The 115343-nt window shown below is 45.7% G+C and carries 100 protein-coding genes and 2 pseudogenes (1 of these 102 running past the window's edge); 47 read left to right on the top strand and 55 right to left on the bottom strand.

Annotated elements, in window-relative coordinates; translation table 11 throughout:
• Positions 1-193, top strand: the 3' end of a protein-coding gene (locus AC55NX_RS10430) for a DUF945 family protein (protein WP_496995671.1). It extends 1061 nt beyond the left edge of the window; 193 of the gene's 1254 nt are visible here — the last part of the coding sequence; its start codon lies off the left edge, out of view; it ends in the stop codon at positions 191-193.
• Between the two features lie 159 nt (positions 194-352).
• Positions 353-1447: a 3-phosphoserine/phosphohydroxythreonine transaminase gene (serC, locus tag AC55NX_RS10425; protein ID WP_496995670.1), complete on the top strand. Its 1095-nt coding sequence runs from the start codon at positions 353-355 to the stop codon at positions 1445-1447.
• Between the two features lie 61 nt (positions 1448-1508).
• Here the strand turns inward: serC and AC55NX_RS10420 are convergent, their stop codons facing one another.
• Positions 1509-3728, bottom strand: a complete 2220-nt coding sequence (locus AC55NX_RS10420; RefSeq protein ID WP_496995669.1) for a YgiQ family radical SAM protein — start codon at positions 3726-3728, stop codon at positions 1509-1511.
• A gap of 173 nt (positions 3729-3901) precedes the next feature.
• Here AC55NX_RS10420 and AC55NX_RS10415 point away from each other — a divergent pair, with 173 nt between their 5' ends.
• Positions 3902-4618: an HI_1241 family integral membrane domain gene (locus AC55NX_RS10415; protein ID WP_496995668.1), complete on the top strand. Its 717-nt coding sequence runs from the start codon at positions 3902-3904 to the stop codon at positions 4616-4618.
• A gap of 94 nt (positions 4619-4712) precedes the next feature.
• Positions 4713-4910 (top strand): DUF4250 domain-containing protein, encoded by a 198-nt coding sequence (locus tag AC55NX_RS10410; RefSeq protein WP_496995667.1) that lies wholly within the window; start codon positions 4713-4715, stop codon positions 4908-4910.
• Positions 4911-5068: 158 nt separating this feature from the next.
• Here the strand turns inward: AC55NX_RS10410 and AC55NX_RS10405 are convergent, their stop codons facing one another.
• Positions 5069-5545, bottom strand: a complete 477-nt coding sequence (locus AC55NX_RS10405; RefSeq protein ID WP_496995666.1) for an Lrp/AsnC family transcriptional regulator — start codon at positions 5543-5545, stop codon at positions 5069-5071.
• Positions 5546-5590: 45 nt separating this feature from the next.
• On the opposite strand from AC55NX_RS10405, the gene AC55NX_RS10400 reads away from it, so the two are divergent.
• The 5 genes from AC55NX_RS10400 to AC55NX_RS10380 all read left to right on the top strand — a co-directional run bounded on the left by AC55NX_RS10400 (position 5591) and on the right by AC55NX_RS10380 (position 9793).
• Positions 5591-5731, top strand: a complete 141-nt coding sequence (locus tag AC55NX_RS10400) for a hypothetical protein (protein ID WP_496995665.1) — start codon at positions 5591-5593, stop codon at positions 5729-5731.
• Positions 5731-6939: a trans-sulfuration enzyme family protein gene (locus AC55NX_RS10395; protein WP_496995664.1), complete on the top strand. Its 1209-nt coding sequence runs from the start codon at positions 5731-5733 to the stop codon at positions 6937-6939. Before AC55NX_RS10400 ends, AC55NX_RS10395 begins: the two co-directional genes overlap by 1 nt.
• Before the next feature lie 264 nt (positions 6940-7203).
• Positions 7204-8010, top strand: a complete 807-nt coding sequence (locus AC55NX_RS10390; RefSeq protein ID WP_496995663.1) for a transporter substrate-binding domain-containing protein — start codon at positions 7204-7206, stop codon at positions 8008-8010.
• A gap of 90 nt (positions 8011-8100) precedes the next feature.
• Positions 8101-9045: an amino acid ABC transporter permease gene (locus tag AC55NX_RS10385; RefSeq protein WP_496995662.1), complete on the top strand. Its 945-nt coding sequence runs from the start codon at positions 8101-8103 to the stop codon at positions 9043-9045.
• A gap of 22 nt (positions 9046-9067) precedes the next feature.
• Positions 9068-9793, top strand: coding sequence for an amino acid ABC transporter ATP-binding protein (locus AC55NX_RS10380; RefSeq protein ID WP_496995698.1), 726 nt, complete (start codon positions 9068-9070; stop codon positions 9791-9793).
• A 42-nt stretch (positions 9794-9835) separates the two neighbouring features.
• Here the strand turns inward: AC55NX_RS10380 and AC55NX_RS10375 are convergent, their stop codons facing one another.
• Entirely contained in the window at positions 9836-10747 is a 912-nt protein-coding gene (locus tag AC55NX_RS10375) for a LysR substrate-binding domain-containing protein (RefSeq protein ID WP_496995661.1), read from the bottom strand.
• A 292-nt stretch (positions 10748-11039) separates the two neighbouring features.
• Between AC55NX_RS10375 and metE the strand changes: the two genes are divergently transcribed.
• Positions 11040-13355 (top strand): 5-methyltetrahydropteroyltriglutamate--homocysteine S-methyltransferase, encoded by a 2316-nt coding sequence (gene metE / locus AC55NX_RS10370; RefSeq protein ID WP_496995660.1) that lies wholly within the window; start codon positions 11040-11042, stop codon positions 13353-13355.
• Positions 13356-13438: 83 nt separating this feature from the next.
• Here the strand turns inward: metE and AC55NX_RS10365 are convergent, their stop codons facing one another.
• From AC55NX_RS10365 to AC55NX_RS10315, 11 genes are all read right to left on the bottom strand, one after another.
• Complete coding sequence (locus AC55NX_RS10365) at positions 13439-13840, bottom strand: GspS/AspS pilotin family protein (RefSeq protein WP_496995659.1); 402 nt, start codon at positions 13838-13840, stop codon at positions 13439-13441.
• Between the two features lie 20 nt (positions 13841-13860).
• Positions 13861-14157, bottom strand: coding sequence for a YciI family protein (locus AC55NX_RS10360; protein ID WP_496995658.1), 297 nt, complete (start codon positions 14155-14157; stop codon positions 13861-13863).
• 86 nt (positions 14158-14243) lie between these two features.
• Positions 14244-14645 carry an acyl-CoA thioester hydrolase YciA gene (gene yciA, locus AC55NX_RS10355; protein WP_059120625.1) on the bottom strand — a complete coding sequence of 134 codons (402 nt, stop codon included), beginning with the start codon at positions 14643-14645 and terminating at the stop codon, positions 14244-14246.
• Positions 14646-14798: 153 nt separating this feature from the next.
• Positions 14799-15341, bottom strand: a complete 543-nt coding sequence (locus AC55NX_RS10350) for a septation protein A (protein ID WP_496995657.1) — start codon at positions 15339-15341, stop codon at positions 14799-14801.
• Between the two features lie 675 nt (positions 15342-16016).
• Positions 16017-17333: a dicarboxylate/amino acid:cation symporter gene (locus AC55NX_RS10345; RefSeq protein WP_496995656.1), complete on the bottom strand. Its 1317-nt coding sequence runs from the start codon at positions 17331-17333 to the stop codon at positions 16017-16019.
• Between the two features lie 239 nt (positions 17334-17572).
• Positions 17573-18379 carry a tryptophan synthase subunit alpha gene (trpA, locus tag AC55NX_RS10340; protein WP_496995655.1) on the bottom strand — a complete coding sequence of 269 codons (807 nt, stop codon included), beginning with the start codon at positions 18377-18379 and terminating at the stop codon, positions 17573-17575.
• The gene (trpB, locus tag AC55NX_RS10335; protein WP_496995654.1) at positions 18376-19569 is read right to left on the bottom strand and encodes a tryptophan synthase subunit beta; all 1194 of its coding nucleotides are present in this window, start codon (positions 19567-19569) and stop codon (positions 18376-18378) included. The genes trpA and trpB overlap by 4 nt, the downstream gene beginning before the upstream one ends.
• A 45-nt stretch (positions 19570-19614) precedes the next feature.
• Positions 19615-21024 carry a bifunctional indole-3-glycerol-phosphate synthase TrpC/phosphoribosylanthranilate isomerase TrpF gene (trpCF, locus tag AC55NX_RS10330; RefSeq protein ID WP_496995653.1) on the bottom strand — a complete coding sequence of 470 codons (1410 nt, stop codon included), beginning with the start codon at positions 21022-21024 and terminating at the stop codon, positions 19615-19617.
• 6 nt (positions 21025-21030) lie between these two features.
• A complete protein-coding gene (gene trpD / locus AC55NX_RS10325) occupies positions 21031-22029 on the bottom strand; it encodes an anthranilate phosphoribosyltransferase (protein WP_496995652.1) in 999 nt (332 codons plus the stop codon).
• Between the two features lie 52 nt (positions 22030-22081).
• Positions 22082-22666, bottom strand: a complete 585-nt coding sequence (locus AC55NX_RS10320; protein WP_496995651.1) for an aminodeoxychorismate/anthranilate synthase component II — start codon at positions 22664-22666, stop codon at positions 22082-22084.
• A complete protein-coding gene (locus AC55NX_RS10315; RefSeq protein ID WP_496995650.1) occupies positions 22659-24260 on the bottom strand; it encodes an anthranilate synthase component 1 in 1602 nt (533 codons plus the stop codon). The genes AC55NX_RS10320 and AC55NX_RS10315 overlap by 8 nt, the downstream gene beginning before the upstream one ends.
• A gap of 262 nt (positions 24261-24522) precedes the next feature.
• Here AC55NX_RS10315 and rnm point away from each other — a divergent pair, with 262 nt between their 5' ends.
• The 3 genes from rnm to rluB all read left to right on the top strand — a co-directional run bounded on the left by rnm (position 24523) and on the right by rluB (position 27077).
• Positions 24523-25365 (top strand): RNase RNM, encoded by an 843-nt coding sequence (rnm, locus tag AC55NX_RS10310; protein ID WP_496995697.1) that lies wholly within the window; start codon positions 24523-24525, stop codon positions 25363-25365.
• Positions 25366-25396: 31 nt separating this feature from the next.
• Positions 25397-26017 carry an L-threonylcarbamoyladenylate synthase gene (locus AC55NX_RS10305; RefSeq protein ID WP_496995649.1) on the top strand — a complete coding sequence of 207 codons (621 nt, stop codon included), beginning with the start codon at positions 25397-25399 and terminating at the stop codon, positions 26015-26017.
• Between the two features lie 142 nt (positions 26018-26159).
• The gene (rluB, locus tag AC55NX_RS10300; protein WP_496995648.1) at positions 26160-27077 is read left to right on the top strand and encodes a 23S rRNA pseudouridine(2605) synthase RluB; all 918 of its coding nucleotides are present in this window, start codon (positions 26160-26162) and stop codon (positions 27075-27077) included.
• A gap of 81 nt (positions 27078-27158) precedes the next feature.
• On the opposite strand, the gene cydC is transcribed toward rluB, so the two are convergent.
• The 3 genes from cydC to trxB form a co-directional block, all read right to left on the bottom strand.
• Positions 27159-28880, bottom strand: coding sequence for a heme ABC transporter ATP-binding protein/permease CydC (cydC, locus tag AC55NX_RS10295; RefSeq protein ID WP_496995647.1), 1722 nt, complete (start codon positions 28878-28880; stop codon positions 27159-27161).
• Positions 28873-30663: a heme ABC transporter permease/ATP-binding protein CydD gene (gene cydD / locus AC55NX_RS10290; protein WP_496995646.1), complete on the bottom strand. Its 1791-nt coding sequence runs from the start codon at positions 30661-30663 to the stop codon at positions 28873-28875. The genes cydC and cydD overlap by 8 nt, the downstream gene beginning before the upstream one ends.
• A gap of 153 nt (positions 30664-30816) precedes the next feature.
• Positions 30817-31773, bottom strand: coding sequence for a thioredoxin-disulfide reductase (gene trxB / locus AC55NX_RS10285; RefSeq protein WP_496995645.1), 957 nt, complete (start codon positions 31771-31773; stop codon positions 30817-30819).
• Between the two features lie 410 nt (positions 31774-32183).
• Between trxB and AC55NX_RS10280 the strand changes: the two genes are divergently transcribed.
• Both AC55NX_RS10280 and AC55NX_RS10275 read left to right on the top strand, forming a co-directional pair.
• A complete protein-coding gene (locus AC55NX_RS10280; RefSeq protein WP_496995644.1) occupies positions 32184-32840 on the top strand; it encodes a 2OG-Fe dioxygenase family protein in 657 nt (218 codons plus the stop codon).
• Positions 32824-34053: a cysteine desulfurase-like protein gene (locus AC55NX_RS10275; protein WP_496995643.1), complete on the top strand. Its 1230-nt coding sequence runs from the start codon at positions 32824-32826 to the stop codon at positions 34051-34053. Before AC55NX_RS10280 ends, AC55NX_RS10275 begins: the two co-directional genes overlap by 17 nt.
• 106 nt (positions 34054-34159) lie before the next feature.
• On the opposite strand, the gene AC55NX_RS10270 is transcribed toward AC55NX_RS10275, so the two are convergent.
• The 4 genes from AC55NX_RS10270 to AC55NX_RS10255 all read right to left on the bottom strand — a co-directional run bounded on the left by AC55NX_RS10270 (position 34160) and on the right by AC55NX_RS10255 (position 38019).
• Positions 34160-34987 (bottom strand): DUF2797 domain-containing protein, encoded by an 828-nt coding sequence (locus AC55NX_RS10270; RefSeq protein ID WP_496995642.1) that lies wholly within the window; start codon positions 34985-34987, stop codon positions 34160-34162.
• Between the two features lie 153 nt (positions 34988-35140).
• On the bottom strand, positions 35141-35836 hold the full coding sequence (locus AC55NX_RS10265; RefSeq protein ID WP_496995641.1) for a SanA/YdcF family protein: 696 nt from the start codon (positions 35834-35836) through the stop codon (positions 35141-35143).
• A gap of 95 nt (positions 35837-35931) precedes the next feature.
• Positions 35932-36255, bottom strand: coding sequence for a DUF3392 domain-containing protein (locus AC55NX_RS10260; protein WP_059120643.1), 324 nt, complete (start codon positions 36253-36255; stop codon positions 35932-35934).
• Between the two features lie 75 nt (positions 36256-36330).
• Positions 36331-38019, bottom strand: coding sequence for an NAD-dependent malic enzyme (locus AC55NX_RS10255; protein WP_077335663.1), 1689 nt, complete (start codon positions 38017-38019; stop codon positions 36331-36333).
• A 371-nt stretch (positions 38020-38390) separates the two neighbouring features.
• On the opposite strand from AC55NX_RS10255, the gene AC55NX_RS10250 reads away from it, so the two are divergent.
• Entirely contained in the window at positions 38391-38768 is a 378-nt protein-coding gene (locus tag AC55NX_RS10250) for a transporter (protein WP_496995640.1), read from the top strand.
• A 126-nt stretch (positions 38769-38894) separates the two neighbouring features.
• On the opposite strand, the gene AC55NX_RS10245 is transcribed toward AC55NX_RS10250, so the two are convergent.
• The 5 genes from AC55NX_RS10245 to AC55NX_RS10225 all read right to left on the bottom strand — a co-directional run bounded on the left by AC55NX_RS10245 (position 38895) and on the right by AC55NX_RS10225 (position 43924).
• Complete coding sequence (locus AC55NX_RS10245; protein ID WP_496995639.1) at positions 38895-40004, bottom strand: phosphoribosylaminoimidazolesuccinocarboxamide synthase; 1110 nt, start codon at positions 40002-40004, stop codon at positions 38895-38897.
• Positions 40005-40303: 299 nt separating this feature from the next.
• Positions 40304-40714 carry a hypothetical protein gene (locus tag AC55NX_RS10240; protein WP_496995638.1) on the bottom strand — a complete coding sequence of 137 codons (411 nt, stop codon included), beginning with the start codon at positions 40712-40714 and terminating at the stop codon, positions 40304-40306.
• A 296-nt stretch (positions 40715-41010) separates the two neighbouring features.
• Positions 41011-42090 carry a tetratricopeptide repeat protein gene (locus tag AC55NX_RS10235; RefSeq protein WP_496995637.1) on the bottom strand — a complete coding sequence of 360 codons (1080 nt, stop codon included), beginning with the start codon at positions 42088-42090 and terminating at the stop codon, positions 41011-41013.
• 198 nt (positions 42091-42288) lie between these two features.
• Positions 42289-42972, bottom strand: coding sequence for a DUF2786 domain-containing protein (locus AC55NX_RS10230; RefSeq protein WP_038178358.1), 684 nt, complete (start codon positions 42970-42972; stop codon positions 42289-42291).
• Positions 42973-43210: 238 nt separating this feature from the next.
• Positions 43211-43924, bottom strand: a complete 714-nt coding sequence (locus AC55NX_RS10225; RefSeq protein WP_496995636.1) for a DUF3334 family protein — start codon at positions 43922-43924, stop codon at positions 43211-43213.
• Between the two features lie 182 nt (positions 43925-44106).
• Here AC55NX_RS10225 and ydiJ point away from each other — a divergent pair, with 182 nt between their 5' ends.
• Positions 44107-47154, top strand: coding sequence for a D-2-hydroxyglutarate dehydrogenase YdiJ (ydiJ, locus tag AC55NX_RS10220; protein WP_496995635.1), 3048 nt, complete (start codon positions 44107-44109; stop codon positions 47152-47154).
• 88 nt (positions 47155-47242) lie between these two features.
• The gene (locus tag AC55NX_RS10215) at positions 47243-47707 is read left to right on the top strand and encodes a methyltransferase family protein (protein WP_496995634.1); all 465 of its coding nucleotides are present in this window, start codon (positions 47243-47245) and stop codon (positions 47705-47707) included.
• Between the two features lie 94 nt (positions 47708-47801).
• Here the strand turns inward: AC55NX_RS10215 and AC55NX_RS10210 are convergent, their stop codons facing one another.
• The 3 genes from AC55NX_RS10210 to efpL form a co-directional block, all read right to left on the bottom strand.
• A complete protein-coding gene (locus AC55NX_RS10210) occupies positions 47802-48530 on the bottom strand; it encodes a DUF3581 domain-containing protein (protein ID WP_496995633.1) in 729 nt (242 codons plus the stop codon).
• Between the two features lie 440 nt (positions 48531-48970).
• Entirely contained in the window at positions 48971-49291 is a 321-nt protein-coding gene (locus tag AC55NX_RS10205; RefSeq protein WP_496995632.1) for an HI1450 family dsDNA-mimic protein, read from the bottom strand.
• 5 nt (positions 49292-49296) lie between these two features.
• A complete protein-coding gene (efpL, locus tag AC55NX_RS10200; RefSeq protein WP_496995631.1) occupies positions 49297-49863 on the bottom strand; it encodes an elongation factor P-like protein EfpL in 567 nt (188 codons plus the stop codon).
• A 282-nt stretch (positions 49864-50145) separates the two neighbouring features.
• Between efpL and AC55NX_RS10195 the strand changes: the two genes are divergently transcribed.
• Positions 50146-50916: a nucleotidyltransferase domain-containing protein gene (locus AC55NX_RS10195; RefSeq protein ID WP_496995630.1), complete on the top strand. Its 771-nt coding sequence runs from the start codon at positions 50146-50148 to the stop codon at positions 50914-50916.
• 25 nt (positions 50917-50941) lie between these two features.
• On the opposite strand, the gene AC55NX_RS10190 is transcribed toward AC55NX_RS10195, so the two are convergent.
• Positions 50942-53353: a DNA polymerase II gene (locus tag AC55NX_RS10190; RefSeq protein WP_496995629.1), complete on the bottom strand. Its 2412-nt coding sequence runs from the start codon at positions 53351-53353 to the stop codon at positions 50942-50944.
• A gap of 150 nt (positions 53354-53503) precedes the next feature.
• Between AC55NX_RS10190 and AC55NX_RS10185 the strand changes: the two genes are divergently transcribed.
• The 4 genes from AC55NX_RS10185 (at position 53504) to pgsA (ending at position 57289) form a co-directional block, all read left to right on the top strand.
• On the top strand, positions 53504-53800 hold the full coding sequence (locus tag AC55NX_RS10185; RefSeq protein ID WP_496995628.1) for a hypothetical protein: 297 nt from the start codon (positions 53504-53506) through the stop codon (positions 53798-53800).
• Positions 53801-54209: 409 nt separating this feature from the next.
• On the top strand, positions 54210-54854 hold the full coding sequence (gene uvrY / locus AC55NX_RS10180) for a UvrY/SirA/GacA family response regulator transcription factor (RefSeq protein WP_059122692.1): 645 nt from the start codon (positions 54210-54212) through the stop codon (positions 54852-54854).
• Positions 54854-56686, top strand: coding sequence for an excinuclease ABC subunit UvrC (uvrC, locus tag AC55NX_RS10175; protein WP_496995627.1), 1833 nt, complete (start codon positions 54854-54856; stop codon positions 56684-56686). The genes uvrY and uvrC overlap by 1 nt, the downstream gene beginning before the upstream one ends.
• A gap of 45 nt (positions 56687-56731) precedes the next feature.
• Positions 56732-57289: a CDP-diacylglycerol--glycerol-3-phosphate 3-phosphatidyltransferase gene (pgsA, locus tag AC55NX_RS10170; RefSeq protein ID WP_496995626.1), complete on the top strand. Its 558-nt coding sequence runs from the start codon at positions 56732-56734 to the stop codon at positions 57287-57289.
• 303 nt (positions 57290-57592) lie between these two features.
• Here pgsA and AC55NX_RS10165 read toward each other — a convergent pair whose 3' ends face one another.
• The 8 genes from AC55NX_RS10165 to pspF all read right to left on the bottom strand — a co-directional run bounded on the left by AC55NX_RS10165 (position 57593) and on the right by pspF (position 65700).
• Positions 57593-58393: an ABC transporter permease gene (locus AC55NX_RS10165; RefSeq protein WP_496995625.1), complete on the bottom strand. Its 801-nt coding sequence runs from the start codon at positions 58391-58393 to the stop codon at positions 57593-57595.
• Between the two features lie 97 nt (positions 58394-58490).
• Positions 58491-59288, bottom strand: coding sequence for a DUF2927 domain-containing protein (locus tag AC55NX_RS10160; protein ID WP_496995624.1), 798 nt, complete (start codon positions 59286-59288; stop codon positions 58491-58493).
• A 1-nt stretch (position 59289) separates the two neighbouring features.
• Positions 59290-60087, bottom strand: coding sequence for a peptide ABC transporter ATP-binding protein (locus AC55NX_RS10155; RefSeq protein WP_496995623.1), 798 nt, complete (start codon positions 60085-60087; stop codon positions 59290-59292).
• On the bottom strand, positions 60084-61079 hold the full coding sequence (locus AC55NX_RS10150; protein ID WP_496995622.1) for a peptide ABC transporter ATP-binding protein: 996 nt from the start codon (positions 61077-61079) through the stop codon (positions 60084-60086). Before AC55NX_RS10150 ends, AC55NX_RS10155 begins: the two co-directional genes overlap by 4 nt.
• Complete coding sequence (locus AC55NX_RS10145) at positions 61079-61966, bottom strand: ABC transporter permease subunit (protein ID WP_496995621.1); 888 nt, start codon at positions 61964-61966, stop codon at positions 61079-61081. Before AC55NX_RS10145 ends, AC55NX_RS10150 begins: the two co-directional genes overlap by 1 nt.
• A complete protein-coding gene (locus AC55NX_RS10140; protein ID WP_496995620.1) occupies positions 61953-62915 on the bottom strand; it encodes an ABC transporter permease in 963 nt (320 codons plus the stop codon). Before AC55NX_RS10140 ends, AC55NX_RS10145 begins: the two co-directional genes overlap by 14 nt.
• Positions 62915-64537: an ABC transporter substrate-binding protein SapA gene (gene sapA, locus AC55NX_RS10135; RefSeq protein WP_496995619.1), complete on the bottom strand. Its 1623-nt coding sequence runs from the start codon at positions 64535-64537 to the stop codon at positions 62915-62917. The genes AC55NX_RS10140 and sapA overlap by 1 nt, the downstream gene beginning before the upstream one ends.
• A 122-nt stretch (positions 64538-64659) precedes the next feature.
• Complete coding sequence (gene pspF / locus AC55NX_RS10130; protein WP_496995618.1) at positions 64660-65700, bottom strand: phage shock protein operon transcriptional activator; 1041 nt, start codon at positions 65698-65700, stop codon at positions 64660-64662.
• A 191-nt stretch (positions 65701-65891) separates the two neighbouring features.
• Between pspF and pspA the strand changes: the two genes are divergently transcribed.
• Genes pspA through pspC form a run of 3 tightly spaced genes read left to right on the top strand, consistent with a single transcriptional unit; the run spans position 65892 to position 67194 of the window.
• A complete protein-coding gene (gene pspA / locus AC55NX_RS10125; RefSeq protein WP_496995696.1) occupies positions 65892-66566 on the top strand; it encodes a phage shock protein PspA in 675 nt (224 codons plus the stop codon).
• Between the two features lie 9 nt (positions 66567-66575).
• The gene (pspB, locus tag AC55NX_RS10120) at positions 66576-66815 is read left to right on the top strand and encodes an envelope stress response membrane protein PspB (RefSeq protein ID WP_059120668.1); all 240 of its coding nucleotides are present in this window, start codon (positions 66576-66578) and stop codon (positions 66813-66815) included.
• Positions 66775-67194, top strand: coding sequence for an envelope stress response membrane protein PspC (gene pspC, locus AC55NX_RS10115; protein WP_443083471.1), 420 nt, complete (start codon positions 66775-66777; stop codon positions 67192-67194). The genes pspB and pspC overlap by 41 nt, the downstream gene beginning before the upstream one ends.
• Positions 67195-67342: 148 nt before the next feature.
• On the opposite strand, the gene AC55NX_RS10110 is transcribed toward pspC, so the two are convergent.
• The 3 genes from AC55NX_RS10110 to AC55NX_RS10100 form a co-directional block, all read right to left on the bottom strand.
• Positions 67343-68542, bottom strand: coding sequence for a cystathionine beta-lyase (locus AC55NX_RS10110; RefSeq protein WP_496995617.1), 1200 nt, complete (start codon positions 68540-68542; stop codon positions 67343-67345).
• A gap of 83 nt (positions 68543-68625) precedes the next feature.
• Positions 68626-70080: a cardiolipin synthase gene (gene cls, locus AC55NX_RS10105; RefSeq protein ID WP_496995616.1), complete on the bottom strand. Its 1455-nt coding sequence runs from the start codon at positions 70078-70080 to the stop codon at positions 68626-68628.
• Between the two features lie 155 nt (positions 70081-70235).
• Entirely contained in the window at positions 70236-72404 is a 2169-nt protein-coding gene (locus AC55NX_RS10100; RefSeq protein WP_496995615.1) for a methyl-accepting chemotaxis protein, read from the bottom strand.
• Positions 72405-73089: 685 nt separating this feature from the next.
• On the opposite strand from AC55NX_RS10100, the gene AC55NX_RS10095 reads away from it, so the two are divergent.
• The 3 genes from AC55NX_RS10095 to AC55NX_RS10085 all read left to right on the top strand — a co-directional run bounded on the left by AC55NX_RS10095 (position 73090) and on the right by AC55NX_RS10085 (position 76191).
• Positions 73090-74433 carry a sodium-dependent transporter gene (locus tag AC55NX_RS10095; RefSeq protein ID WP_496995614.1) on the top strand — a complete coding sequence of 448 codons (1344 nt, stop codon included), beginning with the start codon at positions 73090-73092 and terminating at the stop codon, positions 74431-74433.
• 116 nt (positions 74434-74549) lie between these two features.
• Positions 74550-75251 carry a TIGR01621 family pseudouridine synthase gene (locus tag AC55NX_RS10090; protein WP_496995613.1) on the top strand — a complete coding sequence of 234 codons (702 nt, stop codon included), beginning with the start codon at positions 74550-74552 and terminating at the stop codon, positions 75249-75251.
• Positions 75252-75258: 7 nt separating this feature from the next.
• Entirely contained in the window at positions 75259-76191 is a 933-nt protein-coding gene (locus tag AC55NX_RS10085) for a class I SAM-dependent methyltransferase (RefSeq protein WP_496995695.1), read from the top strand.
• Between the two features lie 40 nt (positions 76192-76231).
• Here the strand turns inward: AC55NX_RS10085 and AC55NX_RS10080 are convergent, their stop codons facing one another.
• Positions 76232-76678, bottom strand: coding sequence for an META domain-containing protein (locus AC55NX_RS10080; protein ID WP_059120675.1), 447 nt, complete (start codon positions 76676-76678; stop codon positions 76232-76234).
• 290 nt (positions 76679-76968) lie between these two features.
• Here AC55NX_RS10080 and AC55NX_RS10075 point away from each other — a divergent pair, with 290 nt between their 5' ends.
• Positions 76969-77220 (top strand): DUF1289 domain-containing protein, encoded by a 252-nt coding sequence (locus AC55NX_RS10075; RefSeq protein ID WP_496995612.1) that lies wholly within the window; start codon positions 76969-76971, stop codon positions 77218-77220.
• Positions 77221-77266: 46 nt separating this feature from the next.
• Here the strand turns inward: AC55NX_RS10075 and AC55NX_RS10070 are convergent, their stop codons facing one another.
• The 4 genes from AC55NX_RS10070 to radD form a co-directional block, all read right to left on the bottom strand.
• A complete protein-coding gene (locus AC55NX_RS10070; RefSeq protein WP_496995611.1) occupies positions 77267-77491 on the bottom strand; it encodes a hypothetical protein in 225 nt (74 codons plus the stop codon).
• A 234-nt stretch (positions 77492-77725) separates the two neighbouring features.
• The gene (locus AC55NX_RS10065; protein ID WP_157371865.1) at positions 77726-77872 is read right to left on the bottom strand and encodes a hypothetical protein; all 147 of its coding nucleotides are present in this window, start codon (positions 77870-77872) and stop codon (positions 77726-77728) included.
• A gap of 468 nt (positions 77873-78340) precedes the next feature.
• Positions 78341-78619, bottom strand: a complete 279-nt coding sequence (rplY, locus tag AC55NX_RS10060) for a 50S ribosomal protein L25 (protein ID WP_496995610.1) — start codon at positions 78617-78619, stop codon at positions 78341-78343.
• A gap of 142 nt (positions 78620-78761) precedes the next feature.
• Positions 78762-80507: a DNA repair helicase RadD gene (radD, locus tag AC55NX_RS10055; RefSeq protein ID WP_496995609.1), complete on the bottom strand. Its 1746-nt coding sequence runs from the start codon at positions 80505-80507 to the stop codon at positions 78762-78764.
• A gap of 89 nt (positions 80508-80596) precedes the next feature.
• Here radD and rsuA point away from each other — a divergent pair, with 89 nt between their 5' ends.
• The 5 genes from rsuA to AC55NX_RS10030 all read left to right on the top strand — a co-directional run bounded on the left by rsuA (position 80597) and on the right by AC55NX_RS10030 (position 84916).
• A complete protein-coding gene (rsuA, locus tag AC55NX_RS10050) occupies positions 80597-81310 on the top strand; it encodes a 16S rRNA pseudouridine(516) synthase RsuA (RefSeq protein ID WP_496995608.1) in 714 nt (237 codons plus the stop codon).
• A 68-nt stretch (positions 81311-81378) separates the two neighbouring features.
• Positions 81379-82593 carry a Bcr/CflA family multidrug efflux MFS transporter gene (locus AC55NX_RS10045; RefSeq protein ID WP_496995607.1) on the top strand — a complete coding sequence of 405 codons (1215 nt, stop codon included), beginning with the start codon at positions 81379-81381 and terminating at the stop codon, positions 82591-82593.
• Entirely contained in the window at positions 82590-83255 is a 666-nt protein-coding gene (locus AC55NX_RS10040; protein WP_496995606.1) for a DUF2913 family protein, read from the top strand. The genes AC55NX_RS10045 and AC55NX_RS10040 overlap by 4 nt, the downstream gene beginning before the upstream one ends.
• 77 nt (positions 83256-83332) lie before the next feature.
• The gene (locus AC55NX_RS10035) at positions 83333-84199 is read left to right on the top strand and encodes a LysR family transcriptional regulator (RefSeq protein WP_496995605.1); all 867 of its coding nucleotides are present in this window, start codon (positions 83333-83335) and stop codon (positions 84197-84199) included.
• Positions 84200-84316: 117 nt separating this feature from the next.
• Entirely contained in the window at positions 84317-84916 is a 600-nt protein-coding gene (locus tag AC55NX_RS10030; RefSeq protein WP_496995604.1) for an isochorismatase family protein, read from the top strand.
• A 957-nt stretch (positions 84917-85873) separates the two neighbouring features.
• On the opposite strand, the gene AC55NX_RS10025 is transcribed toward AC55NX_RS10030, so the two are convergent.
• The gene (locus AC55NX_RS10025) at positions 85874-86779 is read right to left on the bottom strand and encodes a DNA adenine methylase (RefSeq protein WP_496995603.1); all 906 of its coding nucleotides are present in this window, start codon (positions 86777-86779) and stop codon (positions 85874-85876) included.
• On the bottom strand, positions 86779-88317 hold the full coding sequence (locus AC55NX_RS10020; RefSeq protein ID WP_496995602.1) for a ParB/Srx family N-terminal domain-containing protein: 1539 nt from the start codon (positions 88315-88317) through the stop codon (positions 86779-86781). The genes AC55NX_RS10025 and AC55NX_RS10020 overlap by 1 nt, the downstream gene beginning before the upstream one ends.
• A gap of 200 nt (positions 88318-88517) precedes the next feature.
• On the opposite strand from AC55NX_RS10020, the gene AC55NX_RS10015 reads away from it, so the two are divergent.
• Both AC55NX_RS10015 and AC55NX_RS10010 read left to right on the top strand, forming a co-directional pair.
• Positions 88518-88667, top strand: coding sequence for a hypothetical protein (locus AC55NX_RS10015; RefSeq protein ID WP_496995601.1), 150 nt, complete (start codon positions 88518-88520; stop codon positions 88665-88667).
• Positions 88668-88788: 121 nt separating this feature from the next.
• On the top strand, positions 88789-89148 hold the full coding sequence (locus tag AC55NX_RS10010; RefSeq protein WP_496995600.1) for a cupin domain-containing protein: 360 nt from the start codon (positions 88789-88791) through the stop codon (positions 89146-89148).
• A gap of 35 nt (positions 89149-89183) precedes the next feature.
• On the opposite strand, the gene AC55NX_RS10005 is transcribed toward AC55NX_RS10010, so the two are convergent.
• Positions 89184-90611, bottom strand: a complete 1428-nt coding sequence (locus tag AC55NX_RS10005; RefSeq protein ID WP_496995599.1) for a DUF2867 domain-containing protein — start codon at positions 90609-90611, stop codon at positions 89184-89186.
• 202 nt (positions 90612-90813) lie between these two features.
• Here AC55NX_RS10005 and AC55NX_RS10000 point away from each other — a divergent pair, with 202 nt between their 5' ends.
• The 7 genes and pseudogenes from AC55NX_RS10000 to nspC all read left to right on the top strand — a co-directional run bounded on the left by AC55NX_RS10000 (position 90814) and on the right by nspC (position 102690).
• Positions 90814-92196 carry an MATE family efflux transporter gene (locus AC55NX_RS10000; protein ID WP_496995598.1) on the top strand — a complete coding sequence of 461 codons (1383 nt, stop codon included), beginning with the start codon at positions 90814-90816 and terminating at the stop codon, positions 92194-92196.
• A gap of 79 nt (positions 92197-92275) precedes the next feature.
• On the top strand, positions 92276-92947 hold the full coding sequence (locus tag AC55NX_RS09995) for an ABC transporter ATP-binding protein (protein WP_059120691.1): 672 nt from the start codon (positions 92276-92278) through the stop codon (positions 92945-92947).
• A pseudogene (locus AC55NX_RS09990) lies at positions 92928-95383 on the top strand (ABC transporter permease). The gene AC55NX_RS09995 and the pseudogene AC55NX_RS09990 overlap by 20 nt, the downstream one beginning before the upstream one ends.
• Positions 95384-95527: 144 nt before the next feature.
• Positions 95528-96703, top strand: coding sequence for a Na+/H+ antiporter NhaA (gene nhaA / locus AC55NX_RS09985; protein ID WP_496995597.1), 1176 nt, complete (start codon positions 95528-95530; stop codon positions 96701-96703).
• A gap of 509 nt (positions 96704-97212) precedes the next feature.
• Positions 97213-100101, top strand: coding sequence for a pyridoxal phosphate-dependent class III aminotransferase (locus tag AC55NX_RS09980; protein WP_496995596.1), 2889 nt, complete (start codon positions 97213-97215; stop codon positions 100099-100101).
• A gap of 16 nt (positions 100102-100117) precedes the next feature.
• Positions 100118-101362: a carboxynorspermidine synthase gene (locus AC55NX_RS09975; RefSeq protein WP_496995595.1), complete on the top strand. Its 1245-nt coding sequence runs from the start codon at positions 100118-100120 to the stop codon at positions 101360-101362.
• A gap of 194 nt (positions 101363-101556) precedes the next feature.
• Positions 101557-102690 carry a carboxynorspermidine decarboxylase gene (nspC, locus tag AC55NX_RS09970; RefSeq protein ID WP_496995594.1) on the top strand — a complete coding sequence of 378 codons (1134 nt, stop codon included), beginning with the start codon at positions 101557-101559 and terminating at the stop codon, positions 102688-102690.
• 103 nt (positions 102691-102793) lie between these two features.
• On the opposite strand, the gene AC55NX_RS09965 is transcribed toward nspC, so the two are convergent.
• Together AC55NX_RS09965 and AC55NX_RS09960 are read right to left on the bottom strand one after the other, a co-directional pair.
• A complete protein-coding gene (locus tag AC55NX_RS09965) occupies positions 102794-104401 on the bottom strand; it encodes a methyl-accepting chemotaxis protein (protein ID WP_496995593.1) in 1608 nt (535 codons plus the stop codon).
• A 231-nt stretch (positions 104402-104632) separates the two neighbouring features.
• Complete coding sequence (locus tag AC55NX_RS09960) at positions 104633-105157, bottom strand: glycine cleavage system transcriptional repressor (RefSeq protein WP_496995592.1); 525 nt, start codon at positions 105155-105157, stop codon at positions 104633-104635.
• A 291-nt stretch (positions 105158-105448) separates the two neighbouring features.
• Here AC55NX_RS09960 and AC55NX_RS09955 point away from each other — a divergent pair, with 291 nt between their 5' ends.
• Both AC55NX_RS09955 and AC55NX_RS09950 read left to right on the top strand, forming a co-directional pair.
• Positions 105449-106684 carry a molybdopterin-binding protein gene (locus AC55NX_RS09955; RefSeq protein WP_496995591.1) on the top strand — a complete coding sequence of 412 codons (1236 nt, stop codon included), beginning with the start codon at positions 105449-105451 and terminating at the stop codon, positions 106682-106684.
• 271 nt (positions 106685-106955) lie between these two features.
• Positions 106956-107234, top strand: coding sequence for a hypothetical protein (locus AC55NX_RS09950; protein ID WP_496995590.1), 279 nt, complete (start codon positions 106956-106958; stop codon positions 107232-107234).
• 58 nt (positions 107235-107292) lie between these two features.
• Here the strand turns inward: AC55NX_RS09950 and yfaE are convergent, their stop codons facing one another.
• The 4 genes from yfaE to ubiG form a co-directional block, all read right to left on the bottom strand.
• On the bottom strand, positions 107293-107574 hold the full coding sequence (gene yfaE / locus AC55NX_RS09945; RefSeq protein WP_496995589.1) for a class I ribonucleotide reductase maintenance protein YfaE: 282 nt from the start codon (positions 107572-107574) through the stop codon (positions 107293-107295).
• A gap of 2 nt (positions 107575-107576) precedes the next feature.
• Positions 107577-108710 (bottom strand): class Ia ribonucleoside-diphosphate reductase subunit beta, encoded by a 1134-nt coding sequence (nrdB, locus tag AC55NX_RS09940; RefSeq protein ID WP_496995588.1) that lies wholly within the window; start codon positions 108708-108710, stop codon positions 107577-107579.
• A gap of 87 nt (positions 108711-108797) precedes the next feature.
• Positions 108798-111086, bottom strand: coding sequence for a class 1a ribonucleoside-diphosphate reductase subunit alpha (nrdA, locus tag AC55NX_RS09935; RefSeq protein WP_496995587.1), 2289 nt, complete (start codon positions 111084-111086; stop codon positions 108798-108800).
• Between the two features lie 427 nt (positions 111087-111513).
• Positions 111514-112221, bottom strand: coding sequence for a bifunctional 2-polyprenyl-6-hydroxyphenol methylase/3-demethylubiquinol 3-O-methyltransferase UbiG (gene ubiG / locus AC55NX_RS09930; protein WP_496995586.1), 708 nt, complete (start codon positions 112219-112221; stop codon positions 111514-111516).
• Between the two features lie 383 nt (positions 112222-112604).
• Here ubiG and gyrA point away from each other — a divergent pair.
• Positions 112605-115145: pseudogene (gene gyrA / locus AC55NX_RS09925) on the top strand (DNA topoisomerase (ATP-hydrolyzing) subunit A); the annotation flags it as partial.
• Between the last annotated feature and the right edge of the window lie 198 nt (positions 115146-115343).

The following is a 115343-nucleotide window of genomic DNA, read 5'->3' as shown; positions in this document are numbered from 1 at the left end:
GCCGAAAGCCGTTACCGATGCTTTCCCAGTATTGCGGCAAGGTGTCGATGAGCTAGTGACCATGCAAATGATGCAGGAAAATGGTGATGCCTATCAGATGAACGCAACCGTACAAGATGGTGACCTTGTTTTTGACAGTGGGAAGAAAGTGCCGCTGATGGCAATATTGATGTCAGCGATGATGCAAATGTAACCATTTTTTATCGTTCAATCGATTTATTCTGGGTTATTTCAGCACCAGCATTCGAAAAGAGGCAATTCGCCTCTTTTCTGCTTTTTTTGTCACCGGAAAAGTGATATTAATCAAGGCTTCTATTATAAATGCATGATTGACCGTAGGAGCAACGAACCCATGAAGTTAAAGTCTGACACCGTGTATAACTTCAGTGCAGGCCCTGCAGCTTTACCAAAAGCCGTGATGGAACAGGCGCAAGCCGAATTTATCAACTGGAATCAACTGGGCACATCCGTGATGGAAATCAGCCATCGCAGTAAAGAGTTTATTCAAGTCGCCCAAGAGGCGGAGCAGGATCTTCGGGAGCTGTTGAATATTCCTGATAATTATAAAGTCCTGTTTTGTCAGGGGGGGGCCAGAGCACAATTTGCGGCGGTGCCATTGAACTTATTGGGTCAGTCAACCAAGGCGACTTATATTGATGCCGGATACTGGGCAGAGAGTGCGATTGATGAAGCGAATAAATACTGCGACATCGATTTATTTGATGCCAAAACTGAAATTGACGGACAAATGGCCGTGAAACCAGCCAGTGAATGGCAGGTTGCTCCAGACTCAGCGTATGTTCACTTCTGTCCGAATGAAACCATTGATGGCATTGAGATTAATGATCTGCCGGTTACGGATAAACCGATTGTGGCAGACATGTCTTCCAATATTCTGTCGCGGGAGATTGATGTCAGTCAGTACGGGGTGATTTATGCCGGTGCCCAGAAAAATATCGGACCGGCGGGGATTACGATCGTTATCGTTCGGGATGATTTACTTGAACTGGCTCATAAGATGTTACCGAGTGTTCTGAACTATAAAGAACTGGCGGAAAAAGACTCCATGTTTAATACCCCGCCAACCTATGCTTGGTATCTTTCTGGTTTGGTCTTTAAATGGCTGAAAAATCAGGGTGGGGTTAAAGCGATTGAGCAGGTCAACCGTGAAAAAGCCGAGGTACTTTATGGTTACATTGATCAGTCGCCATTCTACCGTAACACGATTCATCCGAATAACCGTTCTCGAATGAATGTTCCGTTCCAGTTGGCAAACCCTGAACTGGATGGCAAATTCCTTGAACTGGCCAAAGAAAGAGGTTTGGTGGCATTGAAAGGTCACCGTGTCGTGGGTGGTATGCGGGCGTCACTTTATAATGCAATGACACTAGAAGGTGTTCAGGCATTGGTTGCATTTATGCAAGAATTCGAGGCGGAATACGCATAATACTGAATTCACAGCCGATTGATTGAAAAAACGCAGCAAAATTGCTGCGTTTTTTTATGGCTTATGATGATCGGACCCGTTTTGATTTCGCTGGATTTTTGTCCCGTTGCTGTTGCGACTTGGCTGGCTGAGATGGCGTTTTCTGAGACTGATTGCGGCCCTCGCGCAATGGCGCAAATCCAGGTTGAGATTTGGTATGTTTGGTCGCAAAACGATTCGCCCCATGTCTGCCGGATTTTCGACGTTGTGCCGGTGTTTGTTTCTGTTGGTCTTCTGCCGGAATCAGGCAGTGAGGGGCGTCACCAATCAGATGCTTTTTGCCCATATCAACCAATGCTTGTCGTATTAACGGCCAGTTATTCGGATCATGATAGCGAAGTAATGCTTTATGCAAACGGCGCTGGCGCTCTCCTTTGGCGACCGGTACAACATCGCGCTTTTTATACTTGACGCGTTTGAGCGGATTCGTCTCTGCATGGTACATCGCTGTGGCGTTACACATCGGGGATGGGTAAAAATTTTGAACCTGATCGCATTCAAAATTATTTTTCTTCAGCCACAGCGCCAGATTCAACATATCCTCATCTTCGGTGCCGGGGTGAGCGGAGATGAAGTAGGGGATCAAATACTGTTTTTTCCCGGCCTCTGCGCTGTATTGTTCGAACATCGCTTTGAACTGCTCGTAAGCGCCCATACCGGGTTTCATCATCAGATCTAATGGCCCTTTTTCGGTATGTTCCGGGGCAATTTTCAGGTAGCCGCCGACGTGGTGTGTCACCAGCTCTTTGACATACTCCGGGGACTCAATGGCTAAATCGTAGCGCACACCAGAAGCAATCAAGACTTTCTTAATCCCTTCGACCTCCCGGGCTGAACGGTAGAGATCGATGGTATGTTTATGATCAGTATTGAGTTTGTGACAGATCCCCGGGAACACACAGGAAGGACGCCGACAATTGGCTTCCGCTTTCGGATCTGAGCAGCCTAAACGATACATGTTGGCCGTCGGCCCGCCGAGGTCAGAAATTGTTCCGGTAAAACCGGGAACTTTGTCGCGAATCTCTTGCAACTCTTCCAGAATCGACTCTTTTGAACGATTCTGAATAATCCGCCCTTCATGTTCAGTGATGGAACAGAAAGAGCAGCCGCCAAAGCATCCGCGCATAATATTGACTGACGTTTTGATCATATCGTAGGCCGGAATCTTCGCTTTTCCGTAACGAGGATGGGGAACGCGGGCATAAGGCAGACCAAAGACAAAATCCATCTCTTCGGTAGAAAGCGGAATCGGTGCCTGATTGACCCATAATTCCCGATCACCATGCTTCTGGATTAAAGCACGGCCTGAGTAAGGGTTGGTTTCCAGATGGAGCACCCGGCTCGCATGAGCATAAAGAATCCGGTCATTGACCAGTTTTTCATACGACGGCAGACGTACCGCCGTGGTTTCAGCATCGTGGCGGGAGGGACGTACCGTAATTGGCTGGGCTTGCGCCTCACTGGTGTTGGTTTCACAGGCGGGTTCGGCCTGATAAGGATTGGTCGGCACAAACGGTTTACCCGGCTTTTCTATCCGCGAAGAGTCGATGACTCGATAGGTGTCCGGCGCTTGAGAGCAGATCACTGCTGTGCCGCGAATACGCGTCATCGACTGAATTGATTCTCCCTGTGCCAGCCGGTGAGCGACTTCGACCAGTGCCCGCTCGGCATTACCAAATAGCAGAATATCAGCCTTGGCATCAAATAAGATCGAACGACGGATTTTGTCTGACCAATAGTCATAGTGGGCGACGCGGCGCAGGCTCGCTTCAATGCCCCCTAAAACAATTGGTGTCTCTTTATAAGCTTCGCGGCAGCGTTGGGAATAGACCAGCGTGGCGCGATCCGGCCGTTTTCCCCCTTCATTTCCGGGCGTATAGGCATCATCATGACGCAGTTTTTTATCTGACGTGTAACGATTGATCATCGAGTCCATGTTACCGGCAGTAATCCCAAAAAACAGGTTGGGCTGCCCCAGCGTCATGAAGTCTTCTTTATTATGCCATGCCGGCTGAGCAATAATCCCGACCCGGAATCCCTGAGCTTCGAGCAGACGGCCGATAATCGCCATGCCAAAGCTCGGGTGATCAACATAGGCATCACCGGTGACGATGATGACATCACAGCTATCCCAGCCCAACTGGTCCATTTCTTGTCTGCTGGTTGGCAGAAACGGTGCGTGACCGAAGCACTTGGCCCAATAGGGTTCATAGTGATGAATTGGCGTGATGTTGCTGTGCATATTTTGACCTCATGAATGTGCGGCGGGCATTATAGCGGCAAGTGAGAGGCGCTGCCAGCATCATCAATCCACAAAATAAATCGGGGTATTGATTTGTCACGTTAGAGGATCGTTCCCTCGATGTACCCCGACAGTTCTGCATCATTCAGCTTTCATCCGGCAGGGTTTTTGGTATGATCGCGCTATCTAATTTTATGTCAGATTTCGTTATGCTGAATGCTTTTATTGCCGTATTGCTTCCTATGACTGTCGGAGCACAATTCATTCTTACGCTTGTTTTGACCAAAGGAGAAATTTGTCCGGGGCAACGGGGACGAATTCACCGTATTTTACCGTTATTGTTTGTGTTATGGCTGCTGGTTGCTTCTCAGCATCTATGGACGTTATTGAATGTTGTGCTGGTTGGCTATTTTTATTCTCAGGTCAAAACCGGTAAAACCCGACAAGAAGGGCCTCTCAGTCTTCTTCTGGTTGCAAACGGGGTCGCCGGTCTCACCCTGCTTTATGCTATTCTGACCGCCCCGAACTGGATTGCCGCTATCTCACTGGTATTGTCATGCTTGTTGTTAGGAGCAATTGCCGCCCATCTATTATTAACGATTGCCAGAACTCGTCTGCAAGCTTTTCATCGACTGTTACCCGTTGCGGGGATTGTGGCAGCAATGTTATTGACACTTTGTATTGTACCGTTGACTGCCAATATGGATCCGATTCAGTTACAAAATGTGTTGCACTCGATTTTGCTCTGTTTCTCTCTGTTAGTGACCGCTGTGATTATCTGGTCGTGGCATTTACTCATGACCAAAAGCGCGGATAAAATTCAGTTGGGTATTTCCTGTTTGGTACTGTTAACGTCAATGACCGGATTTCATCAGTTGTATTTTTATTAGGCAGCTTGCCACAATTTAGCACTACACTTACATGAGGTTTGAGGTTGATTTCATTCAGGCTGATGGCCTCAGAATCACAGAAAGGAGGGTAGTGATGGACTTTTCAAATATTGATCGTTTAGACAATTCGATTTTGCTTGGTATCGTCAATGAGAAACTGCGGCTCGAATGTGAAAGTTTTGACGATTTAGTAACCACTTATGAGTTTAATTCTCAAGCTGTGCTCAATAAGTTAGGTCATCTGGGTTATCAGTATGATCCGCTGACCAATCAATTCAAAGCCGAACATTGAGTCTGTTCATTGGCATGAGCGCGTTTGAAGGTTACTGAACCCTGGATGGGGCGGGGATAAGACATGGCCGGACAGTGACTCCCGCCATGTCTTAAGAGGCAATGCACCTGATTCATTGATAATGTGAATGATTGGGTATGTTTGCTTGTGATTTGACGTCATACAAACTCATGATCTTTGACTGGGGTGTAAAATGAGCGTTTCGGACTATCTAACACCACATGGGTCGTGACCCGGCGGATTTTGGGATTTTCCTGCATCAGTGTTTCAATGAATGCGTCATACTCCAGTGCAGTTGCCGCAGTCACCAGGACTATCAGATCAAACTGCCCGGTCACATAATAGATTTGTTGGATATTTTCTTTCTGCTCAGCCCAACTTTTGAAGTGGGACAGTGTCTGGTAGTTGTCCCGTTCGATCTCTAAACCGGCTAAAAAGCTCATATGATTGATCAGATATTGCGGATCAATGATTGCCACTTCCTGTTGAATAACTCCCTCCTGACGTAATTTTTTGATCCGGCGTTGTACGGCGGATGCCGATAATCCAATCTGTTCGGCAATCCGTTCGGTTTGCAGCCGACAGTTACGTTGCATGATATCCAGTATTTTCTTATCAAATAAGTCAAGTTGCATATTTTAAGGTCTCTGGTGCGGATTTTCTGCATATTACGATAAAATATGCAGAAAATCATAGCCAGATTTGATGATTTCTCCGTTCAGCTGCACTTTTTTACCGGATACTATTTGAGCCGAGACGGTGCGCGTGAAAGAGCGTGTCTGGCCGGTATCGATTTTGAAACCTATGGAAGCTTGTACTGATGTCTAAGTCCCCACCGTATTCTCCTGAAACACTGGCACTTTCGGCTGGTTTTTTTCCGGATCAGCAAACCGGAGTCACGACCCCCAATATTACAATGTCGGTCAATCACTGTTTTGTACCGGAGGAAGGTTCGTTTTCCGCCAACGGGATTGAGGATTTGGCCGATACGCCTTTTCTGTATGCCGGCTGGACCAATCCGACCGTCCGACAGCTTGAACAGCGCATTGCTGCATTGGAATGTACTGATGATGCCTATGCAACGACGACGGGTATGGCAGCATTGTCAGCGGTGTTTTTTTCACTGTTGCGTGCCGGTGATCATTTGATTATCAGTGATGTCTGTTATGCCGCTGTTTATGAGTTAGCAAGAGAAGTCTTGCCTGATTACGGTATCGAAGTCACACCGGTGAACCTGACGGATCTCGATGCGGTCACGCAGGCAATTCGTCCCAATACCCGGCTGATCCATGCCGAGAGCCCTTGTAACCCATTACTTCGTCTGACAGATTTGGCGCAACTGGCGCATTTAGCCAAACAGCATCAGGTATTGCTGTCCGTGGATTCAACCTTTGCGACACCGGTGATTACTCGCCCGGCAGTACTGGGTGCCGATCTTGTCATTCACTCGCTGACCAAGTTTATCAATGGTCACGGCGATGCATTGGGCGGGTGTGTCGCGGGGAACAAAACTTTGATTGCAAAAATTCGTTCCAGAGCGGCAGCGCATTTTGGGATCACGATTAGCGCACAAAATGCCTGGCTGATTATGCGTGGTATCGAGACCTTGTATCCACGGATGAAAACCATTAGTGATTCGGCGTATCAAATCGCGCAATGGCTGGAGAATCATCCCCGGGTGAAGCAAGTGAATTATCCGGGGCTCACATCTCATCCTCAATATGTGCTGGCGAAGGAACAGATGGCTTATGGAGGCGGGATTATCGTTTTTCAGGTCGATGCGATGGATGACATTGCACAACGGTTTGCCAAAGATGCTCGTTTATTTTATTACGCTTATTCTATCGGTCACCAGCGTAGCCTGGCGGTCTTGCTGAAAACAGCCGACTTGATGGCATCGACCTACCGGATGACGGCTGAACAGGAACAACAATTTCGACGTTATGCCGGAGAAGGAGTATTGCGGTTGTCGATTGGTCTGGAAAATCCGCACGATCTCATTGAAGAGCTTGATCAGTTACTGCGTTAATCGGTTCTTCGCGGTTTATACCACTTTGAAGTCTCTCGGAATAAGGATGTAGTAAGAGGTAAAAAGTGGATACGGGCTGTCCGTCTGGCTTGATTTTTTTGTAGACAAGGTTGTGATTAATTGTGACGAAAGTATTGAAAAGTGCTACTGTTCTGTCGCACTATGTTAAAGATAACTTTGCTGAATAATTCAGCAAAGTTGACAACACAACATCGCATTTCTTGATGGAAATGGTCACAGATATAAAAATCATAAAGGGACAGTATGAATAAAATATTAAAATCAGCTATTGCCGGGGCGGTACTTGCCTGCTCGGCATTGACGACACAGGTTTATGCAGCATCATCTGCACTGGAAAACATCCTGAATAAAGGGGAACTCAGAGCTTGTTTTGACGCTGGTTATGTGCCGTTTGAAATGAAGACCAAAGATGGTCGTTTTGTCGGTTTCGATTTAGATATGGCAAAACATATGGCACGTTCTATCGGCGTTAAATTTGTACCGGTTAATACCGCATGGGATGGGATCATTCCTGCCTTGCAGACCGACAAATGCGATATCATTATCTCTGGTATGACCATTACACCAGAGCGTAATCTGAAAGTTAACTTTGCCGACCCTTACATTGTTATCGGACAGTCGGTACTGATTTCGCCTAAACTGGTTGGCAAAATCAAAAGTTATCAGGATCTTAATGATCCGAAATATACTTTAACCAGTAAGCTGGGAACCACAGGCGCAGATGCCGCGAAACGTTATATCCCGAAAGCGAAGCTGGATCTTTATGACACTGAAATCGATGCCGTACTTCAAGTCTCAAATGGTAAAGCCGATGCCTATGTGTATGATTTACCGTATAATGCCATTTATGTCGCGCAGCATCCACAGCAGGTGACACATCTGGATACACCGTTTACTTATGAACCACTGGGATGGGCAATTCGTCAGGATGATCCTAATTTCCTCAATTTCCTGAACAATTACCTGCGTCAGGTGAAAGGTGATGGAACTTACCAGCGTATTTATGATAAATGGTTCAAGTCTGATAGTTGGCTGAAGGATGTTCAGTAATTTCCTCGCGACTATACTCAATTAATATGAAGTACCGGACTCGGGGTTTCCCTTGTCCGGTTGAGCAGTAAACAGAAGAGAATCATTGTAATGCAGTCAAAATCCAGCCGTTGGATAGGCCATGGAATTTATGCCGTAATTATGGTGTTGCTGGTGGGTGGAATTTATTTCTCCGGCAAAACAATTAATTATAACTGGCATTGGGATCGACTATGGCCCTATATCGTCAATACTGAGATGCAGAATATCCGAGCTCACGGTGATGGTGTGTCTGTTATCGAAGACAATAAAATTATTGTGAAATTTGATAACGGAGCTCCCGATCAGGTCATTAAGTCCTATGATGAACGAGTGATTGGTAATGGTGATTTAATTTTCGAAGGGGATACCGTTGCCCGGGTCGAAGATTGGAAATTCGGACCGATAGCCGTCGGGCTTTGGGTGACGGTGAAAATCTCTTTCATCTCACTCTTCTTTGCCATTTTTCTGGGCCTGATTTTCGGGTTGATGCGAGTCGCAAAAAATCAGACCGCCCGGGATCTTTCCCTGACCTATGTCGAAATTATTCGCGGTACACCGTTGCTGGTGCAGATTTTTATCGTGTATTTCTTCATCGGTACCGTATTGGATTTGGATCGATTTACCGCAGGCGTCGTGGCACTGTCTGTATTTACCGGTGCTTATGTCGCAGAAATTATCCGGGCGGGGATTCAGTCAGTATCCAGTGGTCAAATGGAGGCCGCTCGTTCATTAGGGATGACTTATCCGCAGGCCATGCTGTATGTCATACTGCCGCAAGCCTTTAAGAGAACGTTGCCACCGCTCGCCGGGCAGTTTATTAATCTGATTAAGGATTCATCATTGGTTTCGGTGATTTCAATTACCGATCTGACCAAAGCCGGCCGGGAAGTGGTTGCGGGTAGTTTTGCTCCCTTTGAAGTTTGGTTTACCGTTGCCGCGCTTTATCTGCTCGTCACCGGCTCACTCTCGTGGGCGATCCAACTGTTAGAAAAGAGGTTATCGGCTAGTGACTAATAATCAATATTCCGGTGAAGACATGATTGTTGCCAAAGGGATTGAAAAATTTTATCCCAATGGTTGCCATGCTCTGAAATCGGTCAGTGCGACGGTGAAAAGAGGCGAAGTTGTTGCGATTATCGGACCTTCCGGCTCAGGCAAGTCCACTTTCTTGCGGACACTCAATCAACTTGAAGCTATTAATGAAGGTTCAATTATCGTTGATGGTGTCGATATGTACGCGAAATCAACGGATATCAATCAATTACGGCAAAATGTCGGGATGGTGTTTCAAAGCTTTAACTTGTTTCCCCATAAGACTGCTTTAGAAAATGTGATGCTGGCACCATTGAAAGTAGCTAAACGTCCGGCGAAAGAAGTTGAAGCCACTGCGAAAGCGTTAATGAAACGCGTTGGTCTGGCTGAGCGGATGAATAACTATCCTTCTCATCTGTCCGGCGGGCAACAGCAACGCGTGGCGATTGCCCGGGCGTTGGCGATGGAGCCGGATTTGATGTTGTTCGATGAACCGACATCAGCGCTTGACCCTGAAATGGTCGGTGAAGTATTGGATGTCATTAAGGGATTGGCAGCAGAAGGTATGACGATGGTGATCGTGACTCATGAAATGGGATTCGCTAAAGAGGTCGCCGATCGCGTGTTGTTCATGGAAGAAGGCGCCCTGTTGGTTGATGATACGCCTCAGGTGGTGTTTGAATCCCCGCCTCATCCCCGTTTACAGCAATTTCTTGCCAAAATTTTATAATTGAATTTTCCGCCAGTTGTTGACTGGCGGAAGTCATTTCTATCAGGCGATTTTTATCCCTTCTAAGTGCGTTTTACACTGTTGCCGTGCTGTGGCAAAGAAAGCCTGTAGATAACGTTTCTCTTTTTCCCCATGTCGTACGGCAGCAAATAGTCGCCGCCATAATCCTTGTCCCAGAGGCTTGCTGGTGATCAGGCGCTGGCGGGAAAATTCGCTGATGGCCCAATTGGGCAGTGCTGCAACCCCTAAGCCGGCTGAAACCATCTGCACCAGCATGAGCGTATTGTCTGCCTGTTTCCATTTCAGCGGTTCTACACCGGCCGGATGAAGAAAGTGTTTATACACATCGAGACGCTGTTTCGGCACCGGATAAGTCAGCATGGTCTGTCCGGCTAAGTCTGCCGGTTGAATGGCAGCAACGTCAGCTAGCGGATGATTGATTGCGGTCACAAGGCGCATTTCAAAATCAAACAACGGCTCATAATGGATTTCGGAGCGAGGCATAATATCCGAGGTGATCAAGAGATCAAGCTCTCCCGCCAACAGTGCTGGGAGTGGTTCAAAACCAAATCCGGAAGAAAAGTCCAGCGTCACATCCGGCCAGCCAAGCTGATACTCCTTGAGCGCTGGCATCAGCCATTGAAAGCAGGAATGACAGTCGATTGCCATATGCAGACGCCCATTGACATCTTCTTTGAGACTGGCGATTTGGTGTTCTGCCTGAGCCATTCTCGGTAAGACATCCTCCGCCAGTCGTAGCAAAATTTCACCTTCGGATGTAAACCGAACCGGTCGTGTTTTTCTGAGAAACAGCGGACTGCCAATCCGCGACTCCAAATCTTTGATCTGATGAGACAGGGCTGACTGGGTCAGGTGCAGCGCGGTCGCCGTTGCGGTTAAAGAACCGGTATCTCGAAGGGAAATCAATGTCTTGAGATGTTTGATTTCTAACATGAGTTTTCCTCATTCATGATAAATCATGTTGAATATTTTTACTAAATTACGCTGAAACCAAGCACGTGTAAACATCCGGACGTCGATATGAGTTAGTTAATTTCAATTTATTTTTATGATTATGAATTTTATTAATGTATCGGTTGAATAATTGGCGTTTGGCAATGAAATCATTTTGTACGATATTTTAGCCATCCAGACATCTTAAAGTGTCTGAACGATCAGTCAGTATTCCGATCAATCCGTATCAAATATTCACGGCAAACAATAATCAATCAAAAGGATGGTATTCATGGCGACAACTACACATATTCTGGGCTTTCCTCGTATCGGTGAAAAAAGAGAACTCAAATTTGCTTTAGAAGGGTATTGGCGCGGAGAGCTTGATCAGTCTCAGTTGGCAGCAACTGGCACATCGATTCGTCACGAGAACTGGGCACTTCAAGCGGACAATCAACTCAGTTTTGTCACTGTCGGTGATTTTGCTTGGTATGACCATGTGTTGAATACGTCTCTGTTATTAGGCCATGTGCCACAACGCCACCGCGATGGTGATATCAATATTGATACACTGTTTAAAATTGCCAGAGGGCAGTCCCGCCAAGGGTGTGGCTGTCAAGGCGGTAGTGCTGCTTCGGATATGACCAAATGGTTCAATACCAATTATCATTACATCGTGCCGGAATTTTCAGCCGATGATACGTTTGAGGTGAGCTGGTCACAGCTATTTGATGAAGTCGATGAAGCCATTCAGCAAGGGCATCAGGTGAAGCCGGTATTACTGGGACCATTGAGTTATCTGTATCTGGGGAAATCCGTGACAGAGGGATTTGACCGGTTATCGTTATTGCCCCGGCTTACAGTGGCTTATCAAACCATTCTGGAGAAACTGGCAGCACAAGGGGTTGAGTGGGTTCAGATTGATGAGCCAATTTTGGCACTGGAATTAGAGCAAGCATGGCTTGATGCTTTTCCGTCTGCTTATGATCAATTACAAGTGCAACGGAGCTCGGGAAGAATCAAGTTGTTGCTTACCACTTATTTTGATTCGATCACTGATGTGTTCGATCGTGTGACAGCCTTACCGGTCGATGGACTGCATATTGATAGTGTCTCTGCACCGCAGCAGTTGGATGAAGTGGCCGGAAAACTCCCAGCCGATTGGATCCTGTCTGTTGGCGTTATCAATGGACGCAATGTCTGGCGAGCCGATCTGGCGGCATTACTAACACAGTTACAGCCTCTCAAAGCGCAGTTTGGTGATCGTCTGTGGGTTGCAAGCTCATGCTCGCTACTACATAGTCCGGTTGATCTCTCACTGGAAACCGAACTGAGTGAAGAAACGCGGAGTTGGTTTGCCTTTGCCCGTCAAAAAGTGGCCGAGTTGGGATTACTTGGTGCTGCGTTAGACGGCGATATTAAAGCTGCTGAGGCGTGTCAGAACTATAGTCGCCCGATTGAACAGCGCCGGGCCTCCCTGCAGGTGAATAAACCGCATGTCCGGGAACGGGTCGAAGCGATTACTGAAGCACTGGCGACAAGAGCACTGCCTTATTCAGCGCGGGCCACATATCAGAAGGAAGCATTGGGGTTACCCTTCTTGCCGACCACGACAATCGGCTCTTTCCCTCAGACCAGCGAAATCAGAAAATTGCGCAATGATTTTAAGCAGGGACATTTGTCTGAAAGCGACTATAAAACAGCGTTGAAAGCACATATTTATGAAGCAGTTGAACGGCAAGAAGCGTTGGGACTGGACGTCTTGGTTCATGGTGAAGCTGAGCGGAATGATATGGTGGAGTATTTCGCGGAGAACTTATCCGGATTCCAGACAACCCGTTTCGGCTGGGTACAGAGTTATGGTTCGCGCTGTGTCAAACCTGCCATTGTCGTGGCTGATATTGAGCGTGAAAAACCGATAACGGTAGAATGGTCGCAGTATGCTCAATCTCTCACTTCAAAACAGATGAAAGGGATGTTGACCGGCCCTGTTACCATCCTGTGCTGGACATTCCCCCGGGAAGATATCACCCGTAAAACGATTACTCAGCAACTCGCACTGGCACTGCGTGATGAGGTTGCTGATTTACAAACGGCTGGTATCAATATTATTCAGATTGATGAGCCGGCAATTCGAGAAGGTTTGCCGCTGAAGAAACGTGATCATCAGGCTTATCTGGATTGGGCGGTTCAGTCTTTCCGTATCGCTGCGTCTAGTGCTGCGCCACAAACGCAGATCCACACTCATATGTGTTACAGTGAATTCAATGAAATCATTGAATCAGTTGCAGCTTTGGATGCTGATGTGATCACAATTGAAACGTCGCGGTCAAATATGGCGCTGCTCGATGCATTTGAGGCCTTCAATTATCCGAATGAGATTGGTCCGGGTGTTTATGATATCCACTCACCGAACATTCCATCTCAGGAGTGGATGGTTGAGCTATTGAAAAAGGCAGCGCAAGCCATTCCGGCAGAGCGGTTATGGGTAAACCCTGATTGTGGTTTGAAAACCAGAGGCTGGCCGGAAACAGAAGCCGCATTACGCAATATGGTCGCAGCCGCCAAAACACTTCGTGAGCGTTGGGAAGAACAGATCGCATCATGATGATACTGCCATAAACCAAGGGCCCCGATATCGGGGCCCTTGGTCATTTGACGAAAGCAAATTGACAAAGATAAATCGCTGAGTCATTGCTTCTGTGTATATTTTGTACAAGTGTTTTGGTCAATCATTTGATCAATGATTAACTGACCACGGGTATTACGGATTTTTATCCGATAGGCAAGACCCGCATCGAGATTCGATTTGGTTTCCGCATTGACACAGTAACTCTGAATACTTTGAGCTAAAAGTGACTGTGTTGATTTGGCTTGAGGTGCATCATTGTTATAAATCATCATAATCTCAATGATATTCCCCTTTGAAGAGGCGCGCATGATGGACAGTGGTCCGGACTTAATCGGGAGTTCAGCATGAAGAATACTAGCGCGGGTGGTTGCAAGTAGCTCCAGCTGTTTTTGCTCACTATTACTACTACAACCGATTAAGAGAGCACTTAGCCCAACTGCAATACATATTTTTCTTGTCATGAAATGCTATTCTCAGATCGTTAAAAAACTTGTTTATAGGGTTTGACGATAACAGACTGATATACACCGGCTACGACATAAGGATCTGCATCCGCCCATGCTTTGGCTTCATCCAGAGACGCAAAATCAGCGATCACTGTTGACCCGGTGAATCCGGCTTCTCCCGGATTTTCTGAGTCAATTGCCGGCAGAGGTCCTGCAGTGAGTAATCGCCCTTCATTTTGTAATTGCTGTAATCTTTCCAGATGCTGCGGCCGGGCACCCATCCGCCTCTCTAAAGAGTTTTCCACATCTTGAGAAAATATGACATACCACATATTTATATCCTTATATAAAAGTCGGGTAGTTGACTCGACTTGGGTTCACTCTCCGGCCGGCGGCTTTGGGAGAACAATGATTTATCTTATGGGTGAAGCTCTATCATTCGCGGGCGTCCGTCACTATCAACGGCCACGTAGTTAAATGTGGCTTCACAGACCTGAAATCGTTCACCAATACCGTGTGCATGAACAGGTTTAACCCAGACTTCAAGCTCAATTGACATTGAGCTACGACCGATTCGGACACATTCGCCATAACAACAAACCACATCACCGACACTGACGGGTTTCTTAAAAGTAATGCTTGAAACGGAAACCGTCACGATTCTGCCGTGTGAAATTTCTTTTGCAAGAATGCCTCCGGCCAAATCCAGCTGTGACATAATCCAGCCGCCAAAAATATCACCGTTAGCATTGGTATCCGCCGGCATCGCAAGCGTTCGTGAAAGGAGTTGGCCTTTCGGAGTATTCACTTCAGACTTCATAATTTCGTACTACATATGTTGAACGCTTTCAGGAAAAGCGTTAATCCATCAATCAAATATAATGAATTCATCCAACTTCGAAACAATAACAGAAGGTGCATCGGATTTCACACAGAATCAAGAAAGAACCGATGCAAGTTCACGTTTTTCGGACTACTGATGATTGTCTTTATCTTTGGGTAAGCGAGTATAGATGTATGCACCGGTTAGTAAGGTGTAGACCAGCGTTGCGATCAGCAGACCAAAGACTTTAAAATCAACCCAGACATTTAAAGGGAGTCTGAAAGCGATATAGACATTAATCGCTGCACAGGCAATAAAAAAGAGCACCCAAGCCCAGTTAATTTTTGACCAGACATCATCCGGAAGTTGCAGTTCTTTACCTAACATGCCTTTAATGGCTGATCTGCCCATGAGATGGGTAACGGTCAAGCCGATGGCAAAGACAAGATAGACGATCGTGACTTTCCACTTAATGAAATTTTCATTATGGAGGAAAATCGTCATCCCACCAAACACCGCGACCAAAACAAAAGTAATAACCTGCATTTTTTCGACTTTTTTATACCAAAAGTAGGTAATGGCGATTTGCAGAGCACTGGCAATGATCAGGGCACCTGTTGCCACATAGATATCGTACAGCTTGAACAGTACGAAAAACACAATAAGTGGAATAAAGTCGATCAGTTGTTTCATGGGAATTCAGTCCTTCACTAAAGAGCGGTACAGTCTAACTAAAATTGGCAGGTATCTGAATAGTCAGATCACGTTTTGTCACGATTTCTGACTGGTTTGATACTGATCTGAATATTTGTGACTGAGTCTGCCTCTATCGATTGTTTCCAGCGAGCGATTGCATCGAAAGAGATGTATAAAAAATAAGCACTATAGGGTTTCTCGGTACTAAAAATATAACCATATGTGATCGATTTTATCCCTTACATATCATATTGATTATTAAGATCTAGATCAGATCATCATGTACATATTCGTTTCATCAGTAATATACCTATTTATAATGTTTTCGCTTGATAAGTCATTCAATTGAATTCAGAAAAAAGTGATATTTAATCAGCAGATAAGGGCAGTGGGATATCGCTGGTTCATCATGACAACAACGAGTGATGTATATATTTTTAATAACAAGGAAATTCATCATGTATAAAAAGCTAGTTGTAATAGCTTGGCCACTGTAGTCAATAGTGAACAGATTGAGTCTTTTTTGAGCTGATGAAGCAGGTTCCGTGATGAGCGTTGACCTGTTTTTTTATTGCTGGTGGAAAGGCGAATGTTGATTAATCAGATGGATGTGTTAAAAAAAACCACTCAGTGATGAGTGGTTTTTTAATCAATCCGCAATAAAACGAATCACTATGCTTCTTGTTCAACAGCCTTTTCTTCTGCTTCCGGCTCTTCGATAAGAGAATCGACAATCACCGCACAGGCGGCATCACCTGTAATATTCAGTGCGGTACGAATCATGTCGAAGATACGATCCAGAGCAAATAACAGAGGCAGACCTTCAATTGGAATTCCGGCTGCAAGCAGTACGGCAACGACGAGGAAAGATGGCCCGGGAACACCAGCCTGACCGACAGCACCGAGTGTTGCTGTCACGATAATGGCGATGTAAGACCCCATGCTCAGGTCGATGTTAAATAGCTGAGCAAAGAAAATGGCAACCAGTCCGTAGTAAATTGCGTTACCGGACATATTGATCGTGGCACCCAGCGGGAGAACGAACGATGCGGTTGAGTTTCTGACACCAAGGTCGTTTTCAACGGTATCCATGGTCACTGGCAGGGTAGCCATTGACGATGCTGTCGAGAGGGCAACAGCTTGTGGTTTTTTCATTGCACCAATGAATTTACGCGCTGATGTTTTGGTAAACACCTGAATCATCAGTGGATAGACAATGAAACCAAAAATCAGAATGGCAGCAACATAGACGACAAAGAGTTTAAGCACAACAGTCAGGGCACTGAAACCAAATGTACCGACGGCTTCTGCCATCAGGCCGAAAACCCCGATTGGCGCAATAACCATCACTTTGTTGATCATCCAGACCATTGCATCAACAATCGTGTTGACACCATTGATAATTGGTAAACGTCTTTCTTCACTCTGATTGGCGAGCGCCACACCGAAGAAAAGGCAGAACACCAGTATTTGTAGAATATTTGCGTTATTCAGCGACTGGAAAACATTGGTTGGGATCATACCGATAATGGTCGCCCAAAAAGTAGGGAGTTCACCTTTTGACGCATATTCTGAAGAGAACATCCCTTCAACACCGGAAACATCGATTCCGATGCCGGGTTGGAAAATGTGTCCCATCAATAGCGCTAAGGCAACTGCCAGCGCAGAAGTGATGGCAAAGTACCCCAGAGTCACGGCACCGACTTTACCTGCGGAATGGCTGTTTCCCAAACCGGCAGAGCCTGAAATTAGTGCAACGGCAACCAATGGAATGACCAGCATCTTAATCAGATTGATAAAGATAGCCCCGAGTGGTGAGAACATTGCGGCGTCATGCCCCATGGCGGCACCGACAATCGAACCCAGAATCATCGCGATGACAACCTGAACACCAATATTTGATAATAAACTCTTTTCTTTTAACACTTCCGTAACCCTTGTGTTATGAATTTGCAATTTCCTAGGATTACCCACTAACATCATTAACATTTGTGGGTAAATATTCCGGTTAGGTTTTTACACTGATATCTTTTCCTGATCAAGGTATCTGTTATCAAAAATCTCAATAGATAGAAAATTTACGCAAACGTTTGGCAAAAGACATCAAGAGTAGGAAAATATGCTGAGTCATGTTTCAATTGTAAAATAATTGTTCATGTGAGTGGGTATGAATAGCCCTGTGTGGCATGATTGGCGGTTTCTGTTGTAGAAACCGCCGATTCAACCGATTATAGCTGTGTAGCTGCTTTCATCTCAGAGACAAACTGATGGAGTTGGGTCAGAAGTGCCGAGGCATCGTGTTGGTTGGATTCGATGATTTTTACTACCGCCGAGCCCGAGATTGCGCCTGCCGCACCTGCAGCCAAAGCCTGTTTGACTTGTTCTGGTTCTGAAATACCAAACCCGAGTAATGCCGGAGGGGCCTGATATTCTTTCAGGGTTTTCAGCAGGTTATCTACAGGCATTCCGGCTTTGGTTTCCACACCGGTGACTCCCGCACGAGAAAGGAGATAAGTATAGCCTTTGCTGTATGATGCGACGGTTTGTAACGTTTGATGATCTGCCGTTGGCGGAGCAATGAAAATCGGTTCAATTCCATACTTTTCTGCTGATCGAATAAAATCTTCACTTTCGTTGGTTGGTACATCGGCGATCAGAACTGAATCGACACCAGCCCGTTGGCAGCGGTGATAAAAGTCGTCAATGCCACGGGTGTAGACCAGGTTGGCATAGACAAGCAGACCAATCGGTAAATCCGGATGGTTTTGCCGAACTTGCGTGATGAGCTCGAAGCAGATATCAGGGGTAGTTTGTGCTTCGAGTGCCCGCATATTCGCTCCCTGAATGGTTGGACCATCAGCGAGCGGATCAGAGAACGGGATACCCAGCTCCAGTGCGTCCGCACCAGCTTCAATCAATGTATTGATAATTTCTAAAGAGAGTGACGGGGTGGGGTCACCAATGGTTACAAAAGGAACAAATGCGCCTTGATTCTTTTCCGTCAGTTGTTGGAAAAGTGTTTGGTAACGATTCATGACAGCACTCCTTTTTCTTCTAATATTTTGTGGACGGTGAAAATATCTTTGTCACCGCGTCCGGATAAGTTCACCACCAGCGTCTGTTCTTTCTCGGGTTCGCTACGCGCCATCTTCAGGGCATGGGCTAAAGCATGAGAGGACTCAAGTGCTGGGATAATGCCTTCACGGAGAGCCAGTTCCTGAAAAGCATCCAATGCTTCGTCATCGGTGATGTTTTCGTATTCAGCTCTGCCGATGGCATTTAAATGAGCATGTTGCGGACCGACTGACGGGAAATCGAGTCCGGCAGAAATAGAGTAAGACTCTTCAATCTGACCGTGTTCATCCTGCATCAATGGCGATTTCATTCCCAGATAAATACCGGTTTTGCCGTATTTTAGTGGGGCGCCATGTTGATGGGTCTCTATCCCTTTTCCGCCAGGTTCAACACCGATTAGACGGACATTTTTTTCGTCGATAAAGTCAGCAAAGATGCCAATTGCATTCGAGCCGCCACCGACACAGGCGATGATGGCATCCGGTAATTTCCCTTCCCGTGCCAAAATTTGATGTTTGGTCTCTTCCCCGATGATGCGTTGGAATTCCCGCACAATGGTCGGGAATGGATGAGGCCCAGCAGCCGTCCCTAATAAATAGTGTGACGTTTCGTAACTTGCAGACCAGTCTCGCATCGCCTCGTTACAAGCATCTTTGAGTGTTGACGATCCAGAGTGGACAGGAATAACGGTTGCACCCATCAAACGCATCCGAAACACATTCGGACTTTGACGTTCAACGTCTTTGGCACCCATGTAAATTCGGCATTTTAACCCCAGCAGAGCACAGGCAATTGCTGTCGCAACACCATGCTGCCCGGCGCCCGTTTCTGCGATGATTTCATGTTTACCCATCCGTTTGGCTAACAGGGCTTGTCCGAGTACCTGATTGGTTTTATGAGCACCACCGTGCAGCAAATCTTCTCGTTTGAGATACAGCTTAGTCTTGGTGCCTTTGGTCAGATTTTGAGTGAGAGTGAGCGCTGTCGGACGTCCTGCGTATTCTTGGAGCAGCGACATAAATTCGGCTTGGAATTCAGGATCTTCCTGAGCGTCGATAAAAGCCTGTTCTAACTGATCGAGTGCCGGAATCAGGAGTTGTGGGACAAACTGGCCACCGAACTCGCCGAAATAGGCGTTAAGTTTAGACATGATTGATTCCTTTTTGTGTTCTGTCAGGTATCGGTATTCCGACGACTAGTAATCTCTGATTTGTTGAAAAACTTGCTGTAATTTATCAGCATCTTTGATGCCGGGAGCCGATTCAACCCCTGAATTAAAATCCAGTCCGTTACACCCGAGAGAAGCTGCTTCTTTGGCATTCTCCGGTGATAACCCCCCGGCAAGAATTACACCTTCAACTTGGGTGAGTTGTTGCCAGTCAAATGTTTGCCCGGTGCCACCGCTTTGTTGGCCGACTTTGGTATCGTATAAATGGCGATCAACATGTTGTGTTAGCTGTGCCGGAATTTGGTCTGAGACTGCATAAGCTTTCCAAATCGCGATATCAGCAGAGAGTGCTTCTCGGAGCTGATTGACGTAGGCTTGATCTTCGTTACCATGCAGCTGGACAGCGCTGAGCTGTAGTTCACGGGCCATTTGGGCCACATGTTCGACGGTGTGATTCTGAAATACCCCCACATATTTGAGGGGCGCTCCGGACATGGTGATACGGGCCGACTCAGGTGTGATGTAGCGTGGGGAAGCTTCGACAAAAATTAACCCACCGTAGACGGCACCGGCCCGGTAAGCTTGCGCAGCATCATCGGGGCGGGTCAGTCCACAAACCTTGTTTTCACCGAGAACCACACGGCGAACCGCTATTTCCAGATTTTGTTCAGACATCAGAGAACTACCGATCAGGAAGCCCTGAGCGTAGGCTGACAGATCCCGGACTTGCTGGTGCGTATAAATGCCGGACTCCGAAATAATCGTGGTACCTTTCGGTAACTTTGGTGCCAGTGTTTTGGTTCGGCTCAGGTCGGTTGTTAAGTCTCTTAAATTACGGTTGTTGATACCGATGACTTTTGCTTTGAGTGCGACTGCCCGTTCCAGCTCGGCCTCGTTACTGACTTCGGTTAAAATCCCCATGTTGAGCTGATGGGCAACCTGCGCCAGTGTCTGATAAGTTTCATCGTCTAAAACGGAAAGCATCAGTAGAATGGCATCCGCACCATAGTGGCGGGCCAGATAAACCTGATAGGTATCGACCATGAAATCTTTACACAGGACCGGTTGGGTGACCTGATTGCGAACCCGAGGAATAAACTCAAAATTTCCCTGAAAGTACTTCTCGTCAGTCAGAATCGAAATCGCATTGGCATACTGTTTATAGACTGATGCGATATAGTCCAGATCAAAAACGTCGCGGATCAGCCCTTTGGACGGTGATGCCTTTTTGCATTCGAGAATAAACGCTGCTTTTCCAGTATTCAACGCATCATAAAAACTTCGGTCTGAAGGTTTAAGTAAATGCTTAAAGCTTGCTAATGGCTGATTCTGCTGACGTTGTTCAAGCCAGAGATGTTTATCGCGAACAATCTTTACGAGGACTTCTGCCATTTCCGTATGTTTTGTGGTGATGTGTTCTGATAACTGTGTTGTCATGTATTATTAGCTCCGCTGTGCAAGTTGTCGGACTCGCTGGAATGCCTGTCCTGATTTCATGATATCAATTGCTTGTTGGGCATTGGCTTTTAAATCTTCGCGGCCGAACAGACGAAGTAGTAGTGCAACATTCACTGCGACAGCCGCCATCTGTGCCTCTGTACCTTTGCCTGTTAACAAATTTTCAATAAGCTGACGGTTTTCTTCAGGAGTTCCCCCCTGAATGGCTGATAAAGGATACGTTTTTAATCCGAAGTCTTCAGGTGTTAAGAGATATTCCGTGACTGTTTGATCTTGTATCTCTGCCACCAGCGTCGGACCATGAATGGCGACTTCATCCAGCCCGGAACCATGAACCACCGCAGCGCGCTTCATCCCCATTTTTAGCATGGTCTGAGCAATCGGCTGAATGAGGTCTGGATCATAAACCCCCATCAGTTCGATATTTGGCCGTGCCGGATTAATGAGTGGACCGAGAATATTGAAAATAGTTCGGGTTTTGAGTGTTTGACGCACCGGCATCGCGTGCCGGACGCCACCATGGTACTGCGGGGCAAACAGAAAAGCGACCCCCAGTTCGTCCAGTGCTTCCCGGGTTGCCTGAGGCGTCATTGCCAGATCAATACCGAATGCATCCAGCAGGTCAGAAGACCCGGATTTGCTCGACACGCCCCGGTTACCATGCTTCGCGACTTTGACACCGCAAGCTGCTGCGACAAATGCAGCGGTGGTCGAAATATTAAATGTATTGGCACCGTCGCCACCGGTGCCGACAATATCGGCAAAATCGTAGTCGGGGCGAGGGAATGGTGTCGCGTTATCCAGCAATGCCTGTACGGCTCCGGAGATTTCTTCGGGCGTTTCACCTTTGAGCTTCAGTGCCGTTAACATTGCGGCCATCAGGATTGGTGCCATTTCACCCTGAATAATTTGACTAAAGAGGGTATGGGCTTCTTCCTGAGATAATGAAACCTGTGAGAACAGTTTATCAATGATTGGTTGCATGTGGTCCTTTTCCCTTCTCTTGATATTTTAGTTTGGTCAATAATGTTTCGGCTTAGTTCTCTTGAAGTGCCCATTCAATCGTATTTGCCAATAGTTTCGCGCCATAAGTGGTCATGATCGATTCCGGATGAAATTGAAATCCGCAAACTTTGTGTTGTTCATGAATTACAGACATGGTTAAACCATCCGCTTCTGCGGTCACGGTCAGTGCTTCCGGTATCTCTAAGGCAACCAAAGAGTGATATCTTGCAACGGTCATCGGTGATGGTAAATCGTGATAAACCGTATGGGCTTGATGTGCCATGAGTGAGACTTTGCCGTGGACGATTTCACCCGCACCTGCAACCCGGCCACCGTAGGCTTCAACAATCGCCTGATGACCCAAACAGATACCGATAACCGGGACTTTACCGATCACCTGTTGTAACAGTTCCGGCATACAGCCGGCTTCGGAAGGCGCACCCGGCCCTGGTGAAAGGACAACGACAGGATCTTCAGTCCGGTTGATCGTCGCCATGATCTGAGCCGTTTCGATATTGTTTCGATAAATGGTGACCTGATGTCCGAGTGAACGGAATTGGTCAACAAGGTTGTAGGTAAATGAATCAAAATTGTCGATAAAAATGAGATTAGCCATGACGTTTTTCTCCCTGAACTAAGCTGTCTGGTGCCTGATGTGCCATCTGAATTGCAGCAATGACGGCTTGGGCTTTCCCTCTGGTTTCATCAGCCTCTGCCTGTGGGTCAGAATCGTAAACGACACCGGCACCAGCCTGAACGCTGGCAATACCATCCTCGATATAGGCTGAGCGAATCACGATACAAGTATCAAGATCACCTTCACCTGTCATATAACCGACTGCACCGCCGTAGCTGCCCCGGCGCTCTTGTTCAACTGTTCGGATTAGTTGCATCGCCCGGATCTTCGGCGCACCGGTCAATGTTCCCATATTCATACAGGCCTGATAGGCGTGCAGGGCGTCCAAATCATGTCTCAGTTGACCCACAACCCGCGAAACCAAATGCATCACGTGGCTGTAACGGTCAGTTTTAAGGAGATCAGCCAGATGGCGAGTACCGGCTTTGGAGATTCTGGCGACGTCATTGCGGGCTAAATCAACCAGCATCATGTGTTCAGCGTTCTCTTTTTTATCATTGCGAAGATCCAATTCCAGCCGGCCATCGAGATCGAAATTGATGGAACCGTCTGGATTCTTTCCGCGTGGACGAGTACCTGCGATCGGATAGATTTCAATTTGATTGGTCTCACTGGCATATTTGAGCGCGCTTTCCGGAGAGGCCCCAAACAGCGTAAATTTTTCATCCTGAATATAAAACATATAAGGACTTGGGTTGGTCTCTTTGAGTTTTTTATAAGCGGTTAACGGTGACGGACATGGCAGAATAAAACGTCGTGAGGGGACAACCTGAAAGATATCCCCTTGGACAATATATTGTTTCAGATTGTCCACCACGTCACAGAACTCTGCATCACTCATTGAGGGGGTTGCTGTCACATCATTGCATACTACCGCCGGAGGGAGCGGCTGAATGTCCTGACATTGTTGAACAATTGATTTCAGGCGCTGTGATAGCTGTTCCGTTGTCCGTTCATCCGGATTAAACAGTGAGCCCTGAACATGACAACTGCCATTTTGGTGGTCAATAATCATCAGTGACTCGGCGACGTAAAATACATAGTCAGGGCACTGGTTCGTCGCTTCTGCATGACCCAGCGGTTCAAAGTTGGCAACGAGATCATAAGCAAACAGCCCACCTAAGAAGATGGCATGTTTATCGAGTCCGGTCAGATCAAAACTATGCTGAATCAGACGCAGAGCATCAAACGAGGAAGATTGTTGCAAGCGAGAGTCTTCATCGAGTCCCGACCGTGGCGCATCGAAGTGGAGTGTTAGTGTTTGTTCGGTCAGTGTACTGGCAACCTCGGATTTAATATTTTTGAGCAGATGATGAATCAGATATTTTCCATTCGTGGTCAGTGCATGAAACGTTACTTCATGGCCAAAGCAAATCACTCGCACCGCAGCATCAATGAGAAGCAGACTTTTCAAATTCTCTTTCGAATCAATTTCTGCCGATTCAAGCAGCAGACAATCGCTCTTGTCTTTACATAAGGTGTGGAATACAGCGGTTGGATCCGCTGAATAGGGCAAGGTTTCTGACAGAAGACGCAGTGTCCCGAGCTGAGTGATATCAATGGTGTTATTCATTTATTGATCCTTTATTCTTTATGTCTTCGTTGCCAACTGTTTTCGTGGTTAACTGCTCGCACAGTGCGATGCTGATTAGAAATTAAATGTGTTACACAGCCTGCCTGTCAGAAACCTGTCTATCAAAAGAAGGGTGAGAGATTTTGGATTGATGTTGAATTCTTGTAACATGGAGTCAGTGTTCCGTTGCGTATTTTTGTACTAGTAAACTAGTGCGAAGGTTTGAAGTCAAGCTTTTATTGGTGAAAAATCAAAAAAAATGATGAAAATAGATTTACATAGTCACACCGTCGCTTCCGATGGAAAATTATCTCCGGAGGAACTTCTGCTTCGCGCTGTTTCGTTTGACATTGATGTACTGGCGATTACCGATCATGATTGTGTTGATGGTTTAGATACGGCGCATCGATTTATTACTGCGCAACAATTACCGATCCGTTTGATTGATGGCATTGAAATATCGACGGTTTGGCAAAACAAAGATATTCATATTGTCGGGTTGAATGTCGATGTCACCTCTGCTGAATTGCATGCCCTGATTACACAGCAAAAACAGCGTCGTGAGATGCGTGCGACGATGATTGCAGAACGTCTGGAAAAAGTGACCCGATCGGGTATTCTTGCGGAAGTGAAAGAGATTGCCGGTGATGCAGCGATTACCCGGGCTCATTTTGCGCAATGGCTGGTTGAAAATGGTTATGTTAAGACCATGCAGCAGGTGTTTAAGAAATATTTAACCCGCAATCAGCCGGGTTATGTCCCGCCGGACTGGTGTTCGATGCAAGATGCAATCGAGGCGATTCATGCCGCGGGTGGGCAAGCTGTATTGGCGCATCCGGGACGATATCAGCTGACAACAAAATGGTTGAAGCGTTTGATTGAAGCATTTGCCGATGTTGGTGGGGATGCGATGGAAGTTGCTCAGCCACAACAAGCACCTCAGGAAAGGCGCAATCTGACGAATTATGCGTTACAATACAGACTGCTAGCCTCTCAAGGTAGTGATTTCCATTATCCTTCTCCGTGGATGGAGTTAGGCCGGAATCTTTGGTTGCCTTCTGATATTGAACCTGTATGGAAAGATTGGGGCTTGTCCGTAGAGTAAGCATCGAGTTGCTCGATGGTGAGGAGTAATAATGAGTCAGTATTTTTATGTTCATCCAGAAAATCCACAAGCCCGACTGATCAATCAGGCTGTGGCGATTATTCGTAATGGTGGGGTTGTTGTTTATCCGACTGACTCTGGTTATGCATTGGGATGTCAATTAGAGAATAAACGGGCACTGGAACGTATCTGTCAAATCCGTCGTTTGGATGATAAACACAATTTTACGCTACTGTGCAGGGATCTGTCCGAGCTTTCGCTGTATGCACGGGTCGATAATACCGCATTTCGGTTGTTAAGGAACAATACCCCGGGGCCTTATACCTTTATCTTTAAAGGCACCAAGGAAGTACCGCGGCGGTTAATGAATCCGAAGCGGAAAACAATTGGTATCCGTGTACCGGACAACCGAATTGCGCTGGATTTACTCGAAGCGCTTGGAGAGCCATTGATGTCAACATCGTTGATTCTGCCGGGCAAAGAAACCACTGAGTCCGATCCGGATGAGATCCGTGATTCACTGGAGCATGTTGTTGATGTGATTTTAAATGGGGGATACCTCGGAGAACAGCCGACAACCGTGATTGATTTCAGTGAAGAGGTAATGGTGGTTCAACGGCTCGGTGCGGGCGATCCGGCGCCGTTTAAATAGGGATGTTGAAACGGCTGTTGCGGATAAATGATGTTATCAAAACAGATGCTTTTTTCACTTTGATTTGAGATAATGTGCGACCGCGATTTTGTGGTCGCATTTTTTATTCGACGTCTGAGAAGACGACAAGCAAGGTAAGTTAATGAGCGAAAAGTTACAAAAGGTTTTAGCACGCGCAGGTCACGGCTCACGTCGTGAGTTGGAAACGTTGATTCGGGCCGGGCGTGTCAGTGTTAATGGCAAGGTAGCTGTTTTGGGTGAGCGCTTGGAAGATGAAAGTGCCGTTGTTCGGATTGACGGACACGTTGTCTCAATGAAAGCCGATGAAGAATTGGTTTGCCGGGTGCTCGCTTACTATAAACCTGAAGGGGAATTATGTACGCGACATGATCCTGAAGGGCGAAGAACTGTGTTTGACCGATTACCGAAAATTCGGGGATCACGCTGGATTTCAGTTGGTCGTCTGGATGCAAATACGTCCGGACTGTTACTGTTTACAACCGATGGTGAACTTGCCAATCGGTTGATGCATCCAAGTCGTCAGGTTGAGCGTGAATATTTAGTCCGTGTGTTTGGCGAAATTAACGAACAGAAGATCAAGAATCTCGTCAGTGGCGTTGAGCTGGAAGACGGGGTTGCACGCTTCGAAGACGTGGTATACGCCGGTGGGGAAGGGATGAATCACACGTTTTATGTGGTCATCAACGAAGGACGTAACCGCGAAGTCCGCCGTTTGTGGGAGTCTCAGGATACCACTGTGAGCCGTCTCAAACGAGTTCGCTACGGAGATATTTTCTTAGATAAAGCGTTGCCTCGCGGTGGTTGGGTTGAGCTCAGCCTGTCTGAAGTGAACTATCTGCGTAAACTGGTTGAATTACGGCCGGAGCAACGCACCATGATCGATGTGTCTAAAGACAATACTTCCCGGAAGCGTGAAAGGGCAAGAAGCCAGAAAATTCGCCGGGCAGTCAAACGCCATGAAGAGCGAATTTCCGCTCCGAAAGGGAGAGGTCAGAGAAGTCAGAAATCTGCCCCTCAGGCGAGAGGACGCCAACGCTAGACAGCGAAGCTAGAACTCAAAAAAGGTGCTTTCACAGCACCTTTTTTCATTCATGAATGTGTTACACCTACACTATGACAACTACAACGTTTGATTGAGTGCGTAATATCGGCCTTGCTGCGCAATGAGCGCTTCGTGGCGACCATACTCGACGACTTGACCTTGTTCAATCAGACAAATGGCGTCCATTCGTTCCAGCTCTATTAAACGGTGCGTAATGAAAATCACGGTTTTGTGCGCATAATGAGTGCGTAACAGATCCATAATCTGTTGCTCGGTTTGCTTATCGAGCCCTTCAGTCGGTTCGTCCAGCAACAGGATCTCTCCCTGATGGAGCAGAGCCCGGGCAATCCCCAGACGACGTTTTTCACCACCGGAGAGATGACGACCACCATCGCCTAACCAGATATCCAGTCCCGGTTCGTCAAGGAGTTTATCCAGCCCGACTTGACTGAGAACTTGTGTGTAAGTCATATCATCAGCATCTGGTGCCGCGATTTGTAAGTTCTCACGTAATGTACCGTTTAAGATATCAACCCGTTGACTGACAATACTCATACAGGCGCGAAGATCGTGTTCATTCCAGTTTTTCAGATCCGTTCCGGCAATTGAGACTTTACCCTGACTCGGATCCCAGTAGCGGGAAATTAATTGGAGCAGGGTCGATTTACCGGAGCCTGTCTGACCGACAATTGCGACTTTATGTCCGGCTGGAATATGGAGATCAATCTCTGTCAGTACACGTTGTTGATGTTCCGGATAATGAAAATGAACCTGCTCAAAACGGATGTCGAATGAACCATTATGTTGTGTCGGCTCGGTTTGAAACGTCACTTCGGGCTCAGACGATAACACTTCATTCAGGCGTCGTGCTGACGTGAGTGTTTGTCCTAAATGCTGAAATGCACCGGCAATCGGCATGAGCAGTTCAAAGCTGGCCATGGTGGCAAATATGACCATGGCAATCATTGGATCCGGCCCGGCCTGACCCACACCATTACCGACGAACCATAACATGAATACCAGTGTCCAGCCGCTGGCCAGCATGAGCAGTGCCTGAGCAAATCCGCTATAACGCGTGTTGATATACTGCCGTGAGATCAAGTCTTGCTGATCTTGCATAATGGCTTGGCGGTAAGTAGGTTCTGCACCAAAAATCGTCAGTTCGCTATAGCCTTGAATCCAGTCGAGCAGGGTGACCCGAAAATTCGCTTTGCTTTGGGTCAGCGCCGCACCGTTACGTTTGCCGAGTTTGTAAAATAATACTGGCCACGACAGCAGTAATACCAGCAAGATAGCGCCGAGTGTCAGGCCGACCATTGGGTCAAACCAGTACAGAAACGCTGAAAGAACCAATACGCCCAAGATGCCGATCATCACGGGGCTGATGAGTCGTAAATAAACGTGGTCCATCGCATCGACATCAGCGACCAGACGATTGAGCAGATCGGCATCGCGGAGATTGGCAATCCGTCCCGGAATGAGTGGCGACAGTTGCTTAAAAAAGAAAATCCGTAGATCTGCCAATACCTTAAAGGTTGCATTGTGACTGACCACTCGCTCTCCCCATCGCCCCGCGGTGCGTCCGATTGCGAAACCGCGGACAAAAGCGCTGGGTAACATGTAGTTGAACGATTGTCGGGCGACACCTAAACCGGCCACTGCTGCTGCTGACAAAAACCAACCGGACAGCGTCAGTAAGCCAATCGAAGCGCATAAGGTTAGGAAAGCCAGTATCATGCCCAGTGTCAGACCAAACCAATGCTTTTTATACAGTTTGAGAAATGGGATCAAATCACGCATCAAGATTCCCCTTCTGATGTTCAGGTTGCGGTGTATGATTGGCGGCTAACATCGATTTAAATAACCCCTCTTCATGACTGAGTGTCTGATAATGGCCTGACTGGACGATTCTCCCGTCTTGCATCACAAGAATGTTATCCACAGTCTGGAGTTGGGCAAGTTGATGCGTGATCAGTAATGTGGTGTGGTGATGGATCTGTTTTGCCAGCCCTTGCATGACCAACTGTTCACTTCTGGCATCAAGGCTGGCAGTTGGTTCATCCAGTAACCAGAATGAACCGTTTTGCAACATAGCTCGGGCAAGGGCAAGCCGTTGGGCTTGACCAACAGACAGGCCACCGGAACGGTCACTGATCAAATAGTCCAGACCGTGGTTTTCGACAAAGTCAGCCGCAAAAGAATCTTTGAGGGCATTTTCAAGTTGTTCATCAGTAATCTGTCGTTTACTTAAGGTGACGTTGTCACGAATTGTCCCGTGAACCAGTAACGGGTTTTGCCCGACCCAGCTAATCAGCTGTCGCCAGTCCTTATGGGAGAGGTCGTGGAGGTCTACGCCATTGATCAGCAATTTTCCCCGATAAGGCATGAAGCCTAAAATCGCCTGTACCAGCGAGGTTTTTCCCGCACCGCTCGGACCGACTAAAGCAGTTGTCTCTTGAGGATTGAGGCGGAATGTAACGGGGCCAACCAGTCTTTTTCCTTCGGGACTGATGACTTCCAGACTTTCTGCTTCGATGGTGATCTGTTCAGGTGTCGGAACCGGTTGTGTGCCGGATTTAACTTCATTCACATCGATTTGGAGAAACTCGACGATACTTTCGGCTGCGCCGACGGCTTGCTGTTTGGCATGGTAGAAGGTGCCCAAGTCCCGCAATGGCTGATAAAACTCCGGTGCGAGAATCAGGACAAATAGTCCGGTGAACAAGGTGACTTCTGCTCCGTAATAACCGAAATTCAGCTCCCCGATAAAACTAAAACCAAAATAGACCGCAGTGAGGGCAATAGAAACAGAAGTAAAAAACTCCAGTACCGCAGAAGAAAGGAAAGCAATTCTCAGGACGTCCATGGTTCTCATCCGAAACACTTCGGACGCTGCACGTAAATGTTCGGCTTCGGCTTGGGTCCGGTCAAACATACGAATCGTGGTCATCGCTTGAAGGCGATCATAAAAATGGCCGGAAAGGCGTTGGAGTGCTTTGAAGTTTTTTTGTGCCGCTTCCGCAGCTTTGATTCCGACCAGTGCCATAAAGAGCGGCACCAAAGGCGCGGTCAGCAGGAAAATTAATCCTGCGGCCCAATTGACAGGGAACACGACGACAAGGATGACAAATGGAATCAGAACGGACAGTGACATCTGAGGGAGGTATCGGGCAAAGAAGTCGTGCATATTTTCGACTTGTTCAAGAACCAGTGTGGCCCAGCTGCCCGCCGGTTTTCCTTTGATATAGGCCGGTCCCATCTCTCTGAGTTTATCCAGAATCAGTTGTCTGATATAGATTCTGATCTGTTCTCCGCATTTGAATCCGGCGATTTCACGTCCCCAACTCAGCCCTGCTCTCACTGCAATGATTGCTGTAAGTCCCAGAAAATGAGGGATTAAATCCGTTTTAGGGGTCTGTTCAATAATCAGCTGATGTAAAATCGAGGCCAGCAAAGCCGCTTGGAACAGTAAGAAAATACTGGAGAGGACACCGAGCCCGACAGCGAGCATCAGCCAGCGCTTTGCCAGCTTGCTTTGTTGGCGGAGCCAGTGGTTTAAGCTACGTTGTTTATTCTTATCCATTTTAAAGGCTTTTATAGGAATGAATTGGTTAAGGTGCGTTTACCTACAGGTATCACGGCACACCCGCAAACAAGTAGTATACAAAATAAAACCCGGAGGGGACACCACCGGGTTGAGGGGATTTCACATCAAAAATGGTGAAAAATAATGCACTTATTCGGACAGGCTATCAAGATAACGTTCTGCATCTAGTGCCGCCATGCAACCTGTTCCAGCTGAAGTGATCGCCTGGCGATAGTTATGATCCATCACATCACCGGCAGCGAAAATACCCGCAATACTGGTTTGCGTCGCATTTCCTTCCAGACCGGACTGAACAATAATATAACCGTTCTTCATTTCTAATTGGCCTTGAAACATCTCGGTATTCGGCTGATGGCCGATGGCAATGAATACGCCCATTACATCGAGTGACTCGATTGTGTCTGACTTGGTGTCTTGCAGACGCACGCCTGTTACACCCATTTCATCACCTGTGACTTCTTCCAATATACGGTCTGTGTGTAAAATAATTTGACCGTTGGCAACTTTGTCCATTAAACGATCAATCAGAATTTTTTCAGCACGGAAGCTATCACGACGATGAATCAGATGCACTTCAGAGGCAATATTAGATAAGTACAACGCTTCTTCAACGGCGGTATTTCCTCCCCCGACAACCGCGACTTTCTGATTGCGGTAAAAGAAACCGTCGCAGGTTGCGCAGGCGGACACGCCTCGTCCTTTAAATGCTTCTTCTGAAGGGAGACCCAGATATTTGGCTGACGCACCGGTTGAGATAATCAGCGCATCACATGTGTAGGTCTGGCTGTCACCTTTGAGTGTGAAAGGCCGTCGGGTAAAATCCACTTCATTGATGTGATCAAAAATAATGTCGGTATGAAAACGTTCCGCATGGGTTTTCATGCGCTCCATCAACCCCGGTCCGGTGAGCCCTTCCGGGTCTCCGGGCCAGTTTTCGACTTCAGTCGTTGTTGTGAGCTGGCCGCCCTGTTGCATACCGGTAATCAGAACAGGATTCAGATTGGCGCGAGCTGCATAAACCGCGGCTGTATAACCGGCAGGTCCGGAACCAAGAATCATCAATTTAGAATGCTTTATGTTGCTCATCTTATCCTCAGGGGAATCGTTTTATTCTATCTTGCTAACGATTGTAGGAGATTCCTTCATTCAATAAAAGTATGAAAAAAAGCATATTATGAAAGAAAAGGTTATAGATGGTGAGGAGAGCTGTGATGATTGAGAGACCGGTCCCATTAAAACTGATTGAGGTAATTGACTCATACCGTCTGCCTGTCTGCCGATCCCAAACGCGATAGGTAAAAATTCCGTATATTGCATTGCTTTGGTCTTTCCGTTGAACGGATAGTGCGGTTTTTAATTATGGTTTAGATGAAAATTCTTAATTTGTCATTGTTTGTCGTATTTTGAGTTATTGTTTATGGAAAATGCAAATTAATCGACTATTCTTTTGTTATAAAAATGTAAAATCATGCTAATTCTGAGTAGAGGAATTGAATATGATTCATCAACATGAGAATACACTGCATATTACCCATCTGAGTAATACGGCTATCCATCAACTGGCTCCTTCGTTTCAACAACTTCCTCATACGGCTCATGCCGACGGACAATATCGCTTGCGACGTTATTCGGTGATTCAGTTCATCAATGGGCAGGTGGTTGAAACCGACAAACATGATTTCACACAATCCAGTCAATATAACCCGTTTCAGGGGGATATTCAGCGCCAGTTTGAACCGGTGCTGCAAGAAACGCTGAGGAGTGACGGTTTGCGGGAAATGTGTGAGCTGTTTGTGGAAACCAATGGATTACCCGACGGACAAATTATAGATATTCATCAGATGCGTATTGCATCAGTGTTCGATGAGACCATGGTGTCACCGGAAGGGGTTCATCAGGACGGCTACGACTATATCGCGATGATTGGGATTGATCGCCATAATATTGTTGGTGGTGAACTGATGCTTTATCAGGATAACCATGGTGCACCGTTTTTCCGCAAAGTGCTGGAAGATGGTGAAGTCGCTATGGTGGCGGATAGTGCGCTCTGGCATAACGCGACGCCGATTCGTGTGATAGAACATGGAGAAGAAGGGCATATGGATGTGTTTGTTCTCACAGCAAAGGATGGAAACCATGAATTTCACGCCTGAGGCTGCCCGCCAGCAATTTCCGGTATTCCGGCAAGATCAGCAGCGGTTACCTTTGTTCTTTGATGGGCCGGGCGGAAGTCAGGTTCCGGCCATCGTCGGGGAACAAATTGCTCAGTATCTGTCGGGAGGAACCGCAAATGTGGGCGGGTATTACCCGACGAGTTTTCACACCGGTCAGCTGGTGGCGCAGGCAAGGGAAGTGGTTCAGGCATTTTTGAATGCTCCGGCAGCTGAGAATATTGTGTTCGGGGCGAATATGACCACGTTGACATTCCATATGAGTCGGATTTTAAGTCGTGAATGGCAAAGTGGTGATGAAGTGATTGTCACGGAGCTGGATCATTATGCCAATGTGTCGAGCTGGCAGCAGGCGGCAGCTGATCGAGGCGCAGTGATCCATCAGGCCCGGGTTGATGAGAATCAATGTTCACTGGATATTGAGCATCTGCTCTCTCTCATTGGTGAACGCACGCGACTGGTGGCAGTGACCTATGCGTCCAATACCACCGGCTCTATCGTTGATGTCCGGCGGATTATCGCAGCTGCGCATCAGGTCGGTGCATTGGTTTACGTTGATGCGGTTCATTTTGCCCCGCATCAGTTAATTGATGTACAGGCGTTGGATTGTGATTTCCTGGTCTGTTCCGCGTATAAATTTTATGGCCCCCATATCGGCATTTTGTACATTGCGCCGCGCTGGCTGGCGCATTTCATGCCCTATAAAGTTGAGTCGGCACCGAATGTGGGGCCGGGGCGTTATGAAACGGGGACGCTGAATTTTGAAGGTTTGGCCGGGATAATCGGGACGATAGAATATCTTGCTCAATGGGGCAACGCGGAGGACTCACTTAGAATGAGGCTGGCCGAGAGCTTCACCCAGTATCAACAGCATGAGCAGCGGTTAGCTGCGCTGTTTTTATCACTGACAGATACGTTAACTTCAGCACAGTTGTACGGAGCTGATGTTGCTGACAGTGCGGTAAGAACCCCGACGTTTGCGCTGCGCTTTGCACATCATACTCCGGCGGCAATTGCCAAATCGCTGGGAGAACAGAATATTTGCGTGTGGCATGGTCACTTTTATGCGCTGGGTCTGGTGAGACGCTTAGGACTCGAAAGCCACGGAGTTCTGCGTATTGGTATGATGCACTACAATACCGAGGCAGAAATTCACCATTTATTCGAACATTTGCAGCGTCTGGAGAAAAGTTAACCGCAGTGGTTGTTTGCGGTGCAGCGGATAAGTAGGGATAAGATGTGTGGAACGTCACTGTTCTCACACATCATCACGACCACATCAAATATTGATTGCGCGTGAATTAAAGCGGTTGAAATTCAACTTCATAAGAGGTGAATTTCCGAATATTGATGACCCCGGTATCGAGGATCAGATACTGTCCTTTGATTCCTTGTAAGAGACCTGACACCCCGGGGTTTTTATCAAAATTGTGTGACACGATTTTGGTCGGGTGCTGTTGTACCGGAAACTGAATATCCGTGATATCAGGATTGACCGCAGTGACGGCGTCTTCCCCATATGTCTGGCGGATATTCTCAACTGTTTTCTCAACCAACGGACGAAGTTTTTCTGCCTGTTCATGAAGCGCGAGTGGATCTTGATCTTCTTTTAATAAGGTGCGCCAGTTGGTTTTGTCGGCAATATGCTGCGCCAATTCGACTTCGATTAAGCCGGAAATATAACGATTCTTCACTTTGAAAATCGGTAATCCTTGCGTCGCCCCTTGATCGATCCAGCGGGTTGGAATCTGGGAGTGGCGGGTAATACCGACTTTGAGGCCGGATGTGTTGGAGAGATAGACATAATGATCTGTCATGCAATGTGACTGTGCCCATTCCGGCTCCCGGCAGGTTCCTTGCTCATAGTGGCAGGTTTCCGGCTTCATAATACACATATCGCAACTGGCTAACTTCTGCATACAGACATAGCAGTGTCCCTGCGCGTAACTTTTTTTGGTACGCTTACCGCAATGGCAACAATAAATATTGCCGGTATAGGTGAGGGATAGCGGATGGCCGATCAGTGGATTCAAGGCGATTTCCGTTGCTCCGACAGGGAGAAAATACTCGGTGTGTGGGTTGAGGGTCGCACGTAATTTACTGAGAGTTCCCTTGATGACTGAAGACATGACATTGCTCTTTTTATAGTTGAAATTGATATCAATGAAGCGGGTTATAGCAAAACGGGTCAAGGCTTGTTTGAATAGCGCAATGTGACCCGTGTTGCTGATATACCGACATCATCCCGTGATATTAACAGAATTGAGTCTCCTCTAGCGAGTTTACTCAGCGGCGTGAGGATTTTTTGTCTCGGTTGGATGAGTGTCGTTCTCAGATATTTCTGCCGGTGTTTCATCAGAGAAAATCGGTTCTTTAGGTCCGAGGAACTTAGGTTTGGCATCGATGATGAACAGATCGAGGATCGCTCTGGCCCGGGCAAAAATTTCACGGATTCTTATTTTGAAATCTGTACCGTGGGCCGGGCCGGGAACAGCGAAGCAAGCCGCATCAATCTCGTGGTAGTTCGCGATAAACAGCGCTCGTTCACAATGAAAGCGCTGAGTAATAATCAGAAAATGGTTGGTATCAAAGATTTTTTTTGCCCGGACAATTGAATCGAGCGTCCTGAATCCGGCATAGTCCAGAGCGATATCTTGCTCCGGTATACCTGCTTTCATCAAATCGCGTTTCATGGTCCATGGCTCATTGTAAGAACGGTGCGCATTATCGCCACTGAGCAGAAAATGAGTCACTTTGCGTGAACGGTAGAGCTGAATCGCAGCTTCAATACGATGGGTGTAATACGCATTGAGTATGCGTCCCAGATACTTACTGGTTCCTAACACGACTGCCACTTGATAGTGCTCAATGTGATCGGTATTGGTGAGTATCTGGTCCTGTGTTTTCCAACTGATCCAGCGATCAATGACGAACAGAGAGACTGCCAACACAAGCAGCATGATGAGCAGACCTTTCATGATCTGCCAGCCCAAACGGCATATTCTGCTTATGCAACCGCTATCGGCGCAATACTTACTGAGACGAGAGTGGATAACTATACCTTTTACCTAAATTATATTTGTCGGTTTTTTTGGGCCCAAAGCCCGATGCCGACAAAACTGACAATGACAACGACAAACATGGTGCCTCGTTCTAAGTGGGCAAGTGTCCGAGCTAAGTCAGGGCTTAGTTTGACGATGATAAATCCATAACCAAATGCATTGAGTAATATAAAGGTAAATGTGCGAATGACAAAGTGCTGATTACGCAACATTCGGCGTAACAACGCATTAATTTCACCACCCAGCATCACTAGCAGGCAAGCAATCAGTGCGATAGAGATTTCTTCCAGATAAGGTGCGAGATACTGTCCCGCGGGGTTGAAAAAATGCAACATGGTATGAATGTCCTTGCAAATAAAAAGCCTCTGTTATAGAGGCTTAGCTTATCATATTGATTTGTCTGACTGTTTTTAGAACGCGACGCGCTTATAGCGACGATAAACAGGTTGCCAGAAATTACGCTCGATCGCTTGTTCCAGTGCTTCCGGTGTAATTGCATCAGCCACGCCTTGTTCAATGGCTTTTTTCGCGACTGCCATTGCAATTTTCTTCGAAACAGAGTGAATTGCTTCCAAAGGTGGCAGCAGTGAACCGTGACCATTGATGGCCAGTGGGGAACATTCAGCCAATGCCCGGCTTGATTCCATCAGCATTTCCTTGGTGACACGTTTTGCATTGGCTGCCAGTACACCCAGCCCGATGCCGGGGAAAATATAACTATTGTTACACTGAGCAATCGGATAGAGCTTGTCGCCTAACATGACCGGTTCAAACGGGCTACCGGTTGCAACCAGCGCTTCGCCGTTTGTCCATGCGATCAAATCGCTTGGCAAAGCTTCCACCCGGCTTGTCGGGTTAGATAACGGGAAGATAATCGGACGCGGACAGTGTTGGTGCATTTCGCGGATGATTTCTTCGCTGAAGAGTCCCGGAGCACCGGATACACCGATCAACACGGTTGGCTTGGCTTCGCGAACCACATCGTGCAGTGAGAACCCTGTTCCTTCTGCTTCCCAATCTTGGGTATTGGATTTTTTCTGAACCAGACGTTGTTGGAAATCCAGCAGGTTTGGCATACCTTCTTGGAGTAATCCCCAACGGTCAACCATATAGACCTGTGAGCGCGCTTGCTGATCGGAAATACCTTCTGAAACCATCTGAGCAATAATTGCTTCGGCAATCCCGCATCCCGCGGACCCGGCACCTAAGAAGGTGATTCGCTGTTCTGAAAGTTTGCTGCCCGCAGCTTTACATGCAGCCAGTAAAGAACCGACGGTAATTGCGGCCGTCCCCTGAATATCATCGTTAAAACAGCAAATCCGGTCTTTGTAACGCTCAAGCAGTGGCATGGCATTTTTCTGGGCGAAGTCTTCAAACTGAACCAGAGCATCCGGCCAGCGGCGTTGTACGGCTTGGATAAACTCTTCAACAAATGCATCGTATTCTGCACCGGTAATACGCGGATGACGCCAACCCATATACATGGGGTCAGCCAAACGTTGCGGGTTATTGGTGCCGACATCCAACACAATCGGAAGCGTATAAGCGGGGCTGATACCACCACAGGCGGTATACAGGGCCAGTTTTCCGATTGGAATCCCCATTCCGCCGATGCCTTGGTCACCCAGACCAAGAATACGTTCACCATCGGTTACCACGATAACTTTGACGTGATGGTTGGAAGCATTATTCAGGATGTCATCAATTTGATTGCGGTTCGGATATGAAATAAATAGTCCACGACCACGGCGATAAATATTAGAAAAGTTTTCACATGCAGCACCGACGGTCGGTGTGTAGATGATTGGCATCATCTCAGTAATGTGATTTTGAACCAGCCGGTAAAAGAGTGTCTCATTGGTATCTTGTATATTACGAAGATAAATATGCTTATCCATATCATTATCGAAATTACAATATTGCTGATACGCACGGACGACTTGTTCCTGAATGGTTTCTGTCGCTTCGGGGAGCAGGCCGGCAAGGTTAAATGAGCTTCTTTCTTCTGCGGTAAAAGCTGCACCTTTGTTGAGCAGTGGTGTACTGAGAAGCATAGAGCCCGCATGGGAAATATATAAAGGGCGTTTGTCGTTGTTCATTGTATGCCTATATTTTGTAGGATGATGAAGGGGGAACCGGAGCAAATTTTACGGATACTCCAGTCGGTTGTAAATAGAGGCAATTTGACGTTTCCCTCATTCTCGCAGGTTAATCGTCGGATTTTTTGAAGCTGGTTTATCAATCTTTGTTTTTTGGTAAATAAACACAAGTTTATTTGTTAAACAAAATATGAATTATTCATATCAACAGGCTAAATATTTGTTCAATAGTTGTTATTTATATGCATCTGATAGAGCAATTGTATATATGTTTTCGGTCATAAAATATCGTTTTTTTATATTCTATTGCTATAAACGGATTGGCAGATCATAGTGTGTCTATGGTGCTGTCACTTTCGTGGGGGGACGAAATGATTCAACCGAGCCGAGTTCTGGGTGTATTTGATTACACCGCATTTCTGGATGTTGCATGTCATAAACATTGGACGATCTTTGAAGCCTTTTTTCATACAGAGCACGTTGCACATGATGACGCGTCACAAATGACTTGTCAGGAACTAGCCCCGGATGAACGTTTGTGGAAGAAAGCACTCCAAAATCTGTCATTGGGGCGTAGTGATCAAGAAAATCTGATGATTTTGTCAAAGTTGGCAAGGGCGGAAGGGATAAATGCGTTACAAGTGATGATGCCTTATGCTTTGGATGCACAACAGCTTCGTGAGATTGAAACGCTGGGGTGTCATGCGACTCAGGTAGTTGAGGCGGATGAACTGTTGATTGAGTGGTAAATTGAAGTGAGACTATCAGTTATTTGAACCCGCTCATCGTCAGTATCGCGATGAGCGGATGATGATATCGATCAGCCGGTTGATGCAATCATCGGTTCTGCTATCGAAGGTTTGGTTATCGAAGCATTATGCATGCTGAATAAGACCATACTCTCGGTCAAGTATCTCAACAATTTCTTGTTTTGGATTGTCACTCAGATGGATGGGATGACCCGTAATCTTTTCGGCAATACTTGTATAAGTTTCGGAAACATCCAGTAGTGCTTGCAATGGTAAGGCATTGTCTCTGGCGAGAGCCTCCCGTTCAGGCATTCGCGCTTTGTTCAGCAGAATATCCGGGTCTGGGAAGTAGTTCAGCAAAAATTGACGGAAGCCTTCTTTTGAATTTTCAACGATATGACCAGATGCATATTGCTGACCATCCCAGATTCGGGATGAATCCGGTGTACCGACTTCATCCATATAAATGAGTTTATCTTGTCCCTGAGCATCGGTGACATAACCAAATTCAAACTTGGTATCGACGAAAATCTGGTCAATATCAGCGAGCGCCTGACTGATCACATCAAAGCCTTCTTTGAGTAACTTTTCATATAAACCGATATCTGCCGGACGACGGAAGTTAAACGCTGCGTAGTTTGCTTCAATATCTTGGCGGCTAATGTTGACGTCATCGGCCTCCGGTACACCGGGAATTCCTTTGAGAATCCCTTTGGTTGATGGTGTAAGCAGGAGTTCAGGCAGTTGCTTATCTTTTTCTAACCCTTCGGGAAGCTGGATTCCGCAAAATTCTCGCTCACCTTTGTCGTACGCTCGCCACATTGAGCCTGTGATGTAGTTACGGCAGATTGCTTCAATTTTAATGGGTGTGGCTTTCTGAACAATCCAGACAAACGGGTGGGGGATATCAAGAATATGGCTGTCTGCCAGGCCGTGTTGGCGAAACAGTTTGAACCAGTGGTTGGAAATCGCGTTGAGTGCAGCCCCTTTTCCCGGAACCCCGGCAACACCACCTTCAGCATGCCAGATACAGTCAAAAGCAGAGATACGGTCACTAATCACCATAATTGCCAGCGGGGCATCTGCTGCAACGTTGTAGCCTTTTTGTTCAATCAGGCGACGGCTGTCTTCTTCGGTTAACCAGTAAACGGAACGCACTTTTCCACTATGAACGGGTTTGCTGGTGCGAATGGGGAGGTCGTCATTGACGGCGAGAATTTGATCGGCGAGGCTCATTCAGACATTCCTATCTAAAAAGTAATCGGTTCAACTGACAGATACCCGTTGACCAGACACAGAGTGACAAACATCACGGGATATCCGATTTCTGAGCGCATCATACCAGAACTATTTTTCACTGCCAGAGAAAAAGCAAACGTTTGCTTTGGGGTGGTATTTTTTAACCAGTCACGGATTAAAAAAATCCCCTCGCGTAGATTCGAGGGGAAGAAAAGGGGATTGCTTATGTTGTGTTACTTGTTGTCGAATGAGTCTTGCTATTTATTTTATTCGTCGCGGCTCGTTAGTCGCGTCGGCTAGTGGTAGCAGTGGCTCGGATCCGCCACGAAGAAAACCTCACAATGGTATTGTTTACCTAATTGTATGAGTTGTGTTTGCGCTTGTTCAGTGAGTTGTTGTGAAGCCACAATAGCGCAGGCATTGCCTGATAGAATGGCTTTACGGATCACATGATATTCATCCATTGTCCGTGAGGGCCTCAGTTGTACGACTTGATGACCCGGAATCTTGTGTGAATCAAGTGAGCGCAGATCCGGCCGGTAGGATTCAGATGTGACCAGAATCCACTGTGGCAGTCGAGAGAGTTGTGCCAAACGATCATAAAGCGAGCTTTCCATGGCACAGTATCGGGTCGCACCTTCAGGTGTATGACGACCGGCATAGTGGAGGGCTCCGGATGAGTTCATGAAATCATTCAACAAACGCATAATACTGTTTCCTTATACATGCTGTTCGTATATACAGTATTTTATATTGAATGACTGATCAAGCAGGAATTGGCGTAAATTTGTACTTTTCTGTTATCAAGATCTCATTACTGAATATTTTCTTGCCGTGAGTGCGAACTGGTGTGGGAATACACAGGTACAACACAGCCGTCTGTCAGCCGTTTTAAATTGAGCGAGTTAGTGATCGTGAAACAGATACATAGCGGCGAGTTGCGATATTGTCGCGATAAGCAGTATGACGGATACTATGACTGGGCTCTGTATGGTTTGGAGCTCTATTGTGCCGAGCTGCTTTGCTGATGGGCTAATAGTGATTTTAATGCTTGATTCAACCGTTTCATCTCTTCATCACTACCTTTCATGTCAGGGTGATAAATTTTGCTCAGCTGTTTATAACGTAGTTTGATTTGTTTGATATCCGGTATTTCTGTGGCTGAGAAACCGAATAAGGCACAGGCTAAGTCGAGGTTCTGTGGATGAGCCGGTTGTTGTTTGAGCTGAGTTTGTTGTAAACGCTTAAGTTCTTGAAACAGCATGGTCATCTGTTGTTTCTGTTTACGAATGGTTTGTTCCTGCTGTTTGATTTTTTGTTGTTGCGTGTTGGTGCCGGACTGAATCGGCAACGACTCTGACGGTTGTGTCTGAACCACGGGGTGAGTTGCTTCCGCTATTCTGAGCTGTTTTTTGAGTCGAACAGAAACAACCCCCAGCAACGCCACTACCAGCATCAATATTGCCGCGATCACGCTGGATATGATCTGCGGCAGAGTAAATTGAGTCGCATCTTGTGCGTTCTTGAAAGCGGGACTTCCGGGCACCGGAGAGGATGCAGGATCGACTGCTTGCGCATCTTCGAAGGCTTTTCTCTGTGAAATCTCTTTCATTCTGCGGTGATTGAACTGTTGTTCGAGTAACTGGCTATAGCGTTGCTCTGCGATTGGGTTGGACTGGCCTGCAATCCGATACCAAACCAATGCTTGCGTTTCACCCGACAGGTCTGCGACTTGTTCATAGAGTTGACCCAGTTTGAACTGTGCCGCAGTGTCCCCCTGCGTTGCTAGTCGGGTCAGCCAATAGATCGCTTGTGTCTTATCCGGTGTGACACCGTTGCTGCCATTGAGATAAGCATTTGCGACCTGTAGTTGTGCCTGCGTATGGCCGTTTTCTGCGGCTTGTTCCATCCAGTAAAAAGACTGCTTGGGGTCGGCTTTTACCCCATCTCCCTGTTGATAATGCAAGGCAAGTTGGTACTGTGCGTTTCTATCACGCAATATGGCTTGTTGACGTAGGGTATTGATGTCGGCTGCATGAGCAGATGCAAGAACCAGCAGCAAACATATCAGTAATAATCTCAATCGCACTCCCGATCCCTGTTGAATTGGTTTCGTTTTCACCCGTTGTTGCATTCTGTCTTTGAGTTGCTTCGCACCCGGCCAGTAGCGAGAGCAGAGAAAGCATGATGATAGTTCGTTTCACTGAGATACTCTCTGATCGTTATTCCTATATCATGAATCAAAATTATCTATCACATTGTAGACAATAATTCGGATGAATTATTTCAATAATTTTGGTGCCTGTGCACCATCAATCGGTCTGTTGACAGAAATTTTACGTCCCTTTTTCAATCCGGTTTCGTAATCTTCGGTTAAATTTTTCATTGCTTCTTTCAGTTGTTTCTTAAACGTTTCCCGGTCAATATTCTGGAATTCACGATCAATATAGCTGTTGATTTTATCTGCTGAATCTTGATCGGGGGTGATATCCGGTAATTTTTCCAGAGCGCCTTCGATCCAACCGGATACAAAAGAGTTGACCCGGCGTGACACTTCTTGTGTCGAGGTGCCACTGCCAGCAAAACTATTGCGAAACTGACCGGTTTGCTCGTTCATTTCACGATAAATGACATCAAAGGCAAAAGCAGCAAAAATAGCGCGATCCGCTTCACCGATAAACTCGGCTCTTTTCAAACCTTTATGATTGAGTAATACGGCTTCTACGCCAAACTTGGTGTTGATACCCCGGATAATTCGGAGCAGGTGGCTGCTGATTTGGGTTGGTAGCAGGTGAGAAGACTGGGTTTTTCCCATTTTGATGAATTCAATATCATCTTTGTGCAGACCATATTTTAACATCAGGCTATGCGCCATTTTGATGGCACTTGCCGCCTCATTCACATTAGCGGAATTACCAAGTTCCAAGCATTTAGCGATTTTTTTAAGGGCTTTTTCTTTATTCATTGACCTGAAATATAGGGAGTTGAGATGTACAGCAAAGTCCGTCATTCTAACTTTTCTGACCGAAAATGGAAAGAATGAAAAGAGAGTCGTCAGTCGCAACTGACGGGGGATGACGGCGAGTAGCGGTGTGACCGGCGTACCGTTAATGCCAGCATGATGAGCAACCGTTGAGGAGACGATGAAGTCGAACGGATCCGGATAAAGTGACTTTTATCCGGATAAAATCAATGGGTGGTGCTTATAAACCGAGTTGATCGAGTAAGTCAGCTGCGTTGGACTCTGAGGAATCATCGTTTTGATTTTTCTGATGATTGCTAGAGGATTGAGTGGATGAAGCTTGTGCGGATTGTTGCCATGTGGATTCCAGAATATCGTCTGGGTTTTCATCTTCGGAAACTTCAAATTCTTCTAACTGAATGAATTCGGTTTTATCCATTGCAAGCTCAAGATAGAAAATGTTGTTTTTTTCAGTAGAGAAGGTAACCCGGCGCGCTTGAGGACGATCGAGATTGGTATCAACAGAAAGCAAAACTTGTTTGTTCAATGACAGCATTTTCGGCTGGTTTTGGGTAATGTTGGTCTGTAGCTCTTTGCGAACTTTATTGGTGAAATCACCAACGAGCTGATTCATCAGTTCGCCTAATACATCACCGACTTCGTCCGATGTATGTAGTACGGCCAACTCTTCTTCCGGCATCCCCATATTACGCATGTAATTACTGTAAATCTCCAGTGCTGCTTTGGCATTGAAGTTAATGACAACCAATCCGGTAAACCCGCCATCAAAAAGCACAAAACAACCAAAATCAGGTTTGAGTGCCGTTTTGTTAATTTTCTGAACCATAGCAGAATAATGGATCTGCGAAGCGGTTGCTGTCGTAAGCACCTTAGAAACAGACTGGCACAACATCAGCAGAATATCTTCTGTGGTGACTACTTGACTTTTTTTCATATGATTGTCCATCAAAATATTTCAACAACAAGGCATCACATCATGCCTTTTCCTATTCTTGAACCGAGATTCTGTTTTAATCGCCTCATTAAATGTTGTAAAGTGACCCAACTCAAAGATCAAGAACAAAAAGTATTAACCCATCGCTGCATTGAAGTCAGCGTTGCACGGATAGGAAGCAAATGTTACCAAGACTTCACCATCAATCCGATATCGATCCCGTCATATTCCAATTTTTACAAGAGCTTGAATCTCACGAATTTTCCGGTGATATCGAAACGCACTATTCAAGTCGTCTTGCGGTGTCTACAGACAATAGTGTTTATCAGCAGTTACCGCAAGCAGTCATTCATCCAAAAACAACAGAAGATGTTGTACTGATTGGGAAAATGAGTGCGAAATCGGTTTATAAAACAGTGACCTTTTCAGCGCGGGGCGGTGGAACGGGAACCAATGGTCAATCGTTGACGAAAGGAATTGTCGTCGATTTATCCCGTCATATGAACAACATTCTGGAAATCAATCCGGAAGAAGGGTGGGTTCGTGTGCAGGCCGGAGTGATCAAAGATCAACTCAATGACGCCGTCAGACCTTATGGTTATTTCTTCTCTCCCGATCTTTCCACCAGTAACCGGGCGACGCTCGGTGGTATGATAAACACCGATGCCTCCGGACAAGGGTCGTTGAAATATGGTAAGACCTCGGATCATGTACTGTCGTTACAGGCGGTATTTGCCGATGGTTCGATACTGGAAACGGATCTGTCGGCTGGATTGCCGGAGCAACAGACCTATGCTGCCAAAGCTCTGGCCGTCACCGAATCTGTTTGTCGGGAAAAGCGGGCTCAGATTCTGGACAAATTCCCGCCCTTGAATCGGTTTTTGACCGGTTATGATCTGAAAAATGCACTCGATGAAACCAATGACACGTTTAATTTCACGCGCGTTTTGTGTGGTGCTGAAGGGTCGTTGGCATTTATTACTGAAGCCAAGCTGAATTTAACACCGATTCCCAAGGTGCGGATGCTGGTCAATGTCAAATATAACAGCTTTGAGTCAGCTCTCAGAAATGCGCCATTCATGGTTAAAGCCCAGGCCTTATCTGTCGAAACGGTCGATTCGACAGTGTTGAATCTGGCAAAGCAGGATATTGTCTGGCACAGCGTCAACGATTTATTGTCTGACGTTCCCGGCAAAGAGATGCAGGGCATCAATATCGTTGAATACGCAGGGCAGGATCTGGCTGAAATCGAGTCTCAGGTTCAGGCGTTGACTGATAAACTGGATCAGATGCTGGAAAACGAAGAGGCTGGCATTATTGGCTATCAGGTTTGTCAGGACTTGGCCAGTATCAATCGTATTTATAATATGAGAAAGAAGGCGGTGGGATTACTCGGGGCAGCGAAAGGCCGGGCCAAACCCGTCGCATTTACGGAAGATACCTGTGTGCCACCAGAAAATCTGGCTGATTTTATCGCGGAATTTCGCACCTTGCTCGATTCTAAGTCACTGGCTTACGGGATGTTTGGTCATGTAGATGCGGGGGTATTGCATGTGCGTCCTGCATTGGATATGTGCGATCCGCAACAAGAAGCGATGATGCATCGTATCTCGGATGAAGTGGTTAAACTGGTCGCCAAATATGGCGGTTTGATGTGGGGAGAGCACGGGAAAGGCTATCGTTCCGAATATGGCCCGGAATTCTTCGGTGAAGAACTGTTTCAGGAGCTTCGGCGGGTGAAGGCTGCTTTTGACCCGCATAATCAAATGAACCCGGGGAAAATCTGTACACCGCTGGATAGTGATCATCAACTGGTGAAAGTCTCGGATGTCAAACGGGGTTATTTTGACCGCCAAATCGATATTCAGGTTCGTGACAGTTTCAAACAGGCGATGGAATGTAACGGTAATGGTCTCTGCTTTAATTATGAAACCAGCTCTCCGATGTGCCCTTCAATGAAAGTGACAGCGGATCGACGCCATTCTCCGAAAGGTCGGGCAGGATTGGTTCGCGAATGGCTGCGTCAGTTAACAGAACAGGGTGTTGATATTCTTGATTTGGAAAAACAAACCTTGAACTCGACGTTATCGGTTAAAACGCTGATTGATCGGATTCGTCATGCCTGGCGGAAAGAGCAAGAGAGTGATTTTTCTCATGAAGTTTATGAAGCGATGAATGGATGTCTGGCGTGTAAAGCCTGCGCCAGCCAATGCCCGATTAAAGTGGATGTTCCGAGTTTCCGGGCCCGTTTCCTGAATCTTTACCATACTCGTTATCCGCGACCCGTCAAAGATTATCTGGTTGCCAATATTGAAACCATGTTGCCGCTGATGGCCAAGGTCCCGACGATGGTAAATGGCGTTCTGTCCCAGAGTTGGATGCAACACCTTACCCGTTCGACGGTGGGTTACATTGACGCGCCTTTGCTGACGGTGCCGACACTTGCCAAACGGGTTCGTCATAAAGCATTGGTGCCTTACCATTCTGAAGGGCTGGCTCAGATTCCTGAGTCACTGCGTCAGGACTATGTCATTATCGTTCAAGACCCGTTTACCAGCTATTATGATGCAGATGTGGTCGATGATTTTATTGATTTAGTGATTCGGTTAGGCAAACATCCGGTGCTGCTGCCATTCAAGCCGAATGGTAAAGCACAGCATGTGAAGGGATTCCTCAAACAGTTTACGGCAACGGCCAGCTCAACGGCTGCGTTTCTCCGGGAGGTGGCTGAACTGGGGATTCCGATGGTTGGTGTCGATCCCGCCACGGTGTTGTGTTATCGCGATGAGTATCAGGAAATTTTGGGTGAGCAACGTGGCGCATTTCAGGTCTTGAGTGTTCATGAATGGATGGCACCACGCTTATCTGAATTCCATATCGAGTCGTCTCAGTCTGCTGTCGAGTCTCCTTGGTACCTGTTTTCGCACTGTACTGAAAAAACCAAGTTGCCGAATAGTGAGAAAGAGTGGACGATGATTTTCAGTCATTTTGGTGCCAAACTTGAGCCGGTTGCTGTTGGCTGCTGTGGGATGGCCGGGACTTTCGGTCATGAAGCGGACAAATTCGAGATGTCGAAAGATATCTATGGTTTGAGTTGGAAACCGAACTTTGAGCAGTTGCCGGCAGAGCGTTGTCTGGCCACTGGTTATTCCTGTCGGAGTCAGGTGAAGCGGTTTGAGCAGATCAAACCTAAACACCCGCTACAGGCGCTGTTGGTGCATCTTCAGTAACCGCTGCCTTGCACTGCCTCAGCTGCTATCTGATGATCACTGCTGGGGCCGTGGCGAAAGTGGGTTGAGAACTGTGTTGAGGTGAATCGTGAATCATCGTTTAGCATTGAAAGTCCCACCGGTGCTTGTCTTTGTGATTGCACTGATATTGATTCATTTGGGGCACTGGGGGTTACCCGGTGCGACGGTTGAATTGCCGTTTCGTTGGGGCGTGGTCATCGGGTGCTTATTGTTGTCTGGCTGGCTGGGGTTATCGGCGCTATTCACGTTTTATCGGGCCAGAACAACCGTCAATCCGGTGCGCCCTGAGTTAGCTGCAACGGTGGTCACACACGGCGTCTTCCGTTTTTCCCGTAATCCGATGTATCTGGGATTAGTGCTCATTCTGATCGCGGATGTCTATTGGCTGGGAAACATCACCGGGCTAATTGGGATCATCGGATTTGTGGCGTATATGACTTATTTTCAAATTATGCCTGAAGAGCGGATATTAGATGCCCGGTTTGGGGAACCTTATCAAGCATATCAGCGCCGCGTTCGACGCTGGCTATGATATGTGCTGAATCTCGTTATCAGAAAAACAAAAACCGCTGTGATATACAGCGGTTTTTTTGTGTCGTGATCAAGCGTTTCGACTGGCTGACTATTTAGGCGGCTTGGCCTGCAATACGCGCTTGAAATGCATCTTTGAGTTCATGAAACCGAGCGACCAGATTGTCAATCGCACCGTCATCGTATGGGCGTAATCCGCTGACGACCAGGCGTTTGGTCCCTTGTCCGACGATTTGATCGTGATTGATGAAATTAAAATACAGCGTGACGAGACCGCGTTTTCCATCAACATCGAATGTGGTATGACTGAGTTCGACTGTCGGATGCGTCAGATCAAGGTGAGTGAACTCCACTTCCATACTTTCATACATAACCAACGGACGATCACAGTTAATCATCACGTTTTTATTTTTCATCAAAGGGACAAGCAGGTGGGGAAAGTTCATCCCGGAAAAACGAGCATAACTGGTGACGAAATGTTCTATAAATGCGTCATTGTGGCTCACTTCTCCGTCGCGGTTCATATGAAGGTACTCTTTGCCGTTCTCATCAACAACGGCACTTTCTTTGCCTTCCATATTTTCAATATGCAACGGTGTTTTATCTCCGACCATACCAGAAAATTTAAATCTCATGTTCTGGCTAATCCCTTCTTTTTTCAACAGCACCGCAAAAAGTAAATCACCGGGCACACAAAAGCGTTTGTTATCCTCGTCGTGAATAGGATTGAAATCACCGGCAACTTTTTTAGCAAAGTGACTTGCTTGCTGGCGTGTAAATTGAAACTGATGGTTATTGCTTGAGAAATAAGAATTTAGGAACATATTTAATAGTAAGCAGTCAAAACTGACAGGAATTATATACGATTTTTAGCAAAAAAATGGTCTATCCAGATCAAAATTAATTAATAGGCCACGAGAATACATCCGCGGTTAGTGTAGTTTGTCAGACCATGAGTGTCAATATTTTGTCAATTTCATTAATTTGGTTATCAATTCCCAAATTATGCATGATTGCAATAAGTTTTTTGATAAATCACCAATTGCATAATGTATCGTGTCAAGAAAATATCAAAGTTCCACGCGGGGAGAAATAAGTGCCATGTGGCGGACACCAGCAGGCATCGTACAATACAAATTTTGTAATAAAACAAATCGTGTAATAAAACAAATCATGTAATAAAAATGGAATGATTCTGAGCGCAAATAAACCACGGTTCCCGTTCCGGGAGCCGTGGTTTGGTGTTTTGTTTCGCAGACGTCGCTTAGTCTCTTTTCCAGAATATATGACAAAACTTCTGTTCCGGATCCCGGCTAATCAACATGCGGGCGAAAACATCATCTAAAGTGTCATTTTCTTCATTGACGAGGCCGATATTGACTTCAGCGTAGGTTTCTTTATCGACATCGAATCCAACCTGGTCGCTCCAGTCATCTTTGACATCGACCAACTCGGCAGCACCGCGTTCATCAAATTGTGCTGTGAACAGAATAATATCGGCTGGTTCGAGATTATCCGGTGCCATTTCGAGAAATATATCATAGGCTGTATCAATGGCTTCATCGTAAGAAATGAGTTGATTCATTCGCGTTATGCTCGGTTCATGAATTTACGTTCGGTTGTGTTGACGACAACCCGATCGCCCGTTGCGATATATTCCGGCACTTGAACAACTAAGCCGGTTGCGAAACGGGCTGGTTTGGTTCTTGCGGATGCTGAAGCGCCTTTAATCGACGGGTCTGTCTCTTCAATCACCAGTTCAACCGATGCCGGTAGATCCAAAGCAACGACTTGCTGATTGACGAGCACAACATACAGCCCTTGAGTCTCTTCGTTGATGAAGAGTAGTTCGTCAGCGATATCATCGTGTTTAAAAGTGTATTGGGTAAAATCTTCTGTATCCATGAAGATATATTCATCACCATCGATATACGAGAAACTGATTGGGCGTTTGGTCATATCAACCGTTTCAAGGACATCATCGGATTTAAAACGTTCATCGACCCGAGTACCAGTGGTTAAATCGGTGCAGCGGAACTTATAGATTTTTGCGCCACCACGGCCACCGGGTGTTGTAATTTCAATATCTTTCACCAACAGCATCTTGCCATTGGTATCGACGACAAAGCCTTTTTTAATTTCACTTGTCTTCGGCATTGCTTTTCCTTACATGGATTGATTTGAGAAAAGCCGATTATATACTGACTCAAGTGCGTTAATCACCTCTTGTTCTCTTCTTTTGGGAGAAACATGTCTCTCCGCGACCTTCAGACATTCGTGATGATTGGCCGGATAGGTGAGGGGAAGGGCAATCAACCAATCGGGGACTCTATCTTTGATAATATCTTTTACAACAATATCTTTTAGAGTACTGATTCGTGTATGATAGCGAAGCTTTTCAGCCGTATTTTTGAGTTTTTATGATGACATATTCCGGTTATGCAATTACCAGTGATTAATCCGAACATTCCTTTTCAGTCGCAGTATCAGCCCGTTGTCAGTTCTCTTATTGCTTACTTAAAGGCTGGCCTGAAAGATAATCTGCACAGTGTCTATGTTTACGGCAGTGTTGCTCGAAAAACTGCTTGCCCCGGGCGTTCAAATATCGATGTCATCGTCGTGACGCATCGCCATTTTGACGATCAAAAAACCACAATTTTCAATACATTGCGCTGGCGTTTCAAAAAGGACTATCCGTTTGTCACCGATGTGTCGATTGAAACAGCGCTGGTTGAAGAGGTCGCCTCGCTCGACAGTCTTTTCTCATGGGGATTTCTGCTCCGTCACTGTTCTGTCTGTGTCTATGGCCCGGATTTAGCGGAATGTTTTGGCCATTATGAGCCGAGCTGGGAAATTGCCAAATTCTGGAATATGGATGTGGCGGATTGGGTCAGTTATTACCGGGATAAAATCGCAAAATCAAATGCCCCGGATGAACAGGTGAAGGCACAGCAGAGTATTGCTAAGAAATTACTCCGTGCGAGCTATTCTCTGGTGATGTATCGCGACAAACAGTGGATTGACGATCCTGTTGCTTGCGGAGAGCAGTTTCTTCATTATCATCCTGAGCGGCAAACCGATATTGAACGACTGGGGATATTACTGAAGACGCAGCGCGTTATCCCGAAACGTTCAGTCATCGGCCTGTTGGACGACTACGGACAATGGCTGGTCAAACAGTATCAGAAAACCGAATTCCGGATTGGTTGATAGCTAGCCAAGGGGCAATCGTTGTTTAGAACAGCCCTAATTGCGGCCGGGTCAATTCATCAAACCGATAGCCGATAAACGGTAGGATGGCATCAGCTACGGGTTTGAGTTGTTTATCGATATAGTGCTGGTAATCCAGTTTACTGGACTGATAGGCGACCGGTTCCGGGCCATTTAAAGTAATGACATATTCGATCACACCTTTATTTTGATATTGCAGCGGTCTTCCCCGTTGTTGATTGATGTCATCCGCCATCCGAGCCGCACGAACTTGCGGCGGGATATTTTTCTGGTATTCATGAAGTTTGCGACGTAGTCGTTTGCGATAGATCAGTTCCTGATCGTATTGGCCGTCAAGGGTTTCAGCAACGAGTTCACGAATGTAATCACAGGGATTTTCACCGTGGAAAACCCGCAGATAAAGTTGTTGCTGAAAACGTTTGGCGAGTTCAGTCCAGTCGGTTCTCGCACTCTCCAGCCCTTTAAAAATGAGCTGTTCTCCGTTGTCGGTTTGAATCAATCCCGCATAGCGTTTTTTCGAGCCGGTATCCGCACCGCGGATCGTTGGCATCAAAAATTTGGTGTAATGGGTCTCATATTCGATTTCGAGAAAGCTATTCAGACGATAGTTGTCCCATAAATGCGTTTTCCACCACTGGTTCACAGAAGTAACGAGTTGCTGACCAATGTGGTCGGCATCATGCTGATGATACACTCTACCTAACGATACGAATGTTGAATCCGTGTCGCCATAAATCACCTGATAACCTTGCGCTTCAATCAGTGTTTTTGTCTGCTTCATAATTTCATGGCCGCGCATTGTAATACTGGACGCCAGTCGAGTATCGAAAAAACGACAACCCGCAGAGCCGAGTACACCGTAGAATGAATTCATGATGATCTTAATGGCTTGAGAGAACGCTTTTTCTTGGTTCTTCTTCGCTTCGTCTCTGGCTGCCCAAAGGGTCTCGATCATCTGTGGCAGAAAATGTCGGGTGCGGTGAAATTGACCGCCACGAAATCCGGGCACGGCCTGATGTGCTTCAGGACCTACGTCGAGTTTGAGTCCTTCGATCAGCCCCAATGGATCAATCAAGAAAGAGCGGATGATAGAAGGATAAAGGCTTTTAAAATCGAGCACGAGTACCGAGTCATAGAGATTGGGGAGCGAGTCCATCACATAACCGCCGGGACTGGCTTGCCAGTGCGCTGCACTCAGGTTGGGGGCTACATAGCCTGCCCGATGAAGCTGCGGTAAATAAAGATTAGTAAAAGAAGCCACTGAACCACCGATTCGATCCAGCTCGATACCAGTGAGACGGGAGCGTTGAATAACAAAGTCGAGGAGGTGGGTTTTGGCAAAAATTCGATTCACTAACTGACAGTCTTTGAGGTTGTAAACCGCCAGACGGACTTTATCATGGCGAAACATGGTGTTGATTTCTTCCATCCGGTCATGCACTTGATGAATGGCTTTCCCCTCATTGAGTAGGGTCTGCGATACTGATTCCAGCGACCAGGAAGGGAACTGATAGGTCGCCGTTTTTAACGTATCGATGCCATCGAGAACCACACGGCCGGGAATGGTGACAAACCCTTGTTGAGATTGGCTCGATGTTCGGAAATAACTACTTTGGCGGTTGCGCCCCAGCATCAGTTTCAGATGGTGTTTTTCTGCCCGACGATGCAATAGACGGAAATCGAAATCAATGACGTTCCAACCGATAATAATGTCCGGGTCATAGGTTTGAAACCAATTGACCATGGCCAACAAAAGTGCGCGTTCATTTTCAACCCATTGGATCACCGGGATGTCACCGGTCTGATCAGTGGGAGAGCAACGTTCCTCCGGTGGGCGTTCATCTGTTTGTGGATCACCGATCATGATTACCCGGGAGTCCATTTCACTATCGAGCCCAATTGAGTACAAATGTCCTTTTTCCGAGCATTCGAGATCCAGAGAAACAACATTGAGCGTGGGTAAAAAATCGCCCCGACGACACTTTGCGTCCTGAACGATGCTGACATGACCCTGCTTGGTTATTTGACCGGTGAATTCAAAGCTTCCCCGAATAAAGCGTTCCATCAAATAGCGTTCAGCCAGTTTGATGTCACTTTCAAGTACTTCAATTTCTTCCCGACGACAGAGTTCATGGATATGGGCTGCTTCTTGTAATGTACTGGTATAACAAGCGGTCAACGGTTCATGCTCAAAACTTTTGAGTGGCAGCGGTTTTAATTCGGCGGTTATGCCCGTCTGAGTCAGCTTCTGGGCCATATATTTTGATTTCGTAGTCGGGATAAAACAGACCGGTTTCTCGTGGTGGATTAAAATTTGAGTTGGTCCTTCAGGCGTTGCCGCCCAAAGTTCTATCTGTGTCGTGCCGTTTATATCCCGCGCATGGCGGGTTAAAAGAAAACCTTTCCGGAGCGTCAAGCTTGGTTACTCATTTTGTTATTTATAGTCGTAATGATTTCATCAATTAATCGAATGCAGATCAATCTTCATTATAGTTTTATCGGTAAAATTTAGTGCATATCCTACACTATATAAGGATGTCTGATATCAGCATGTCTGGAGGATCGTATGATCACAATACACAGAGATTACTTATTGGTTCATCGCGGAAACAGAGATCACGCCCATGTGAAGGTTAATCCTGTCGGGCATATCGACATTGAGTTAAACTCATGTCAAGCGTGTTATCATTCCGCATTTGATGATATCCATTTTGAAAAAACGGGTAAAAAGACAAAACTGACTGGGAATCATCATTCATCTTCACCTTGGCAGGTGATGTTGTCTGATAACGATGCCAAAGAGCTTAATCATTTGATTGAAGAAGCAAATGAAGTCTATGAGGCATTGATGCGAGATCTGTAGTCAGATGTTGTATTAGTCGAATAAAGATTATATTCCCTGAAAATTTGTAAATTGGATTGATGCGCCAGGAAGGGGAGCTGATAAAGTGACCTGTTCAAGGCGTTTTTTTTGAATGCCCATTCATGGTGATGTTTGATCTGGCGATGTTTTATCCAGTGCACGTATCATGATGTAAGCTACTTATTATAAAGTAGTTTGTGCTTGTTTCTGGCGACGGAGAGGTTGGTGCAGAAACAAGATTTTGAGGTTGCTTAGATTAACGCGCTGAGAGACAAAGAAGTGCTTGCCAAAGCGATTGTTTGGGCTCATAGTCAGGGAATAGTGAAGGTTTTGGGTTAGGCACAACTGTGTCTGCCCGATGATGTTGAACCAATTGGGTGTTGAGCCAATTGATTGTGGAGATGCAAGTTTGATTAGCGTATTCCTTGTAGATGATCATGAGCTGGTTCGCACAGGGATTCGACGTATTATTGAAGACGTCCGTGGCATGAGCGTAGCAGGGGAAGCTGATAGCGGTGAACAAGCGGTAAAATGGTGCCGTAATAACCATGTTGATGTTGTTTTAATGGATATGAATATGCCGGGAATCGGTGGCCTTGAAGCAACGAAAAAGATACTGCGTTATAATCCGGATATTCGTATCATCGTACTGACAGTACATACGGAAAATCCATTTCCGACCAAAGTGATGCAGGCTGGTGCGGCTGGGTATTTGTCCAAAGGTGCCGGGCCGGATGAGATGGTGAACGCGATTCGGGTTGTCCATAGCGGGCAACGCTATATCTCTCCTGAAATTGCACAGCAAATGGCACTGAGTCAGTTTTCACCTGCGTCTGAAAATCCGTTTGCCGATTTATCGGAACGTGAATTACAGATCATGATGATGATCACCAAAGGGCAAAAAGTCACTGATATTTCAGAACAGCTGAATTTGAGTCCGAAAACCGTTAACAGTTATCGCTATCGCCTGTTTGCCAAGCTGGATATCAACGGTGATGTCGAGTTAACCCATTTAGCGATACGACACGGAATGCTGGATACTGAGACGTTGTAGTGACCCAAGCATTTGACCCCTCTTCTTTTTTAGCAACCGTTACCAATCAGCCCGGTGTTTATCGAATGTATAATGCCGAGGCTGAGGTGATTTATGTTGGTAAAGCAAAAGATCTCAAAAAACGTTTATCCAGCTACTTTCGTAAGACGCTGGATAACGAAAAGACCAAAGCCTTAGTCAGTCATATTGCCAAAATTGATGTGACGATAACGCATACCGAAACCGAAGCGCTCATTCTGGAGCATAATTACATCAAGCAATACATGCCTAAATACAATGTGTTATTGCGTGATGATAAGTCTTATCCCTATATTTTTGTCAGTGCTCACAGGCATCCGAGAGTGTCGGTATACCGTGGCGCAAAAAAGAAAAAGGGAGAGTATTTCGGTCCTTATCCTGATGCCGGTGCCGTTCGTGAAACCCTGCATTTAATTCAGAGAATATTCCCCGTTCGACAATGTGAAGACTCCGTCTACAGCCATCGGACACGTCCTTGCCTGATGTATCAGATTGGTCGTTGTGCCGGTCCGTGTGTGCCGGATTTGATTTCAGAAGAATCGTATCAGGAGCTGGTGGGCGATCTACGGCTATTTTTACGCGGTAAAGATCAACAGGTTGTTTCAATGCTGGTGGAGAGAATGACTTCCGCCAGTGAGGCGTTACGTTTTGAGGACGCTGCGAAATACCGCGATCAGATTCAGGCGATTCGTCGCATTCAGGAACAGCAGTTCGTCTCAGCCGATAGCCTTGATGATATTGATGTGCTGGGATTTTCCCAGGAAAATGGCTTGGCCTGTATTCATGTATTGATGATCCGGCAGGGTAAAATTCTCGGCAGCCGGAGTTTTTTCCCTAAAATTCCCGGCAATACCACGCACGAAGAGGTGTTTGAAAGTTTCCTCAAGCAGTATTATCTCTCTCATAACGAGTCGCGGACACTGCCGACTAAAGTGATTGTGAATCGGGGATTGCTGGAGGATGTTCAAGTTTTCCAAGTGCTGTTGACCGAGATGGCCGGGCGAAAAGTGCAGTTCTTTACCGAGCCGTCAGGGGTGCGCGGGCGATACCTGAAGTTGGCGAATACCAATGCGCAGACCGCAATCACTACCCGTCAGAATCATCGCATGACTATCTTACAACGGGTCAAAGCGCTTCAGGAAGAATTAGAGATGGAGCAGATCCAACGGATGGAATGTTTTGATATCTCCCACACGATGGGGGAAAGTACCATCGCGTCATGTGTGGTATTCAATCAGGAAGGTCCGGTCAAACAGGAATATCGTCGTTATAATATTACCGGCATTACCGGTGGAGATGATTACGCTGCAATGGGGCAGGTTCTCGAACGACGTTATTCAAAGCAGATCGATGTAGATAAAATTCCGGATATTATCTTTATTGATGGGGGGAAAGGTCAGTTATCTCGTGCACATCAGATTGTTTCGCGTTATTGGGATGATTGGCCAAAGCGGCCTTTATTGATGGGGATTGCCAAAGGGGTTACCCGTAAACCGGGACTGGAAACTTTGTTGACGGTCGATGGTGATGAATTTCATCTGGCGAGCGATGCACCCGCATTGCATTTGATTCAACATATCCGTGATGAAAGTCATAATCATGCAATTAGCGGCCACCGTAACAAACGCGGGAAAAGTCGGCGAACGAGTGCGCTTGAAGGTATTGAAGGGATTGGTCCGAAACGGCGTCAGGCACTGTTGCAGTTTATGGGCGGGCTACAAGAACTGAAACGAGCCAGTGTTGAAGAAATCGCCAAAGTTCCGGGTATCAGTCGATCTTTGGCAGAAAATATTCATCAAGCATTGAAACAATAGCGAAAATACAGCAACATAACAGCGCAAACAATAAGAGCGAAGCATATGCGTTTAAATATCCCCAATATATTGTCCCTGATTCGACTTTTCCTCATTCCGGTATTCGTGATCGCTTTTTATTTACCCTATAGCTGGTCTTCTTTTGCTGCGGCCGTGGTGTTCTGGGTGGCAGGGATCACCGACTGGCTTGATGGGATGATCGCGAGAAAATTAAAACAAACCTCTCGTTTCGGTGCATTTATCGACCCAGTTGCAGATAAAGTTTTAGTGGCGACGGCACTGATTTTGATTACGGAATACTTCCATAGCATCTGGATTACCATTCCTGCTGTGACCATGATTGCCAGAGAAATCATTATTTCTGCGTTGCGGGAGTGGATGGCAGAGATCGGTAAGCGGGCAAGTGTCGCCGTTTCTTGGATTGGTAAAGTGAAAACAATGACACAGATGTTTGCGTTGCTCGCATTGATTTGGCGTTATGATGACTGGATGATTTGGTTAGGATATATCTCAATTTATGTCGCAACAATTTTGACTTACTGGTCGATGTGGCAGTATTTGATCGCAGCTAAAGATGATCTTCTGAGCGAAGAAAATCATTGATAGTGCATCATTCTTGATGATGAACCCTGATATGACTATTTTCATATCAGGGTTTTTTAATAACTTATTATAACTAATTGAATTTAATCATTTTATTGTGCAGTAGTTCATTTTCATTCGATGATGTATAGTGAATAAAGTGATGTTTTCTCACGCGATCTGTCCTCATCAATGTCGAACACTATCTTAGTTATCCACAAAATCTGTGGATAAGATGTTTTAAAGGCAGTGAGTAACAATAACTTTTTGATTTAAAAATGAACGTGCACAAAAAAAGAACATTTTGTGCACGATTTTGGCGCGTTAGGAAGTGGGAGTTTTCTTGAACTGAACCAAGACTTTACCTTCTTTAGTCAGTACCGCTTTCAACATATACTCTATCGAGAGTGCGAGAGAAATATTCAGTACCACGAAAATTGCAATCATGATCATAAACTGATATTTGGCAGCAATGAATGGAGAAGCGCCCCCTAATATTTGCCCTGTCATCATTCCCGGTAAAGTGACCAATCCAATGCTTGCCATAGAAGCTAAAATCGGTGCATTCGCTTTTTGGATTGCATTTTGAATAAATGGTCGTGATGCGTAGCGGGGGGAGGCTCCTAAAGATATCGCTGCTTCGTATTCACTTCTGCGTTCTTGATAGGCCGTAAACAGATTTTGCAGGGCGACAATGTTGCCACTCAGTGTATTCCCCATCAACATCCCAGCCAAAGGAATCATGTACTGAGTGTTGTAAAAGGGCACCGGTTGGACCATCAACAGACACAACACAGCTAGCATGGGAAATAAGCCGATCATCATCCCTGTCATCAACGGGATGATTAACTGACGTTTAGGTAGATGGGCTTTTGATAGAATAGCACTCGCACCAACCCCGATGATGATGAATAGCCAGCAGGCATTCACAATAAGGCTGTTTAGTGCGAATAAATATTCCAGATAAATACCGACCAGACCCAGTTGTAGTGCCATTCGGGATACAGAGATAATAATATCTTTGCTGATCATCAGTCGGTAGTGAACACTCATAGCAATCGGAATAAGCAGTGTCAGGCTAAATATTGCCAACTGCCACCAAGAAATATCAATGACACTATTCATTACAGGCGGTTAAATTGATGAACGGAATGGCTACTCTATCTGAATTTGGGGGATAACCACAACTAGAATCGATGATTACTGACCATCATGATGACTTTCACAGACCGAATTGTTCGATGATTGGGGCATGTTGGGATTGATATAACGCTTGTTTGAGTTTTCCTTGCTGTTGATATTGCAATAATAACGGTCTAAGGGAGTGTTGCAGCACTGAAGTGTTCATGCCGGGGCGCAGTGTCGGTTCATAGAGAAGTTCCAGTAATACGATGTCCAAAGGCGATAGAAAGTCATTGGGTGTTTTATCATTGAATATGGAAGGGTAAGCCTGTTCTGAGTCATTGAACAATCCGAGTGCCTGGGTCGATTCTTCAATAATACATCCGAGCAATTTGCCGTGAGAACGGGCTTGATCGACAGGAATAACCACAGTTGCCCGACGGATTTCATGACTATCGGGATCAAGCTTTACGCCAAACATACAGACAGAACCCTTGGTATTTTTTAAAGCTTCCTTCCCGAGTTCTGTGCGAATAATCTGTCGCCATTGAGACTGACGCGTAAAATACCAAATAAAATTGGCATCAGCACGTTGAGTCACAATTGTGATAGGGACATGTGTCAGTTGTTCGAGATGAGCCAGATGGAGACGCGCCATTTTCTCGTGTAACGCTTGATCTCCGACATCATGCTGGAACCATACGCGAATCGGATGGGTCCACTTGGCGAGACGTGGTGCTTTTGTCGATGTAAATTCGTATTCGAGTGCGACATGGAAGAAAGCATTCTCAATAAACGCCGGACGTTCCCATGTCGGTAATTCAGCAAGCACTTGGTGACTGACGCTCAGGGTCATCATCAACCAGCATAGCCGTTGCCATCGCCATCGCCATCGCATATCAGTCTTCCGTCCCGAACTCAGGGATTCTGCTGAAGTGACTTTCGATCATGCGTTGTGTGACGATATGCTGCGGATTCGACAGGACATCCTCGGTATAACCGGATTCGACCACCTTACCTTCGTGCATGACGATGACTTTATCGGTAATGTGTTTAATGACACCAAGGTGTTGGGAAACATAGACGAAAGACACGCCCATTTCATCCTGTAACTCCATCAATAGATTGATGATCTGTGATCGCATGGCCATATCCAGACCATTTAATGCTTCATCGGCAACAATGATTGATGGTTGCAAAATCAGGGCTCTGGCGAGACACACCCGCTGCTTTTGTCCTGTTGCCAGCATCTGAGGATAAAAATAGGCATGTTCGGGGAGCAGACCAACCCGTAATAAGGTATCTTTCACCCGCTTCTGGCGAGCCTCGGGTAACATATCCGTATTCCGTTTCAGTGGCCCTTCCAAAATACGCCCAATCTGAATCTTCGGATTCAGCGATGTGTTTGGATCCTGAAAAATCATGCGGATGAGCTTACATCGAGTAGCATAATCTTTATGCTCCAGACGTTCGCCATTCACCCGGATTTCTCCCGTTGTCGGTTCGACCATGCCTGATAACATCCGAGCGAGAGTCGACTTACCCGAACCGTTTTGTCCGATGAATCCAATGGTTTGACCGACTTCCAATGTAAAATCTACCGACTCGACAGCATGATGAACTTTTTTCTTAAATAAGCTGGGACGAGTAATAAAAGTCTTCGATAAATCAGAAACTTCTAACAGAGGAATCGTCATTGTGTCTCTTCCATATTCAGCGGGTAGTGGCAGGAATATTTATGATTCTTAATCCAGCGGCTTTTCGGCATTTCAACACATTGACGTTGTGCATAAGGACATCTTGGTCCGAGCCGACAACCAATTGGCAAATGTTGCAGTGGTGGGATAGATCCCGGCAGTGAGTTTAATTTCTGCTTATGTGGGATTGATGAGCTGAAATCTGGCATGGCTGTCAGTAGTGCGACAGTATATGGATGTTTTGGGGTTGCCAAAATATTGTTTGTCATTGCCGACTCAATTGACTGACCGCAGTACATCACAGTAATCCGGTGGGCCCATTGGGTAATGGTTGTCAGGTCGTGCCCGATTAACAGAATCGTGGTGTTATTGACCTGATTCATTCGGCTTAAAAGTCGCAGAATTTGTGACTGTGTGATTGGATCGAGGTCATTGGTTGGCTCATCTGCTATCAGTAATTTGGGCTGTGTGGCAATCGCCATTGCGATCATTACTTTCTGACACTCACCATCGGTAATTTCATAGGGATAGCTTTTTAAAATACGCTGGTGATCTTTAATCCCAACTTTATGCAGTAAAGCAATAGCCTGCTTTTTACGCCATGAAAATCGTTGCCACCATTGTCCTTTAAATGTATGGGATGGAATGGCTTCGATCAGCTGTTTGCCCACCTCATCTGAGGGATCAAGACAAGTTGAAGGTTCCTGAAAAATCATGGCGATATCCCGCGCAATCACACGCCGACGCTCTCGCGGCGTGAGTTGCAGCAAATCGATATTGCCCAGCCTCATCCGATCGGCAGTAATACGCCAGTTCTCTTTACATACACCGACAATAGCTTTGGCAACCAGACTTTTACCTGAACCTGACTCACCTACCAAACCACGGATCTCACCTTCAGTCATGGTCAGACTAATGCGATCAACCGCTTTGACGAGCCCTTGTGGTGTATCGATTTCAATCGTCAGATGACGAATATCCAGCAGCGGCATTATTCAACCCCCTCGTTGAGTGATTGACGAGCCCCTTCACCCACCAGATTGACAATAATAACCGTAAACATAATTGTCAATCCGGGGAGAACCACAGTCCAAGGTGCGAGATAAAGTAACTCTACGGAGTCTCCCAGAATCGCGCCCCACTCAGAAGTGAACGATTGTGCCCCTAATCCCAGAAAACCAAGTGAGGTTATATCTAGGATAGCAACCGTCATGGCAAAGTTAATCTCTAACACAATGGTCGATAAAATATTAGGTAAAATGGAGTACCAAAGCAGGTAAATATCTTTTGCTCCGTCCAGTCTGGCAGCCATAATATAATCTTTTCCGACTTCATTGTGGACTGCGGTATAGGCTGAGCGAATAAACCGGGGAATCAGTGCCAGCCCGATTGCCAGCAGAATATTGGATTCACCAACGCCAAGAATGGCAACAAAAATAATGGCGAGCAGCAGTGATGGGATCGACATGACAGTGTCCATCAAGTGATTCAGAATACTCGAAAGTAATCCGGAGGTCATGCCAGCAGCGATACCGATGATTGAACCGACACACGTGGCGAACATGGTAAGGAGCACCGCATTGCCAAAAGAGTGTCGAGAACCTTCAATTAAGCGGGATAGAATATCTCGGCCGAGATCGTCGGTACCAAAAAAATACTCGACCGAACCGGCCGGATCCCAAGACGGAGGGACAAGTAAATGACTGGTATGTGCCTGTGCATCATGTGGCGAGATCCAAGGTGCCAACACAGTAATGATGATCAGCGCCAGCAGGCACCAGAGTCCGAACATTGCCAAATTATTATTGCGAAAACTTCGCCAGAACCGTTCGAACTGGGTTGGGATATGCTCTTCCTGATAGATATTATTTGTTAGCATACCAAGCCTTCCTTACGAACGGATTGATCAGGGCACCGAGCAAATCAGATAAAACATTTGCGGTGAGCACCAATGTTGACACGGACATGACCCCCGCTTGAATAGAGACTAAGTCCTCATTTGCTAGAGCATCCAGCAACCATCTGCCGATTCCCGGCCAGTTAAAGATGGATTCGGTGATAATCGCAAATGTCAGCATGGTGGACAGTTGAACTCCAAATTTAGGGATAATCGGTGGAATGGCATTGCGGAGCACATGCTCTCTAATAATTTGATATTGCGAGAGGCCTCGGATTCTCGCCACCCGAATATAGTTCTGATTCATGACGTCTGCCACGGATGTACGCATTAAGCGGATAACCTGTGTAGTCGGAGCCAGCGCCAGCACAGTACAGGGGAGAATCAGATGAGAAATTACACTTTGCAGAATCTGAGGACGGTAAACGCTTTTTGACAGAAAAGCGTCAATCAGCGCAAATCCCGTCACATGTTGAATATTATAAAGCAGATCATAACGGCCGGAGACCGGGAAAATTTCGTAATTCAGTGAAAACACCAGTAGCAGCATCAGTGCGATCCAATAAATTGGTGCTGAGTAGCCACACATTGACACAAAGGAAATCACCGTATCGACCCATTTTCCCTGTTTCATTCCAGCAACTGTTCCGATCGGGATACCGATCATTAATGAAATCAGAAAGGCAAACAGGCAAAGTTCCAGAGTGGCAGGGAACACGATGGCTAATTCATCGATGACAGGCGTTCCGGAACGATTTATGCCAAAATTGAGCTGGCTGATTTCAGATACATAAGCAAACCATCCTTGCCAGAAACTCTCGAGTGCCCAGTGAGAATAAGGATCAAATCTGAGAATACTGTATCCGACCAACGTCAGAATCAACAACGTGATGATAAAAAGGTTAAATTTACGGATTGAATAGAGAAGCATTATTTTATCCTCTCAACCATATTAAAAGGCTGCACATTGAATGGACTGAGCTGAAAACCAGTCAATGAATCATTATACGCCTTGAATTGCATGCCGTGTGCGATAGGAATCACCGGGAACTCTTGGTTAATGATATTTTGTGCCTGTTTGTAGAGGTTGAGGCGATAACGATGACGATCAACTTCTAATGCGAGATTCAGCAGGAAATCAAAATCTTCGTTACACCATTTGGACAGATTGATCCCTTCTTCTCGCGCATCGCAAGAAAGAATAGGGCGTAGAAAACTATCCGGATCACCGGTTCGTCCTGACCAGCCGGTCAGATATAAGTCAACATCGGTATACTCGGAGCGGTTTTGTCGGTCAATTCGCTCTTCAGGGATAAGGTGTAACGTAATGCCTATATCTTTCAGGTTTGCTTGGATGAGCTCTGCTGTTTTTCGTGGGCTCGGATTATAGGCTGTCGGTTCGAGCGGAACCAACATGGAAAGCTCTAATCCGTTACTGAAGCCAGCATCTCGTAATAATCCGAGTGAATAACCGTGATCATAACGAACCTGAACTGCATCTTTTTGATAGGCCCAGGATGTCGGGGGCAGAATGTTATAGGCAATCCTGCCGGTGCCATAATAAACGGAATCTAAAATATTTTGCCGATTAATGGCAAAACTCAATGCTTTGCGGACACGGGGATCACTAATCGCCGGGTGAGTTGTATTCACTGCGATAAAAGACACGTTCATGGCCGGTGTCGAGCTGAGCGAGATATGTTTTTGCTGTTCAATGATTGGAATTTGGCTCGAAATCGGTGTACTGAGTACATCGCACTCATTCCGCAGCAATTTTGCCAGTGTTCCTGTACCACGCTGGGCAATATCAAAAACAACCTGTTGCATTTTCGGCAGGCCTTTCCAGTAAAGCGGATGCCTTTTGAGCCGGATAAAGTCGCTCACCTGCATTTCATCGAGATAGAAAGGCCCCGTACCGACAGGATGGGTGTCAATCATTGCCTTTTCATCTGTATAAATCAGTTGATCGGCATACTCTTTCGAGAGAATCACAGCATGAGTGGTCGAGATATTCGCCAGAAAACTATTGTCGGGCCGTCGTAATGTGAACTGAACTGTGTAAGGATCAAGCGCATCAACACTCTTGACCAGATGTTTGAAGTTAATCCCGGCAAACCACGGATAGCTACTGTTGCCGACATTATGATATGGGTTATATGAGCTCAGGATCCGATCAAAGCTAAAGACGACATCTTCAGCATTCAGATTACGCGATGGACTAAACCATTTCGTCTGTTGAAAAGGAACATGATGATGGAGATAGAACGTGTATACCGTGCCCTGTTCATTAACCGTCCAACGCTCAGCCAGATTTGGCGAAGGGCGCTGGGTTTTCGGATCCAGTACGAGCAACGTATCATAAATTTGGGGACCGAGGGATTCAGCAGTAATGCCACTATCAACCAATTGAGGGTTAAGTGTATCCGGTGTACCCTGCCCACAATAGACGAAGCCTGTCTTTCTGATTTCGCTATGATCGGTATTCTGGTCATTACAGCCTGCTAAGAGTCCCAGACCGCAGAAACTCAAGGTGAGTTTTATCAGTATTTTCATTTTAAAAGCGAATATATGAAACGAGGCTCTTTAAGCCACAGTAATCTGCCTCAAACAAGCGGCTAATTTACCACTTTTAGATGAGTGAACCAATGAAAAACACATTGAAATTGATTCATAACCTACTCATTTTTAGTTGTGAGCTGATATTTTCGGATGAGACCTCTTAGTTGATGATAGCTTAACCCGAGCAACTGGGCGGCATTTTTTTGATTATATTTGGCTTGTGTCAGTGCTTGCATAATGACGTGGCGCTCCTGTGTGTCTATCCACGCTCTGAAATTAAGCGGAAATACAATATCACTCGAGTGATGGGCTGCTTCAGTGGTTGGGGTGTTTTGCGCTGAATGAACATCCGTTTCATCCGGGACGTTGTTGTCTGACGATGGTTGCTGCCACTGGCGCTGAAATGGATCCAGCACTAAATCGTCAATGGGCTCATCGACTGAACGATGTTGGTAGACTGCACGCTCAACCACATTTTTTAATTCCCGGATGTTTCCGGGCCAGTGATAGTCCCGTAACTTGTCTCGAGCTTGCTGACTGAATCCCGGAAAGTAGGGGAGTTCGATTTCATGACACATCCGTATGGCATAGTGTTCGGCAAGCAGTAAAATATCTTCTGTTCTTGCTCGCAGCGGTGGCAGGTGAATAATATCAAAGGCCAACCTATCTAATAGATCTGCACGAAATTCGTTGCGTTCGGCCATGGATAATAAATCACCATTGGTCGCACAAATCAGGCGGACATCCGTTTTAAGCGTTTTTGAACCACCGACTCGTTCATATTCCCCATATTCAATCACCCGTAAAAGCTTCTCTTGGACATTGAGGGGGGCGGCTGCCAGTTCGTCAAGAAACAGACTCCCATGCTCTGCCCGTTCAAAGCGGCCTTGATGACGCCCTTTTGAACCGGTAAATGACCCCGCTTCATGGCCGAAGAGTTCGGAGTCGATGACTCCTTCGGCAAGCGCAGCACAATTGAGAGAAATCATCGGATGTTCCCATCGCCGAGACAAATAATGGATACGTTGGGCAATGAGTTCTTTACCGGTTCCCCGCTCTCCCAAAATCAAGACCGGCCGATTGATTTGAGCCAGGTGAGACGCTTTTTCCAGCACGGCCAGAAAATGAGGGGATTCACCAATCAGGTTAATTTCCATGATCTATTCCAATAAGCAAACAATGGTCAGATTAACCAAAAAGTGGTCATAAATACAAATTCTATAGATACAAATGACCACATAAATTATTAATACTTTGATTTTTATGGGTTTTTAAATATGGCACAAGTTTTGAATAGTCTAAACAGGCATATCGTATGAACAGACAATGTAAACAAGAGGAACATCATATGGGCATATTTTCCCGATTTGCAGATATTGTAAATTCTAATATCAGCGCATTACTTGATAAAGCAGAAGACCCTGAAAAAATGATTCGTCTGATTATTCAGGAGATGGAAGACACCTTGGTTGAGGTTCGCAGCCACTCTGCCAAAGTGCTGGCAGATAAAAAAGAGCTGCTGAGAAAAATAGAGTCACTCGAAAGTCAGATTGAAGAATGGACACAAAAAGCTTCTCTGGCGTTGACGAAAGGGCGAGAAGATTTGGCCCGCGCTGCACTTATTGAAAAGCAGAAATTGCAGGACATGGTAAAAGGTTTAAAAACAGAGTTTACGCTGGTTGAAGAGACCATTGATAAACTGGCAGATGAAATCACCAAGTTGGAAAGCAAAATTACCGAAACCAGAGCCAAGCAGAAGGCGATGATGATTCGGGCGCAGACAGCTGGAAAGCGTCGTGATGTTCAAAAGCATTTGCATCGCAACCGCACCGATGAAACGCTGGCAAAGTTTGATCAGTTTTCAAGACGTGTCGATGAGCTTGAAGCCGAAGCGGATATTTACGAGCAAACCGGGCAAGGGAAGTCGTTGGAGCAAGAGTTTGCTGATCTTCAGGCACAGGATGAAATTGACAGCGAGCTGGCGAAGTTGAAACAGGCGCTGAAAAAAAATGAGTCAGAATAAGGAATAACTATGTTAGTGATGCTCGTTTCTGTGCCGTTGATCGTCTTTATGGTGGTGGTGGCACCCTTGTGGCTCATTCTTCACTATCGAAGCAAAAAGCGTTCGGAGGGTGGTTTGAGTCAGGAAGACTATGAACAGTTGGCAGCTTTGTCGGCGAAAGCCGACTCTCTACAACAGCGTGTTCATACGTTAGAAACAATTCTGGATGATGAGACGCCAAACTGGAGGTCACATTATGAAGATGCATAAATCTTTGTATCGGGATCCTCGTCATGGCAAGATTTCAGGTGTGTGTGCCGGACTGGCCAATTACTTTGAGCTGGAAGTGTGGCTGGTCAGAATCATTGTGTTGTCAGCCACGTTGTTGGGTGGTGGATTTCTGGTCATTCTGGCTTATATTGCGCTCAGCCTGATGTTGGAAAAGCAACCGGAAGATTATGAGCAGACCGTTCAGATGCAGCGTGAGCATAAACTGAAAAGTCGGCCATGGAAGCAAGGTGCTTCAGCACATCAGCTACTCTATAACTTAACGCAGGAGCTTGATAAAGTTGAAGTGAAAGTCTGTCGGATGGAGGCTTACGTGACATCGGATGCATTCAAAGTGAATAAGGCATTTCGAGATTTATAAGTGGTTGTCAAAGGCAAGGTGACAGTGACAATCCGTACAGAGAGTCTCCGGTGTTGAATATTTTCAACCACCGGAGAGCGTTACCTCTACCTCTACCTCTACCTCGACGTGACATTTTTCCGACAGAGAGTGTCGGACAGAGAAAATATCAGGCAGGGAGACTGTCGAGTACTTCTTGATAACGTTGGAAACCCGCTTCCAGATCAGCAATTAAATCATCGGTATCTTCGAGGCCGATGTGAATGCGAATGAGCGTTCCGGTAAAGTTTGGATGAGCAACTGTTCGTAATGCATCGAAACTTTTCGGTTCATTGGCAAGGATGAGACTTTCAAACCCGCCCCATGAATACCCCATGCTGAAATGTTGCATATTATCGAGCAAAGCGGTCGTTGCACGCGGATGGCTGGTTTTCAGTACAAACGAGAATAAGCCGTTTCCGCCGGTAAAATCCCGTTGGAAATATGTATGTCCCGGACAAGTTTCCAGTGCCGGATGGCGTACATGATCAACTTCCGGACGTTCAGCCAGCCAGCGGGCAATTTTTAAACTGCTCTCAGCGTGTTGTTTGAGTCGGACATCCAGCGTCCGGATACCGCGCAAACCTAAATAGGCATCGTCAGGTGAAACACATTGCCCCATCAAATAGCTTTGCTCCCGTAGTTGATCCCAACACTTTTCATTGGCAACGGCGGTGCCCAGCATGACATCAGAATGACCGACAATATATTTCGTTGCAGCCTGTACCGAGATATCAACCCCGTGTTCGAAGGGGGAAAAATTCACCCCTGCGCCCCAAGTGTTATCCAGAATAACAATGATGTCATGTGCGTGAGCAATTCGGGACAGCGTCGGAATATCCTGAACTTCCATCGTGATTGAGCCGGGAGATTCGGTAAATAAAATCTTGGTATTGGGGCGAATCAGGGATTCAATTTCTGCGCCGATCAATGGATCGTAATAGGTGGTCTCAATCCCCATTTTCTTCATAATGATTTCGCAGAAATCTCGGGTCGGTTCGTAACAAGTGTCTACCATCAGGATGTGATCACCGGTCGAGACAAATGAGAGAATTGCATTGGCAATGGCAGCTGTACCGCAAGGATACAGCGCACATCCGGCACCGCCTTCGATATCGGTCATGGCTTCTTGAAACGCAAAATGCGTATTGGTGCCGCGGCGACCATAGAACAACGTTTTATTGGCCCGGTTGATCGTCGCATGATTTTTGGCTGCGACGGAATCGAAAATAATAGAAGAGGCTCGTTGTACTGGCGGATTTACCGCGCCTTGCGTCCATTCTTTATTGCGCCCGGTGGTCACAAACTTGGTTTTTTTTCCTTCTGACATGCAAAATCCTTTGAGGCGAATTCAATGATTGTTTATTTAAAACATGGGAGAGATGTGTATTTCAACCCTGAAAATAAAAAAAGTCATAATAATGGGTTGAAAAGGTAGAAAAGTCGTTCTAGAAGTCGGTTGTAATGGGGCCGATTTTGCCATTCCTCATCCGTCACGGGATAGGATTGCTGTATATATTCATCCTGTAATTGCGATAGCTTTTGAGTAAATTCAATATCATCAACAGCCAGCGTGACTTCAAAATTTAACCATAGGCTACGCATATCCATATTGACGGTACCGACCAGACAGAACTGCTGGTCGATGACAACGGATTTAGTGTGGAGCAGGCCCCCATAAAACTCATAGATGTCGATACCAATGTCCAGTAACTCACCGTAAAAAGAGCGAGAAGCCCACTTGACCATGGTTGAATCATTCTTATGGGGAATGATGAGATCAATGTGGATCCCCCGTTGTGCAGCGGTTTTCAGTGCAGAGAGCAGTTCAGAACTGGGCACGAAATAAGGGGTAGTGATTCTGATGGAGTGATTGGATTGGTGAATCGCGAGGATTAGCGCCTGAGAAATCAAGTATTCGGGCATTCCCGGCCCCGATGGTACGACCTGAATCGGATGGCGCGGTAAACCGTCATCGATGCGACACTGGGGAATTTGCGGAAACTCTCTGACGCCGGTTTCAAACTCCCAGTCCCAGCAATGAATCGCTGCCAGCACATTCACGGTCGGCCCGGTGAGGCGTACCATAATATCAATCCACTGACCAACACCGGAGTCCTGCTTGAAAAACGCGGGATCAACCAGATTCATTGAACCGGTATAAGCCACCATATCATCAATCACAATAATTTTTCGGTGTTGGCGGAGGTCAAGACGATGCAGAAAAATACGCCATGGGCGGACTTCTAGCGCCTGTACAATCTGGACGCCGGCATCGGTCATCATCTGGTACCAGTGACTTTTGATAAAGCGATGGCTCCCCGCAGAGTCGAGCAGTATTTTGACATTGACGCCTCTTTTCACCGCCTGAATGAGACTTGAGGCGACAGCATCAGCCAAGCCACCAACATGCCAAATATAAAAAACCATGCGGATAGAACGCTGTGCCTGCTCAATATCGGCAATAATTGAATTCAGAATTACCTTCGGGTCGCGCTGCAAAGCCAGTGTGTTTCCGCTGAGTGCCGGAATCCCCATGCGATGATTACAGAGTTCATCGATTTTATAGATGTGCGCGCCCATGTTCTCGGTAATGTGAGCCTGACAGTGATTCAGTTGGGTAAACCATTCTCCGAAAGAAGGCGACATCGCCTTGGCTCGTTCAGCCCTTTTTCTGCCCAGATTGAGTTCTCCGAATAGGAAATAACAGAAAACGCCAAGAATTGGCAGAATATAGATCACCATCAGCCAAGCCAGAGAGACACTGACCGCTCTTTTTTTAAAGACAATCCGAAATGTCACAAGCGCGACAAGTAACCAATAGATGCCAATGCTGACTAAAGTGAGGATGTGATAAATTTTATCCATATACGATTGTATATCTGCCTTATTTCTTCATTTCTTTTGGGATATTAAAGTGAAAGTGTCGTTTAGGGAAGCAAGATTCACCCACTCCCATCTATTGTTACAATTGATAGGAGTGAGGAGACTTGAGTTGATATTTTTATTTTCCCCGGTGGGGTTTAGCTTCTGAGTTTAAATTGTTGAATTAACCCGTTGAGCTGTTCGGATTGTTCGGTAAGCTCTTGAGCGGAGTGAGCACACTGTTCTGAATTTGTGGTATTTTGGTGTGTCACTTCATCAATCTGGTGGATGCCTAAATTGATCTGTTCCGCCCCTGTTGCCTGTTCCGTCGCTGCCTGAGCAATCTCATTCACTAACGTTGAGGCTTCACTAATACTCTGCACGATTTTGTCCAAGGCTGCTGCGGTTTGTTCAGAGAGCTGGATCCCGCGTTTCGTTCTTTGCGCCGAGGTTTCGATGAGTGATGCAGTTTGCTGTACAGCTTGCGCACTACGGGCAGCCAGTTGGCGTACTTCATCAGCGACGACCGCAAATCCACGTCCTTGTTCTCCGGCACGAGCAGCTTCGATTGCCGCATTCAGTGCCAGTAAGTTTGTCTGCTCAGCAATTCCTTCAATCGATTGAATGATATGGTTGATATCATTTCCTGACGATTCGATCTCTTGCATTGCATTTCTGAGTTCAGCCATCAGTTCATTACCATTCTCAGCAGATTGTAGCGATTGTAGCGAAAGGTTACTGGCTTGTTCTGCATGAGCTGAGCTTTCTTTGATTTGAGCTGCAATCTGAGCAATGGTGGCACTAATCTCCGTAACAGACGAAGATGAATTGGTCGCACCATTGGCTAAATCCTGACTCAGTCCGGCAATGGTATCGGCATTTTGAGTAATCACACCTGAGCGGTGACTGATTTGGCTGACCAATGTATTCAGATCATTGACCATCTGTGCCAAAGCATGACCGAGCTGATCTTGTTCAGATGCAAGTTCAACGGTGAGATTGAGGTCCCCACGGGAAATCTGCTCAGCGACTGAAACTTGCTTCTGTAAGCTGTCTGCCATGTTGTCCAGTGCATTGGATAATTGACCGACTTCATCGGCAGCATGATAATTCAGACGGCTGTGGAACTGACCGCTGGAGATCGACTGAGCCATATTGACTGCGGCCAAAATCGGGCGTGCTAAAGATCTGGCCATCAGGAACAAGGCACCAATTGCAAGCACTGTAATTCCCAGACCGATGATAATTTGCCAAGTCATATCTTTTTGATTGTTTTCGGCAAGTTCTTGGGACAGTTGATTCACATTTTCCAGCACCAGATCTTGATCGACGCGAATCAGAATAAACCAGGTGACTCCGCTATTGCCTAATGAAATCGGCACATATATTTCGATGAGGTTGTCTTGATCATCGATATTGGTTAACGGCTGTTTCTGCTTGATAACAGCCATGACTGTATCGCTCTCATCTCCGAATAAACTATCGATTGATTTGCCAATGAATTCTGGTTTTTTACTGTCTGCAATGACCAACCCTGAACCTGTCAGAATCGAGATTTGAGAATGACCATCATACAGTCTAGAAGAAATCTGCTCGCTGAGTTGTTGGACAAAATCGAGGTTGTAGTCGGTGCCTACAACACCTTTGAACTTACCATTGACAATCACAGGGGCTGATAAAGTTGCAAGCCAGACATTTTTACCTTGAACCACGTAAGGCAGGGGGGCAGTGACTGTTTCGCGCAATGTTTTTTCAGGAACCTGATACCAAGCACCTTTGATGACTCCATTCGGGTGAGCTGCGGTGGAGTCGTATTCGACTAATGGCTGAACTTCAATTTTACCGGACTGATCACGTGTCCAGTACGGGGTATAACGTCCGGTTTCTTCATTATTACCGTTCAGACTGTTCGCATTAAGAGAATCTTGGTTATCGAAAGCATTGGGGGCCCAGCAACTATATGAGCCATTGAGGTCCGGATTATTTTTAAGAACACCCAACAACATATCATTGAATGATTGTCGATTGAGTAACATGATCTGGTTAGATTCTTCATAGCTTTTCGATGCTGAAGCGGCTTCTGCTAATGTCCGAGCCGCGTTGAGACCTTTTTCAAGGCGTCGGCTAATCGATTGGGCATAGTCGGAGGCCGTGGCTTCTAGTTTTTGGATCGTAGTCGTTTTAACGATGGTCGATACTTGTTGAGCAACCAGTCGTTGCGTAGCTGAAGCGGAATAAACCCCATATCCGACTAAGATGCCAGAAGTAATAAATAAACAGATACCTGCTGTCAGCGCTATTTTGGTCTGAATCGATTTAAATGTCATAAAACTGCTTCCCTGAATTATTATCCTAATTTAACTCGTTACACGTCTACATTCTTTGTGAACCGATATAATTCAGACTTTTGCAGCACGAAATGGTCGATGAAAATTCACGCTTTAAGCCTCAATATCACACATAGATGAAGAGGAGTACTTCATTACATTGGATAAACATAGATAGTTAATATAGCCTGATTATTAAATCAATTGCATATGTTGCGTGATTACTAATCGATTATTGACCTAGCCAGCAGCCCTGATGGCACAAAACCTCAAGCCTTATCTAATCATAGATGAATGTTTTTATGATAGATAACTTTTCACTACTTATTCCGTGTGATTTATATCTGTTTTTTATGATATGAGCGCATCAGAAAGGGGAGGCGGCGAAATGGATAACGCGGTTCTGTTTAACAGGGAAGGTGCTTTGCAGGATACTCTTGTTGTGTTTCTGTTAAATTAAAGATAAATAGTCAAAGGGTTGGTTAAAAAAACGGCATATAATTCGATAAAATAGGATACTATCAATAAATAAAACCGTTTGGCCTTCCAATTTTAAGGACAAACTGTTTTACTTGCCACACTTTGAGAATCAGTAGAAATTCCATTAAGTGTATATTTTATTTTACACTCACCTGATTCCATTCAGTGTAAACACAATATTGGCATAAAAATTGGTATAAAAAATATGGCAAGTAATACAAGAGGTCATTTTTCTTCGAAACTTGGCTTTATTATGGCTGCTGCCGGTTCTGCGGTCGGTTTGGGCAATGTCTGGGGATTTCCCACTAAAGCAGCAAGTAACGGGGGCGCTGCTTTTTTGGTGATCTATCTTGTGATGGTCTTTTTGCTGGCATTCCCGATGCTCGTAGCTGAATTGACTATCGGACGACATGGGCAGGCAAATCCTATTTCCTCCTTAAAATCGATCTGGACCAAAAATCGTGCACTTGCCGGTGGCTTTGGACTGATAGCGATTGTGACAGCGTCATTTATCCTGAGCTTCTATTCAATTCTTGCGGGTTGGTTAGTCAGCTATGCAATTGCTCCGATAATTGATTTGGCTGGTTTCCATCAACTCTCAAGCTGGTTCGTGGATTTCAGCGTCTCACGTAATCTAATCTTTACAGTTATTTTCTCTCTTTTAACGATTTTGGTGGTGCTGCGAGGCGTCGCGGATGGCATTGAGCACTGGTCAACACGACTGATGCCGCTGCTATTTATTCTGTTTGCAGTGATGATTCTATATATCTTCACCCAAGACGGTGCGATGGAAGGGTTGAAAATGTATTTAGTGCCGGATCTATCTCAGCTCCACGGCGGATTGTTTGTGGATGCGATGGGACAGGCATTTTTCTCCTTGTCGCTGGGATGCGGCTCAATGATGGTTTACGGCTCATATCTGAAAAAAGATGTCAATCTTCCCAAGATTGCAGCACAAGTCGCATCGATTGATACTGGTGTCGCTTTCTCTGCCGGACTGCTGATTTTACCGGCGATGTATGTCGCGAAACACAACGGCGTTGATATTTTCACTGAAAGCGGGGCGCTGAAAAGCTCCGGTGATTTAGTCTTTAAAGTGTTGCCAGCCATGTTTGAGACCATGGGGAATATCGGGGTGTTACTCGGATTAGGTTTTTTTGTGTTGATGGTCATTGCGGCACTGACATCTTCGATTTCGATGCTTGAGGTTCCGGTGTCTTGTGCTCAGGATGAGCTTGGATGGAACCGCGCTAAAGCGACGTGGCTGATTGGTGGTTTGATCCTGTTGATTAGCATTGTGATCTGCCTCAATTTTGGTCAGCTTTTTGGTCTGGTTGCTGATGTGACGACTGTTTATATGCAGCCGTTGCTTGGAGTAGCCTGGGCGATTCTGGTTGGATGGATTTGGCATCGCAACAAACTGCTCAATGAGATTAAGCAGGGTTATCCGGGGATCGAACAAGGCTTTTTTTGGAAGATTTGGCCATGGTATGTTCGTTTTGTTTGCCCGATCGCGATCATCATGGTATTTGCTTACCCATTGATCTAACCACTCTGTTCTGATTTTCCGCTAAAACACCTTCCTCCGGGAAGGTGTTTTTATGACTGTCGGTTTTGTTTCTTGCGCTTTCCCTCTATACTCCATCGCCTGACGTGGAGGATACCGTGTTTCGTATATTATTTGTTCATTCAGGCTTTGTGTTAATCCACAAATATCCCGGGGTTTCGGTGCATAAAGACGATGGGGACACCATGCTCGTACATGAAGTCAGTCTTCAACTGGGTGGTGGACCGCTTTATCTGGTACACCGGCTGGACAAGATGACATCCGGGCTGTTGTTATTGGCCCGCTCTGCTGACGCTGCCCGAGAATTATCGACCTGTTTTGCCGAGCGGATGGTTGAGAAATATTATCTGGCGATTGGAAGTAAAAAGCCGAAAAAGAAGCAGGGAGTGATCGGTGGTGACATGGTTCGTTCTCGTCGTTCCGGATGGATGCTGACGACTGCGCAGACCAATCCGGCAATTACTCAGTTTTTTTCGACCGCAGGTGAACATGGGGAGCGCCTGTTTATTTGTCGCCCCCTGACGGGGAAAACCCACCAAATCCGAGTTGCATTGAAGTCGATTGGTTCTGCGATTGTCGGGGATCCCATTTATCACAACAGCCATAATGCTGATCGTGGATATTTACATGCTTATGCCCTGGCATTTCCGTATGCCGGAGAGTGGCATCGGTTTATCTGTGATCCGAGACATGATGATGCCATGGGTGAGAAGTGGCGGGAACCTGCAATTGTCCGCGGTATAGAGACGTGGTCTGAACCGTGGTTACTCGATTGGCCTAAAATTAAACAAAAGTCTTGAATTTATGATGGATAGCAATCAATTAACAGCTTTTTTTCAACACCTTGAGCAACAGCTCGAACCTGAATTACTTGAAATCAGACGTTTATTTCATGGCCGGGGACGATGCTGGCCGGGGCTGGAGCAACTGACGGCAGACTGGTTGGCACAGCAACTGGTGGTGAGCCTTTTTAAAACGCCGGATGAACATTTTATCCGTTTGTTACGCCAAGGGTTACACGAGCTGACACAACAAGAATGTTGGCAGCAATGCGGTGGAAAAAGTATTGTGCTCCAGCATCGCTATGCCCAAGGTGCGCCTGTTGAAGTGCTGTGGGGAACGCTGACATCGCATCCGGTTGCAATCGAAGATGGCTTAAAATATCAACTGGATATCGGACGCAATCAGAACTGTGGTCTGTTCCTCGATATGCGTTACGGGCGGCGCTGGGTGAGAGAACAGGCTGCAGGTAAGAGAGTTTTGAATCTCTTCGCTTATACCTGTGGCTTTTCTGTGGCTGCGGTGGCTGGTGGTGCCACTCAGGTTGTGAATCTGGATATGGCAAAATCTTCACTGGCGAAAGGACGAGACAATCACCTTCTTAATCAACATGATATCAGTTCCGTCTATTTTCTTGCCCATGACTTATTGAAATCATGGGGAAAAATTAAAAAGTATGGCCCGTATGATTTAATCGTCATTGATCCACCGACCTTTCAAAAAGGTAGTTTCGCCCTGACAAAAGACTATCGGAAAATTTTAAGGCGTTTGAATGATTGGCTGGCGGAAGAAGGGCAGGTGCTCGCTTGTGTTAATGCACCGATGGTTCCAAGTGATTTCCTGATTCAGAGTATGTGTGAAGAAGCACCGACGCTGACCCTAAGCCATCGTTTAGAGAATCCGCCTGAATTTGCTGATGTCGATCCTGAGTCAGGCTTGAAGGCGCTGGTATTCCATTAAGCAGAATACGCCCGGTGGGATTGCCACCGGGAACGCGCAATTACTTGTTTTGAGCTTGAAAAACAAGAGTATGTTTTTCACCTTTCAGGGTTAGTTTGTCTTTATCAATGTCGATGCGATTCCATTCGGAGAGCGTTGAGATAATGGTGTTATTGAGTGCCATTTCGTTTTTCAGGCATAATTTCATCGTTGAGTTCAAATGGGTGATTCTGAACTCATGTGAATCCACATCGATTTCGACTTCTCCCACATAATCATTACAACCTGCCAGTCCGGTTGCCGTCATTTTTTCATCAACATGCAGTGATGGTGCTTTTTTCCCTTTCGGGCGTTCCAAAGCTTTACCATCCAATTCAACCAAATGCCACTGAGGGGTTTGCAGTTCAGACAACTGAATTGGCTTATCTTTACTCGCGCATCCTGCCAAGCCAGCCAAGAAAGCTGTGAATGTTACTGTTGTGACGATAGCCTTTGAACTAAGCTTCATATAACCAACCTTTGATTGTTAAAATTGTGACGTTGTTATTCTTTTTGCATATAGATTCACAGTCAATCTGGATAGACAGAGAATATATCCGGTAACCTTTGCTTTAGGGTCAGTACGACTCATCATATGCAAATAGAATTTGGCGAAGTAAACCAACTCCCAACAGGATTGTAAAGAAGGATTTTGATATTTCAATCACTGGAGAGCAATAACGGAACGAAAATACCTTCCGGACGAATGCTATATTGAACGAAACAATAAATATCGCACCAGACTGTGGATCATAAGACATGGAACAACTCGATTTTTTTGATATTCCCAGCCCTTGTATCCGTGTGTGTGAAGTGGATGAAAAAGGTTACTGTCGGGGCTGTATGAGAAACCGAGACGAACGTCTTCGTTGGTTGAAGATGAATTCGGCCGAGAAGATCCATGTCATTCAATTATGCAGAATGCGTTATCGTCGTAAAATGGCTAAAAAACAAGCCACTGGTGGTATAGATAAACACAACTCGGAAAGCCCGCAGCGAGATCTATTTTAAATGATATTTTTAGACAGATGCGGTGTGTTGTCTCACCAGCCTTTGATTACTTGCTGATGTGCCAGCGATCACTAACCCAACCGCCAACCTGCTCATCAAAATGATTGCCAGTAAAGTGACGGTGACCATCTGCTTTTTTGTCATGTCGGGGTTGTTCATGGAGTAGATGATGGATGTAGTTTGCCATCGGATCATCAGATTGGCTGTGTTGTTGTTTTTGGGCGACCTCCTTAATCATTTTTAGTCGATAGGTTGAACTTGAACGTTTCATGTGACCTCCTGTGTGTGAGTGTTGTACAAAAAATAGCCACTTTGTCTGGCTGCGTCAACTCGTACTATGTGAGTTCTCTATCATTTTTGATCTTGGGCAAAAAATACTATAAGACGAGTGAATACCCGTAATAACGCCATGTCTTGTAAAAGACTTGAAAAAAAAGAGATAGTCACAGGACTATCTCTCCGGGCAGTTATTTCGCGACGATTGTGTTTGTTGTGTCAGGTCAAATTAACGTGTTGTTTGCTGAAACTTTGTGGCAGCATCACGACAGTTTTTCTCAACATTACGCAGGTGTTTGGTCGTTTTCAGGAAATTCTCTCCAATCGTTTTCAGACCAGCGATAATTTGTTTTTGCGCTTGTGTTTCAGTATTCATCTTCAAATCCCCTCAATATAAAAACAAAAAGGCTAACGAGAGCATTGCTCATACGTTAGCCGAACTTACCGTTGTTAGAGACCTGAAGCAGAATGAATCGGAACTATTCTCTGTCTTAGCGATTCATCGCTTAGTGATTATTATTTTTGTGTCTGTTTTGCCTGTGATTGCGATGTTGTGTTTGATTGTTAGCTGCGAGTATAAGAGAAGCGTGGTGAGTCTCCGAGTTATTTCGAACAAAAAGTGTTCGGACTGGGAAGTGAGCTACAAATTTATGTACATTTTTTTAACGTTTCATAACAGGTTGCTTACCTATTATCATCATAGGGGGGGCGGGGATGAATAAAATAGCAAAACCCCGATGTTTGGTAGCCATCGGGGTTTCTGAATTGTAGATATTACGGTTGGTAAGGCCGACTATCTGTTATGCAAAAGGTGCTGGATTACTCCGGCTAATTCTCAAGAGAATCAGATACGGATGAAGTCCATGTGTGTTACTTTTGGCTTGAACACGTGACGTTGAACATCTTGTGGTTTAACCTTTACTTCTGCGCCGTCAATCACAAGAGTGATTGCTTCGTAGAATTCAGGCTTGTCCATTTGGTTGATGATATCATCATGGTTCAGTGCGATAGATACAGGGGCTGCATCACCACCGTAAACGATAGCTGGGAATTGACCAGCATGACGTAGGCGGCGGCTCGCACCTTTACCTAGTTCAGTACGTACGACTGCTTCAAATTTCATATTATTTACTCTCAAAATTAGTAAATGGTTTGGTTAAGTCTGGCAATGCGACCTTGCCAGACGTAGTTCGTTTCACACAGATAATGAAACGAGCGCGGATACTACCATTCTCTGCTTTCATGGGCAATAAGTATCTTGTGGCCTAAGATTTTTGGCTCAGTTCATCGGCAAAAATCTTGTCTCTCAGCTTCCAGAAACGGCCCGATTTTCGGGCAATCACAAATTGTGACAACCGGAAACGATGTTGATGGGCAACCACGCGACTCGGTGATGATTCGTAGAATGGCCGGTGTTTATCGGCCAGATGCGGTCTGACGAAGCGTTGCTGAAACAGCCGCTTCTGCTTTTGAGTGGTTAAAGGCCAAAATTCATGAACCTGAGCCTGATTTTCGCCGTGGTAAGTGATTTTAAGCTGGTTCTTACCTTGATTGTCTTTATGTAGGCTGAGCTCCATGTTCAGGCATTCGAAGACTAATGCATCTTTCAGGTTGAGTGCTTCTTTCAGTTTCTTATCCGGATCGACCAGTATGGTCTGGCACTCATGGCAGACGCGGGCTGCAATATCATTGTCGGCTCCGCATTCATGACAATATTTTGCCCGGAAACGATAGCCACAATGATGACGCTCTTGCGTGTCTTCATCCGTAAAGTAACCCTGACACCGTCGCCCGTAATGTTCGATCAGAAATCCACCGCCATCTAACTTACCCCAAAAGTTATTGTTAAAACCACATGCAGGGCAGGGAACGGTAACAATCTCACTTTGACTGTCGGGTTTGGGCTCTCCGACCTCAGGTTGTTCGAGATCGTATTGATTTCCGGCATAGTCGAGGATCAGGCAGTCCTGCTTACCGGGGGAAAGGCGTAATCCCCGGCCGATAATTTGCTGATACAGACTGACAGATTCAGTCGGGCGCAGAATCGCGATTAAATCCACATGAGGCGCATCAAATCCTGTGGTTAGGACGGAGACATTGACCATATATTTCAACTGGCGCTGTTTAAATTGCCGGATGAGCTGATCTCGCTCTTGGGACGGTGTTTCCCCGGTGATAATCGCTGTCTCTGATTCGGGCAGTAGTGCATAGATTTCTCGGGCATGATGAACGGTTGCGGCAAAGATCATCACGCCCTGTCGGTGTTCAGCTTGCTGAATGACCTGTGCAATAATCTGTGGGGTGGCGCGTTTGGCTTGGGAAATCACCTTGTCCAGCTCCGAGGTTTTATACACCCCGGTTGACATCGGTTTGACCTGAGAAAAGTCATAACTGAGCACCGGGGCATCAATTAACTTTGCAGGCGTTAAAAAACCTTCATCTAGCAGATAATGAATCGGCAGTTCGAAAATACAATCCCGGAAGAAACGGGGATCTTCACTGCGCACCTGACCGCGGGTATGGTATTGGTAGATCCAGCCCATGCCGAGTCGGTACGGAGTCGCGGTTAAGCCAAGAATTTTAATACCGGGATTATTGGCCTGCAGATGTGTGATGACTTTCTGGTAACTGCTGTCTTGATTATCCGGTACACGATGGCATTCATCGATGACGAGTAACGAAAACTGATGACTAAATGCCGATAAGTGACGAGAAACGGATTGCACCGAGGCAAACACGACTTGTTGATCGGTTTCTTTTCTGCCAAGTCCGGCAGAAAAAATGGCACCATTGAGGCCGTACCCTTCATATTTTTCATGATTTTGCTCGACCAGCTCTTTGACATGAGCCAGCACAAGAACCCGTCCTTTTGCCACTCGGGCCAGTTCAGCAATGACAAGGCTTTTCCCCGCACCGGTCGGCAAGACAATCACTGCCGGTGTATGGTGATGACGAAAATAATGGATGACTGCTTTCACAGCATCACTTTGGTAAGGACGAAGTGTATACATAGATTCAATTATTTAAGAAAAATGTGAAACTGCTCAACTAATGGCTGATAGGTGGCTATAATAGCGCACTTCAATATCATGAGGTACGCATGCGTCTGGATAAATTTTTATGTGATGCTTTAGGCATCACACGTAAAGAAGCGACGGGAGTCATCAAACAGGGTGAAGTCTGTGTCAATGAACAGGTTCAAAAAAGTGGCGCGCTGAAACTGACAGCTACAGATGAGGTCACTTGGCAGGAGCAACCGGTACGGTTGCACGGGCCGAAGTATATCATGCTGTATAAACCTGAAGGTTATGTGTGTTCTCACGAAGATGGTTTTAATGAAACTGCTTTTATGTTGCTTGATGAACCCCATCTGAAGCATTTGCATTTTGCGGGCCGGTTGGATGTTGATACAACCGGACTGGTGTTGATTACCGATGATGGTCAGTGGTCTCATCGCGTTACCTCTCCTAAGCATCAATGTGGCAAAGTCTATCGTGTATGGCTGGCCGATCCGATTTCGGAGGATGCTGTTACCCAATTTAAACAGGGTATTCAATTACGCAATGAGCGAGAACTGACTTTACCGGCACAGCTTGAAATTCTCGGTGAAAAGGAAGCACGCCTGAAAATTTATGAAGGTAAATATCATCAGGTGAAACGCATGTTTGCTGCAATTGGCAACAAAGTCGTCGGGCTACACCGGGAGCAAGTCGGACAAATCCGTCTTGATGATACGCTGGTACCGGGCGAGTCTCGTTATCTGACCGAGGCAGAAGTACAGTCTGTCTGGGAAACGCAGTCTGCGGATGATTAGTCCCTAATACATGTTGATGAATATGATGTGTTCATCTGAACGATGGCGATAACCTAAATAGGAGTTTTATGAGTACCGAACACGCATTAAAAGACAGTTCTCCCCGGATGGACTTATTACTTTTTATCATTTTAGGTGCGATTGGTGCGATTACACCATTAGCGATTGATATGTATCTGCCAGCGATGCCCGTGATTGCCCGTGATTTAGGCGTGAGCGCCGGATCCGTTCAGATGACCTTAACGGCCTACACGATCGGATTTACCGTGGGACAGCTGATTCAAGGCCCGTTTTCAGATAGTTATGGTCGTCGTCCGGTCATGCTGCTTGGGCTCGCATTATTCGGTTTGTGTTCAGTCATCTGTGCCAGCGTCAATGATATCCAAGCCTTGACTTATGTCCGTGCTGCGCAGGGATTTGCAGGGGCTGCTGCCGCGGTGGTGATTCAAGCGGTGGTGCGTGACATGTTTAACCAAGAAAATTTTGCCAAAGCAATGTCTTTTATTACCTTGGTGATCACACTTGCACCACTGGTTGCACCCATGCTGGGGGGGCATCTGGCGGTCTTGTTCGGTTGGCGTGCGATTTTCTGGGTACTGACGGGATTTGCGTTGGTCGTGATTGTCATGGTGATGTGGAAAATTCCTGAAACCTTAAAAGAAGAAAATCGTCAGCGATTAAATCTCAAACAGACGCTGAGCAACTATTGGCAGTTATGCCAGTCATCTTGGTCTCTTGGGTTGATGCTTTGTGGCGGATTCTCTTTTGCCGGGATGTTCTCTTTCTTGACGGCAGGCTCGTTTGTTTACATTGATATTTATGGCGTGAGCCCAGACAAATTCGGTTATCTGTTTGGTCTCAATATTCTGGGCATTATGTTGATGACCAGCATCAATAGCCGCTTTGTCAAAAAGGTTGGCTCAATCATGATGCTCCGTCTTGGGCTATCAATTCAGTTTCTGGCCGGGCTCGGATTACTGATCGGTTGGTTTTTTGATTGGGGATTATGGGGAACCGTACCGTTTGTCGTACTATTTATCGGAATGATTTCAACTATCGGAAGTAATGCCATGGGGCTACTCATGAGTGGTTATCCGCATATGGCTGGTACCGTCTCTTCATTGGCTGGTACTTTTCGTTTTGGTGTCGGCTCGGTTGTCGGGGTCATTGTCGCGGCAATGCCCGGAGATGCAGTCTGGCCGATGGTGTTCAGTATGGCGGTCTGTTCAGTTTTGTCCGGACTGAGTTATTGGATGTCTGCAAAAGGGTCAAGGGGAGCATGATGGCATATCATGAAGAAATTCAGCGGCTGGTGAATGCTGCGTTGACCGAATTAACGCAAGCACATCAACGCGGTCAACTGGTTGATGCACCGGTGGCCAATAATCATTTTCTGATTCGCTGGGTGACCAATGCTTTAAAACAGCAACGTTTTCACCGTTGTGTCGTTAATGACCTGACGGGGTGGCAGAAAGCCGGACGCTCTCAGGGCAATCATGCCGGTTTGGAACGGGTATTTCAGCGGATATCCGCCTATTATCGCCTTTTTTTCGCCACTGATGTGCCTGCCGGGCAGCCAATTACCGATCAACAGATTGAGCAGTTCCTCGATACCATGACCGAAGCGGGTTGGGAGATCTCCACTTCGGAACCCTTGGTGGGTTGCGGTAAAGTGCAGTTATTCACGGAAAGTCCCAATTCGTTAGCGCTTTGCGCGCAACAGTGTGAAGCTTGTTTTGATGGCGCGCTCCTGACTCAACCGATGAGTTTCTTTGTGCGAGGTAACCATTCAAAGTTCGTAGATCAGGCATGGCAAGCTGGCCTTATGGTTCATAAACGAACCGATTATAAATCCAACGTAAAATACCACGGCGAGTATTTGATCTATCCCGGTAATCGCGGAGAACAGCTGGCCGAAATCCCCCTTGGATTTCAGGTGGATTAAGTTCATGTGAGCGGGGGAAGTGGCATTTTGTATGTCGGTATATTCATCAAGGCATGGGTTCAATTGCGGAATCGATAATGAACAATATCAATTGGGATGATCTGAAGTATTTTCTGGCACTTTATGAAACCGGCAAGGTCAGTACCGCAGCACATCGGCTGAGCGTCAACTACGCGACGGTATCAAGACGTATCGACCGGCTGGAAGATGCTTTAAAGTTGAAACTGTTCAATCGCACCGGTGATGGGTTCTTATCCACCATTGAAGGGAAGCTATTATATGAACGAACTATCAGCCTGAGAGATAATATTAACAATCTCTCTGAATCACTTTCGCCTGATACGCGATTTAACCAAAATATTAAGATCTCAATGGTGCCATTTTTGGCTGAACAGTTTGTCATCGAAAAATTGAAACATCTGCACACTCGTTTTCCTGAACTGCGCTTTGAAATGGATACGTCCAATCGAAATGTGAATATTGCCAAACAGGAAGCGGATATTGCATTAAGAATGGAGCTTCCCGAAACAGGAGAATCAATCTGCAAAAAATTGGGTGAAGTCGAGTTTGTATTGTCCGGAACCGATGATTGGATAGAACGACTGCGCAATCATGAACCGGTGAATATCGTCACCTACACGGCTGAGTTGAGCCATCTGCCAGAATGCCAGTATCTGATTGACCGATTCGGCACGAAGTCGATCAAGATCCAAACTGATACGGTTGCCGCACAAAGAAAAGCAGCCGAACATGGTTACGGCATCGCTTTACTGCCGAAGGTAGCGCTGCGGTCGAGCCCCTTATCTACAGTCAAACCAGAGATAGCGATTACACGGGAAGTCTGGCTGTTAACCACTAAAAAAACCATGTCATCAACCGCGAAAAAACTCGTCATGGAAGAGTTGGTTAAAATTTTCCACAATGAGCTACAAGGCGAGTCCTGAAATAGAAATCTTATTTGAAGTCCACATTCATTTTTGCACATCACACCTGCATCAATAGCAATTAACTCACATTGCCGGGTCGGTATAATAGCCATTGTTTTAACAGGAGAAACAAATATGGCTAAACTCAATACACTGCGCAATATTGCCGGACTTCCGGATCATCAAATTGATTGGAGCAATGCCGTTGTTCTTTTCATCGATTATCAAAATGAGTATGTTGATGGGATCTTGTCTTTAAATGAAGCTGGTGTGACGCCTCTGGGAAAGGCCAAAGCATTGCTTGAGACAGCCCGGACTCAGTCTGCACCGATTTTCCATATCTTACATAAAGCCAGTGCGGCTTCCCCGGTATTTAACTGTGAGTCTCGTTTATCTGATGCGATTGATGCTGTCAAACCAACAGACAATGAAACCGTCATCCATAAAACCCTGCCGAATTCATTCTTTAAGACGGAGCTTGAGGCGTTATTAGCACACACCGGCCGTCAACAATTGATCATCGTCGGTTTTATGAGCCATATGTGTGTCACGGCGACAACCATTAAAGCCGTAGAATTAGGTTACGATGTGATTGTTTGTGAAGACGCCTGTGCCTCACGACCCCTGCCAGATCAGCATGGTAATCCAATCAATGAGCATCTGGTTCACTCGGTAGCAATGGCCGCGTTGCGTGACCGTTATGCTTCAATTCAGTCTCTGGCTGATTTGCTCTAAATCGGTTCAGAATAAGTCTGAACTCAAAAGACCTGCACTTTTAATCGGGCAGGTTTTTGTTATTGGCTCTGTAAAAAACGCTATCACTGGCGGGTTTTGTTGTAGAGACTCAGGCTAAAATTGATGAAGCTATTCTTGCGGCCTTTAAAGAAAAAGACAACCCGAAAGGCATCGTAGCGGAAATGGCAAATGAAGTTAACAAACAGCATGCATCGGTACCGCAAAAGAATAAGGCTGTGTAAGTCTAAAGCTGAAGTGGGGGCTGAAATACTAGGCTATAAAGTTGATTTCGCATTTGGAATGTGTGATCAGATTTTCACGATAACTAACTAAAGTTATTTCGGTGACCTCATCTCAACGGCACATTAGCTGCGTGAGCAGTTAATGTGTGGAAAATGGATTAGATTGATTTTTATTCATACGGTTTATGTCTAAATACTGAATAGCTACCGATTACCCTCAGTGGTAATCGGTCTGTTATCTCTTAAGTGATTTCGACTAGTAATCAGCAGTACTCAACCACAGCACCAGAAACAGCAGCTAATCACTGGACTGGTATTCATACTGAAACCGGAAAAACCAACGGCACATTGGATTACAGCGCGGCTCTGGTATGCGTTAGGGCTGCGAGTTGGGTTAGTAGAATAGGATGTGAATCTAGCTGGTTACTGTCGGGATTGTCACGGCTGTCAGAACCGTCGCAACTGTCAGGACAACAGGAAAAATGTATCTACTGCCGCCGCCGTCGGCAAACTGGACGGAAAACCTAAATAGGAAATTTACATTAGGGTTCGTGTCCAGCTCGGTATCTAGCCAAAATCGCAGCTAAAGACCGGATAGAGATCGGACCGACGACGCCGTCGCGATAACTACAGAAACTACATCATGCAGGAAGTCAGGCAGGATAAGCCTTAGAGCGAGATTACAGGGCCAGTCTGGTGTGACCGACCCAGCGATCTAGGATTTTAGAGTGGTGGTTGGAGGTGTGGCGATCTTAGATTTCAGTTTTTTGAGCTCTTCAAATGTAACATCAGGCTTATAAATGCATTTCTTTACCATTGGACCATGAATTATAACTTCAGAACCTTTCCTCTTTGTTTGAGCTGTATAAGTCAGACCAAATGGTTGAGGGTTGAACTCAGAGTAAATACATGAGATCTCAGGCGTGTTGTCATAGGTAACCATCCAAGGTTGCTGGATCCTAATAACAGCCTGATATAATTCGTAGTGGTCTTTATGCTCATAAAAATTTTGATACAAGCCTTTCCCTTTTACATAATAGGGTGGATCGATATTCACAAGAGCTTTCGAGTCGATATCTTTTAAATTCTCATTTATAAATTGAACAGCATCCAGTTTTGTCAATGTTATATCATCTCTTCTAAAGGCAATCGCTCGGATCTTATCTATTAGAGCATATTTATTGAAACGGCAGTCAAGTTTATAGTTGCCTTGCTGCTCAAGTCCCCCAATAACTCCCGCTTTTATTATTCCTGATCTATTTGTTCTGTTGAGGAAAAAGGTTGAGAATCCCAATTCTAAAATCGTTGCATCTTTAGATTGTTGAACCTCTCTCTGTTTATGCCACTCATCTATTGTTACATTTACGTCGGTGATCATTTGGCATAAATCGTCGGTATGATTAAGTACACTGAACCAAAAAGCATGAATGGAAGGGTTGAGATCATTGATAAAGACTTTACTCACGTGTCCTTCCAACAAAAGGTACCATGCAATCGCACAACCTCCAGCAAAAGGTTCAACATATGCTCCGCCATGCAAGTCGTTGATCTTCAATGTTTCCAGAACATATGCTGTAAGTTTCGATTTGCCACCTGGGTATCTTAATGGAGAATAAAACATTAGTGCTCTCTCATGCCTATAAGCTCACTCATAAGGGGCGTAAGCATATCCCAGAAGCTATTGACAAATCCAGCGTCACATTTATGTGTTTCATGACCATGAACAAAACTATTTAACGTATCCAAGCTGTGCTCGTTGCTAGGCTGCAGAAGTTTGCTTACACATTTATTAGCCTTTTTACACTCCAAATGATCATTTTGAATGAACTTTAATCTCTGCAAAAGAACTGTATGGTCGTAATTACTGTTATATTTCTGGGCTATATTTTGCTCAAGCTTTTGTTTTTTAATATATTCATCAACAGATAAATCAAGAAAAACTCTCAACGATGAAGCGGCTATGTGCGTATACTTTTTCACAGGAATTTGTGTCAACTCATAAAAAATTGCATTGATACGCTTACTTTTGGCACTTATACGAACTGTTGATGCATCGATCATTCGTAATCTGTTACGCGGAGGAGCTTTCTTCAGCGGTGTTGGATTTGGTTCGGGATTTGTGTTGGAGTCAGCATTGCCACCATTAGTAGGTGACGTTTGTTCTTTACTATCCTGGTGTCCTTGTTCTCCGCTACTTTGAGAGTTACCATGTGGTTTCGTTTGTTCGGTTTCTTCCTCGCCAAAAACGACCTTGGGTAGGTGGTTAAGAATATCTTTATTTCGTTGTGGAATGGTACGTGTGTTGACATCGAATCCTAAATCATTGGCTGTCACACCGAACATTAGCTTTAGAAATCCAGCGTAAGCAACTAAAAAGCTGTTCATATTTGATGATATAACTACGGATTCCTCATCGAAAGACACACCCCAAGCTTGCTTTACATCTTCACTAGTAAACCATCGTTCTAAGATGGAAATATTGATACTTCGGCTATAGATTAACTCTTTCTCTTCCGGGGTCATAAAGGATAACACCTTGTCATGAGTGGCCCAGTCTCGAATCGTTACGAAACGAATAGCATCAAATATAGCTTTTCTTGTGAAATTAGTTTTTTCAATTAATAGGTCAGCATCGTGATTGTAATCATCGTACAACTCTACGATATATCGCATTTGCTGAAGACGATCCCAGCGCTTGTGTGTTGCCCCAGAAACGGCATGGCGTTCCAAAATATACCATCTAGCATCTTCGTAGCTAGGAGCTAAGCAAACAGGTATTTTTTCAACAGCGTATTTATCAAATTTAGATGCCTGTTGCCTGATAAACTGTCGAATTGAGCTTGGAGCTAAATGTGGTTGTCTGAGTAATTTTAAGGCTAATACACGACGATTACCTTCGGCCACAGTGTATTTACCATCTTCATTCTTCCATACGACAATAGGGTCAAAGCTTCTAAATCCATGTTTCACAATTGATTTCACTAGGTCATAAAAGTCATCTTTGTCAGTTTTGAAGCTAATGATATCGTCGGCGAAGTCGGACACCTTAATTTTTGTTACCGCACTTTCTCCGTCGAAACGAGGGTTACCTTTCCATAGTTTTAAGTAATCTACAGACCGACGAACACGCTTTTCCCACCATTCTTTTTCTTCTTGCATTGACGTTTTTCCAATAAGACAACTGATTGCACAATAATAAAACACTAAGCTATACGTGTTAAGCATTCCGTTCAGTATTTAGATGTTGATAACTAAATGCAAAGACGTTCGGATTGAATTAGCAACCACATATCCCCACCCCAAAAAAACAGCGAGCAACATACCCATTAATGTTATGGTCTCTTCTAAGTCTGGTCTACATGGAAAGTTTGTTTATAAAAATTAGAGACCCATTTTTCCCTGAGACAACAAAAGATGATGAAAAATTAGGGAAATATTTTTCAGGTTTAATGAATGATGTAGGTCAAAATAGACGAAAAGTAGCAAGAGTGTATGGAGTAAAAATATAAAACCTAATCATATTTGACTACGCCCATACAAGGCGTTTAAGTGCTTGGCCGAAAAACGATGGGTTCTCTCCCAATTTAGCGGACACATCTAAAAAGACACAGTTATGCTCTAGGAGGAAACTTGACGGTAGTATCTAAGGAAAATGCAGAACATTATTTGTGGGGTGAGGCATGTGATGGTTGGCACTTGGTCAAGTCGAAGAGTCTTAGCGTAATCCAAGAGCGAGTCCCTTCGGGTTGTAGTGAGGTGCGCCATTTGCATGAGCAATCAGAACAGTTTTTCTTTGTTCTGTCTGGTTGTGCCACATTAGAAGTGAATGGTGAAACTTTTGAGTTAAAAGAGAACCAAGGGCTACATGTGCCTAGTAACACACCACATCAGTTAAGTAATCGAACTCAAACAGATTTGCATTTTGTGGTGACATCGACTCCACCAAGTCATGGTGATCGTATTGAAGTACAAGGATCACAAGAGTCTTAAATCGGGTGTAGCGGATTCTCAACACCCGATATTGACTACCGCTCCGCTTTCCTGCAAATACGCTTGACCATACCTTTGAAAATAAACAGGTGCGCCGGCATCATCACGAACCAATAGAGCAGGCCGTAAAATCCTTGTGGGTGCCACCATGCCCGGATGTCTAAGGTGCGGTGGGTGCCTTCATCCGTGATTGAACATTCCAGTCGGCCGAGTCCCGGGGCTTTCATGCCGAATAGCAGCGAGAGAAACTGACCCGGCTCGCAGCGAATCACCTTCCACGAATCAATATAATCACCGACCTTCAGCTGGTCGCCTTGCGGGGCTCTTCTGACTGGTTTGCCGCCGCCGAAAAAGAAGTCGAGCCATTCCCGGGTTCGCCATAAGCTATTGGCGAAAAAATAACCTTCCGGCCGTTGGCCTATGCGCCGAATCACTGCCCAGAGTTGTTCTGTCGTTGCTGTGGTTTGACACGTTGCGCCAGCCTGCTTGGGATAATAGCCATAACCCGGCTGCCAGCGATTGAGTGCGTGTGGGTCGAATCCCCAAACCTGACTCCGGACAAAACGTCCTTCCCGGGCAATAGTTTGCTGCACAGCGTCGCTGTAGCTGAGTAACTTTTGTGGGTAAAGCTCGGTGATTGCGCGGTTATCGGCCACATAATCATGGGTCAGGCCAGCCAGTAATGCTTTACCGATACTGCTGGGCACTGAGGTAATCATACCGAGCCAGTAGGAAGCAATTTGGGGTGTCAGTAAACGGGTTGACCAGAGACGGAAAGGTTGGCCGGCCATCTGGCAAATAATTTTGAATTGCTCGCGATAGCTGAGCACTTCCGGGCCACCGATTTCAAATAACTGATGTCCGGTCGGGGAGGACTCTGCAAAACGCAGTAAATAATAATTCAGGTTTTCCAGCGCGATCGGATTGGCTTTTGAATCCACCCACTTGGGAGTGATGAGGATCGGCAGGTTGTAGACAAAGTCACGCATAATTTCAAACGCAGCGGATCCTGGACCAATTACGACACCGGCCCGCAGTTCAGTGATCGGGATTGAAAGCCGCCGCAGACACTCTCCGGTCATTTTTCGGGCTTTGAGGTGTTCAGAGTGCCCCGACTCCGGTTGAATGGCACTGAGATAGATAATGTGCTCAATGTGGCTGTGTTCTGCCGCCTGTCTGAAGTTCTCTGCCAACTGTAATTCGTAGTCAAAAAAATCACCGCCGTAAGCCATGCCATGGACGAGAAAATAGACCAGATCAAAGTGAGGAATCAGTGCCTGTGTCGCGTCTGAGTCGGCTAAATCAAGATATGCGAGCTGAAGGTTAGGGTGGGATTCCAGACGGGCTTTCAATGACTCAACATGACGCGTCGCGGCTGTGACGGTGTAACCTTGTGCCAGCAGGTGGGGGACAAGTTGTGAACCGATGTAACCGGATGCACCGAGGACGAGTACATTTTTCATAAATAATCCATAAGTCGTGGGTGATGGCAAAGACGGTGATTCAGTCTACTGATATGAATCGTGATTAGCATACAGAATACACTTTGGGGTGTCACTGGCCCATGTTATACTTGAACCGTTTTTCAGTTTTTCTGAGTCTGTAAATTCTCCTGAGTCACCATTGACTTAGGGAAACGATCCTATCACCGGAGTAGATACGCTTTTGTCTAAGATTATCACAATTCTTTCCTCGGTTCGGGGCAATTTTGTGCGTCAGTTGATTGCGATTGCAATCCCAATTGCTGTGCAAAATATTTTATTTTCCAGCCGGGGGTTGGTGGATGTCATTATGCTGGGACAACTGGGCGAAGCGGAGATCGCTGCGGTCGGTGTTGCTGCCAGAGCGACATTTGTCTCGACAATTATGCTGGTTGGTGTAACAACCGGCGGGGCGTTGCTCACCGCTCAATATTGGGGAGCCGTGAATAAGCAGGGGGTTCGCGAAAGTACCGCGTTAACCTGTCTGGTCTCAATGTTTTTTGCCACCATCACCGTGTTACTGTTTATGCTGTTCTCGGAATCGGTGATGTCGGTGGCGACCGATTCGCCTGATGTCATTCGCTTAGGAAGCGAGTATCTACAGATTACGTCGGTCAGTATGTATGCTGTGGCGATGGTCAGCAGTATGGCCGTCGGGTTGCGAGCAATGCATAAACCGGGGATCAGCACTTTCTTCAGTGCCATTGGTATCGGTTCAAATGTGGTGTTGAACTGGGTCTTGATCTTCGGTCATTTCGGGTTACCTGCGATGGGGATTGCCGGGGCTGCGATTGCTACGGTCCTCAGTGGTGTGATCGAAATTGTGACCTTGTATGGTTACCTTTATCGAAAACAGCATTTATTGGCGTTTGGATGGTATGACGTGGTAGCCGCAGTGAATTTGCGCAAGGTGAAGCGCTTTTTGCAGCTCTCATTGCCAACCACCTTTAACTTCTTGATTTGGTCGGGCGGGTTGTTTGCTTATCATGCCATTATGGGACTGAGTGGGGTGCAAGGGCTGGCGGCGTTATCGGTGATGACGCCGGTTGAATCGATTTCGCTCAGTTTTATGATCGGCATTTCCAGTGCCGCAGCGGTTCTGGTCGGTAATCAACTGGGTGCGAAAGAATATGAAAAAACCTATGATCAGGCCATTGCATTGACGATTCTGTGTGTCTTTGCCAGTATCGTTGTCGCGATCTTGTTGTACTTATTGCAAACCCCAGTGTTAAATGCATTTTCTGCTTTAACGCCGGAAACCCGCGCGTTGGCTGAAAAATTTATTGCAATTCTGAGTATTGGCATTGTGCTACGTTCTTTTCCGATGTCTGCGATTGTCGGTGTGTTGCGTGCCGGCGGAGATGTGAAATTCTGTCTGTATCAGGATATATGTGCCCAGTGGGTGATTGGTATTCCGGTGACAGCCATCGTCGCTGTGATGTTCCATGCACCGCCGGAGTGGGTGTATCTGGCCTTTCTGACTGAGGAATGCGTGAAATGGATTGGCTCGATTCCACGCATACGAAGTAAGAAATGGATGAGAAATCTGATAGAAACGGATGTGTGATTAACACCGCAAACTACTTTCTCCATTATGGTTTTTAGTGTAGATTCACACACCGAGATGTGTGAGAGTGGATCCAAAGATGTTAGAACTGACAGACCTGTGTAAAGGCTATTTAGATGGGGAGGAGTTTCACCCTATTTTACAAGGCGCAGAGCTGAAGCTGACATCGGGTGAGCAGGTCGCATTGATGGGAGAAAGCGGCTCTGGTAAGAGTACACTTTTGAACTTGATCGCAGGAATAGATAAAGTGGACTCTGGGGACATTTGGTTTCCCAATTTCCCGATGCATAGCGCTTCTGAACACCATCGCGCTGCTTACCGACGCCATCATATCGGTCACGTTTTCCAACAGTTTAATTTACTTCCGACACTGAATATTGCCGATAATATTCGTTTCTGTCGTCAGTTACGCCGACTCCCGGAAGATCAAGGACTGTGGCGTCAGATTTTATCTGCCCTTGATTTAATGCCTCTGCTCGGACGCTATCCGGAAGAAGTGTCCGGTGGTCAGCAGCAACGTGCCGCGATTGCCAGAGCGCTCTATATGGAACCGAAACTGTTGTTGGCTGATGAGCCCACGGGAAGTCTGGATGAAAAAAATGCAGAGGCAGTACTTCGGCTCCTGACATCTTTATCCCGTAGACTTGAATATACACTGTTGCTTGTCACCCACAGTCAAAAAGTGGCTAGCCATATGGAACGGTGTGTTCGTCTACAGGGAGGGCAGTTACATGTTGTGTCCCGTAGTTAAAGGACTGCTGGGTCATTATCGTCGCTCACCATTACAGATTTTACTGGTCTGGCTGGGGCTGACATTAGGGGTCTCTATTCTTATCGGTGTCACAGCGATTACCGAACATGCCCGTAAAAGTTATGCGCATGGGGAGAAGCTGTTTGCAAATCCGCTGCCGTATCACATTCGTCCCCGTTCTCTGGAAAATCAGATTCCATATCAAGTTTATCAACACTTACAGCAGGCAGGTTTTCACCAGTGCGTGCCTTTCAGCCGTTTTAAAGCGGAAACGGAGCACGGAGAAACGCTGACCGTGATTGGCATCGATCCTGTCAGTATGACGAATGTCGTTTCCTCAAAGCAGTCTCTCTGGCAACAGCCGATCCTACCGTTACTGATTGCACCAAATTCGGTGATCATCAGCCGTGAGTTTGCCAAGCATGAACAGTTAAAGAATGGCGACTGGATTACACTTTCATCCGGTGGACATATCGGCCCGGTAATTGTCGATCAGCATGATTGGGTTTATGGGCGTCGAGTGATGACCAATCTGTCGCGGGTTCGTGCTTTGACGGGAGAGAGCTTTCTATCTGTGATTGCCTGTCGGGAAATGTCGAATGAGACGTTACAACGATTGAAGCAGGTGTTGCCATCAACGCTATCGATCAATCGGCAATATCGTTCTGATATCGGTTCGCTGACCAAGGCATTTTTGTTGAACTTAGATGTTATCGGTGTGCTGGCATTTTTAGTCGGACTATTTATTTTTTATCAGGCAATATCGCTTTCTTTTATTCAGCGTCAACCGCTGGTGGGCATGATGCGTCAGGCAGGTGTCTCCGGTATCGAACTGACTAAAGCATTGATGATCGAGCTCAGTCTGTTGATTTTGATCTCTTGGATTTCTGGTAACTTTTTGGGATTGTTGTTGGCGGATCGTTTGATTCCGTCCGTCTATTCAGCCGTGATGAGCGAGCCGGAAAGCTTCTTCATCGACTGGAACTGGCGTTGGGGGCTGTATAGTTTCGTGATGGCAACGCTCGGTGCTTTAGCTGCCTGTCTATGGCCATTGATTCGATTATTGAAGTCTCCTTCTATTCGCTTAACCGCAAAAGTTTCTCTGGTGCGTTTTGCCGGGATCGAGTTTGCCTGTCAGGCGATTGTTGCTGTTTTATTATTTGGGACAGCAATTCTGATTTATCTGTTTGTGCAGCAGTTGTGGACTGGATTTGTGGTACCGGCGTTGATCTTGATTAGTGTCGGGCTGATGACTCCGTTTCTTTTCTGGAAGGTTTGTGACTGGCTTTCTTATCGCCTCAAAGATGTCAAACGGCGCTGGTTTTTTGCTGATGCTGCCGCAAGTATGGGATATCGCGGTATTGCGACTATGGCATTCTTAATTGCGCTGACTGCCAATATCGGCATTGAGACTTTAGTAGGCAGTTTCCGGGGCACGATGGACCACTGGCTCAATGAAAAATTAGCCGCTGATTTGTATATATATATGCTTCACCATCATCTCAAGCGGATATGACCCGCTGGCTACAGCAGCAAGATGAGGTGGACTTTGTCTGGAAGCGTTGGGAACGTGATATCCCGTCAGAACAAGGCCTTATCCAAGTAGTAAGTACCGGCGCGACGGATATTGAGTTAGGGGCGACTACCATGAAAGTTGCCGTACCGGATTTCTGGGAGTATCTGCACCGGAGCAAAAGTGTATTGATTAGTGAGTCTATGGCGTTAAAACTGGGCATTCGGCCCGGAGAACATATCTCACTGCCACCTCCGCTGGGAAAAGGCTGGTATGTCGCTGGTATCTATTATGACTATGGCAATCCCTTCTATCAGGTACTTATCTCTGAATTTGCCTGGCAGCAAATATTTGCAGCACATGGGGACATTATCCTCAATGTCCTGACGAAAACGTCGGATCTTGATGCTGAAAATCGTCTCAAGCAGCGACTACTGAATACTTTTTATCTGGATAGTGAACGGGTCTTTAATCATCGGACTGTTCATCAAGCGGTCATGCGGACATTTGACCGTACTTTTTCCATTGCAGATAAGCTCAGTAAAATTACTTTGTTGATTGCTGTGATCGGGATTTTCTTTGCAACGTTTTCCGGTGAGCTGGCGAGAAGAAAGCATCTGACCTTGATGCGTTACCTTGGTGTATCCGGCAAAGAGCTGATCGTGATTGGGAGTTTGCAACTTTCGACTTTCGGGGTTATTTCTTTGTTGATTGCGATTCCACTCGGCATTAGTTTGTCAGTGCTGGTGATGGATATGGTTATTCGGCAGACGTTTGGTTGGTCTGTACAACTCTATTTTATGTATTCCGGCTATCTGTCTACGGCATTATGGTCGATAGCTGCACTGGTCATCGCCGGGGCAATCCCAGTAGTCAAATTGACTTTACGCTCTCCAATTCAATCTTTTAGGGATTCTCTATAATCTTTAAGTGGTCATCTTTTCTCAGTTTTTTCCTTCGTTTTTTCCGAAGTGAACTATCATTAGAATCGATTTTTATATATTCCAATTGATTGTTAAAATCGTTATATGTATGTTTCAAAAATAGTTTGAATCAGGAGCCTTCGAATGACGCAAATGATCCGGAAATTCTTCAGCATGGAATCAAGCAGTGGGGTGATGCTGATATTCGCCTCTATTTTAGCAATGTGGGTCGCAAACTCGTCACTACAAGGATTATATGAGGAAGTTCTACATATCAAGTTAGTGGGTTTATCAATGCGCCACTGGATAAACGATGGATTAATGGCGGTGTTTTTTCTGCTGATTGGACTGGAAGTCAAACGAGAGCTGTTTGTCGGGGCACTAAAGAAAAAAGAAACGGCTATGTTTCCTGCCATTGGTGCCGTTGGGGGAATGCTTGTTCCTGCCTTAATTTACGTTTTTTTCAACCAAGGTGATGCATTAGCGATTCAAGGCTGGGCAATTCCCGCAGCGACTGATATTGCATTTGCTTTAGGAGTGATGGCGTTATTGGGGAACCGGGTGCCAGTCAGTTTAAAAGTTTTCCTATTGGCACTGGCGATTATCGATGATTTAGGAGTCATCGTGATTATTGCGCTGTTTTATAACAGTGATCTTTCGACACTGGCGCTCTCTGTTGGTTTAGCCATGACCGCAGTTCTGGTGCTCATGAGCTATAAACGCGTCACCCATCTGACACCTTATCTGATCATCGGTGCAATTCTCTGGGTTGCCGTGCTGAAATCAGGTGTCCATGCAACGCTTGCCGGTGTGGTTCTTGGTTTCTCAATTCCTCTGAAAGGAAAAGAGGGACAATCATCGCCATTAAAGCAACTGGAGCACTGGTTACATCCCTATGTGTCTTTCATTATTTTGCCTATCTTTGCGTTTGCCAATGCCGGCATTCCGATGGACGCAATTTCCAGTGAGGTATTGAGCAACCCAGTTCCTGTCGGAGTGGCATTAGGACTCTTGCTGGGTAAACCGCTCGGTGTGTTTAGTTTCTGCTACGGTGCGCTGAAATTAGGCGTGGCAAAATTACCGCGAGGCGTGCAACTCAAACAAATATTTGCAGTGTCCGTGCTGTGTGGTATTGGCTTTACCATGTCGATCTTTATCTCTTCGCTGGCGTTTGGTGAAATTGCTGAAGCATTAGATACTTACGCAAGGTTAGGGATCTTAATGGGGTCAACGGTTGCAGCAATACTCGGTTATATTTTATTGAGGCTTGCTCTGCCAGCTGAAAAAACAGAAAAAGCCACCGTTTCCGATGAGCTTTAATCAAAAAATAACAGTTACATACGAGGGCTTTGCCCTCGTATTTTTTTAGAGGATTGTTCAGAGAAAATAATTGCAAGTCGTGTCCGTTGTATGTTAGATTTCGCGACAATCTCGGAGTGAATATCACTTTCTGGGGGATACGCGTAGTGAACATTCAGGCTGATTGTGTCATTACGTAGGGTAGGTATCAGCAAGTCCTTTTGTTGATAGACGGGATACTCTAGTCGTGGGAGCGGCATCAAAATGGGAAACCCAACATTGAAACCATATATTTTATCTTCATTAATCAGCTTTGTTCTTCCTCAGTGCCCTGTCCAACAAGACAGTAGCATTACTGAACCTTGATACCCAGCAATCGCTGATTTTCCACTTTATTTATTGTGTCTCTAAACACATCTGTCGTATATATCCGATTGCCCAGATGATGTAAGAGGCCGGTTGCTATTACCCATCCTTATTATTGATATTTTTGTTCCTTAAAGATGGGCGTTTTTCCTGAGGGGGCGCAGATGAGTACTGCCTTTGAAGTCAATCAAAATATGTCACCAATTTTTTCATCACAAATACCTGACGTAAAGGGTGTTTATGACTTAACACCGGATCAGGTACTTTTAGATCAAGAGAAGTACGAATCTGAGGTCCGTTCGTATCCCCGCCGTTTGCCAATTGCGATTAAACAAGCTTATGGCCTTCTGGTTGAAGATACACGTGGTCAGGTTTTTCTCGACTGTCTTGCCGGTGCCGGAACTCTGGTGCTCGGATATAATCATCCGGAAATCAATCAGGCATTAAAAGAGCAGTTAGATTCAGGACTGCCTTACCAAACGCTGGATATGACAACACCAGCGAAAGATCATTTTATTAAGCAAGTTCGAGCATTTCTCCCGGAAGAACTGGGATCGAACTGTGCGATTCAGTTTTGTGGCCCTTCCGGCGCTGATGCCGTAGAAGCTGCAATCAAGCTAGCCAAACAAACGACGGGTCGTAATACCATGTTTGCATTCCGTGGGGCGTACCATGGTATGACGAACGGTACGATGGGAATGATGGGGAATTTAAATACCAAAGCCCGTCGGACCGGTTTGATGTCTGATGTACATTTTATGCCGTTTCCTTATAACATTCGCTGCCCGTTTGGTCTTGGTGGTGAAGAGGGCGCGCGTGCCAGTATTCGTTACATTGAACGTCTGCTCGGCGATGATGAAGCGGGTATCATGAAACCGGCAGGGATCATTGTCGAACCTGTTCAAGGGGAAGGTGGTGTAATTCCTGCGCCTGCATTCTGGCTACGTGAACTCCGTCGTATTTGTGATGAGCACGGTATCTTACTGATTTTTGATGAAGTGCAGTGTGGTGTGGGTAAAACCGGCTACAACTTTGCCTTTGAAGAAGCAGGTATCATTCCGGATATTCTGTGTCTGTCGAAAGCCATTGGTGGTGGATTACCAATGTCGCTGTTAGTGTTCAAAAAAGAAGTCGATACATGGCGTGCCGGTGAGCATACCGGAACATTCCGTGGTAACCAACTGGCAATGGTCTCCGGTGCAAAAGCGCTTGAAATCATTCAGCGTGATAACTTAGTCGAGCACGCCAATATTGCCGGCCAATATTTACGGATGGGGCTGGAGAAAATTCAAAGCCGCGTTAACTGTATTGCCGAAGTTCGCGGTAAAGGATTGATGTTGGGCGTTGAGATCAAAGATCCTCAAGGCGGTCTGAATAAATTCGGTGAACCGAAAGCTGATGGTGCCCTGACGCTGAGAATTCAACGCGCGGCTTTGGAAAGAGGCCTGATGGTCGAGAAAGGCGGTCGTGAAGGGTCTGTGATTCGTTTTCTGCCACCGGTTATTATTTCTTACGAACAGATTGATTTTGCTCTGCGTGTCTTAGAAGAAGCAATTTTAGTTGCTGGTGGTGGCGTGAAGTCGCCTGAAGCGCCGCATCAAGCTGAATGGAAAAAACATTTTATTCAGACCGGATATCAGGGCAGCGAGCAATTTACCAAAGTCATGAATCACACGACTGCTGCAATGAAATCGATTTTTGAAGCGGTACAGGCGCCTTATTCCGGTATGGAACCTTCACAGCTGGAACAAGCGATTTATGCAGTCGATTTAGATCATAAAAATGCGCTGCTGACCGATGTGATTTCCGATACGGCCAAATTAGTCGGTGCGAATTCGATTATTGTACAGCATCCGAACTGTATTGCGCATTTGCATACACCACCGCTGTTAGCCTCTGTTGCGGCAGAGTCGATGATCGGTGCCTTGAATCAGTCAATGGACTCATGGGATCAGTCATCTGCGGCAACTTATGTGGAACAGTGCGTGATTGACTGGATGTGTAGCAAGTTCCGGTTAGAAGACTCATCTGACGGTGTCTTTACCAGTGGCGGTACGCAAAGCAACCAAATGGGCTTGCAACTGGCACGTGATTGGATTGCTGACAAATTAAGCAATCATTCAATTCAAAAACTTGGCTTACCTGACTATGCTGATAAATTGCGGATTGTCTGTTCCAAGAATGCGCACTTCACGGTGCAAAAGGCTGCTTCTTGGATGGGATTGGGTGAGAAAGCAGTATTGACGGTTGATTCTTTGCCAAATGGGACGATGGATGCCTCTAAACTTGCAGGTGTCGTTGAGCAGGCGAAGGCTGAAGGTTTGATTCCGTTTGCGGTGGTCGGTACGGCAGGAACCACGGATCATGGTGCAATTGACGATTTAAATACCATTGCAGACGTCGCTGAGCAGCATGACTTATGGATGCATGTTGACAGTGCCTATGGCGGTGCGCTGATCCTGAGTCGTCATGCTGATCGTTTAAATGGGATTGAACGTGCCCGTTCGATTACAGTCGATTTTCATAAATTATTTTATCAAACAATCAGTTGTGGTGCATTCCTGGTCAACAACAAAGCTGATTTGAAATATCTGTTGCATCATGCGGACTATTTGAACCGGGAACATGACACATTGCCGAATTTAGTTGATAAATCACTGTCAACAACCAGACGTTTTGATGCGTTAAAAGTCTATATGACCATGCAAAGCGTCGGACCGGCCGCGTTGGGAGAAATGTACGATCACTTAATCCAACAGACACAACAGGTCGCGCAGTTAATTGATGATGCTCCGGGATATGAATTGTTATCTCAGCCATCATTATCTACGGTTTTATTCCGTGCTGTACACCCAGCGGTCACTGATCTCGATAAGTTGAATCAGCAAGTGCGTATTGAAGCATTGACTCGCGGAGTTGCGGTGCTTGGTGAGACAGTGGTGAACGGTCAAACGGCTTTGAAACTGACCATTTTGAATCCATGTTTAGACATCAACGATTTTGAATCGTTAATGGAGAAGATTACACAGCTAATTCATGAACTAGTCGGATAATTAAGGTAATAGGACTATGTCAATTTTACAAATTGGAGCAGGAGGTGTTGGTTGGGTTGTCGCACATAAGGCAGCTCAGAACAACGATATTTTAGGTGATATTACGATTGCATCTCGAACAATCGCAAAGTGCGAAAAGATTATTGAATCTGTACGTCGCAAAGGAAACCTGAAAAACTCGCAAAAGAAGTTAGAAGCTCGTGAAGTTAACGCAGACGATATTGACGCTTTAGTTGCGTTGATTCACGAGGTTCAGCCTGATTTAGTGATCAATGTTGGCCCCCCGTGGGTCAACATTCATGTCATGGAAGCCTGTTATCGGGCGAAAGTGTCCTATTTGGATACTTCGGTTGCAGTTGATCTCTGTTCTGAAGGTCAGCAGGTCCCTGAAGCCTATGATTGGCAATGGGGATATCGTGACAAGTTTAAAGAAGCCGGTATTACCGGTATTCTCGGTGCTGGTTTTGATCCCGGTGTAGTGAGTGTCTTTGCCGCTTATGCGGTCAAACATCTGTTTGATGAGATTGACAGCATTGACGTCATGGATGTCAATGCGGGCGATCACGGTAAGAAATTTGCGACCAATTTTGATCCTGAAACCAATATGTTAGAAATTCAGGGCGATTCATTTTACTGGGATGACAACGAATGGAAACAGGTCGGTTGTCATACTCGAATGCATGAGTTTGATTTTCCGGTGGTCGGTAAACATAAAGTTTACTCGATGGCTCACGATGAAGTGCGTTCTATGAAAGAGTTCATTCCGGCAAAACGTATCGAGTTTTGGATGGGATTCGGTGATCGTTATCTGAATTACTTTAATGTGATGCGAGATATTGGTTTGTTAAGTCCTGATCCGTTGACCTTACCTGATGGCCGAGAAGTTCAGCCTTTGCATGTCCTCAAAGCACTATTACCGGATCCGACGTCTTTGGCTCCGGGCTATACGGGTAAAACCTGTATCGGGACTTGGGTTCAAGGTCAAAAAGACGGCAAAGCGCGGAGTGTTTTCCTCTATAACATCGCGGATCATGAAGTTGCTTATCATGATGTTGAGCATCAGGCGATTTCTTATACAACGGGTGTTCCTGCCATTACAGCAGCGATTCAGTTCTTCCGTCAACAATGGGCTGAGCCCGGTGTTTTCAATATGGAACAGTTGGATCCGGATCCGTTTCTCGAGACCATGCCAGGCATTGGCTTGAATTGGGATATGCAGGAACTCGAAGTCGGTCAGCCTGACATCCAAATCCTGAAATAATTGGTATTTCGTTCGTCGAAATGACGAGATTAATACATATCCAGCAGCCGTAGCATATGATGCTATGGCTGTTTTTTAACCTATCACCGTACTGAATGTGGTTCTTCATGAATGTTGAGTGGCGTGATTGATGTCGCTGAGAGATGAACGTCCACATGCGTATATGGTAAACATGATCAATCGGTAAGTGAGTCATGCAAAAGAATGAATTAAAAACACCTTATTTTATGATTGATGAGTCTAAACTGATTCACAATCTTGAAATCGCCAAACAACTCAAAGATATTTCCGGTGTGAAATTAGTACTTGCTCTCAAGTGTTTTTCCACATGGGGGGTGTTTGATATTATCAAACCATATCTGGATGGCACGACCAGCTCAGGTCCTTACGAAGTCAAGCTGGGCTATGAGACATTTGGTGGTGAGACTCATGCTTATAGCGTCGGTTATAGTGAAGATGATGTCAAAGCGGTCGCAGATATCTGCGATAAAATGATTTTTAATTCACAGTCACAATTAGTGGCGTATCGTCATCTGGTTGAAGGGAAAGCATCGTTAGGGCTGCGTTTGAATCCCGGCGTGAGTTATGCCGGCCAGGATTTAGCGGATCCGGCTCGCCAGTTCTCTCGATTAGGTGTCCAGGCTGATCATCTTGATCCGAGTGTGTTTGAATCTATCGATGGTGTCATGTTCCACATGAACTGTGAGAATAAAGATGTCGATGCATTCATCCACCTGTTAGACGCGATTTCAACACAGTTCGGTTCCTATCTGGATCGACTCGATTGGGTCAGCCTTGGCGGCGGTGTGTTCTTTACTTGGCCGGGATACGATGTTGAAAAACTCGGTATGGCTTTAAAAGCATTTGCTGAGAAACACAATGTCCAGTTATATCTTGAACCGGGAGAAGCCATTATCACTCGCACAACCGATCTGGTCGTGTCTGTTGTCGATATTGTTGAGAATGAGATGACTACAGCGATTGTTGATTCTGCAACAGAAGCGCATCGTTTGGATACCTTAATCTACAATGAGCCGGCTTCAGTATACGAGAGCAGTCAAAATGGCGAACATGAATATGTCATTGGTTCTTGTTCATGCTTGGCAGGGGACCAATTTTGTATCGCAAAATTCGATCAGCCGCTTGAGATTGGCCAAAAACTCCATTTGATGGATAGTGCCGGGTATACGATGGTGAAACTCAACTGGTTTAATGGGTTGCGGATGCCTTCTGTCTATTGTGAACGTGTCAATGGTGAAGTACAAAAACTCAATGAGTTTGACTACGCTGATTTTAAACGTTCATTATCTCAGTGGTCTGTGCAATAAGGCCTGCACATTCAGTGATATAAAATAATCCCCCAATGGTGGCATACCAACCATTGGGGGATTTCTTATTTTAAAGTGCCTGTTAAACGGTGTCAGAAAGGTATTACAGTTTGAACATCATCAGTTTATCATCCAATTGTTGGGACATACTGGCTAAACGTTCACTTTCTTTGGCAAGCGTGGTTGCTGACTCGGACATCTCTTGAGCCGCGTCATTGATGCCGGAGATATTTCGGTTCATCTCTTCGGCAACAGCACTTTGCTCTTCGGCAGCTGTAGCGATTTGGGCGGATTTATCACTAATATGCTGAATATGAGTGACAATTAATTTTAGGTCGCTACCGGAACCTTCCGCGCATTGAACACTATTGTAAGCCAGATCTTGACTCTTCTGCATTGCATCAGCCGTGCTGACCGCCAACTGTTGCAGCCGATTAATGGTACTCTGAATCTCTTCTGTGGATTGGTTGGTACGACTCGCCAGATTACGGACTTCATCGGCAACGACTGCAAATCCACGTCCTTGTTCTCCGGCTCGGGCTGCTTCTATCGCAGCATTCAGCGCCAGTAGGTTCGTTTGCTCGGAAATTCCGCTAATGACTGAAGTCACTTCACTGATTTCCATCACGCCTTCTTTGAGTTTATTGACCCGATCGGAAGCCACTTCCAGCTCTTGAGACAGAGACTTGATACTCTCGACGCTTGATGAGACATCCTGATCGCCAAGCCCGGCCTCTTGACTTGCTTCAGCGGTGTCTTTAGCGGTTGACTCTGCGTGGTTAGCAACCTCGGCAACGGTTGCGCTCATCTCATTCATTGCCGTTGCGATTTGGGTGAGCTGATCTTTCTGGGAACTGACGGCTTGACTGGTATCTTCAGCAGATGTTGCAATTCGATTCGCTGCTTCAGAAAGCTGCTTCGCTGACTTTACTGATTCGTATAACGCTGCCCGGATAGAGCTAATACTTTCATTAATGCGTTGGGCAAGAATACCAATCTCATCTTTGCCCATAATTGGAATCTCAACGGTCATATCGCCATTCACAATATGATGCATTGTATTTTTTATTTGATCCAAAGGGACAATAATCGCCCGGGCAATTATTGTTCCGAGTAAAATCATACCAGCGACAATTAGGAGCGTGGACAGCCCCATTTTGAGTAATAATGAGGATTTTTCATGATCAATATCAGAAACGAGCATTCCTGAGCCGATAATCCAGTCCCAAGGCTCATAACCATTTAGATAGGAAATTTTATCGGCTAGTTCACCATTTTCACCTTCAAAGCGGTAAAGAACCATATCACCGCCTTTTTTCTGACCGGCTTCGACAAATTCAAACCAGCGTTTATCGTCAGGGTTATTGGCTTGCCCCATCTGTTTACCATTGAGCTCCGGTTTCATTGGGTGGTCGATGATATACCGTGATTTATTTAACGTGAACAAATAATTATCCCCGTCAAATCGAGTCGCATTCAATAATATTTTTGCCTGTTTTTGTGCTTCTTCTTTAGGAAGTGTTTGGTCAAGGTGAGCAATTTGAGAAATGACGGATTCAATTACAGCTGAAAGACGTTGTTTTTTTTCATTGAGTAAGTTCCTTTCTAATGTTTGATTTGCGATCACGAGTAATATAACAAAACCGACAATAGCGACTAACACTAGACAGGCTAGTTTTCGGCTGACTTTCATATTTCTTAGCATTGACATGACGTTTACCTCGAAGCATCTACAAAAGGTGCTTGTATATTATTATTTCAACAATATTATTCACTATTATATTTCATAATGGTCCATACAAGTATGTCCGCAATAACAAGCAGTTGTTTTGCAGATTAGATCATATAAATATGTAACTGACAATAATATTTTTTGCGACTTGGATTTTATTTTTAGAATATAATCATAAGTATTTTCATATATTTATATTGTTGCATCAAATTAGCGCATTGATGAGCTATCGATCATGACTTGAGTATCTTCACTGAGAGATTCCAACTCACTGATAATATCATCGATTAATAATGTCTCGGGTAAACGCAGGGAAATATGTGCCGTAAATAAACTGGAATTGACTCCGTGACTGTCAGAAATAAATATGCGTTGGCAATTCATGTCTAATACTCTAATTCGCTGGCTATCGAGTAGATGAGTGATTTCATTAACGATGCCAGCTCTATCGTTAGCGTCTATTCTCAAGTTATATTCTTTTTTTTGTTCGGTATCGTGTGGCTCGCAGTCGGTAATCATCGTTGATAAGTTGGGCTGTGACAAAAAGGCATCTTTAATATACATTTCAGTTTCTTCAGGCGCTGAAATTTTGATTAACGCTGCAACACGATTTTCTAAGTAATTGATTTTACTAGTTATCCATTGTCCGCCATTTTCATGGGTAATCGCGGCTAGATGGTGGATATCCGCTGGTGCAGCATCACCGATGAAGCTGACAATAAATAGGTGAGTCATCCGGTTTCTCCTTACCAAGTCTACTGGCTGATACTATTATTTTAGGCTGAGGTGGTGTGATTAGCTGAATGTTTTACAGTTTTGTTAATTAGATCTGATCTTTTGTTCGATTGCGCCCGAATGGGTGGTTAAACATCTATCAGGTTGAAATCAAAGCAAATGAGACGGAGAATAACAAGTCTTTTCCTCTCGTGTATTGTATGATGTAAAGAAGTAAGTTTCTGGGCTAGAGAATAAGGGAAGCACCTCTTTCGCGCCTAGGGGATTTGGACTGAATGAAAGGTTTTAGTTATGCTAAAAGTTGCGATGCTTAGTACCGGTGAAGAAGTGCTCCATGGTGATATTCAGGATACGAATGCAACATGGTTATCCAGTCTGTTCTTTGAACAAGGCTACCCACTGACAAAGCGTTCAACCGCTGGCGATAACCGTCAGGTGTTGCGTGATGAAATTCTAATGCTGGCTTTAAATTCAGATGTTTTGATCGTCAATGGTGGTTTGGGACCGACCAGTGACGATCTTTCTGCTGAAGTGGCAGCAGAAGCGGCTGAGCAGCAGTTGGTGTTGTTTCCCGACTGGCTTGAAACAATGAAAGCTCGTTTCGTTCAGCGTAACTTGGTTATGTCTGACAGTAATATTAAGCAAGCGATGTTACCGGAACATGCAACGGTCTTGGATAATCCCATAGGAACGGCTTGTGGGTTTAAAGTTGAAATTCATGGCTGCCTTTGTTATTTCACCCCCGGTGTCCCTTCAGAATTTCAAAAAATGATCAGCGAGCAAGTACTGCCGGATTTAAACCGACACTTTCCGAATGCCTCTGATTTGGTCTGCCATCGTTTATACACATTAGGTTCGTCCGAGTCTGTTTTAGAAGACTTACTCCGTCAGGTTGAACTGTCCGATGAGTATCTGCTGGGCTTTCGTGCTTACCTTCCTTTTATTGAAGTCAAATTGTTCGGGCCTGCGGGGCAGGACAATGAAATGTATCGTTTAATGGAAGAAATTTTTAACCTCGTGTCCGAGTGGACTGTCAGTATTGATCAGCCGATGCTTGCCCAACTCTCACAAATCATGCATGACAGTGGTAAAACACTGGCAATTGCCGAGCAGTCAACACGAGGCTGGCTGGTGGATTGGCTGTTTAGTGATGATGTCATCTTTGAACAATGTGGAAGTAGTTGGGTGCTGAGCCCGAAAGTCTCCGGCAAGATGTCTGCTCAAGATCCGGTTTCTGCTGTATTGGCATTAGCCAGTGCTACCAAAGAGAAGAGTGAAACAGAACTGGCTCTCGTGACCGGGGAGTTTCGCGAGGATGGCTTCACGCTGGCGCTATCTTCTTCTGAAGGCGAATGGGCACAGCAGTTGAAATTCAAACGAGATTATCGCGCTGATGAGCGGAAAATTTTGATCGGTACGATTGCAGCGGATATGTTGTTGCGTTATCTATCCTCAAAACCAGTCTTTGGCAAGTATTCATCGACCCTGTCAGAAAAACAGATTTATATTCCGGCAACATCCTTATAAATCAATTCATTAGATCCGGGAGTCTGATTTTACTCCGGCGTGTATTTCCCCCATATCATGTTCGTCGTCACATTTGATAGGGGGATAATACTTTGAATTGCCACCTTATAATTTCAAAGAAAATCTGATTATTCTTTATGCGTAAATTGTCTAATGTTTAATCCGATGATTTCTTAAGTGTTTCCTCATTCCCTCAAAAATGGCTATACCCAAGGGTGTCCTATTCACGCTAAACTAAAATCTCGTGGAGCTGATACGGCAGGAGGCTGACATGCAGAGTCATTCAAAGATTCTTGTTTGGTACAAGGTTGCAAGTCAACAAGTTGTTTTGGGGGAAGCATATCAGGATATGAGTGATAAACTGGTTTCGCTTTGGTTGGATACACCGACGGAAAACGGCTTAATGAGTGATTTGGGTTATCATATCTCATTATTTGGAGATGATGGCCGTAAGATTGCTGATAAAGCGATTTCAATGTTGACCGCCGATCAGTTATTGGGGAAAGCACAGCGGCTTGTCGAATCCGGAAAAACGGAGGCTCGGCTATAGCGACTAGAAATCAGCCATAGCCGTATGACAAACATCAGATTAATTTGATGGCAATCGGCTAGGCTCGTTTCACTTTATGCTCGTAATGAACATCCTGAAGTTCTATTTGTTCACCGCTTGCCCGGCAAATACAAGGTAAGATCTCATCAGACTGGGTATACGCGATCGCAAAACCCACGTACTCAACTGACCCAGCAGATAACTTACATCGACAGGCACCACAGTGCCCGTCTCTGCAATTATATTCAACATTCAGTCCGGCATTTTCCATGGTCTCAAGTAATGTTTCGGAGCCATTGGATTCAATCATGAGTGTCTGATTGATTTTGATGGTTGGCATAATTACAGCTCAAACCCTTCAAAGTCATCGAGATTGACTTGATTATCAATCTGGCCGACCAGATATGAGCTGATCTCTGCTTCCTGAGGGGCAACCTGAACATTGTCTGAGGATAACCAAGCATTAATCCAGGGAATCGGGTTATTAACTGCGCCCGGATAAGCCGTTTCCAGCCCGACAGCCTGCATACGGATATTGGTTATATATTCGACATACTGACAGAGAATATCTTTGTTCAGACCAATCATTGAGCCATCTTTGAACAGATATTCTGCCCATTCTTTCTCTTGCTCGGCCGCGGTTTTGAACAGGTCAAAACATTCTTGCCTGCACTCTTCTGCAATTTGAATGAATGAGAAATCATCCTGACCATTACGCAGCAGATTAAGCATATGCTGCGTACCAGTCAGATGCAGGGCCTCATCGCGGGCAATCAACTTGATAATTTTGGCATTGCCTTCCATCAGCTCTCGTTCAGCAAACGCAAAAGAGCAGGCAAAGCTGACGTAGAAACGAATCGCTTCAAGAGCGTTGACTGACATCAGGCACAAATAGAGTTTTTTCTTTAACTCATGCAGGCTGACAACAACAGTCTGATTATTAATCTCGTGCTTGCCTTCACCATAACGATGATAGTCGTTGGTCAGTTTGATCAGTTCATCATAGTAATGGGCAATGTCGCCGGCGCGCTTAATGATGTGTTCATTTTCAACAATATCATCAAAAACTGCTGCGGGGTCATTGACGATATTACGGATAATATGTGTGTATGAACGAGAGTGAATCGTTTCAGAGAAAGACCAGGTTTCAATCCATGTCTCCAACTCAGGGAGTGACACCAGAGGAAGCAGTGCAACGTTCGGACTGCGCCCCTGAATAGAGTCGAGCAAAGTCTGATATTTCAGATTGGAGATGAAAATATGTTTTTCATGATCCGGCAGATTGTTGTAGTTGATTCGATCCGTCGATACATCGACTTCTTCGGGACGCCAGAAGAAAGAGAGCTGTTTCTCGATTAACTTTTCGAAGATCTCATATTTTTGTTGGTCATAACGTGCCACGTTTACAGGTTGACCAAGAAACATCGGTTCTTTGAGCTGGTTGTTCTTTTTTTGTGTAAAAGTGCTGTAAGCCATAGTTGCCTCAATCTGTTTCACCCTCTCGCTTAGAGAGGGTGTAAAACTGGTATATGTTGACAGAAAAAAGTCTATACGGTATGCGCATTAAATCTTACAGGCGCCACCGGCACAATCATCATCTTCAGCGATTAATGAAGTACCATCTTTCTGATCGTCTTTCGCGCCATCTCTCGTATTGTGATAATACAGGGTTTTCACGCCAAATTTATAAGCAGTCAGTAGATCTTGAAGCAGTTGCTTCATCGGCACTCTGCCACTCTCGTAACGCGTCGGGTCATAGTTTGTATTTGCAGAAATAGATTGGTCGATAAATTTCTGCATGATACTGACAAGATGCAGATAACCTTCATTCGAACCGATATCCCACAAGAGCTCGTAGTTAGATTTCAACTCGGTAAACTCAGGGACAACCTGCTTCAAAATACCGTCTTTGGACGCTTTGACTGAGATATAACCGCGTGGCGGCTCAATCCCATTGGTTGCATTTGAAATCTGAGAAGATGTTTCTGAAGGCATCAGTGCCGTCAGAGTTGAGTTTCTCAAACCATATTCCATGACATCGGCACGAAGTTGGTCCCAATCATAATGCAATGGTTCTGCACAAAGTTGATCGATATCTTTTTTGTAGGTATCAATCGGCATGAGGCCTTTCGCATAGTTGGTTTCATTGAAGGCAGGGCAGCGGCCTTGCTCTTTCGCCAATTTCATCGATGCTTTTAACAAATAGTATTGCATAGCTTCAAAAGTACGGTGAGTCAGGGCATTGGCACTACTGTCTGAATATTTGACCCCATTTTTTGCCAGATAGTAGGCATAGTTGATTACACCGATACCCAGCGTCCGGCGATTCATGGTCGCTTTACGTGCAGCAGGGAGCGGGTAATCCTGATAGTCAAGCAGGGCATCCAGTGCGCGTACAACAAGATCAGAGAGATCTTCAAAGTCATCCAGAGACTGAATTGCACCTAAGTTGAATGCTGACAGCGTACACAGAGCAATTTCACCTTCGTCATCTTCAACATTGTTTAATGGCTTGGTTGGCAGTGCAATTTCAAGACATAGATTTGATTGGCGAACCGGAGCAACGCTTGCATCAAACGGGCTATGAGTGTTGCAGTGATCAACGTTTTGGATATAGATACGTCCAGTAGAAGCTCGCTCCTGCATCAGCAGTGTAAATAGCTCAACCGCTTTAACGGTTTCTCTCTTGATCGATGCGTCATTTTCATACTGGACATACAAACGCTCAAATTCCGCCTGATCTTGGAAGAACGCATCGTAAAGCCCCGGCACGTCAGAAGGGGAGAACAGTGAAATATTGCTACCCTGTACCAGACGTGTATACATGAGCTTATTGAGTTGCACACCGTAGTCCATATGGCGAACCCGGTTTTCTTCAACACCACGGTTATTTTTGAGGACCAGCAGCGATTGTGCTTCGCGATGCCACAGCGGATAAAAGACTGTTGCTGCACCACCACGAACCCCCCCTTGAGAGCAACATTTAACAGCGGTCTGGAAGTATTTATAGAAAGGGATACAACCGGTGTGAAATGCTTCTCCGCCACGGATTTCAGAACCCAGCGCACGAATACGACCCGCATTGATACCAATGCCTGCACGTTGTGAGACGTAACGGACGATAGAACTTGCTGTTGCATTGATTGAGTCGAGACTGTCACCACACTCGATCAAAACACAGGAGCTGAATTGGCGTGTCGGTGTACGGACACCCGACATAATCGGTGTCGGTAAAGAGATCTGAAACAGTGATGTTGCATCGTAGAAACGTTTGACATAGCTCAGGCGAGTTTCCTGAGGATATTTGGCAAACAGACAGGCTGCGACCAGAATGTACAGGAATTGTGCACTCTCATAGATTTGTCCGGTAACTCGGTTTTGAACGAAATACTTACCTTCCAGCTGCTTGACGGCCGCATAAGAGAAATTCAGATCGCGGCGATGATCGATATAGTTGCCCAGTTCGATCCACTCTGCTTGTGTATAGTCTTCGATGAGATGACGATCATATTTGCCGAGTTCAACCAGTTTCTTGACATGATCGAATAATGTCGGCGGCTCATATTGGCCGTATGCTTTTTTCCTCAGATGGAATACAGCAAGTCTGGCGGCAAGATATTGATAATCCGGCGAATCTTCAGAGATTAGATCGGCTGCAGATTTAATCAGTGTCTCGTGAATGTCGGAAGTGGTGATGCCGTCATAAAACTGGATATGAGCTCGGAGTTCAACTTGTGAAACCGATACATTTTGCAGCCCTTCAGCTGCCCATGCGATAACCCGATGGATCTTATCTAGATCGATTTGCTCTTTACGTCCATCGCGCTTCGTAACTGTGAGTTGTTGGTTCATTCTGCTTTATTTCCCTAACAAAACTGATAAGACCGACTATGAATTATTTTAGATTTAGGGCCTTGCTTATTTGATATAAATAACATTATGCGTCAAACACAATATATAGGGTCTTCGTACCTTGCGGATTACAAGATAGTGCTATTACAGGCTGATTTCAAGTTTGTTATCAGGGGACATCTTGTGGATAACCATCGCATGAAATTTTTTTGTTAGTAGCTGCTTACTGAGAACCTGTGTTTACAAGAGAATGGTAAAAACAGGGAATATATATTTGAGTGAAGTTCCACTAAAATGAAAAAAAAACAGCTTGATCTTTAGAGACAGATGATCAGTTCAAATGCCTGGTGTTAATTTCATCAATATGTATAAAAGCTGTGCATCAGCAAGCTAATGCACGGACTTAATATAGAGAATAGAGATGACATTATTCAGGTAATGTTGTGTGCACAATATAGTTGACATCGACGCGATGACCGAGACGATAGGTTTGAGTCAAGGGATTGTAGTGTAGCCCCGTGATCCCTCGCTCTTGCAGTGGTGTCTGATCAATCATTCGGAATAACTCTGAAGGTCGAATAAATTTCTCATGATCATGTGTGCCTTCCGGTACTATCTTCAACAATTTCTCTGCGCCGACAATCGCAAATAGATAGGATTTCAAGTTACGGTTCAGTGTTGAAAAGAACACATGTCCGCCGGGTTTCACCAGTCGGGCGCACGCCTGAATAATCGATTGGGGTTCCGGGACATGCTCGATCATTTCCATACATGTGACCACATCATAAGCGGCTGGGTGTTGTTGTGCATGTTCTTCAATGGTTCTCTGCACATAATCAATTTGTAAATGGCTTTCCAATGCATGGAGTCGTGCAACTTCCAATGGTTCTTTTCCCATATCGAGGCCTGTGACAGTTGCTCCTTCGCGCGCCATACTCTCAGCAAGAATACCGCCACCGCATCCGACATCCAGAACTTGTTTACCGAATAGTCCGTTTGATTGTTGCAAGACATAATCTAGCCGAAGTGGGTTGATTTGATGTAGTGGTTTAAACTCTCCTTCCAGATCCCACCATCGGGAAGCCATATCTTCAAACTTTTGAATTTCTTTCGGGTCCACATTCTGTGCTGTCATTTTCAGATCCGTTGTTGATATCTACATTGTCGCAATCGCGATGTGCCGTTTTGCTCATCGTATTATACAGAAATGCAATGACCCCGAAAGTTTCAGTCTCTGAAACAAGGAATATTTACAATCTATTCATTTAATCAATGGGTTTAGGCTCGCTAATATACTGATGGTTGTAAAAACTTGATTTTGTCATGTGTCGAAAAAATGCACTGATGAATCAATGACTCTTGAAGAAGTGAGTAAAATATAGGCAGTTAATTCGCGACCAATGTAACAAGCTGAGAAAAGGAGAGGGAAAGTGATGCCGAAGTAGCAAAACCTGTGTTATATTTTCCGGTCTTATACGTATCGAATATACGATCAAACTATAGAGGGACAATGGCTCTATGAGCGATCTAGCTAAAGAGATCACGCCTGTCAGTATAGAAGATGAGCTGAGAGGTTCATACCTAGACTATGCAATGTCGGTCATTGTAGGTCGGGCACTTCCTGATGCACGTGACGGACTTAAACCAGTGCACCGTCGGGTACTATACGCAATGAGCGTGTTGGGGAATGATTGGAATAAACCCTATAAAAAATCGGCTCGTGTTGTCGGAGATGTGATCGGTAAGTATCACCCCCATGGTGATAGTGCCGTCTACGACACGATTGTACGGATGGCACAACCGTTTTCACTTCGTTATATGCTGGTCGATGGTCAGGGAAACTTTGGCTCAATTGATGGTGATTCTGCGGCAGCAATGCGTTATACCGAAGTTCGGATGGCCAAAATTGCCCATGAGTTACTTGCCGATCTGGATAAAGAAACTGTTGATTACGTCTCAAACTACGATGATACCGAGCAAATTCCAGCCGTATTACCAACCAAAGTACCTAATCTGTTGATCAATGGTTCTTCCGGGATTGCGGTTGGTATGGCGACCAACATTCCACCCCATAATTTAGGGGAAGTGATCGATGGATGTCTTGCCTTCATTGATAATGAAGATATTACGATCGATGAACTGATCGAGTATATTCCCGGTCCGGATTTCCCAACCGCTGCAATGATTAGCGGACGAAAGGGTATTATTGATGCCTACAAGACCGGTCGGGGAAAAATTTATCTGCGTTCAAAAGCGGATATTGAAACTGATGATAAGAATGGTCGGGAAACCATTGTTGTTACTGAGATTCCTTATCAGGTCAATAAAGCACGTCTGATCGAGAAGATCGCAGAGCTGGTCAAAGATAAAAAGGTCGAAGGTATCAGTGCACTGCGTGATGAGTCTGATAAAGACGGGATGCGTATCGTTATCGAATGTAAGCGTGATGCTGTCGGCGAGGTTGTACTGAACAATCTGTATTCCCAGACTCAGTTGCAAACAACATTCGGCATCAACATGGTTGCTCTCGATAATGGACAACCAAAACTGTTTAACCTCAAAGAGCTGTTAAAGTGTTTTGTTGATCACCGCCGTGAAGTGGTGACTCGCCGTACAATTTTCGAATTACGTAAAGCGCGGGATCGTGCCCACATCCTCGAAGGTCTGGCACTTGCACTGGCGAATATCGATGACATTATTGAACTGATTCGTCGTGCGCCAACACCGGCAGAAGCAAAAGCGGGTCTATTGGCGCGTGGTTGGTCTCTCGGCAATGTTGCAGCGATGCTGGAACGTGCGGGGGTCGATACTGCTCGACCTGACTGGCTGGAACCACAATATGGAATCCATGACGGGCTGTATTTCCTGACTGAACAGCAGGCACAAGCGATTCTTGAGTTAAGACTGCACCGACTGACTGGTCTTGAGCATGAAAAGATTCTAGATGAGTACAAGGCTTTACTGGATGAAATCTCTGAATTAATGCTGATTTTGTCTAGCACTGAACGTCTCATGGAAGTCATCCGGGAAGAACTGGAAGCGATCAGAAGCGGCTTCGGTGATCAGCGTCTGACAGAAATTACTGCAGCCTCACATGATATTGATCTGGAAGAGCTGATTGCGCGTGAAGATGTTGTTGTGACCTTATCTCATGAAAGATATGTGAAGTATCAGTCATTGAGTGATTATGAGTCACAGCGTCGTGGTGGTAAGGGCAAAAGTGCCACGAAGATGAAAGATGAAGATTATATCGAACGTCTGTTAGTGGCCAATACACACGATAATATTCTGTGCTTCTCGACGCGTGGTAAAACTTATCGTCTCAAAGTGTACCAGTTACCTCATGCGACTCGGACTGCCCGAGGGAAGCCAATCAATAATATTCTTCCGCTGGAAGAAAATGAACGGATTACTGCAATTCTTCGGGTTGCTGAATACGCTGAAGATAAATTTATCTTTATGGCAACCGGTGATGGGACGGTGAAGAAAACGCCACTTGATCAGTTTGCCAATGTTCGCTCCAACGGTTTGATTGCTGTGAACTTGCGTGACGACGATTCATTGATCGGTGTCGATATTACTGATGGGAACAGTGAGATTATGTTGTTCTCGAAAGCAGGGAAAGTCGTCCGGTTTAATGAACAGCATGTTCGGGCCATGGGCAGAACGGCATCCGGTGTGCGAGGCATGAAGCTAGCTGAAAACGACCAAGTTGTATCTCTGATTGTTCCTTCTGAACAGGGCGATATTCTTACCGTCACCGAAAATGGTTACGGTAAGCGGACTGATTTGAATGAATATCCGACGAAGGGCCGGGCGACACAAGGGGTTGTTTCTATCAAAGTGTCTGAGCGTAACGGTTGTGTTGTCGGAGCTGTACAGGTGGACAGCGGTGATGAATTTATGATGATCACTAATGCTGGAACATTGGTTCGGACTCGTGTTGGAGAGGTGAGTCAGGTTGGCCGTAATACCCAGGGTGTTACACTGATTCGCACATCAGAGGACGAAAAAGTTGTCGGTCTCCAGCGAATCGAAGAAGTTGAAGATGCAGACATTAACATCGACGACATCGAATCTGAGAGTGTTTTAACCGATGGTACAACTGAGGCGCCGTCCTCGTCATCAGAGCCGTTATCTCCAAATGAAGGGGATAGCTCAGATGAGGAAGATCTGTCTGATGATTAACTCTGACGATTAGTTCAGACAAATATCAGTTATCAGTGACAACGCTGATGAAAAAACCGGGCAAACAGC

This window comes from Vibrio rubrogenes (genome assembly GCF_059641415.1).
Note: the sequence above shows the minus strand (reverse complement) of the source record. Positions and strands in the feature narration are given on the sequence as shown.

Coding starts and splice junctions, on each gene's coding strand:
- serC (WP_496995670.1), top strand. CDS start 353: ATGAAGTTAAAGTCTGACACCGTGTATAACTTCAGTGCAGGCCCTGCA.
- AC55NX_RS10420 (WP_496995669.1), bottom strand. CDS start 3,728: ATGCACAGCAACATCACGCCAATTCATCACTATGAACCCTATTGGGCC.
- AC55NX_RS10415 (WP_496995668.1), top strand. CDS start 3,902: ATGATCGCGCTATCTAATTTTATGTCAGATTTCGTTATGCTGAATGCT.
- AC55NX_RS10410 (WP_496995667.1), top strand. CDS start 4,713: ATGGACTTTTCAAATATTGATCGTTTAGACAATTCGATTTTGCTTGGT.
- AC55NX_RS10405 (WP_496995666.1), bottom strand. CDS start 5,545: ATGCAACTTGACTTATTTGATAAGAAAATACTGGATATCATGCAACGT.
- AC55NX_RS10400 (WP_496995665.1), top strand. CDS start 5,591: ATGCAGAAAATCATAGCCAGATTTGATGATTTCTCCGTTCAGCTGCAC.
- AC55NX_RS10395 (WP_496995664.1), top strand. CDS start 5,731: ATGTCTAAGTCCCCACCGTATTCTCCTGAAACACTGGCACTTTCGGCT.
- AC55NX_RS10390 (WP_496995663.1), top strand. CDS start 7,204: ATGAATAAAATATTAAAATCAGCTATTGCCGGGGCGGTACTTGCCTGC.
- AC55NX_RS10385 (WP_496995662.1), top strand. CDS start 8,101: ATGCAGTCAAAATCCAGCCGTTGGATAGGCCATGGAATTTATGCCGTA.
- AC55NX_RS10380 (WP_496995698.1), top strand. CDS start 9,068: ATGATTGTTGCCAAAGGGATTGAAAAATTTTATCCCAATGGTTGCCAT.
- AC55NX_RS10375 (WP_496995661.1), bottom strand. CDS start 10,747: ATGTTAGAAATCAAACATCTCAAGACATTGATTTCCCTTCGAGATACC.
- metE (WP_496995660.1), top strand. CDS start 11,040: ATGGCGACAACTACACATATTCTGGGCTTTCCTCGTATCGGTGAAAAA.
- AC55NX_RS10365 (WP_496995659.1), bottom strand. CDS start 13,840: ATGACAAGAAAAATATGTATTGCAGTTGGGCTAAGTGCTCTCTTAATC.
- AC55NX_RS10360 (WP_496995658.1), bottom strand. CDS start 14,157: ATGTGGTATGTCATATTTTCTCAAGATGTGGAAAACTCTTTAGAGAGG.
- yciA (WP_059120625.1), bottom strand. CDS start 14,645: ATGAAGTCTGAAGTGAATACTCCGAAAGGCCAACTCCTTTCACGAACG.
- AC55NX_RS10350 (WP_496995657.1), bottom strand. CDS start 15,341: ATGAAACAACTGATCGACTTTATTCCACTTATTGTGTTTTTCGTACTG.
- AC55NX_RS10345 (WP_496995656.1), bottom strand. CDS start 17,333: ATGTTAATGATGTTAGTGGGTAATCCTAGGAAATTGCAAATTCATAAC.
- trpA (WP_496995655.1), bottom strand. CDS start 18,379: ATGAATCGTTACCAAACACTTTTCCAACAACTGACGGAAAAGAATCAA.
- trpB (WP_496995654.1), bottom strand. CDS start 19,569: ATGTCTAAACTTAACGCCTATTTCGGCGAGTTCGGTGGCCAGTTTGTC.
- trpCF (WP_496995653.1), bottom strand. CDS start 21,024: ATGACAACACAGTTATCAGAACACATCACCACAAAACATACGGAAATG.
- trpD (WP_496995652.1), bottom strand. CDS start 22,029: ATGCAACCAATCATTGATAAACTGTTCTCACAGGTTTCATTATCTCAG.
- AC55NX_RS10320 (WP_496995651.1), bottom strand. CDS start 22,666: ATGGCTAATCTCATTTTTATCGACAATTTTGATTCATTTACCTACAAC.
- AC55NX_RS10315 (WP_496995650.1), bottom strand. CDS start 24,260: ATGAATAACACCATTGATATCACTCAGCTCGGGACACTGCGTCTTCTG.
- rnm (WP_496995697.1), top strand. CDS start 24,523: ATGAAAATAGATTTACATAGTCACACCGTCGCTTCCGATGGAAAATTA.
- AC55NX_RS10305 (WP_496995649.1), top strand. CDS start 25,397: ATGAGTCAGTATTTTTATGTTCATCCAGAAAATCCACAAGCCCGACTG.
- rluB (WP_496995648.1), top strand. CDS start 26,160: ATGAGCGAAAAGTTACAAAAGGTTTTAGCACGCGCAGGTCACGGCTCA.
- cydC (WP_496995647.1), bottom strand. CDS start 28,880: ATGCGTGATTTGATCCCATTTCTCAAACTGTATAAAAAGCATTGGTTT.
- cydD (WP_496995646.1), bottom strand. CDS start 30,663: ATGGATAAGAATAAACAACGTAGCTTAAACCACTGGCTCCGCCAACAA.
- trxB (WP_496995645.1), bottom strand. CDS start 31,773: ATGAGCAACATAAAGCATTCTAAATTGATGATTCTTGGTTCCGGACCT.
- AC55NX_RS10280 (WP_496995644.1), top strand. CDS start 32,184: ATGATTCATCAACATGAGAATACACTGCATATTACCCATCTGAGTAAT.
- AC55NX_RS10275 (WP_496995643.1), top strand. CDS start 32,824: ATGAATTTCACGCCTGAGGCTGCCCGCCAGCAATTTCCGGTATTCCGG.
- AC55NX_RS10270 (WP_496995642.1), bottom strand. CDS start 34,987: ATGTCTTCAGTCATCAAGGGAACTCTCAGTAAATTACGTGCGACCCTC.
- AC55NX_RS10265 (WP_496995641.1), bottom strand. CDS start 35,836: ATGAAAGGTCTGCTCATCATGCTGCTTGTGTTGGCAGTCTCTCTGTTC.
- AC55NX_RS10260 (WP_059120643.1), bottom strand. CDS start 36,255: ATGTTGCATTTTTTCAACCCCGCGGGACAGTATCTCGCACCTTATCTG.
- AC55NX_RS10255 (WP_077335663.1), bottom strand. CDS start 38,019: ATGAACAACGACAAACGCCCTTTATATATTTCCCATGCGGGCTCTATG.
- AC55NX_RS10250 (WP_496995640.1), top strand. CDS start 38,391: ATGATTCAACCGAGCCGAGTTCTGGGTGTATTTGATTACACCGCATTT.
- AC55NX_RS10245 (WP_496995639.1), bottom strand. CDS start 40,004: ATGAGCCTCGCCGATCAAATTCTCGCCGTCAATGACGACCTCCCCATT.
- AC55NX_RS10240 (WP_496995638.1), bottom strand. CDS start 40,714: ATGCGTTTGTTGAATGATTTCATGAACTCATCCGGAGCCCTCCACTAT.
- AC55NX_RS10230 (WP_038178358.1), bottom strand. CDS start 42,972: ATGAATAAAGAAAAAGCCCTTAAAAAAATCGCTAAATGCTTGGAACTT.
- AC55NX_RS10225 (WP_496995636.1), bottom strand. CDS start 43,924: ATGAAAAAAAGTCAAGTAGTCACCACAGAAGATATTCTGCTGATGTTG.
- ydiJ (WP_496995635.1), top strand. CDS start 44,107: ATGTTACCAAGACTTCACCATCAATCCGATATCGATCCCGTCATATTC.
- AC55NX_RS10210 (WP_496995633.1), bottom strand. CDS start 48,530: ATGTTCCTAAATTCTTATTTCTCAAGCAATAACCATCAGTTTCAATTT.
- AC55NX_RS10205 (WP_496995632.1), bottom strand. CDS start 49,291: ATGAATCAACTCATTTCTTACGATGAAGCCATTGATACAGCCTATGAT.
- efpL (WP_496995631.1), bottom strand. CDS start 49,863: ATGCCGAAGACAAGTGAAATTAAAAAAGGCTTTGTCGTCGATACCAAT.
- AC55NX_RS10195 (WP_496995630.1), top strand. CDS start 50,146: ATGCAATTACCAGTGATTAATCCGAACATTCCTTTTCAGTCGCAGTAT.
- AC55NX_RS10185 (WP_496995628.1), top strand. CDS start 53,504: ATGATCACAATACACAGAGATTACTTATTGGTTCATCGCGGAAACAGA.
- pgsA (WP_496995626.1), top strand. CDS start 56,732: ATGCGTTTAAATATCCCCAATATATTGTCCCTGATTCGACTTTTCCTC.
- AC55NX_RS10165 (WP_496995625.1), bottom strand. CDS start 58,393: ATGAATAGTGTCATTGATATTTCTTGGTGGCAGTTGGCAATATTTAGC.
- AC55NX_RS10160 (WP_496995624.1), bottom strand. CDS start 59,288: ATGCGATGGCGATGGCGATGGCAACGGCTATGCTGGTTGATGATGACC.
- AC55NX_RS10155 (WP_496995623.1), bottom strand. CDS start 60,087: ATGACGATTCCTCTGTTAGAAGTTTCTGATTTATCGAAGACTTTTATT.
- AC55NX_RS10150 (WP_496995622.1), bottom strand. CDS start 61,079: ATGCCGCTGCTGGATATTCGTCATCTGACGATTGAAATCGATACACCA.
- AC55NX_RS10145 (WP_496995621.1), bottom strand. CDS start 61,966: ATGCTAACAAATAATATCTATCAGGAAGAGCATATCCCAACCCAGTTC.
- AC55NX_RS10140 (WP_496995620.1), bottom strand. CDS start 62,915: ATGCTTCTCTATTCAATCCGTAAATTTAACCTTTTTATCATCACGTTG.
- sapA (WP_496995619.1), bottom strand. CDS start 64,537: ATGAAAATACTGATAAAACTCACCTTGAGTTTCTGCGGTCTGGGACTC.
- pspF (WP_496995618.1), bottom strand. CDS start 65,700: ATGGAAATTAACCTGATTGGTGAATCCCCTCATTTTCTGGCCGTGCTG.
- pspA (WP_496995696.1), top strand. CDS start 65,892: ATGGGCATATTTTCCCGATTTGCAGATATTGTAAATTCTAATATCAGC.
- pspB (WP_059120668.1), top strand. CDS start 66,576: ATGTTAGTGATGCTCGTTTCTGTGCCGTTGATCGTCTTTATGGTGGTG.
- pspC (WP_443083471.1), top strand. CDS start 66,775: ATGAGACGCCAAACTGGAGGTCACATTATGAAGATGCATAAATCTTTG.
- AC55NX_RS10110 (WP_496995617.1), bottom strand. CDS start 68,542: ATGTCAGAAGGAAAAAAAACCAAGTTTGTGACCACCGGGCGCAATAAA.
- cls (WP_496995616.1), bottom strand. CDS start 70,080: ATGGATAAAATTTATCACATCCTCACTTTAGTCAGCATTGGCATCTAT.
- AC55NX_RS10100 (WP_496995615.1), bottom strand. CDS start 72,404: ATGACATTTAAATCGATTCAGACCAAAATAGCGCTGACAGCAGGTATC.
- AC55NX_RS10095 (WP_496995614.1), top strand. CDS start 73,090: ATGGCAAGTAATACAAGAGGTCATTTTTCTTCGAAACTTGGCTTTATT.
- AC55NX_RS10085 (WP_496995695.1), top strand. CDS start 75,259: ATGGATAGCAATCAATTAACAGCTTTTTTTCAACACCTTGAGCAACAG.
- AC55NX_RS10080 (WP_059120675.1), bottom strand. CDS start 76,678: ATGAAGCTTAGTTCAAAGGCTATCGTCACAACAGTAACATTCACAGCT.
- AC55NX_RS10075 (WP_496995612.1), top strand. CDS start 76,969: ATGGAACAACTCGATTTTTTTGATATTCCCAGCCCTTGTATCCGTGTG.
- AC55NX_RS10070 (WP_496995611.1), bottom strand. CDS start 77,491: ATGAAACGTTCAAGTTCAACCTATCGACTAAAAATGATTAAGGAGGTC.
- AC55NX_RS10065 (WP_157371865.1), bottom strand. CDS start 77,872: ATGAATACTGAAACACAAGCGCAAAAACAAATTATCGCTGGTCTGAAA.
- rplY (WP_496995610.1), bottom strand. CDS start 78,619: ATGAAATTTGAAGCAGTCGTACGTACTGAACTAGGTAAAGGTGCGAGC.
- radD (WP_496995609.1), bottom strand. CDS start 80,507: ATGTATACACTTCGTCCTTACCAAAGTGATGCTGTGAAAGCAGTCATC.
- rsuA (WP_496995608.1), top strand. CDS start 80,597: ATGCGTCTGGATAAATTTTTATGTGATGCTTTAGGCATCACACGTAAA.
- AC55NX_RS10045 (WP_496995607.1), top strand. CDS start 81,379: ATGAGTACCGAACACGCATTAAAAGACAGTTCTCCCCGGATGGACTTA.
- AC55NX_RS10040 (WP_496995606.1), top strand. CDS start 82,590: ATGATGGCATATCATGAAGAAATTCAGCGGCTGGTGAATGCTGCGTTG.
- AC55NX_RS10035 (WP_496995605.1), top strand. CDS start 83,333: ATGAACAATATCAATTGGGATGATCTGAAGTATTTTCTGGCACTTTAT.
- AC55NX_RS10030 (WP_496995604.1), top strand. CDS start 84,317: ATGGCTAAACTCAATACACTGCGCAATATTGCCGGACTTCCGGATCAT.
- AC55NX_RS10025 (WP_496995603.1), bottom strand. CDS start 86,779: ATGTTTTATTCTCCATTAAGATACCCAGGTGGCAAATCGAAACTTACA.
- AC55NX_RS10020 (WP_496995602.1), bottom strand. CDS start 88,317: ATGCAAGAAGAAAAAGAATGGTGGGAAAAGCGTGTTCGTCGGTCTGTA.
- AC55NX_RS10015 (WP_496995601.1), top strand. CDS start 88,518: ATGGAAAGTTTGTTTATAAAAATTAGAGACCCATTTTTCCCTGAGACA.
- AC55NX_RS10005 (WP_496995599.1), bottom strand. CDS start 90,611: ATGAAAAATGTACTCGTCCTCGGTGCATCCGGTTACATCGGTTCACAA.
- AC55NX_RS09995 (WP_059120691.1), top strand. CDS start 92,276: ATGTTAGAACTGACAGACCTGTGTAAAGGCTATTTAGATGGGGAGGAG.
- nhaA (WP_496995597.1), top strand. CDS start 95,528: ATGACGCAAATGATCCGGAAATTCTTCAGCATGGAATCAAGCAGTGGG.
- AC55NX_RS09980 (WP_496995596.1), top strand. CDS start 97,213: ATGAGTACTGCCTTTGAAGTCAATCAAAATATGTCACCAATTTTTTCA.
- AC55NX_RS09975 (WP_496995595.1), top strand. CDS start 100,118: ATGTCAATTTTACAAATTGGAGCAGGAGGTGTTGGTTGGGTTGTCGCA.
- nspC (WP_496995594.1), top strand. CDS start 101,557: ATGCAAAAGAATGAATTAAAAACACCTTATTTTATGATTGATGAGTCT.
- AC55NX_RS09965 (WP_496995593.1), bottom strand. CDS start 104,401: ATGTCAATGCTAAGAAATATGAAAGTCAGCCGAAAACTAGCCTGTCTA.
- AC55NX_RS09960 (WP_496995592.1), bottom strand. CDS start 105,157: ATGACTCACCTATTTATTGTCAGCTTCATCGGTGATGCTGCACCAGCG.
- AC55NX_RS09955 (WP_496995591.1), top strand. CDS start 105,449: ATGCTAAAAGTTGCGATGCTTAGTACCGGTGAAGAAGTGCTCCATGGT.
- AC55NX_RS09950 (WP_496995590.1), top strand. CDS start 106,956: ATGCAGAGTCATTCAAAGATTCTTGTTTGGTACAAGGTTGCAAGTCAA.
- yfaE (WP_496995589.1), bottom strand. CDS start 107,574: ATGCCAACCATCAAAATCAATCAGACACTCATGATTGAATCCAATGGC.
- nrdB (WP_496995588.1), bottom strand. CDS start 108,710: ATGGCTTACAGCACTTTTACACAAAAAAAGAACAACCAGCTCAAAGAA.
- nrdA (WP_496995587.1), bottom strand. CDS start 111,086: ATGAACCAACAACTCACAGTTACGAAGCGCGATGGACGTAAAGAGCAA.
- ubiG (WP_496995586.1), bottom strand. CDS start 112,221: ATGACAGCACAGAATGTGGACCCGAAAGAAATTCAAAAGTTTGAAGAT.